Source organism: Cellulomonas persica (genome assembly GCF_007989825.1).
In the GTDB taxonomy this organism is placed as follows: Bacteria; Actinomycetota; Actinomycetes; order Actinomycetales; family Cellulomonadaceae; genus Cellulomonas; species Cellulomonas persica.
Genome location: NZ_BJUA01000012.1, coordinates 1 through 105149, shown reverse-complemented (window position 1 = coordinate 105149; position 105149 = coordinate 1). Strand labels below are relative to the sequence as shown.

Annotated in this window: 91 protein-coding genes, 1 tRNA gene and 2 riboswitches; of the genes, 46 read left to right on the top strand and 46 right to left on the bottom strand. The window is 73.4% G+C overall.

Translation table 11 applies throughout. The features are described 5' to 3' along the window. Together CPE01_RS16490 and CPE01_RS12675 are read left to right on the top strand one after the other, a co-directional pair. On the top strand, positions 1-737 hold a 737-nt coding region (locus tag CPE01_RS16490; RefSeq protein WP_186811529.1), incomplete at its 5' end, for a hypothetical protein. Further along, positions 734-2614 carry a hypothetical protein gene (locus tag CPE01_RS12675; RefSeq protein WP_186811528.1) on the top strand — a complete coding sequence of 627 codons (1881 nt, stop codon included), beginning with the start codon at positions 734-736 and terminating at the stop codon, positions 2612-2614. The genes CPE01_RS16490 and CPE01_RS12675, both read left to right, overlap by 4 nt. A 235-nt stretch (positions 2615-2849) precedes the next feature. Here CPE01_RS12675 and CPE01_RS12670 read toward each other — a convergent pair. Further along, positions 2850-2932: transfer RNA gene (locus CPE01_RS12670), tRNA-Leu, on the bottom strand. A gap of 124 nt (positions 2933-3056) precedes the next feature. Between CPE01_RS12670 and CPE01_RS12665 the strand changes: the two genes are divergently transcribed. Further along, the gene (locus tag CPE01_RS12665) at positions 3057-3833 is read left to right on the top strand and encodes an SDR family oxidoreductase (RefSeq protein ID WP_146807169.1); all 777 of its coding nucleotides are present in this window, start codon (positions 3057-3059) and stop codon (positions 3831-3833) included. Positions 3834-3902: 69 nt separating this feature from the next. Here the strand turns inward: CPE01_RS12665 and CPE01_RS12660 are convergent, their stop codons facing one another. Continuing rightward, on the bottom strand, positions 3903-4430 hold the full coding sequence (locus CPE01_RS12660) for a superinfection immunity protein (protein ID WP_246783925.1): 528 nt from the start codon (positions 4428-4430) through the stop codon (positions 3903-3905). Positions 4431-4444: 14 nt separating this feature from the next. Next, a complete protein-coding gene (gene map, locus CPE01_RS12655; protein WP_146807189.1) occupies positions 4445-5206 on the bottom strand; it encodes a type I methionyl aminopeptidase in 762 nt (253 codons plus the stop codon). Between the two features lie 126 nt (positions 5207-5332). Here map and CPE01_RS12650 point away from each other — a divergent pair, with 126 nt between their 5' ends. Beyond that, positions 5333-5689 carry a YciI family protein gene (locus tag CPE01_RS12650; RefSeq protein WP_146807168.1) on the top strand — a complete coding sequence of 119 codons (357 nt, stop codon included), beginning with the start codon at positions 5333-5335 and terminating at the stop codon, positions 5687-5689. Between the two features lie 287 nt (positions 5690-5976). On the opposite strand, the gene CPE01_RS12645 is transcribed toward CPE01_RS12650, so the two are convergent. Next, positions 5977-7071, bottom strand: coding sequence for a winged helix DNA-binding domain-containing protein (locus tag CPE01_RS12645; RefSeq protein ID WP_146807167.1), 1095 nt, complete (start codon positions 7069-7071; stop codon positions 5977-5979). Positions 7072-7311: 240 nt separating this feature from the next. Between CPE01_RS12645 and CPE01_RS12640 the strand changes: the two genes are divergently transcribed. Next, the gene (locus CPE01_RS12640) at positions 7312-8394 is read left to right on the top strand and encodes a fatty acid desaturase family protein (RefSeq protein WP_246783929.1); all 1083 of its coding nucleotides are present in this window, start codon (positions 7312-7314) and stop codon (positions 8392-8394) included. Positions 8395-8833: 439 nt separating this feature from the next. Here CPE01_RS12640 and CPE01_RS12635 read toward each other — a convergent pair whose 3' ends face one another. Then, positions 8834-9037 carry a cold-shock protein gene (locus CPE01_RS12635; protein ID WP_048343508.1) on the bottom strand — a complete coding sequence of 68 codons (204 nt, stop codon included), beginning with the start codon at positions 9035-9037 and terminating at the stop codon, positions 8834-8836. Between the two features lie 687 nt (positions 9038-9724). On the opposite strand from CPE01_RS12635, the gene CPE01_RS12630 reads away from it, so the two are divergent. Then, a complete protein-coding gene (locus CPE01_RS12630) occupies positions 9725-10708 on the top strand; it encodes a LacI family DNA-binding transcriptional regulator (protein ID WP_246783924.1) in 984 nt (327 codons plus the stop codon). Positions 10709-11051: 343 nt separating this feature from the next. Here the strand turns inward: CPE01_RS12630 and CPE01_RS12625 are convergent, their stop codons facing one another. Continuing rightward, a complete protein-coding gene (locus tag CPE01_RS12625; RefSeq protein ID WP_146807165.1) occupies positions 11052-13961 on the bottom strand; it encodes a glycosyl hydrolase in 2910 nt (969 codons plus the stop codon). Positions 13962-14413: 452 nt separating this feature from the next. Between CPE01_RS12625 and CPE01_RS12620 the strand changes: the two genes are divergently transcribed. The 8 genes from CPE01_RS12620 (at position 14414) to CPE01_RS12585 (ending at position 21532) form a co-directional block, all read left to right on the top strand. Next, positions 14414-14923, top strand: a complete 510-nt coding sequence (locus CPE01_RS12620) for a low molecular weight protein-tyrosine-phosphatase (protein WP_246783923.1) — start codon at positions 14414-14416, stop codon at positions 14921-14923. A 127-nt stretch (positions 14924-15050) separates the two neighbouring features. After that, positions 15051-16217, top strand: a complete 1167-nt coding sequence (locus CPE01_RS12615; RefSeq protein ID WP_146807164.1) for a pyridoxal phosphate-dependent aminotransferase — start codon at positions 15051-15053, stop codon at positions 16215-16217. A gap of 130 nt (positions 16218-16347) precedes the next feature. After that, positions 16348-16782, top strand: a complete 435-nt coding sequence (locus CPE01_RS12610; protein WP_146807163.1) for a TFIIB-type zinc ribbon-containing protein — start codon at positions 16348-16350, stop codon at positions 16780-16782. A 100-nt stretch (positions 16783-16882) separates the two neighbouring features. Further along, complete coding sequence (locus CPE01_RS12605) at positions 16883-18073, top strand: ThiF family adenylyltransferase (RefSeq protein ID WP_146807162.1); 1191 nt, start codon at positions 16883-16885, stop codon at positions 18071-18073. 193 nt (positions 18074-18266) lie between these two features. Continuing rightward, complete coding sequence (locus tag CPE01_RS12600) at positions 18267-19628, top strand: molybdopterin molybdotransferase MoeA (RefSeq protein ID WP_146807161.1); 1362 nt, start codon at positions 18267-18269, stop codon at positions 19626-19628. Next, on the top strand, positions 19625-20098 hold the full coding sequence (gene moaC, locus CPE01_RS12595; protein ID WP_146807160.1) for a cyclic pyranopterin monophosphate synthase MoaC: 474 nt from the start codon (positions 19625-19627) through the stop codon (positions 20096-20098). Before CPE01_RS12600 ends, moaC begins: the two co-directional genes overlap by 4 nt. Position 20099: 1 nt before the next feature. After that, positions 20100-21302, top strand: a complete 1203-nt coding sequence (locus tag CPE01_RS16810; protein WP_246783922.1) for a DUF6457 domain-containing protein — start codon at positions 20100-20102, stop codon at positions 21300-21302. Next, positions 21299-21532: a MoaD/ThiS family protein gene (locus CPE01_RS12585; protein ID WP_146807159.1), complete on the top strand. Its 234-nt coding sequence runs from the start codon at positions 21299-21301 to the stop codon at positions 21530-21532. The genes CPE01_RS16810 and CPE01_RS12585 overlap by 4 nt, the downstream gene beginning before the upstream one ends. 37 nt (positions 21533-21569) lie before the next feature. Here the strand turns inward: CPE01_RS12585 and moaA are convergent, their stop codons facing one another. The 3 genes from moaA to CPE01_RS12570 are packed head-to-tail and all read right to left on the bottom strand — an operon-like array spanning position 21570 to position 23532. After that, positions 21570-22646 carry a GTP 3',8-cyclase MoaA gene (gene moaA / locus CPE01_RS12580; protein ID WP_371862007.1) on the bottom strand — a complete coding sequence of 359 codons (1077 nt, stop codon included), beginning with the start codon at positions 22644-22646 and terminating at the stop codon, positions 21570-21572. Next, positions 22643-23011 carry a molybdenum cofactor biosynthesis protein MoaE gene (locus tag CPE01_RS12575; RefSeq protein WP_371862006.1) on the bottom strand — a complete coding sequence of 123 codons (369 nt, stop codon included), beginning with the start codon at positions 23009-23011 and terminating at the stop codon, positions 22643-22645. Before CPE01_RS12575 ends, moaA begins: the two co-directional genes overlap by 4 nt. Before the next feature lie 41 nt (positions 23012-23052). Further along, positions 23053-23532: a MogA/MoaB family molybdenum cofactor biosynthesis protein gene (locus tag CPE01_RS12570; RefSeq protein ID WP_246783921.1), complete on the bottom strand. Its 480-nt coding sequence runs from the start codon at positions 23530-23532 to the stop codon at positions 23053-23055. A gap of 273 nt (positions 23533-23805) precedes the next feature. Beyond that, positions 23806-23895, top strand: a riboswitch (glycine riboswitch). A 187-nt stretch (positions 23896-24082) separates the two neighbouring features. Between CPE01_RS12570 and gcvP the strand changes: the two genes are divergently transcribed. From gcvP to CPE01_RS12545, 5 genes are all read left to right on the top strand, one after another. Beyond that, positions 24083-27040 carry an aminomethyl-transferring glycine dehydrogenase gene (gene gcvP / locus CPE01_RS12565; RefSeq protein ID WP_146807157.1) on the top strand — a complete coding sequence of 986 codons (2958 nt, stop codon included), beginning with the start codon at positions 24083-24085 and terminating at the stop codon, positions 27038-27040. A gap of 55 nt (positions 27041-27095) precedes the next feature. Beyond that, entirely contained in the window at positions 27096-28256 is a 1161-nt protein-coding gene (gene gcvT / locus CPE01_RS12560) for a glycine cleavage system aminomethyltransferase GcvT (protein ID WP_146807156.1), read from the top strand. Positions 28257-28290: 34 nt separating this feature from the next. Further along, on the top strand, positions 28291-28662 hold the full coding sequence (gene gcvH / locus CPE01_RS12555) for a glycine cleavage system protein GcvH (protein ID WP_146807155.1): 372 nt from the start codon (positions 28291-28293) through the stop codon (positions 28660-28662). Between the two features lie 287 nt (positions 28663-28949). After that, positions 28950-29180 carry a helix-turn-helix domain-containing protein gene (locus CPE01_RS12550; protein WP_146807154.1) on the top strand — a complete coding sequence of 77 codons (231 nt, stop codon included), beginning with the start codon at positions 28950-28952 and terminating at the stop codon, positions 29178-29180. 141 nt (positions 29181-29321) lie between these two features. Then, entirely contained in the window at positions 29322-29729 is a 408-nt protein-coding gene (locus tag CPE01_RS12545) for a (deoxy)nucleoside triphosphate pyrophosphohydrolase (RefSeq protein WP_146807153.1), read from the top strand. Positions 29730-29767: 38 nt separating this feature from the next. Here the strand turns inward: CPE01_RS12545 and CPE01_RS12540 are convergent, their stop codons facing one another. Further along, positions 29768-30901, bottom strand: a complete 1134-nt coding sequence (locus CPE01_RS12540) for a MalY/PatB family protein (protein ID WP_246783920.1) — start codon at positions 30899-30901, stop codon at positions 29768-29770. Between the two features lie 84 nt (positions 30902-30985). Between CPE01_RS12540 and CPE01_RS16930 the strand changes: the two genes are divergently transcribed. Continuing rightward, positions 30986-31120: a hypothetical protein gene (locus tag CPE01_RS16930; RefSeq protein WP_281285121.1), complete on the top strand. Its 135-nt coding sequence runs from the start codon at positions 30986-30988 to the stop codon at positions 31118-31120. 117 nt (positions 31121-31237) lie between these two features. Here the strand turns inward: CPE01_RS16930 and metE are convergent, their stop codons facing one another. From metE to CPE01_RS12515, 5 genes are all read right to left on the bottom strand, one after another. Beyond that, positions 31238-33568: a 5-methyltetrahydropteroyltriglutamate--homocysteine S-methyltransferase gene (gene metE / locus CPE01_RS12535; protein ID WP_146807152.1), complete on the bottom strand. Its 2331-nt coding sequence runs from the start codon at positions 33566-33568 to the stop codon at positions 31238-31240. Between the two features lie 59 nt (positions 33569-33627). After that, on the bottom strand, positions 33628-34671 hold the full coding sequence (locus CPE01_RS12530; RefSeq protein WP_371862005.1) for a methylenetetrahydrofolate reductase: 1044 nt from the start codon (positions 34669-34671) through the stop codon (positions 33628-33630). Between the two features lie 39 nt (positions 34672-34710). Then, a riboswitch (SAM riboswitch) is annotated at positions 34711-34807 on the bottom strand. A gap of 154 nt (positions 34808-34961) precedes the next feature. Then, complete coding sequence (locus CPE01_RS12525; RefSeq protein WP_146807151.1) at positions 34962-35147, bottom strand: hypothetical protein; 186 nt, start codon at positions 35145-35147, stop codon at positions 34962-34964. A 171-nt stretch (positions 35148-35318) separates the two neighbouring features. Beyond that, a complete protein-coding gene (locus CPE01_RS12520; RefSeq protein ID WP_146807150.1) occupies positions 35319-35966 on the bottom strand; it encodes a DNA-3-methyladenine glycosylase I in 648 nt (215 codons plus the stop codon). Positions 35967-36131: 165 nt separating this feature from the next. Next, complete coding sequence (locus CPE01_RS12515) at positions 36132-40751, bottom strand: DUF3418 domain-containing protein (RefSeq protein ID WP_246783919.1); 4620 nt, start codon at positions 40749-40751, stop codon at positions 36132-36134. A gap of 130 nt (positions 40752-40881) precedes the next feature. Between CPE01_RS12515 and CPE01_RS12510 the strand changes: the two genes are divergently transcribed. Then, positions 40882-41367: an aminoacyl-tRNA deacylase gene (locus CPE01_RS12510; RefSeq protein ID WP_146807149.1), complete on the top strand. Its 486-nt coding sequence runs from the start codon at positions 40882-40884 to the stop codon at positions 41365-41367. A gap of 115 nt (positions 41368-41482) precedes the next feature. Here the strand turns inward: CPE01_RS12510 and CPE01_RS12505 are convergent, their stop codons facing one another. After that, a complete protein-coding gene (locus tag CPE01_RS12505; protein ID WP_146807148.1) occupies positions 41483-43303 on the bottom strand; it encodes an alpha/beta hydrolase in 1821 nt (606 codons plus the stop codon). Between the two features lie 210 nt (positions 43304-43513). Between CPE01_RS12505 and CPE01_RS12500 the strand changes: the two genes are divergently transcribed. Beyond that, entirely contained in the window at positions 43514-44683 is a 1170-nt protein-coding gene (locus CPE01_RS12500) for an exonuclease SbcCD subunit D (RefSeq protein ID WP_146807147.1), read from the top strand. Beyond that, positions 44683-47802, top strand: coding sequence for an AAA family ATPase (locus CPE01_RS12495; RefSeq protein ID WP_146807146.1), 3120 nt, complete (start codon positions 44683-44685; stop codon positions 47800-47802). The genes CPE01_RS12500 and CPE01_RS12495 overlap by 1 nt, the downstream gene beginning before the upstream one ends. A gap of 90 nt (positions 47803-47892) precedes the next feature. Here the strand turns inward: CPE01_RS12495 and CPE01_RS12490 are convergent, their stop codons facing one another. Beyond that, positions 47893-48312: a hypothetical protein gene (locus CPE01_RS12490; protein WP_146807145.1), complete on the bottom strand. Its 420-nt coding sequence runs from the start codon at positions 48310-48312 to the stop codon at positions 47893-47895. Positions 48313-48543: 231 nt separating this feature from the next. Here CPE01_RS12490 and CPE01_RS12485 point away from each other — a divergent pair, with 231 nt between their 5' ends. Further along, positions 48544-49257 (top strand): LmeA family phospholipid-binding protein, encoded by a 714-nt coding sequence (locus tag CPE01_RS12485; protein ID WP_246783918.1) that lies wholly within the window; start codon positions 48544-48546, stop codon positions 49255-49257. 14 nt (positions 49258-49271) lie between these two features. Here the strand turns inward: CPE01_RS12485 and CPE01_RS12480 are convergent, their stop codons facing one another. Continuing rightward, the gene (locus CPE01_RS12480) at positions 49272-49931 is read right to left on the bottom strand and encodes an HNH endonuclease family protein (protein WP_246783917.1); all 660 of its coding nucleotides are present in this window, start codon (positions 49929-49931) and stop codon (positions 49272-49274) included. Between the two features lie 337 nt (positions 49932-50268). Between CPE01_RS12480 and CPE01_RS12475 the strand changes: the two genes are divergently transcribed. After that, a complete protein-coding gene (locus CPE01_RS12475; protein WP_146807143.1) occupies positions 50269-51006 on the top strand; it encodes an MIP/aquaporin family protein in 738 nt (245 codons plus the stop codon). Between the two features lie 31 nt (positions 51007-51037). Here the strand turns inward: CPE01_RS12475 and CPE01_RS12470 are convergent, their stop codons facing one another. Continuing rightward, positions 51038-51475: a nitroreductase family deazaflavin-dependent oxidoreductase gene (locus CPE01_RS12470; RefSeq protein ID WP_146807142.1), complete on the bottom strand. Its 438-nt coding sequence runs from the start codon at positions 51473-51475 to the stop codon at positions 51038-51040. 723 nt (positions 51476-52198) lie between these two features. Between CPE01_RS12470 and CPE01_RS12465 the strand changes: the two genes are divergently transcribed. After that, positions 52199-52705 (top strand): FBP domain-containing protein, encoded by a 507-nt coding sequence (locus CPE01_RS12465; RefSeq protein WP_146807141.1) that lies wholly within the window; start codon positions 52199-52201, stop codon positions 52703-52705. Positions 52706-52803: 98 nt separating this feature from the next. Here the strand turns inward: CPE01_RS12465 and CPE01_RS12460 are convergent, their stop codons facing one another. The 3 genes from CPE01_RS12460 to CPE01_RS12450 all read right to left on the bottom strand — a co-directional run bounded on the left by CPE01_RS12460 (position 52804) and on the right by CPE01_RS12450 (position 54755). Next, positions 52804-53292, bottom strand: a complete 489-nt coding sequence (locus CPE01_RS12460) for a glyoxalase (RefSeq protein ID WP_222592921.1) — start codon at positions 53290-53292, stop codon at positions 52804-52806. A 93-nt stretch (positions 53293-53385) separates the two neighbouring features. Further along, entirely contained in the window at positions 53386-54138 is a 753-nt protein-coding gene (locus CPE01_RS12455) for a uracil-DNA glycosylase (RefSeq protein WP_246783916.1), read from the bottom strand. Continuing rightward, positions 54135-54755, bottom strand: a complete 621-nt coding sequence (locus CPE01_RS12450) for an L-threonylcarbamoyladenylate synthase (protein ID WP_146807140.1) — start codon at positions 54753-54755, stop codon at positions 54135-54137. The genes CPE01_RS12455 and CPE01_RS12450 overlap by 4 nt, the downstream gene beginning before the upstream one ends. Before the next feature lie 186 nt (positions 54756-54941). Here CPE01_RS12450 and CPE01_RS12445 point away from each other — a divergent pair, with 186 nt between their 5' ends. Both CPE01_RS12445 and CPE01_RS12440 read left to right on the top strand, forming a co-directional pair. Then, a complete protein-coding gene (locus CPE01_RS12445) occupies positions 54942-55811 on the top strand; it encodes an ABC transporter ATP-binding protein (RefSeq protein ID WP_246783915.1) in 870 nt (289 codons plus the stop codon). Next, a complete protein-coding gene (locus CPE01_RS12440) occupies positions 55811-58381 on the top strand; it encodes an ABC transporter permease (RefSeq protein WP_146807139.1) in 2571 nt (856 codons plus the stop codon). The genes CPE01_RS12445 and CPE01_RS12440 overlap by 1 nt, the downstream gene beginning before the upstream one ends. Before the next feature lie 69 nt (positions 58382-58450). Here the strand turns inward: CPE01_RS12440 and CPE01_RS12435 are convergent, their stop codons facing one another. The 5 genes from CPE01_RS12435 to CPE01_RS12415 all read right to left on the bottom strand — a co-directional run bounded on the left by CPE01_RS12435 (position 58451) and on the right by CPE01_RS12415 (position 63764). Beyond that, positions 58451-60508: an elongation factor G gene (locus CPE01_RS12435; protein WP_146807138.1), complete on the bottom strand. Its 2058-nt coding sequence runs from the start codon at positions 60506-60508 to the stop codon at positions 58451-58453. 158 nt (positions 60509-60666) lie between these two features. Beyond that, positions 60667-61650, bottom strand: a complete 984-nt coding sequence (locus CPE01_RS12430) for an FKBP-type peptidyl-prolyl cis-trans isomerase (RefSeq protein WP_246783914.1) — start codon at positions 61648-61650, stop codon at positions 60667-60669. A 113-nt stretch (positions 61651-61763) separates the two neighbouring features. Further along, on the bottom strand, positions 61764-62393 hold the full coding sequence (locus CPE01_RS12425; protein ID WP_146807137.1) for a Pr6Pr family membrane protein: 630 nt from the start codon (positions 62391-62393) through the stop codon (positions 61764-61766). 88 nt (positions 62394-62481) lie between these two features. Next, on the bottom strand, positions 62482-63126 hold the full coding sequence (locus CPE01_RS12420; protein ID WP_146807136.1) for a hypothetical protein: 645 nt from the start codon (positions 63124-63126) through the stop codon (positions 62482-62484). Continuing rightward, a complete protein-coding gene (locus CPE01_RS12415) occupies positions 63123-63764 on the bottom strand; it encodes a hypothetical protein (RefSeq protein WP_146807135.1) in 642 nt (213 codons plus the stop codon). Before CPE01_RS12415 ends, CPE01_RS12420 begins: the two co-directional genes overlap by 4 nt. Positions 63765-63905: 141 nt before the next feature. Between CPE01_RS12415 and CPE01_RS12410 the strand changes: the two genes are divergently transcribed. Further along, complete coding sequence (locus tag CPE01_RS12410; RefSeq protein WP_146807134.1) at positions 63906-64985, top strand: Gfo/Idh/MocA family protein; 1080 nt, start codon at positions 63906-63908, stop codon at positions 64983-64985. 31 nt (positions 64986-65016) lie between these two features. On the opposite strand, the gene CPE01_RS12405 is transcribed toward CPE01_RS12410, so the two are convergent. Then, positions 65017-65958: a ribose-phosphate diphosphokinase gene (locus CPE01_RS12405; protein WP_146807133.1), complete on the bottom strand. Its 942-nt coding sequence runs from the start codon at positions 65956-65958 to the stop codon at positions 65017-65019. Between the two features lie 119 nt (positions 65959-66077). Here CPE01_RS12405 and CPE01_RS12400 point away from each other — a divergent pair, with 119 nt between their 5' ends. Both CPE01_RS12400 and CPE01_RS12395 read left to right on the top strand, forming a co-directional pair. Beyond that, the gene (locus CPE01_RS12400; protein WP_146807132.1) at positions 66078-67250 is read left to right on the top strand and encodes a VIT1/CCC1 transporter family protein; all 1173 of its coding nucleotides are present in this window, start codon (positions 66078-66080) and stop codon (positions 67248-67250) included. A gap of 82 nt (positions 67251-67332) precedes the next feature. After that, on the top strand, positions 67333-68298 hold the full coding sequence (locus CPE01_RS12395) for a siderophore-interacting protein (RefSeq protein ID WP_371862008.1): 966 nt from the start codon (positions 67333-67335) through the stop codon (positions 68296-68298). A gap of 340 nt (positions 68299-68638) precedes the next feature. Here the strand turns inward: CPE01_RS12395 and CPE01_RS12390 are convergent, their stop codons facing one another. Together CPE01_RS12390 and CPE01_RS12385 are read right to left on the bottom strand one after the other, a co-directional pair. Continuing rightward, positions 68639-69070, bottom strand: coding sequence for a cytotoxic translational repressor of toxin-antitoxin stability system (locus CPE01_RS12390; RefSeq protein WP_222592920.1), 432 nt, complete (start codon positions 69068-69070; stop codon positions 68639-68641). Further along, a complete protein-coding gene (locus CPE01_RS12385) occupies positions 69067-69597 on the bottom strand; it encodes a RelB antitoxin-like protein (protein WP_222592919.1) in 531 nt (176 codons plus the stop codon). Before CPE01_RS12385 ends, CPE01_RS12390 begins: the two co-directional genes overlap by 4 nt. A gap of 317 nt (positions 69598-69914) precedes the next feature. On the opposite strand from CPE01_RS12385, the gene CPE01_RS12380 reads away from it, so the two are divergent. Beyond that, positions 69915-70160, top strand: a complete 246-nt coding sequence (locus CPE01_RS12380) for a DUF6480 family protein (protein WP_146807130.1) — start codon at positions 69915-69917, stop codon at positions 70158-70160. A gap of 24 nt (positions 70161-70184) precedes the next feature. Here the strand turns inward: CPE01_RS12380 and CPE01_RS12375 are convergent, their stop codons facing one another. From CPE01_RS12375 to CPE01_RS12350, 6 genes are all read right to left on the bottom strand, one after another. Next, positions 70185-71105, bottom strand: a complete 921-nt coding sequence (locus CPE01_RS12375; protein ID WP_146807129.1) for a ferredoxin family protein — start codon at positions 71103-71105, stop codon at positions 70185-70187. Continuing rightward, the gene (locus CPE01_RS12370) at positions 71102-72343 is read right to left on the bottom strand and encodes a cupin domain-containing protein (RefSeq protein ID WP_222592918.1); all 1242 of its coding nucleotides are present in this window, start codon (positions 72341-72343) and stop codon (positions 71102-71104) included. The genes CPE01_RS12375 and CPE01_RS12370 overlap by 4 nt, the downstream gene beginning before the upstream one ends. Then, positions 72343-72588, bottom strand: a complete 246-nt coding sequence (locus tag CPE01_RS16925; protein WP_146807128.1) for a BatC protein — start codon at positions 72586-72588, stop codon at positions 72343-72345. The genes CPE01_RS12370 and CPE01_RS16925 overlap by 1 nt, the downstream gene beginning before the upstream one ends. 88 nt (positions 72589-72676) lie before the next feature. Next, positions 72677-72967 carry a DUF4287 domain-containing protein gene (locus CPE01_RS12360; protein WP_146807127.1) on the bottom strand — a complete coding sequence of 97 codons (291 nt, stop codon included), beginning with the start codon at positions 72965-72967 and terminating at the stop codon, positions 72677-72679. Positions 72968-73037: 70 nt separating this feature from the next. Further along, positions 73038-73853 carry an alpha/beta fold hydrolase gene (locus CPE01_RS12355; protein ID WP_246783913.1) on the bottom strand — a complete coding sequence of 272 codons (816 nt, stop codon included), beginning with the start codon at positions 73851-73853 and terminating at the stop codon, positions 73038-73040. 10 nt (positions 73854-73863) lie between these two features. Further along, positions 73864-75075 carry a low temperature requirement protein A gene (locus CPE01_RS12350; protein WP_146807126.1) on the bottom strand — a complete coding sequence of 404 codons (1212 nt, stop codon included), beginning with the start codon at positions 75073-75075 and terminating at the stop codon, positions 73864-73866. A gap of 195 nt (positions 75076-75270) precedes the next feature. Here CPE01_RS12350 and CPE01_RS12345 point away from each other — a divergent pair, with 195 nt between their 5' ends. Continuing rightward, entirely contained in the window at positions 75271-76044 is a 774-nt protein-coding gene (locus tag CPE01_RS12345; RefSeq protein ID WP_146807125.1) for a hypothetical protein, read from the top strand. Positions 76045-76092: 48 nt separating this feature from the next. On the opposite strand, the gene CPE01_RS12340 is transcribed toward CPE01_RS12345, so the two are convergent. The 6 genes from CPE01_RS12340 to CPE01_RS12315 form a co-directional block, all read right to left on the bottom strand. Further along, complete coding sequence (locus CPE01_RS12340) at positions 76093-76572, bottom strand: GtrA family protein (RefSeq protein ID WP_146807124.1); 480 nt, start codon at positions 76570-76572, stop codon at positions 76093-76095. 161 nt (positions 76573-76733) lie between these two features. Beyond that, positions 76734-77987, bottom strand: a complete 1254-nt coding sequence (locus CPE01_RS12335) for a hypothetical protein (protein WP_146807123.1) — start codon at positions 77985-77987, stop codon at positions 76734-76736. Positions 77988-78131: 144 nt separating this feature from the next. Continuing rightward, entirely contained in the window at positions 78132-80411 is a 2280-nt protein-coding gene (locus CPE01_RS12330; protein WP_146807122.1) for an FtsX-like permease family protein, read from the bottom strand. Next, positions 80408-81124 (bottom strand): ABC transporter ATP-binding protein, encoded by a 717-nt coding sequence (locus tag CPE01_RS12325; protein WP_246783912.1) that lies wholly within the window; start codon positions 81122-81124, stop codon positions 80408-80410. The genes CPE01_RS12330 and CPE01_RS12325 overlap by 4 nt, the downstream gene beginning before the upstream one ends. A 76-nt stretch (positions 81125-81200) precedes the next feature. Next, positions 81201-81722 carry a PadR family transcriptional regulator gene (locus CPE01_RS12320; RefSeq protein WP_146807121.1) on the bottom strand — a complete coding sequence of 174 codons (522 nt, stop codon included), beginning with the start codon at positions 81720-81722 and terminating at the stop codon, positions 81201-81203. A gap of 96 nt (positions 81723-81818) precedes the next feature. After that, entirely contained in the window at positions 81819-83000 is a 1182-nt protein-coding gene (locus CPE01_RS12315) for an ROK family transcriptional regulator (protein ID WP_146807120.1), read from the bottom strand. Between the two features lie 258 nt (positions 83001-83258). Here CPE01_RS12315 and CPE01_RS12310 point away from each other — a divergent pair, with 258 nt between their 5' ends. The 5 genes from CPE01_RS12310 to CPE01_RS12290 all read left to right on the top strand — a co-directional run bounded on the left by CPE01_RS12310 (position 83259) and on the right by CPE01_RS12290 (position 89218). Beyond that, entirely contained in the window at positions 83259-84740 is a 1482-nt protein-coding gene (locus CPE01_RS12310; protein ID WP_246783926.1) for a sugar ABC transporter ATP-binding protein, read from the top strand. After that, on the top strand, positions 84737-85810 hold the full coding sequence (locus tag CPE01_RS12305) for an ABC transporter permease (RefSeq protein WP_146807119.1): 1074 nt from the start codon (positions 84737-84739) through the stop codon (positions 85808-85810). Before CPE01_RS12310 ends, CPE01_RS12305 begins: the two co-directional genes overlap by 4 nt. Before the next feature lie 96 nt (positions 85811-85906). Next, positions 85907-86959 (top strand): substrate-binding domain-containing protein, encoded by a 1053-nt coding sequence (locus CPE01_RS12300; protein WP_146807118.1) that lies wholly within the window; start codon positions 85907-85909, stop codon positions 86957-86959. Between the two features lie 100 nt (positions 86960-87059). Next, the gene (locus CPE01_RS12295; RefSeq protein ID WP_146807172.1) at positions 87060-88214 is read left to right on the top strand and encodes a Gfo/Idh/MocA family protein; all 1155 of its coding nucleotides are present in this window, start codon (positions 87060-87062) and stop codon (positions 88212-88214) included. Positions 88215-88216: 2 nt separating this feature from the next. After that, complete coding sequence (locus CPE01_RS12290; protein WP_146807117.1) at positions 88217-89218, top strand: sugar phosphate isomerase/epimerase family protein; 1002 nt, start codon at positions 88217-88219, stop codon at positions 89216-89218. A gap of 166 nt (positions 89219-89384) precedes the next feature. Here CPE01_RS12290 and CPE01_RS12285 read toward each other — a convergent pair whose 3' ends face one another. Next, the gene (locus CPE01_RS12285) at positions 89385-90215 is read right to left on the bottom strand and encodes an SAM-dependent methyltransferase (RefSeq protein WP_246783911.1); all 831 of its coding nucleotides are present in this window, start codon (positions 90213-90215) and stop codon (positions 89385-89387) included. Between the two features lie 405 nt (positions 90216-90620). Between CPE01_RS12285 and CPE01_RS12280 the strand changes: the two genes are divergently transcribed. The 3 genes from CPE01_RS12280 to CPE01_RS12270 all read left to right on the top strand — a co-directional run bounded on the left by CPE01_RS12280 (position 90621) and on the right by CPE01_RS12270 (position 93527). Further along, positions 90621-91109 carry a DUF6318 family protein gene (locus tag CPE01_RS12280; protein ID WP_146807116.1) on the top strand — a complete coding sequence of 163 codons (489 nt, stop codon included), beginning with the start codon at positions 90621-90623 and terminating at the stop codon, positions 91107-91109. Positions 91110-91111: 2 nt separating this feature from the next. Beyond that, positions 91112-91939 carry a hypothetical protein gene (locus CPE01_RS12275; RefSeq protein WP_146807115.1) on the top strand — a complete coding sequence of 276 codons (828 nt, stop codon included), beginning with the start codon at positions 91112-91114 and terminating at the stop codon, positions 91937-91939. A gap of 142 nt (positions 91940-92081) precedes the next feature. Next, positions 92082-93527: a glycoside hydrolase family 43 protein gene (locus CPE01_RS12270; protein ID WP_146807114.1), complete on the top strand. Its 1446-nt coding sequence runs from the start codon at positions 92082-92084 to the stop codon at positions 93525-93527. Positions 93528-93593: 66 nt separating this feature from the next. Here CPE01_RS12270 and CPE01_RS16920 read toward each other — a convergent pair whose 3' ends face one another. Continuing rightward, on the bottom strand, positions 93594-94247 hold the full coding sequence (locus CPE01_RS16920; RefSeq protein ID WP_186811526.1) for a substrate-binding domain-containing protein: 654 nt from the start codon (positions 94245-94247) through the stop codon (positions 93594-93596). Here CPE01_RS16920 and CPE01_RS12260 point away from each other — a divergent pair. Then, positions 94206-94949 (top strand): FadR/GntR family transcriptional regulator, encoded by a 744-nt coding sequence (locus CPE01_RS12260; protein ID WP_146807112.1) that lies wholly within the window; start codon positions 94206-94208, stop codon positions 94947-94949. The two genes, CPE01_RS16920 and CPE01_RS12260, sit on opposite strands and share 42 nt — an antisense overlap. A gap of 263 nt (positions 94950-95212) precedes the next feature. Then, a complete protein-coding gene (locus CPE01_RS12255; protein WP_146807111.1) occupies positions 95213-97663 on the top strand; it encodes an ATP-binding cassette domain-containing protein in 2451 nt (816 codons plus the stop codon). Positions 97664-97679: 16 nt separating this feature from the next. Here CPE01_RS12255 and CPE01_RS12250 read toward each other — a convergent pair whose 3' ends face one another. Then, entirely contained in the window at positions 97680-98339 is a 660-nt protein-coding gene (locus CPE01_RS12250; protein WP_146807110.1) for a DUF2278 family protein, read from the bottom strand. 181 nt (positions 98340-98520) lie between these two features. Between CPE01_RS12250 and CPE01_RS12245 the strand changes: the two genes are divergently transcribed. Then, positions 98521-99402 (top strand): universal stress protein, encoded by an 882-nt coding sequence (locus CPE01_RS12245; RefSeq protein WP_186811525.1) that lies wholly within the window; start codon positions 98521-98523, stop codon positions 99400-99402. Here the strand turns inward: CPE01_RS12245 and CPE01_RS12240 are convergent. Continuing rightward, positions 99399-99692, bottom strand: coding sequence for a YtxH domain-containing protein (locus CPE01_RS12240; RefSeq protein WP_146807108.1), 294 nt, complete (start codon positions 99690-99692; stop codon positions 99399-99401). The two genes, CPE01_RS12245 and CPE01_RS12240, sit on opposite strands and share 4 nt — an antisense overlap. 441 nt (positions 99693-100133) lie before the next feature. Between CPE01_RS12240 and CPE01_RS12235 the strand changes: the two genes are divergently transcribed. Beyond that, positions 100134-104063, top strand: coding sequence for a family 43 glycosylhydrolase (locus CPE01_RS12235; RefSeq protein ID WP_146807107.1), 3930 nt, complete (start codon positions 100134-100136; stop codon positions 104061-104063). A gap of 80 nt (positions 104064-104143) precedes the next feature. Continuing rightward, positions 104144-105149, top strand: a 1006-nt coding sequence (locus CPE01_RS12230) for an MFS transporter (RefSeq protein WP_146807106.1), incomplete at its 3' end; no start/stop codon positions are given.

The following is a 105149-nucleotide window of genomic DNA, read 5'->3' as shown; positions in this document are numbered from 1 at the left end:
AGCGTGGACTCGACTTCGGCAACCTCAGGCAGCTGTGCGTCCCGGATCACGTCGAGCACTTCCTCGCCACCGGCATGAAGCACCTGTCCGGACACTCGAAGGCCTCCTATGGTTCGGCTCTTCATCGCATCGCCAAGCGCACCAACCCCAGAGTCGGATGGGCACCGCCCCCGACGAAGCACGCGCGCAAGGCGCTCTCGGACCCCTACGACGAGCACGAGGTCGAGTGGCTCCACGCCATCGCCTCAACACAGGGCACCGAGGCGCGCCGGCGCGCGGCGCTGACGGTCTGGTGCCTCTCGTACGGAGCCGGACTGCAGGGACCCGAGTTCGGGACGTTGCCCGGAGACGCGGTCCGGGTCGTCGACGGCGTCGCGGTCGTCGACGTCCCCGGTGCGAACGCGCGGACGGTCCCTGTGCTCGGTTGCGCGCGCGACGACCTGCTCGAACTCGCTGCCCGCTACCCGGACCGGCCGATGTTCTCCGACCGGGCACCGTCGCGGAACTGGACCGCCAGCGTGCTCGCCGGCGAGCAGATCCCGCGCGGTGCGCCACGCTTCACTTCGAGGCGGTTGCGCATCTCGTGGATGGTCACGCTCACGGTCGCCGGCGTGCGGATCTCGGAGCTCATGGACCTCGCGGGACGTGAGACCACCAACGGGTTCGAGGACCTCGCGAGGTTCATCCCTCAGCGATCCGCGACCGACCTGCGTCGTCTGATCGGTGGCGTCAAGTGATCTCCAGCGTGATGCTCGCACCCCTGCCCAAGCATGTCGTGAACGCCTGTGACTACGACCTGGGGCAGGCCGTGAAGATCGCCGAGGCCATCATTGACCGCACAGGCCTCGCTGACGCGCTCGAGTGGTCGCTCACGTCCGCCGTCGGGCGCCCGCGCAAGGCGACGTGGCGCATGATCCTCGTCGTCTTCGCGACAGCCGGAATCCTCGGCACGGACATGCTCATCACCAAGGTCGCGCGGGTCGCGACCTCGATGGCAGCGAACGGCCACCTCCCCTCGTCGGTCTCCTACGACCAGCTCACCGACGGACTCGACCGGTTCACCGCTGAGTTGGAGAGCGGCCGGATCGTCACGGCCCACACCCACCCGCTCGTCGTGGACCGCCGCACAGGCGTCGTCCACCCCTGCCCCGAGGGATGCGAGGGCGGTCGACCGATCTCGCGCGAGCGGTTCGCCGCACTGCTGCTGCTCGCGTCGGGATACCCGCCCGGCACGGCACCGAATACGACGGTGTTCGCCATCGACTCCACCGATTTCGAGACCTGGGCAGCACGCAAGTCGTGGCACAGACTTCCGGACATCGACACGTCCGACGGCGCCGAAGAGGCCACGGAGGACAGCGTCGACTCAGCCAATAGCCGCGTCGATCACCAGTGGCCCGTACGAGGCGCTGACGGGCGCGCACGGCACACGTGGGACCCCGACGCTCGCGAGGGCTACCGCTCCGGGAAGAACCTCAACAAGAAGGGCGTGTTCGTCGGTCTTGACGAGCACATCGCGACGGCCGTCGCCGAGCTTGGAGAGGCGTCCGGGCCTCACCTCGCGGTCGGTCTCGCGACGGCTCCGGCCGGCTCAAGCAAGGCCGCCGCGGGCCTTGCCCTGCTCGACTCGCTCGAAGGGCTCGTCGACGTCCGCACGGTTCTCAACGATCGCGGCTACTCCTACCTCAAGCCCGAGTCCTGGGCACTCCAGCTCGCAGCGCGACACATCAACTCGGTCTTCGACCTGCACAAGGCTCAGCGCGGAATGCGACCGGGGCCGATCCCGCACACGATTTGGGTCGATGGCGGCCTGTTCTCAGACGCGCTGCCGACCCACCTCATCGACCTGCCCGGCTTCGACATCGGCATAAGCGTGCAGGACAAGATCGAGCTACGCGAGAAGTACGACCAGCGCGTCCCCTTCGCCTACGGCACTCAGGGCGAAGCAGATCCAGTCACCGGCTCCCAGCGTGTCCGCGGACCTGCCCTGCGCAAGACGGTTCGCTGCGTCAACAACCCGGAGTCGATGTCGCTCCCCTACAACCGTCCGATAACGAACTGCGTCAAGGGCGTCGGCAAGGACGGAAAGCCGTCTTGCGGCTGCTCAGGCACCAAGGTCCTGCCCGTGGACGAGCAGGCCTGGAACCGGCAGCTCAGCCCTCTGTGGGGCACGACCGCGCACGCCGCCTCCTACGCGCGCCGGGTCGCGATCGAGGAGCTGAACTCCGACGCCCGGACCAACCGCGGCATCACACTCGACCGGTTCTTCACACGCGTGCTCGGCGCTCCGAAGAACCACGCTCTCGCGACGTTCGCGCTCCTCGGAATCAACGTCCGCCAGAACCGTGACTGGCACGTCAAGCGGCTGCTCGCCGACCCGTGGCTCACGGCCATCGGCGACACCACCGACCCGAACTGGGCCGAGGTGCACGGACACCGCAAGCGCAAGCCGCGAGTGCTGGCTCTGCACGAGCGGATCGTGCGCGGCGAGATCCCCGGGCAGAAGCCTGACTCGCTCCTGTCGCGGCGTCGAAACGCACGGCGTCGGCGGACCTCCGACGTCGCCGTGACGACGGTGTCCTTCCGTGACGAGGACCTGCCACCGCCGGCCTAGCGATCCGTCGCCGTCCAACCCCATAGCAAGAGGCCACCAGCCCGCCGACCCCAGCGTCGGCGGGCTGGTCGGCGTTCCCGAGCAACGGCGCCAGGGGCGTGCCGGGTGGTGCCTAGCACGCTAGCGTGACAGCAAAGCCGCAGGTCAGGGCCAGAAACGACGAACTCCCGGCCGAGGAGTCCTCGACCGGGAGTTAGCCAATCTCACCTGCCCGGATAACCCGAACAAGCCTGTGTGCGCGAGGGGGGATTTGAACCCCCACGCCCTTTCGGACACTGGCACCTGAAGCCAGCGCGTCTGCCGTTCCGCCACTCGCGCGCGCTGCAGAAGGCTAGCACGATCGACGGGGTGCCTTGTCCACCGCGATCCGTCCCGGGCGGCGCGCGGAGGGCCGCCGGAGGAACCGGTGCGGTGTCCCCCGGGGACCGGGCAGGATGGCCGGATGGCCGACGACGCACCCGTGCTGGTGACCGGTGGGACAGGGACGCTCGGGAGCCGGGTGGTCGCCGAGCTCGTCCGACGAGGGCGCACGGTGCGGATGCTCAGCCGCCGGCCGGGTGCCGGTGCGGCAGGCGTCGAGCACGTCGTCGGGAACCTGGTGACGGGGGAGGGGATCGACGACGCGCTGGCCGGCGTCGCGGTCGTCGTGCACTGTGCGAGCGAACCGCGCAAGCCCGAGCGAGACGTCGAGGCCGCGGCGCGACTGCTGATCTCCGCACGCCGAGCGGGGGTGGAGCACCTCGTCTACATCTCGATCGTCGGGGTCGACGCGATCCCGTACTCGTACTACCGCGCCAAGCGGCAGGTCGAGGAGCTGATCGAGGCCGGCGAGGTGCCGTGGACGATCCTGCGCACCACGCAGTTCCACCCGTTCGTCTCGCTGCTGCTGGACCGCATGACGCTCGGACCGGTCACGTTCCTGCCGAGCGGCACGAGCCTGCAGCCCGTCGACGTGGACGAGGTCGCGGCGAGGCTCGTCGACCTCGTCGAGGCGGGGCCGTCGGGGCGCGTCGAGGACATGGGCGGGCCGCAGGTGCTCACGGCCGACGAGGTGGTCGCGTCGCTCGAGCAGGCGACGGGTCGTCGGCGGCGGACCGTCCACGTGCGGCTGCCGGGCAGGTCGTTCGCCGCGTTCCGCGCGGGGCACCAGCTCACGCCGCAGCACGCGACGGGTCGTCGGACGTTCGCGGAGGCTGTCGCACGCTCGTCTGACGGCTGACGCCCGCGACGCGCGTCGGACGCCCGACGCCCCCGACGCGCGTCGGCCGCCCGACGCCCGAGGCGCCAGTCAGGCCACGTGACCTGTCCAGCGCGTCCCGTCCCAGAACGCGTGACGGCCGTTCGCGAGCGGGTACCAGCCCGGCGGCACCGGCACGGGACCGGCCTGGATCACGCGGTGCGGCAGGCACGACCAGATGAACGCCCAGATCCAGCCGACGACTGTCCAGCCGGTCAGGAAGTTGAGCCAGAAGATGCCCCACCGGTCGGCCTTGCCGCGGGTCATGGCGATCGCCCACGGCAGCATGTAGAGGCTCGAGAAGAACGTGACGATCCACGCGACCGCGATGCCTCCGCCGGACACCTGCACCTGGTTCGTGCGCAGCGTCGCCCACGGCGGGGGTGGGGTCGTCGCCGCCGGCGGGTAGACGGCCATGTCCTGCGGCGGGACCGGGTGGACGGGCACCACGCCGCCGGCGCCGACCGGCGGCGTGCCGTACACGGGCGTCGGAGGACCGACGGCCGGCGTGCCGTACGGGCTGGTCTCCGGCAGGTCGTACGGCCTGGCGCCCGAGTCGTAGCTGTCCGTGCCCCCCACGTCGGTCCCTTCCGTCAGTCCCGCGCCGTCAGGACGACCGTGCCGTCCTTCGTCAGCGCGACGGTGTGCTCGAAGTGCGCGGCGAGCGACCCGTCCGCCGAGCGGATCGTCCAGCCGTCGGGGTCCACGACGTACTCGTCGCCGCCCGCCATGAACCACGGCTCGATCGCGATGACGAGCCCGTCCTGCAGCTTGTGGCCGCTGCGGCGACGGCCGTCGTTCGGGACGTGCGGGTCCTCGTGCATGGTGCGGCCCACGCCGTGCCCGCCGAAGTCGGTGTTGATGCCGTAACCGGCCCGGTGGCCGACCTCTCCGATCGCCGCGGAGATGTCGCCCATGCGCCCACCGACCTTGGCCGCCGCGATCCCGGCGTGCAGCGCGCGCTCGGTCGTGTCGATGAGCCGCTGCGCCTCGAGCGTCGTCGACCCGACCTGGAACGTGATCGCCGAGTCCGCGACCCACCCCTGCACCTGTGCCGCGAAGTCGATGGACAGCACGTCGCCGTCCTGCAGCACGTACGGCGACGGCAGGCCGTGCAGCGCGGCGTCGTTGACCGATGTGCACAGCACGCCCGGGTACGGGATCGCGCCGAACGACGGGTGGTACCCGAGGTACACCGAGTGCGCGCCGGCGTCGTCGATCATGCGGTGCGCGTGGTCGTTGAGCGCCTGCAGCGTCATCCCGACCTTCGCGACGTCCCGCAGCGACGACAGCACGCCCGCGACGAACTTCCCCGCGGGGCGCATCGCCGTCACGTCGGACCGGCTCTTGAGCATCACGTCCCTCACCTTGCCACCTCGGCGCCCCGGGAGCGGTCGGATCGCCCGTACTGTCGAACGCGCAGCGGCAGCCCCGTCACCTCGACGAGAGCGGGACGGGCCCGCACCTTCCGGGAGGACGACATGACGACGGCGACGCACCTGGTGCTGCTGCGCGGCGACGAGCGCGCGTGGGAGGCCCGCACGGACGACGAGCTCGCGGCGAACTCCGCCGCGCACGTCCGGTTCACGGCGCTCGCGGCCGAGCGCGGCCACACGATCGTGCGCGGTGAGGAGCTCGGGCCGACCGCCCTGGGGAAGGTCGTGCGACGACGAGCGGGCACGACGACGAGCGTGTCCGACGGCCCGTTCGGCGAGACCACCGAGATCGTCGGCGGCCTGTACCTGGTCGCCACGACGGACGTCGACGACCTGGCCGCCCTGATCGCCGACACCCTCAACGAGGACGCCGAGATCCGCCCGCTGGTCCTGCACCCGTAATAAAGGTGGGCGCGCGCGGGGGACAGGCGTAGCGTCGAGGACACACGGGAAGGAGGTGGTCCGAGAGATGAAGTACTCCAGGACGCGTGAGGTGGCTGCTCGCTAGTCGCCCGAGCACTTCGGACGGATTGCATGGTCCGCCCGCAGAGCCCAGCCGGATCATCAGGACCCGGCAGGGCGGCGAGCGAATCTCCAGCAGTCACCGCAGCCCGTGGGAGCCGCGAACTCGTCCCTCGCGGCAGGGCCCCGTCAGGGGTACCGGCCCACGGGCTGTCCCATGCCCGCAGTCAGCCGACGGTCACGTGGACCTCCTGGCCCGCGAACTGCGCGTAGTCCTGGAACGCCGCGAGCACGGCGTGGTGCTCGGCGTCGGTGAGCTCGCGCGCCGGGTGCAGGCGCACCTCGATCACGGAGCGCTCGACGCGGCGCTGCCACCACCCCGCGAGCTGCTCGTCGATCAGCAGCACGTGCAGCGACGCGTAGTCCGTCGGCCGCCGCGCGAGCAGGCCCGCCGGGTCGACGAGCGCACGTGTCGCGGTGAACGCGCCGAACGCCTCGTCGTACGCCTGCAGGACGTCGACCCGCGGACCGGCGCCCGACGAGGGTGCGCGTAGGTCCCGCGGGAGCCACCACAGCTCCTGCTCGTCGACCTCGACCCGCTCGACGGCGTCCCCGAGCCCGGCCAGACCTCGTCGGACCTGGGTCAGCGTGAGGCTCGCCCACCACGCGACGTCGCGGACGGCGGCCGGCCCGTGCCCGACGAGGAACCGCCGCACCAGCTCGGTGAGCGCGTCGTCGCCGGACAGCTCCACCTCGCCTGGCGCGCGCTCGTCGGCCGACGCGTAGGTGTGCACCGTGCCGCGCGCCCGGCCGCTCACCAGCACGCCCTCGAGCTCGGCGTGCATCACGACGAACGACACGCGGTCGTTCGTGACCTCGAACCCCTCCGCAGCGAGGGCCGCGGCGAGCTCCGCGCGCGTCGGGTGAGCCGCGGGCGTCAGCCGTTCGACGACGCGCGCGACGAGGGCGTCGGTGCGGGCCAGCGTCTCGTCGTCCAGCCCGAGCTCGCGGTAGCGAGCGGCGCACTGCCGCTGCACGCGCGGGGACGTGAGCGCCAGGACCCAGCGCAGGTCGTCAGGCGTGAGCAGGTGCCACGTGGTGCGCAGCGCATGCGTGCGCAGGAGCGCGCCGTCGTCGAGCGCGCGACGCACCTCGTCGTCCGACGCACCCGCGCACCGCTGCCCGAGCGACCACCGCGCGACCGGAAGCTCCTGCCCCTGCACGGCCAGCAGGTCGGCGACGGCCTGGACCGGACCGGACGCCCGAGGACCCCGCAGGTGCTGGGTCTCGAGCCGGTGGCGGACGACCTCGGCGGCAAGCACGTCCCCACGCTAGGACCGAGGTCCCACACACGACCTCCGCGAGACGCCCCTGCCCCCGACGCGTGCGCGGGGTACGGTGGGGAGGCGATCGGCACCCGCCCTTGGCATCGACGCCCGCCACGCGGGCATCCACGACCCCCTGGCAGGTGCACCATCGCCACACCGACGACGACACCCACGTCCCCCGCGATCTCGTCCCTCGCGAGCTCGAGCACGGGCGCAGCGACCTCCGCGAGTCGGCTGCCCGAGGGCTTCCGCCCCACCGTCGCTCGCTCCACCACCTTCCCCCACCTCACCCACGCGTACACGCAGGTCGCCTCCGTCGTCCGCGAGCGCGGGCTGCTGCGCCGGGCCTACGGGTTCTACGGCGGCGTCGGAGCGGTGCTGCTCGCCGGGTTCGCCGGCGCGCTGGCCGGGTTCGTCCTGCTCGGTCACAGCTGGTTCCAGCTGCTGATCGCCGCGGGCCTCGGCGTGCTCCTGACGCAGACCGCGTTCCTCACGCACGAGGCCGCGCACAAGCAGGTGCTCGCCGGCGGGCGCGCCAACGACCGGCTCGCGCGGATCCTCGCGTGCGGCGTCGTCGGCGTGAGCCTGTCCTGGTGGGAGAACAAGCACAACCGCCACCACGCCAACCCGAACAAGGTCGGCAAGGACCCCGACATCGAGATCGACACGATCTCGTTCGTCGAGGAGGACGCCGCGACCGCGACCGGCCTGCGCCGCCTCATCACGCGCCGCCAGGGCTGGCTGTTCTTCCCGCTGCTCACCCTCGAGGGCCTCAACCTGCACCGCCTCGGCCTGCAGCACCTGCTCGGCCGCGAGAAGGTCGACAAGCGCTGGCAGGAGATCGTGCTCATCGCGGTGCGGTTCGCCGCGTTCTGGATCCCGGTGTTCTGGCTGCTGCCGATCGGGATGGCGTTCGCGTTCGTCGGCGTGCAGCTCGCCGTGTTCGGCGTCTACATGGGTGCGTCGTTCGCCCCGAACCACAAGGGCATGCCCGTCATCGGGCGTGACGCGAAGCTCGACTTCTTCTCCAAGCAGGTGCGCACGTCCCGCAACGTCCGGGGCGGCTGGTGGGCGACGAGCCTCATGGGCGGGCTCAACTACCAGATCGAGCACCACCTGTTCCCGAGCATGCCGCGGCCGCAGCTGGCGAAGGCCCGACAGCTGGTGCGCGAGCAGTGCCGCGAGCTCGACGTCCCGTACGCCGAGACGTCGCTGTTCCGCTCGTACGCGATCGTCGTGCGCTACCTCAACGAGGTCGGCCTCGCGGCCCGCGACACGTTCGAGTGCGGCATGGTCGCGCAGTACCGCCGCGTCTGACCCAACCGCTCCACCAACACCCGCGCCTCGCCCAGCGAGCGCGGGTGTTGTGCTCTCGGCGCGACCTCCGCGCGCCCCGTTCCCCGTCGCGCGCGGGCACGCGAGCGCGGGCGGTGGGGTGCGAGCGCGGTCCGTGTAGGCCCGCGCTCGCGCCGGATCTACCGCGCTCGCGCCTGGTCAACCGCGCTCGCGCGGGGCGACGTCGACGTGCGAGCGGCTTGGCACGATCGCAGGCGTGCGCCCGAGCGATCGCACCGCGGCCGGGCCGGCGCATCGAGCGCGGGTGTTGGGGTGCGAGCGCGGTGCTCGTGGGCCCGCGCTCGCGCCGGATCTACCGCGCTCGGGCTGAGGTGGGGCTGCCTGGGGACGACGAAGGGGCCGTGCGGGTGGCACGGCCCCTTCGGTCCGGGGCCAGGTGACTGGCTCCGGGGGTCTGGCTTCAGAGCGGGCGGATGTTCTCCGCCTGCGGGCCCTTGGGGCCCTGAGCGACGTCGAACTCGACCTGCTGGTTCTCCTCGAGGGAGCGGAACCCGGAGGACTGGATCGCGCTGTAGTGCGCGAACACGTCGGCGGAGCCGTCGGACGGGGCGATGAAGCCGTAGCCCTTCTCAGCGTTGAACCACTTCACAGTGCCGGTGGCCATGATGTCTTCTCTCGTTCGAGGGGCGTGGTCGCGGGCGCGACCTCGCTCGCCGCGCCTCGGGGGGCGCGGACGGGTGATGGCGCGCACTCGACGAGCACGCGGGTGGGGACGGGTCCCGCGGTGGGGGACCAGCAGCGCGTCGGCCGCCGCCCAGGTGGCGACGACGCCGAGCGGCCGCGTGAAGCGGTCGCTGACGCGCAGACCATCGGCAGTCCGCTGGGCCAGGCCCGCGTACTCGTCGGCGATGGTGGCGACCCAAAGGTCCTCGTCGGCCTGGCGCCAGCGTGGTGCTGCGGGCCGGGGACCTGTCTGGGACAGGGGATCAAGACTGGTGAAGATGCTGACTACTCTCGCGCCCCGCGCGTTCGTCGGGGTGGGTGCTTCTCAAAGGTGAATCGGGCTCGCGGTCCTGCTTCGATGCTGAACCGAAGAGCGCAGCGGGAGACCTCCCGCGACATGAACGCTCCGCCAGCGTACACGACGGGGTGCACAGTGCCCAGGTCGCGTCCGCGAACCCCGTCGTGGCCGGGTGCCGCGAGCCCCCCGGACCGGGGTCGGGCGGCGGCGCGGAGACCGGCCGACGAGGCCCCGAGATCACCCTCCCGTGGGGGTGCCCGCACCGGGGTGTCCTGCCTGATCAGGGCTACGATCGTCCGCAGTCCGTGCAGGGTCGCGAGGAGGGGAGCCGTGCGGGTCACCAGTGCTGATGTCGCCCGTGAGAGCGGCGTCTCCCGCACCACCGTGAGCTACGTGCTCAACGAGAAGCCCGGCGTCGTGATCACCGACGCGACGCGCCGTCGTGTGCTCGATGCCGCGAACCGGCTGGGCTACACGCCGTCCGCGGCCGCGCGGGCGCTGCGGTCGGGGCGCAGCGACCTGGTGCTGTGCGTCGTGCCGGACTGGACGATCGGCCCGCTGCTCGACACGCTCATCGACCACGTCACGATGTCGCTCGCGCAGCACGGCCTGTCGGTGCTCGTGCACATCGACCGGGGGTCGCGGCCACTCGCCGAGCTGTGGCGCGCGGTGACGCCGTGCGCCGTGCTCGGGCTGTCGCCGTTCGACGCCGCCGACGCGCGTGCCATGGCCCGGGCGGGGATCGCGGTGATCGGCTCGGCGCTCGACGAGGACCCGCACCCGGAGACGTTCGTCGTGCCGCAGCAGGCCATCGGTCGCCTGCAGGTCGAGCACCTCGTCTCCCGCGGGCACCGCGCCGTGGCGTACGCCGCACCGGCCGACGACCGCCTGGCCGCGTTCGCGGACCGTCGTCTCGCGGGTGTGCGTCACGAGTGCGCGCGTCTCGGCCTGCCCGCGCCCCGGCTGGCGCGCGTGGACCTGACGGTCGAGTCCGCGGTCGCGGCCGTGCGCGCGTGGCGCGAGGCGGGGGAGCCCGTCACCGCGGTCGCGGCCTACAACGACGAGGTCGCGCTCGCGGTCCTCGCCGGCGCGGCCGCCGAGGGTCTGGACGTGCCGGGCGATCTGGCGGTGATCGGCGTCGACGACATCCCCGTCGCGCGCCTGGCCGTGCCCGCGCTCACGACGGTCTGGCAGGCGATCGACGCGCAGGCCGACTACCTCGCGGGGTCCGTGCTCGCCGCGCTCGACCCGTCGCTCGAGCCTCCGGCCCGGCCCGACGACGTCTTCCACGTCCTGGAACGCGCGTCGACCTGACGACGACCCCGCCCGCAGGTGACCGCGGGCTGTGACCACGGGCCGTGACCGCGCGCGGACGACGAGCACGCACCGGACGACCACGCACCGGACGACGACGCGTCGGGCGTGCTTGCGGCGCGGCAGCCAAGCAGCGCCGTGACGACGCCCCGGACGGCGGGTGTGCCGGACGACGCGCGTCGGACCAGGTCACGCGTTGGCGGACGAGGGCAGGGCCTCCGCCGGGTGCGGCCGGCGGAGGCCCTGCAGTCGAGCAGCTTGCGATCGACGAGTGGTTCGTCGTGCGGGCGCGCCGCCCCGGCTCGTGCACCCGGGGTGGCGCGTCGTTCGTCGGACCGTCAGCTCACGAGAACGTGAACCAGTTGACGTTCACGAAGTCCGCCGGCTGGCCGGAGTCGAACGTGAGGTACACGGTGTGGGTGCCCGTGACCGGCGTGATGTTCGCCGGGACGGTGCGCCACGCCTGCCAGCCGCCGGTGTTCGCGATCGCGAAGCTCCCGACCGGTGCCGCGGTCGGGCTGCCGAGCCGCACCTGCACGAGCCCGCTCGCGCCGTTGATCGCACCCGAGGCCACCCGGGCGACGAACTGGCTCTTCGGCGTGCTGCCGAAGTCGACCCGGTCGAAGCGCAGCCAGTCACCGTTGGACAGCCAGCCGACGTTCGACCCGCCGTCGAGGTCCTCCGTCGGCTCGACGGCGACCGCGGTGGCCGCGGTGTACGCCTCGGCCTGGATCCGGGACGTCGCCGGGATGCTCGTGCCGGGCGTCGGCGTCGGGCTCGGCGTCGGCGTCGGCGTGGGGCTCGGCGTGGTGGTCGGGCTCGGCGTCGGCGTGGGGGTCGGCGTGGGCGTCGGCGTGGGAGTCGCAGTGGGCGTCGGGGTCGGGTTCGCGCCGCCCGTCGAGCTCGCGACCGAACGGGCCGGGACGGTCAGCTTCACGCCGTTCGAGAACGTCACCGTGATGGCCGACGAGCCCATGTTCGCGGCCTGGTAGGTCCGCTTCCCGTCCTTGACGAACACCGCGTGCAGCGGGGTGTCCGCGGTCACCGACCGGTCGACGGTCCCGAGGCCGGCGAGGTTCTTGAGCCAGTAGAAGGTGTGGGCCCTCGACTCGCCCTCCTCGATCGCGTACGAGCCCGCCTGCGCACGGAACTGCGCGAGAGCGGTCGGGGCGTCGGCCAGGGCCTGGAACTCCCAGAGGATGTCCTTCCAGACCGTGGCCGGGCCGCCGTTGTTGCGTTCGAGCTCGGCGAGGTTCCGGCTGATGTACGCCGGGTCGTAGCCCAGGTACAGGTGACCAGCCGTCGAAGGCAGCAGGTTGATGCCCTGGATCATCTCCGGCTCGGCGCTGAACCACGTGGCGTAGGCGCCGCCGTCGCCCCAGACCATGCCGACCGTCGAGTGGCCGAACGCGGCGGGGAACGCCTCGTCGTCGGTGTCGAACCAGTAGTTCTCGATGGCCGAGGCCTGCGTCGTGTAGAGGTAGATGCCCAGGTCGCGGACCGTCTTGTTGTTCGTGGCCTGACCCCACTGGATGAGCCCGCTGGCGAAGTTCATACCCTCCGACGACGACTCCTGGTTGTTGCCCGCACCGAACGCGCCGTGCCCGGCGGCCCAGTCGTGGCCGGCGTAGATGTCGAAGTCGCGCAGGAACGGGAAGCGCGTGTCGCTGCGGTCCCAGTTCGCGGCGTCCTTGATGACGGTGTTGACCATGCCGCCGTACGCGGAGGTCGCGGCCCACGACGGGTCGAACTGCGCGACGGTCGCGGCCCCCACCACGTAGTAGCCGTAGTGGAAGTGGTGGTCGTTGAGGTCGGTGTCCGAGCCGTACGAGGCGGGGTAGCCGATGAGCGTGCCCCACTTCTGGTCGTACGCGAACAGCCGCTGCGTCTCGCCCGGCGAGGCGGTCATCCAGTCGGTCAGGCGCGCCTTGACCTTGCTGAGGAGCGCGTCACGCGCGCCGGTGTTGCCCGTCAGGTTCGCGATCTGCGCGACCTGCGTGGCGCGGCCGATCGCCTTGCCCGTCCAGTAGGTGTCCTCGCCGAAGCCCGCGAACGGGTCCTTCGAGGCGACCTCGTCGACGTAGCCGTTGAGCTGGGCGACGTCCGCACCGGACGTGAAGCCGGTGTTCGCGAGCTGCGGGAGCACCCCGTTGAACGGCGTGACGGTCGTGAACTTCGACGCGCCGATCGCGACCCGCATCGGGCCGCGCGGCGAGACGTACGAGTAGCTGGACAGGTTCGTGCCCGCGAGCTGGTCGCGCTGGTGCGGGTACAGCGCGAAGACCGTGCCCGTGCCGTTGCCCTGCTTGGCGGTCGTCGTGAACGTGTACGTCGCGGTGAGCTTGGCGCTGGCCTCGTCGTACGACCACGAGACCTGGGTGCCCGTCACGTGGTTGTGCGCGTACGGCGCGTACGCCGCGAGCGCCGCCGTGCGGCCGGATGCGCTGCCGGTCGAGGGGAGCACCGCCACGGAGAAGAACGAGCCACCGTTGAGCGACGAGCTGATCGTCGTGCCGGACACGGACCACGTGGACCCGGACGGGCCGAACGCCGCGTAGTCGTGGCCGTTCACCGTGAACCCGACCGCGCCGTTCGCGTTGCTCCACACCGTGGGGGTGCCGGTCGTCGTGAGCGTCGCGTTGCCGCCGGTCTTCGTCGCGTACACGAACGGCAGGCCGTGGCCGAACGTGGTGCGCAGGCTGTTGCCGCCGCTGCTCCACAGCTCGCTCACCGTCCAGTCCGAGTAGCCGTCGACCTTCCCGTCGGCGGTGAGGCCCGCGATGCCGATCCGCACGTCCTCCGCGTAGGAGTAGTGGTACTCGGAGACGCCCGTGGCCGTCCCGGAGATGCTCGGGTTCGTCGGGTAGCTCATCCCGAGGCCGTTCGTGAACGCGTGGAACGCCGCCGGGTGCGCCATGAGGTTCTCGGAGATCGACGAGCAGTCGAACTTGCGCCACAGCAGCGACGTCCACCAGTCGTTCGTCGGGATCGCACCGGCGGGGAAGTTGCTCGTCACGTGCGCACGCGGGTTGGTGATCGGCGTGTTGTTGCACTCGGTGGGGACTGCGCCCCCGGCCGGGATCGAGTCGGCGTAGCTGCCGGACCCGACGCTCGCGGCCTGCGCGCGCGGCGACATCGCCACGGCCTGGAGCAGCGAGACGACGAGCGCGGCGGCGGCGACGAGCGCGACGACGACACGGCGGTCGGGTATCCGGGCGGCGCGGGCGCGCGACGGATCGACGTGGGCAGGCATCCGGCAGTCTCCGTTTCTCGGCTGCCGGACGACGTCGTCGGGCAGCACTGGTCACCGACGGCCGTCAGGGGGACGGCGTCGGACAGGATCGGTCCGACTCCGCGCGACGTTGCGGGGCGGCGGACCGAGAGAGCAGCGGTGAGGGTCGGTCACCGGTTCACAACGCCTGCGACGTGCGCCTCCGCATCGAGGCGCCAGGTCTGCCGACCTGCAGCGGGTCATGACTGCAATGTCCGTTGACTCGTGTCACCGGCGCTGTCCCCACAGATTGCTGCCGGTCACAGGGGATGTCAAGCCGAGGTGGAGGCGGGCGTCTCCCGGACGCGCGTCGGCCTCGCCGCGAGCCCCCCGGCGCGCCGGGGCGCGTCGTCTGCCCATGTCGGGTGCGCATGTCCTCAGCGCACGCGCCGGTGGGAACCCGGTCGTGCTGGCCGTGCGCCAGGATGTGCGGCGTGACCTATCGCGTGATGACGGTGTGCACCGGCAACATCTGCCGGTCACCCATGGCAGAGATCGTCCTGAGGCAGCGGCTCGAGGCCGCGGGTCTGGCCGACGAGGTCGTCGTCGACTCCTCCGGCGTGTCCGACGAGGAGCACGGCAACCCGGTCGACCGCCGCGCCCGCTCGGTGCTCGCCGCCCGCGGCTACCCGACCGGTGACGGCCACCGCGCGCACCGCATCACGGCGACCGAGCTGGCCTCGCGCGACCTCGTCCTCGTCGCGACCGCGCAGCACGCCCGCACGCTGCGCCGCATGGCCGAGCCCGCCGCCGCCGACCGCATCGTCCTGCTGCGCCGCTTCGACCCGGCCGCGCCCGTCGTCGGCCCGGGCGAGCCCGAGCACGTGCTCGACCTCGACGACCCCTGGTACGGCGGCATGCAGGACTTCGAGGACTGCCTCACCCAGATCGAGGCCGCCGCCGACGGCGTCCTGACCCACCTGCGCACCACCCTCCACCCCTGACCCACCGCGCCCGCCCTCACCCCGCGTCGACGACCGCGCGGACGGACGCGGGCGCCGCGGCTGCGAGTGGTGCGACGAGTGTGAGCGGGGCGGGCACGGGCAGGGGGTGGGACGGCAGGATGGGGGCGTGAAGGTTGCCTCCCGCGCGCACGTGCCGCCGTTCGCCGTCATGGAGATCATCGCCGCCGCCAACGCCCGGCGAGCCGCCGGCGAGGACGTGCTCAACCTCTGCGCGGGTGAGCCCGCGACGGGCGCGTCGGACGTGGTGCGGCAGCGCGCCGTCGAGCTGCTGACCGGCGGCGACCTCGGCTACACCGAGGCGCTCGGTGCGCCGGGGCTGCGCGCCGCGATCGCCGCGCACTACGGCAGCTGGTACGGCGTCACGCTCGACCCCGCGCGCATCGCGGTGACCACGGGTTCGTCGGGCGGGTTCATGCTGACGTTCCTCGCGGCGTTCGACGTCGGCGACCGCGTCGCGCTCGCCCGGCCCGGGTACCCCGCGTACACGAACATCCTCGCGGCGCTCGGGTGCGAGGTCGTCGAGCTGCCCGCCGGCCCGCAGACCCGGTTCCAGCCGACCGTCGCGATGCTCGAGGCCGCGCACGCCGCGCAGCCGCTCGACGGGCTCGTCGTCGCGTCACCCGCGAACCCGACCGGCACCATGATCGACGCCGACGAGCTCGCGGCCCTCGCCCGTTGGTGCGGCGAGCACGGCGTGCGCCTCGTGAGCGACGAGATCTACCACGGCATCACCTACACCGACGCCGAGGTCGCGACCGCCGCGCGCTACCTCGACGACGGCGCGGTCGTCGTGAACTCGTTCTCCAAGTACTGGGCGATGACGGGCTGGCGGCTCGGCTGGCTCGTCCTGCCCGACGACCTGGTCGCGCCCGTCGACGCCCTCGCGGGCAACGTCGCGCTGTGCCCGCCCGCGCTCGCGCAGCACGCGGGCGTCGCCGCGTTCTCCCCGGAGGGCATGGCCGCCGCGCGTGAGAACGTCGAGCGGTACGCGGGTGCGCGCGAGCTGCTGCTCTCGCGGCTGCCGGAGCTCGGGTGGACGCACGTCGCACCCGCCGACGGCGCGTTCTACCTGTACGGCGACGTGTCCGCGTCGGGGCTCGACTCGATCACCTGGTGCGCCCGCCTGCTCGACGAGGCGGGCGTCGCCCTCACGCCCGGCACCGACTTCGACCCGGTCGACGGGTCGCGGTACGTGCGGCTGTCCTTCGCGTCGTCGGTCGAGGTGGTCCGCGAGGCGGTCGACCGCATCGTCGCCTGGCAGCACACCCTGTAGCCCGTGCGCTGCGCGCGGCGAGCGGACGGCGCACCGCGGACCTCGGAGCCTGGGTCCGACGAAGCGGGCACGCCGCGCGGTGGTCGCTCGTTGGTGTGACGTCAGCTGACCTACCTCTCAGGAGCGCGCCATGAAGTGCCCCGTCGACCAGGCCGAGCTCGTGATGTCCGAACGGCAGGGCGTCGAGATCGACTACTGCCCGAGCTGCCGTGGCGTGTGGCTCGACCGCGGCGAGCTCGACAAGATCCTCGACCGAGCCGCCGCGCAGGCGGCGTCGTCGACCCCCGTCCCCGGGTCCGCCGTCCCGCCCACCGCAGCGCCGCCCGCCCCGGCCTACGGCACGCCGCCCGGCGACACGCGCGCCGCCTACCCCGACCCGCGCTTCGCGGAGCCTCGCCGCGACGAGCGCGGGTACGACGAGCGCGGCTACGGACGCCGGCCCGACGACGCGCGCTACGACGAGCGGACGCGCTACGGGTCGTCGGACCCTCGCTACGACGACCCTCGCTACCGCCGCAAGAAGAAGCGTGAGTCGTGGCTGGGCGACCTGCTCGACTTCGACTGACCCAGCCACGTCACCCGACGCACCGCCGCCGGCGTGTGCTCCAGGAGGGGGCGCGGTGGCCGGAGCGATCGCTGGGGTCGGCGGGACGTAGGTTGGGGGTGTGGGGATTCCAGCGCTCGTCGAGCCGGTGGCGGAGCTGACCGCGGAGCAGATGGCCCGCGGCTCGCGGCACCTGCTGCTGCCGGGGATCGGGCTCGTCGGGCAGCGCCGCCTGCGGTCCGCGCGCGTGTGCGTACTCGGTGCCGGTGGCCTCGGCGCGCCCGTGCTGCAGTACCTCGCCGCGGCGGGCGTGGGGACGCTCGGGATCGTGGACGACGACGTCGTCGACGTGTCGAACCTGCAGCGACAGGTCATCCACGGCTCGTCGGACGTGGGGCGGTCCAAGGTGGACTCGGCCCGCGACGCGGTGCACGACCTGGACCCGAGCATCGTCGTCGTCCCGCACCCCGTGCGCCTGACCAGCGACAACGCGACCGAGATCCTCGGCGGGTACGACCTCGTCGTCGACGGCACCGACAACTTCCCGACGCGCTACCTGGTCAGCGACGCGGCCGCCGAGCTCGGCATCCCCGTGGTGTGGGGCTCGGTGCTGCGGTTCGACGCGCAGGTCTCGGTGTTCTGGTCCGCGGCGCCCGGCGGCGGCGTCACGTTGCGGGACCTGTTCCCGGTCGAGCCGCGGCCCGACGAGGTGCCCTCGTGCGCGGAGGCCGGCGTGCTCGGTGCGCTGTGCGGTCAGGTCGGGTCGCTCATGGCGACGGAGGTGCTCAAGCTCGTGTGCGGGCTGGGCGAGCCATTGATCGGCCGGGTGCTCGTGCTCGACGCGCTGCGCTCGCGGTGGACCGAGGTCCCGCTCGCGCCGTCATCACGCGCGGCCGCCTCGTCGCCTCCGGGAGCACCGAGAGCGCGGGCGGCGCGATGGCCCGAGGCGGTCGCGGTCGCACGTCCCTCGCCGAGCACCGGGTCGGCCGGGGGCGACGACGACGTGCCGCTCGTCGGGGTCGACGAGCTCGCGGCGCGCCTCGCGGACCCGGACGACGAGGTCGTCGTCGTCGACGTGCGCGAGCCGCACGAGATCGCCGCCGCCGCGTTCCCCGGTGCCGTGCCCGTGCCGCTCGCGACGGTGCTCGACGGCTCCGCGCTGCGCGCCTGGTCGCACGGGCCGCGAGTGGTCGTCGTGTGCCACGCGGGGGCGCGCTCGCACGCGGCGGCGCAGGTGCTGCGCGCGGCGGGTGTCGACGCGTCGAGCCTGACCGGCGGCATCGTCGCCTGGCGCTCCCGCACCCCGGCCTGAGCCGTCGCGCACGGCCCTCGCTGCCTCGATGCGATGTGGCGGATCGCGGGCGTGAGAGGCGAGCGTCACGCGGCGAGAGGTGGGGAGCGTCACGCGGCGGGAGGCAGCGGAGCGTCACGCGGTGCGGGGCTGGGTGGCGTGCCGCGTGGGGGTGTGGGCGTGGGACGATCGGGCGACGACGAGAGGGGTACACGTGCGGGGGCTCGACGAGCACCGGGCGGCGACGCTCGCGCTGGCGGCGCCGCTGCCGGCCATCGAGGTCCCGCTGCTGGACGCGCTGGGGCTGGTGCTCGCGGTCGACGTGACCACACCGTCGGCGCTCCCGCGCTGGGACAACTCGGCGATGGACGGCTACGCGGTTCGCGCGGCGGACGTCGCGACGGCGGGCGCGGACGGCCCGGTCGCGCTGCGCGTCGTCGCGGACGTCGCGGCGGGGTCGCCCGACGAGCCCGTGGTCGCCCCCGGGACGGCGGTCCGGATCATGACCGGTGCGCCCGTGCCTCCCGGTGCGGACGCGGTGGTGCCCGTCGAGCAGACGACCGTCCCTGACGACGGGATGCGAGCCGCCACGACGCACGAGCCGGCCGCCCACCGGTGGGCGGGTCCCGGCACGCACGTCGAGGTGCGGGCGGCGGTCACGCCCGGGGCGCACGTCCGACGAGCAGGCGAGGACGCGGTCGCAGGCGACACCGTGCTGCGGGCGGGCGACGTCGTCGGTCCGGCGCACGTGGCCGCGGCGGCCTCGGTGGGCCGCGCGAGCCTCGTCGTGCACCGACGCCCGCGGATCGCCGTCGTCTCGACGGGCGACGAGCTCGTCCCGCCGGGTGCCGAGCTGCGCCGCGGCCAGATCCCCGACTCCAACTCGTGGCTGCTCGCGGCGGCCGTGCGCGACGCGGGCGCGGACGCGCTGCGGCTCGGGCCGGTCCCCGACGACGCCGACGCGCTGCACCGCCTGCTCGTCGCGCTCGACGCGGGCGAGCACGGCACCGTCGACGGGATCGTGACGTCCGGCGGGGTCAGCGTGGGCGCGTTCGACGTGGTCAAGGCCGCGCTCGCCGACGAGCCCGGGGTCGAGTTCGTGCCCGTCGCGGTCCAGCCGGGCAAGCCGCAGGGCCTGGGTCGACTCCCCGGCGGCACCCCGATCTGGACGCTGCCCGGCAACCCTGTGAGCTCGTACGCGTCGTTCGAGGTGTTCGTGCGGCCCGCGATCCGCCGGATGCTGGGCCTGGCCGAGGTGGAACGCCCGCGCACGCTCGCGGTGGCCGACGAGGGCTGGCGCACCCCGCCCGGCCGCGCACAGCTCATGCCGGTCCGCCGCATGCCCACCGCCGGCACGCCCACCGCCGGCACGCCCACCGCCGGCACGCCCACCGACGGTGCGCCCGCCGGCCCGGCCCCCGCCGCCGGCGACCGGCCACGCGTCAGCCGCGCCACCGCGCGCGGGTCGGGCTCCCACCTCGTCGCGCGGCTGGCGCTCGCGCACGGACTGGCGATCGTGCCCGCCCACGTGGACGAGGTCCACGCCGGCGACACCCTGGAGGTCTTCTGGACATGAGCGAGTTCACGCACCTCGACGCGAGCGGCCACGCACGCATGGTCGACGTCACCGAGAAGCAGCCGACGGTCCGGTCCGCGACCGCGTCGGGCCTGGTCGCCTGCGGGCCGGAGGTCGTCGCCGCGCTGCGCGACGGGTCCGTCCCCAAGGGCGACGTGCTCGCGGTCGCGCGGATCGCGGGCATCGCGGCGGCCAAGCGCACGCCCGAGCTGCTGCCGCTCGCGCACGTGATCGGCGTGCACGGAGCGGTCGTGGACCTGTCGATCGACGACGACGGCGTCCGGATCGCCGCGACCGTCCGCACCGCCGATCGCACGGGTGTCGAGATGGAGGCGCTCACCGCCGTGAGCGTCGCCGCGCTCGCGGTCGTCGACATGGTCAAGGGGCTCGACAAGTCCGTGCGCATCGCGGACGTGCGGCTCGAGGCGAAGACGGGCGGCAAGTCGGGCGACTGGCACCGGGAGTCCTGACGTGCCCGACGAGCCCCGTCCCCACGAGCCGCGTCCCGACGAGGGGCGCGGCGCGTGGGACGCGATCGTGCTCGCGGGCGGTGCGGGACGACGGCTCGGGGGTGCCGAGGCGGGGGTGGTGAAGCCCGAGGTCGTCGTCGCGGGGCGCGCGCTCGTCGACCACGTGCTCGCGGCCGTCGCGGGCGCCCGCCGACGCGTGCTCGTCGCGCCCGACGCCCAGGTCCGCCCGGGCGTGCTCATGGCGCTGGAGGACCCGCCTCTCGGCGGCCCGGTCGCGGGCATCGCCGCGGGTGTCGCGGCCCTCGACGCGCATCCCGCGCACACGCCGCCCGCCGGACCGGACGACGGAGCCCTCGGCGAGGACCAGGACCGTCGGCACCACGAGCGAGCCGGTGGACAGGGGAGCGATCCGGGGGGCGTGGACAGGCGCGCCACGACGGCCGCGAGCGACGCCGACGACGTGGTCGTCGTCCTGGCGTGCGACGTGCCGCGCGCGGGTCTGGCGGTGCCGGCGCTCGTCGCGGCCGCTCGGCGGCCTGACGTGGACGGGGCTCGGCTCGTGGACGACGAGGGCCGGCCGCAGCACCTGGTCGCGGCGTACCGGCTCGGTGCGCTCCGCCGCGCGGTCGCTGCCCTGCGTGACGGGCAGGGCGGGGTGCGCGACGCATCGGTCCGCCGCCTCGTCGCGCCCCTGACGTTCGCGGACGTCCCGGACCCGGGCGGTGCCGCGGCCGACGCCGACACGTGGCCCGCGGTGCACCGCCTGGACGCGGAGCTCACGCTCGCGCAACGCCCCGCCTTCACCGAGCGCGCCCCGACGCCCGCGGGCCGGGTCGGCGCCCCTCTGGGTGGGGAAGCGCTCGCTGAGCGAGCGGAAGTCCACCCGGACGATGGCACGATCAGGGGATCAGCCCCGGGAGTGAAGGAGCGCGCTGTGAGTGATCCTCGTCGTGGGCCGGGCGCCGACCTGCCGGAGTGGGTCGAGCACCTGGCGAGCACCCTGACCGTCGACCCGGCACTCGTGGACGTCGACCGCATCCTGGCGCTCGCGGGCGAGGTCGCGCACTCGGTCGCGCGTCCCGCGGTGCCGATCTCGATGTTCGTCGCCGGCCTGGCCGCCGCGGGGCGCACGCCCGACGAGATCGCGGCGCTCCTCGCGCGGGTCGAGACCGCGGCGCAGGCGTGGGGCGAGGAGCGCGCGTGATCACGGTGCGCTACTTCGCCGCCGCCGCGGAGGCCGCGGGCCGCGACGACGAGCAGGTCCCGGCGGGCAGCGGCGACGCCGTCCGCGCCGCGTTGCTGACCCGGCACCCGGCGCTCGAGCCGATCCTGGGCCGCTGCGCGCTGCTGGCGGACGGCCGCCGCGTGGGGGCCTCCGACGACGTGCCCGCGGGCGCGACGCTCGACGTCCTGCCGCCCTTCGCGGGCGGCTGACCGCCGCAGGTACGACGCGTGCGACGCCCGTGTCGCGTCAGCCGCCGATCGCGCTCATGGGGCGGCGGGGCTGCAGGAACGTGGGGTCGTCGATGTCGTGACCGGCCTTCTTGCCGGCCAGGCACTGCCGGTACGCGGCCGCCAGGCCCTCGTCGACCAGGTCCGCGGACGCCTCGGACCGCAGGACCTCGCGCGTGTCCACCTCGGTCTGCGAGAACAGGCACGCGCGCAGCTGCCCGTCGGCGGTGAGCCGCAGCCGGTCGCACGCCCCGCAGAACGGCGCGGACACCGACGCGATGACGCCCACGGTCGCCGGTCCGCCGTCGACGTGCCACAGCTCGGCGGGCGCGGCGCCGCGCCCGGGGACCTCGGTCAGCCGGAACGCCCCGCGCAGCCGCTCGAGGATCTCGGCCTGCGTGACCATCTCGGTGCGGTCCCACGTGTGCCCGCCGTCGAGCGGCATCTGCTCGATGAACCGCATCTGGTACCCGCGCTCGACGGCGAACCGGGTCAGGGCGACCACCTCGTCGTCGTTGACCCCGCGCATCGCGACGGCGTTGATCTTCACGGGGTGCAGTCCGGCGGCGTCGGCGGCGGCGATGCCGGCGAGGGTCTCGACGAGCTTGTCGCGGCGGGTCAGCTCGGTGAAGCGCGCACGGTCGAGCGTGTCGAGGCTGATGTTGACGCGCGTGAGCCCGGCGTCGCGCAGGGGAGCGGCGAGCGCGGGCAGCCGCAGCGCGTTGGTGGTCAGCGACACCTCGACGGGCGCGCCGTCGGGCGTGGTGAGGGCGGTGAGCCGACGCACGACGTCGACGACGTCGACGCGCAGCAGCGGCTCCCCGCCGGTGAGCCGGATCTCGCGGATGCCGAGGTCGACGCCCACGCGGGCGACGTGGACGATCTCGGCGGTGCTGAGCATGGTCGAGCGCGCGAGCCACGGGACGCCCTCGGCCGGCATGCAGTAGGTGCAGCGCAGCGAGCAGCGGTCGGTCAGCGAGATGCGCAGGTCGTGGTGCGCGCGCCCGAACCGGTCGACCAGCGTGCCGCGCGGGATCGCCGGAGCGGCGTCGGCATCGCGCGTGCCGGGGGTACCGCTGGGCAGGTTCGTCGTCACAGTCCCACCCAGTGGTGCGTGCCGTCCGCGAGCAGCTCGCGCTTCCAGACCGGCAGCTCGGCCTTGACCGTCTCGACGAGCCGACGGCACGCGTCGAACGCCTCGGCCCGGTGCGCACCGGACACGGCCGCGACGATCGCGGCCTCGCCCACCCGCACGTGACCGACCCGGTGGCTCACGGCCACGTCGAGCACGTCGTCGTCCGAGGCGACGTCCGCGGCGATCCGCTCGAGCGTCGTCGCGGCGTCCGGGTGGGCGCTGTACTCGAGTCCGACGACCTCGCCGACGACCGACGGGTCGTGGTCGCGGACCAGCCCGACGAACGTCGCGACGGCCCCCGCACGCGAGCTGGACACATGTTCCACGTGAAACAGCAGGTCAAGCGGCTGGTCCGTGACGGTCGCGATCACGCGTGATCACCACCCTGGACCTGGCTCAGCAGGTGGGGCAGCAGCGGCAGCAGGACGACGAGCCCTTCGCGGACGCCGCCGGTGGACCCGGGCAGGTTCACGACGACCACGCCCTCGGCGGTCACGCCCGCGAGCCCGCGGCTCAGGGTCGCGGTCGGGACGTCCGACGAGCGGCGCAGCAGCTCGGGGATCCCGGGCAGCTCCTTGGCGAGCAGGGGCCGCGTGCCCTCGGGCGTCTCGTCGCGCGGGGAGACGCCCGTGCCGCCGGACGTCACGACGACGCGCGCCCCGCCGGCGATCGCGGACGTCACCGCGTCGCGGACCGAGGACGCGCCGTCAGGGACGACGACCGGCGACGGCACGGCGTAACCGGCCGACCGCAGCAGCTCGACCGCCGCAGGCCCCGACCGGTCCTCGCGCGTCCCGGCGGCGCAGCGGTCGGAGACCACCACGACGACCGCACGGGGTTCGCTCACCCGGCCAGGCTAACCACGCGCGCGCACGGGGCGCCCGCCGTCTCGCCGTGGAAACGTCCCGTCGGCCGTGGAAACCCGACGCGCGTCGTGCGGCCCGGGACGGGCCCGGCACCCGAGAGGACCGGCTGCGCCGGCCGCAGCCGGGGCGGGGTAGCGGTGCCGCGCCCGTGACGCATCCGTGGACGGACCGCTGCACGCGACGACGAGCGGGTAGCCTGGCACCAGCGTCGTCGGCCGGTCCCGGTCGTGACGGCGACAACTGAACACGCTGCTCGAACCGAGGCGGGAGAGTCCCGCACAGGCGGGCGCCGAAGGAGCAACCCTCCCCGGGAATCTCTCAGGCCCCTGTACCGCCACGGCGAGGCAACTCTGGAAAGCGGCCGCCCCGCACGGGACGGCCCACCGACGGTGCAAGTCGGCGCGCCCCGGGCTGGACCCCCAGCCATGGCGGACCGGCAAAACTCTCAGGTCGTCGCGCCTAGCGACGGATGACAGAGCGGGGAGCCCACCACCCGTCCCGGCCCCGGCCGGACGACCCCCGGAGCAGCCCGTGTCGATCGCCCCGCCCCCCGTGGGCACCCCCCGGACCCCCACGCACGCGCCCGCCGCGGAGCAGTTCGTCGACCGGCACGTCGGCCCCCGCGGCGACGACGTCGCGCGCATGCTCGCCGCGGTCGGGTACGACGACCTCGACGCGCTGATCGACGCCGCGGTGCCGGAGTCCATCCGCAGCGGCCGCCCGCTGGACCTGCCGGACGCGCGCGACGAGCACGAGGTGCAGGCGGCGCTGCGCGCGATCGCGGACAAGAACCAGGTGCTGCGCCCGATGATCGGCCAGGGCTACGCGGGCACGATCACGCCGCCGGTGATCCGCCGCAACGTGCTGGAGTCGCCCGCCTGGTACACGGCGTACACGCCGTACCAGCCGGAGATCAGCCAGGGCCGGCTCGAGGCGCTGCTCAACTTCCAGACGATGGTCGAGGACCTCACCGGCCTGGCGATCGCGAACGCCAGCCTGCTCGACGAGGCGACCGCGGTGGCCGAGGCGGTCGCGCTGATGTGGCGCGTGCACCGCGGCAAGCCCGGCACGGTCGTGCTCGACGACCAGCTCTTCGACCAGTCGCTCGCGGTGACGGTCGGGCGCGCGCAGGCGATCGGGCTGCCCGTGGTGGTGGCGGACCTGTCCCACGGGCTGCCGGACGTCGAGGGCGACCTGATCGGGCTCGTCGTGCAGCAGGTGGCCGCGTCCGGGCAGGTGCGGGACCTGCGCGACGTGGTCGCGGCGACGAAGGAGCGCGGCGGCCTGGTGACGGTCGCGGCCGACCTGCTGGCGCTCACGCTGCTGACGTCGGCGGGGACGCTCGGCGCGGACGTCGCGGTCGGCTCGGCGCAGCGGTTCGGTGTCCCGCTGTTCGGCGGCGGCCCGCATGCGGCATTCATGGCGGTCCGCACCGGCCTCGAGCGGATGCTGCCCGGCCGGCTGGTCGGGGTGAGCATCGACGCGGACGGCGCGCCCGCGTACCGGCTCGCGCTGCAGACGCGTGAGCAGCACATCCGCCGTGAGAAGGCGACGAGCAACATCTGCACCGCGCAGGCGCTGCTCGCGATCGTCGCGTCGATGTACGCGGTGTACCACGGCCCCGACGGCCTGCGGGCGATCGCGGACCGCGTGCACGCCCGCGCGCACCGCCTCGCGGAGCTGCTCGCCGAGCACGGCGTCGAGGTCGAGCACGACGTCTTCTTCGACACGATCCGCACCCGCGTGCCGGGTCACGCGCGCGAGGTCGTCGCGCACGCCGCGCGCCTGGGCGTCAACCTGTTCGCGCCCGACGACGACCACGTGCAGGTCGCGTGCGACGAGACGACGACGGCGGCGGACTACGCGCCGGTGATCGCGGCGTTCGCGCTCGCGGGCGTCACGACGCTCGAGGTGTCGGAGGACGGCGACGTCGACCTCGGCTTCGTCGCGCAGGACCGCCCCAGCGTTCCGCTGCCGGACTGGGCGACGCGCACCGACGAGTACCTCACGCACCCGGTCTTCCACCTGTACCGCTCCGAGACGGCGATGCTGCGCTACCTGCGCCGCCTGTCCGACCAGGACCTCGCGCTGGACCGCACGATGATCCCGCTGGGCTCGTGCACCATGAAGCTCAACGCGACCGCGGAGATGGAGCCCATCTCCTGGCCGCAGTTCGCCGACGTGCACCCGTACGCGCCCGCGGACCAGACCGCCGGGTACGACGAGCTCGTCACGCAGCTGCAGGACTGGCTCGCGGAGATCACGGGGTACGCGGCCGTGTCGGTGCAGCCCAACGGCGGCTCGCAGGGGGAGTTCGCGGGGCTGCTCGCGATCAAGGCCTACCACCACGCGCGCGGTCAGGCGCAGCGCGACGTGTGCCTCATCCCGGCCTCCGCGCACGGCACCAACGCGGCCAGCGCGGCGCTCGCGGGTCTGCGCGTCGTCGTCGTCGCGACCGCCCCCGACGGCGAGATCGAGCTCGACGACCTGCGCGCGAAGCTGGAGCAGCACGGCCCGCAGGTCGCCGCGATCATGATCACGTACCCCTCGACGCACGGCGTCTACGAGGAGCACGTGCGTGAGGTGTGCGGCCTGGTGCACGACGCGGGCGGCCAGGTCTACATCGACGGCGCGAACCTCAACGCGCTCGTCGGCCTGGCCCGCCCGGGCGAGCTCGGCGGCGACGTGAGCCACCTCAACCTGCACAAGACGTTCTGCATCCCGCACGGCGGCGGCGGTCCGGGCGTGGGTCCCGTCGCGGTGGCCTCCCACCTCGTGCCGTACCTGCCGGGTGACCCGACGACGAGCCCGACGCGCCCGTCCACCGAGGCCGACCCCGCGGTGCACGTGCCGCCCGTGTCCGCCGCGCGGTGGGGCTCGGCGGGCATCCTGCCGATCTCGTGGGCGTACGTCGCGCTCATGGGCCCCGACGGTCTGCGCCGCGCGACCGAGGTCGCGGTGCTCGCCGCGAACTACCTCGCGACCCGTCTGCGCGAGCACTTCCCGGTGCTCTACACGGGCCCGAACGGGCTGGTGGCGCACGAGTGCATCCTCGACCTGCGCGAGCTCACCAAGGCCACGGGCGTCACCGCCGAGGACGTCGCCAAGCGCCTGCAGGACTACGGGTTCCACGCTCCGACGCTCGCGTTCCCCGTGCCCGGCACGCTCATGGTCGAGCCGACCGAGAGCGAGGACCTGGCCGAGCTCGACCGGTTCGTCGACGCGATGATCGCGATCCGCGCGGAGATCGACGAGGTCGCCGCGGGCACGTGGCCGCTCGAGGACTCGCCGCTGCGCAACGCGCCGCACACGGCCGCGTCGGTCACCGCCGACGAGTGGACGCACGCGTACAGCCGCGAGCGCGCCGCGTACCCGGTGGCGAGCCTGCGCCGGGACAAGTACTGGCCGCCGGTGCGCCGGATCGACGGGGCCCGCGGGGACCGCAACCTGGTCTGCTCGTGCCCGCCGGTCGAGTCCTTCGCCGAGTGACCGTCCCGACCGTCCCGACCCCCCCGATCCGTACGACGAGAGCACAGGAGCACGCATGAGCGAGCACGAGGCCACGCGTCGGTCACCCCTGCACGACGAGCACGTCGCGCTGGGCGCCGCCCTCACCGACTTCGCGGGGTGGCAGATGCCCCTGCGGTACGGCTCGGACGTCGCGGAGCACACCGCGGTGCGCACCGCCGCCGGCCTGTTCGACCTGTCGCACATGGGGGAGCTGTGGGTCACGGGGCCGGGCGCGGGTGACGCGCTCGACCGCGCGCTCGTCGGGAACCTCACGGCGCTCGCACCGGGCCGCGCGCGCTACACGATGATCTGCGCCCCCGACGGCGGCGTGCTCGACGACCTGGTCGTGTACCGCCTGGCCGACGACGACGCGGGCGCCCGCTACCTCGTCGTCGCGAACGCCTCCAACGTGGCCGTCGTGCGTGCCGCGCTCGCGGAGCGGTTCGCGGGGCGTGACGACGTGACGCTCGCCGACCGCTCGTTCGAGACCGCCCTGGTCGCGGTGCAGGGTCCGCGGGCGGAGGAGATCGTCGTGGGGCTCGTCGACGACGCGAGCGAGGCCGACGCGGTGCGCGCGCTGAAGTACTACGCCTCGGTGCCCGCGCGCGTCGTCGGGATCGACGCCCTCGTCGCCCGGACGGGGTACACGGGCGAGGACGGGTTCGAGCTGTTCGTGCCCGCCGAGCAGGCCCCCACGCTGTGGCGCGCGATCCTCGCCGCCGGGACGCCTCTCGGTCTCGTGCCCGCGGGCCTGTCCGCGCGTGACTCGCTGCGCCTCGAGGCAGGCATGCCGCTGTACGGCAACGAGCTCGACACCACGACGACGCCGCACGACGCGGGCCTGGGCCGCGTCGTCAAGCTCGACAAGGTCGACGCCGAGGGTGCGCCGCTGCCGTTCGTCGGTCGCGAGCCGCTCGCCGCGCGCGCCGCGTCCGCCCCCGCGCGCACGCTCGTCGGGCTGCAGGGTCTGTCGCGCCGCGCCGCGCGGCACGGCTATCCCGTGGTCACCGGCTCGGGCGCGGTCGTCGGGACCGTGACGTCGGGTGCGCCGTCACCGACGCTCGGCCACCCCGTCGCGATGGCGTACGTGACGCCCGAGGTGAGTGCCGAGGGCACCGACCTGGCCGTCGACGTGCGCGGACGGCACGAGCCCGTCCGTGTCGTCCCACTTCCCTTCTACCGCCGCGAGCGGTAGACCTCCTCCTAGACGACGAGATCGGAGCACCTCCATGACTGACCTCCCCGCCGACCTGAAGTACACGCTCGAGCACGAGTGGCTCACCGACGGCAGCCCGGCGACCGTCGGCATCACGTCGGTGGCAGCCGAGGCCCTCGGCGACATCGTCTACCTCGAGCTCCCCGCGGTCGGCGAGACCGTCGACGCCGGCACGGTGATCGGTGAGATCGAGTCGACCAAGTCCGTCTCCGAGCTGTTCTCGCCCGTCTCCGGCACCGTCGTCGAGGTCAACACGGCCGCCGTGGACGACCCGTCCGTCGTCAACGGCGACCCGTTCGGCGCGGGCTGGCTGCTCAAGGTCGACGTGACCGACGTCGGTCCGCTGCTCACCGCCGAGGAGTACGCCGCCCACGCGGCCGGCTGAGAACCGCCGGGCGGGAGGACCGTCCGGCGCGTCGGGGAGAGGTCGCGTCCGTCAGGACGCCACATGGTCCGATCGGGTGAAGCCCGGGGCCGTTGCGGGGTCGGGTGTATCAGGCAGGCGACCCCGCGTTCATTGTGGGCACAAGCGGGACGAACCGCGGGTGCGATCACGGTGAGAAAGAAGTCGGACGAAACGGCGTCATGAACGCGCCGCCGGCTGCTCTCATCCGACGAATGACCCGCGGATGCTCGGCAAGGCCGAGCCCGTGCAGCCGATCGGAGGACAAGATGAGCATGCTGGAGACCACCGGGACCGTGACGGTCGCGGAGACTCTCACCCGTCGTGAGCGCGTGGTGCTCGCCGAGCTTGCCGAGGACGTCACGCTCGAGGAGATCGCCACCCAGCTCTTCGTCACGCGCAACACCGTGAAGTCGCAGGTGCGCAGCGTCTATCGCAAGATCGGCGTGTCGACCCGCGCCGAGGCCGTCGCATGGGCGGAGGCGCACGGCATCCGCTGACCTCTCCCTCCCCCGGCTGCACGCCGCTCCACCCACGCCGCTCCACGACGAACGGCGGTCTCCGCTCCGGCGGACACACCCGACCGGCCCGCTCCCTCCAGGGCGGGCCGTCGTCGTGCCCGGGCTGGCAGACTTCGCCGCATGGGACCCGTGCTCGTCGTGGCCGCTGCGATCGTCGACGACCTCGACGCCCCGTACGAGATGCTTGCCGCTCGCCGCGCGCGGCCCGCGAGCCTCGCCGGACGGTGGGAGTTCCCCGGCGGCAAGGTCGACGACGGCGAGTCGCCCGTCGAGGCGCTGCACCGGGAGATCCGCGAGGAGCTGGGGGTGCGGATCACGCTGGGCGACGAGGTCGTCGGCCCTGACGACGGTGCCTGGCGCCTGTCGGAGAAGTACGTCATGCGCCTGTGGTGGGCCGAGCTCGCGAGCGGCACGCCCGAGCCGCTGGTCGAGCACGACGAGCTGCGGTGGCTGCCCAAGGCGCACTGGATGGACGTGCCGTGGCTCGACGCGGACGTCCGCATCGTCGAGGCCCTGCACGGGACCTGACCGCGCCCGCCCCTCAGCCGGCCCGCGAGGGGCGACCCTCAGGCCAGCACCGAGGCGATGCGGCCGATCGCCTCGGTGAGGATCGCGGGGGACGTCGCGAAGTTGAGCCGCACGTGACCGGTGCCCGGTGAGCCGAACGTCGGTCCCGGGTTGAGCGCCACGCGCGCCTCCTTCAGCAGGCGGCGGCCCGGGTCGGGGTCGTCCGGCACCTGGGTGCGCAGGTCGAGCCACGCGAAGTAGGTGGCGGCACCGGGGACCCAGCCGACGAGCGGCAGGTGCTGGTCCAGCAGCCCGCGCAGGTGGGCGCGGTTCTCGCGCAACGAGCCGCGCAGCGCGTCCAGCCAGGTGTCGCCCTCGGTGAGCGCGGCCGCGTGCACGAGCACCGGCACGTGCCCGACGCCCATGAAGACCAGGTCGGAGAGCCGCGCGAGGTCGGCCAGTGCCTCGGGGCCGGGCACCGCGAGGGCCGCCTTGAGCCCCGCCAGGTGGAACGCCTTCGACGCCGAGTGCAGCGCGATCGCGTCGGGGATCACGGTCGTCGCGGACACGAACGTGCCGTCGAGCGTGAGCGGCGCATGGATCTCGTCGGACACCACGCGCACGCCGTGCCGTGCCGCGAGCTCGCCCACCGCGCGCAGCTCGTCGCGGGTGTGCACCACGCCCGTCGGGTTGTGCGGGTGGCACAGCAGGTACCCGGCACGACGCCCGTCGGCGCGCGCCCGCGTGAACGCGGCGTCGAGCGTCGCGAGGTCGAGCCGGCTGTCCTCGCCGAGGTCGGCGGTGAGCACGCGCCGCCCCGAGCGCTCGACGAAGTCGCGGAACGGCGGGTACACGGGCGGGTTGATGACGACCGCGTCCCCGGGGTCGGTGAGCAACGACAGCACCTCGACCGCACCCTGCATGACGTCGGGCACGAGCGCGATCGTCGTCGGGTCCACGGTCCAGCCCCAGCGTCGCTCGGCGAACCCCGCGAACGCCTCCTGGTACGGCCGGTCCGCGGGGTAGCCCGTGTCGCCGCGGCGCACGACGTCGGCGAGCGCGCGCTGGACCGGCTCGCACAGGCGCACGTCCATCTCGGCGACGAACAGCGGCAGCACGTCCGCGGGGTAGCGCCGCCACTTCTGGCTCGTGCGGCTGCGCAGCTCGTCGAGGGGCACGTCGAACAGACTCACCCCCGCGACGTTACCCAACCGGCGATCCCGCCCTGTCCCCAGGCAGCGCCCCAGGCGTCCGGTTCACCGCTGCGGTCGTCTCCCATGGACGCGAGCACGCTGCCGCCCGAGCTCGGGACGCCCGAGTGGTGGTCGGTGTTCCTCACGTCGTCGGCGCTCGCGCGCGTCGCCGCGGCCCGCGACGTGGAGATCATGCGTCTGATCCTCAAGGGCGCCTGAGCGCCGGGGATCCCGCGCATCGTCCGACCTCTGACCTGGCCGTCGTGTCGGCGTGCGCCCGGGACGACGAACGGGCCGGCCCACCCGTGAGGGGGACCGACCCGTTCGCGACGTGCGTCAGAGCGTGGCGCGGACCGTGCGGGTCGCGGCCAGGATGCGCTCGAGCGAGGGCGTGACCTCCTCGTAGCGACGCGTCTTGAGGCCGCAGTCCGGGTTGACCCAGAGCTGGTCGACCGCGATCGCCTTGACCGCGTCGGTCAGCAGCTCGGTGACCTCCTCCTCGGAGGGGACGCGCGGCGAGTGGATGTCGTAGACGCCCGGGCCGACCGCGCGCGGGTAGCCCGCCGCCGCGATGTCGCCGAGGATCTCCATCTTCGAGCGCGCGGCCTCGATGGACGTGACGTCGGCGTCGAGGCCGTCGATCGCGCCCATGATCTGGCCGAACTCCGAGTAGCACAGGTGCGTGTGGATCTGCGTGTCAGAGCGCACGCCCGAGGTCGCGAGCCGGAACGAGCGCACCGACCAGTCGAGGTAGTCGGCGTGGTCCGCCTCGCGCAGCGGGAGCAGCTCACGCAGCGCCGGCTCGTCGACCTGGATCACCGCGATGCCCGCGGCCTCGAGGTCCGCGATCTCGTCGCGCAGCGCCAGGCCCACCTGGTTGGCGGTCTCGCGCAGCGGCTGGTCGTCGCGCACGAAGCTCCACGCGAGGATCGTCACCGGGCCCGTGAGCATGCCCTTGACCGGCTTGTCGGTGAGCGACTGCGTGTACGTCGTCCAGTCGACGGTGATCGGCTTCGGGCGCGACACGTCGCCCCACAGGATCGACGGACGCGTGCAGCGCGAGCCGTACGACTGCACCCAGCCGTTGCGCGTGACGGCGAAGCCGTCGAGGTTCTCCGCGAAGTACTGGACCATGTCGTTGCGCTCGGGCTCGCCGTGCACCAGCACGTCCAGGCCGATCCGCTCCTGCAGCTCGACGACGCGGCGGATCTCCGCCTTCATCTCCTCGACGTACTGCTCGTCGGTCAGCTCGCCCTTGCCGTGCGCCGCGCGAGCCTTGCGGATCTCGGGCGTCTGCGGGAACGAGCCGATCGTCGTCGTCGGCAGCGGCGGCAGGTCGAGACGCGCCGCCTGGGCGATCTTGCGCTCGTCGAAGTCGCCGCGCTGGAACGCGTCGTCGGTGAGCGCCGCCGTGCGCTCGCGCACCTCGGGCCGCACGACGCCCGGCGCGCCACGGCGCGACGTGACGGCGTCGGTCGCGGCGAGCAGCTGCTCGTGGATCGCCTCGCGGCCCTCGGACAGGCCCTCGGCGAGCGTGACGACCTCGACGACCTTCTGGTCGGCGAACGCGAGCCAGCTCTTCAGCGCGGGGTCGAGGCCCGGCTCGTCGGCCGTGTCGTGCGGCACGTGGAACAGCGACGTCGAGGTGCCGACCGTGACGGCACCAGCGCCCAGCACCTCGAGCTGCTCGAGGACCTGCAGCTTGGCGTCGAGGTCCGCACGCCAGATGTTGTGGCCGTCGATCACGCCGGCGACGAGCGTCTTGTTCTCCAGACCGGGGACGGCCTCGGTCGGGACCGAGCCCTTGACGAGGTCCAGGCCGATCGCCTCGACGTCGGTCGCGGCGAGCACCGGCAGCGCCGCGCCCAGGTCGCCGTACGGTGCGGCGACGAAGATCGCGGGACGCTGCGGGCGGGCCAGCTCGGTGGCGAGCGCGCGGTACGCCTCGACGGTCGCGGCGAGCAGGCGCTCGACCGGCACCTCGATGCTCTCCGAGACGAGCGCCGGCTCCTCGAGCTGCACCCACGTGGCACCCGCGGCCGCGAGGTCCTGCAGCAGGTCCGCGTACACCGGGAGCAGGTCGGGCAGGCGGTCGATCGGCGCGAAGTCCTTCGGCGCGCCCTCGGTCGCCTTCGCGAGCGCCAGGTAGGTCACCGGGCCGACGATCACCGGACGCGTGAGCACGCCGTCGGCGAGCGCCTCGACGAACTCGGCGACGGGGCGCGTGCCGACGTAGCGGAACTCGGTCTCGGGGCCGATCTCCGGCACGAGGTAGTGGTAGTTCGTGTCGAACCACTTGGTCATCTCGAGCGGCAGGTCGTCGCCGCGGCCGCGCGCGACCGTCGAGTAGCCCGCGAGGTCGAGCGAGCCGTCCTCGCCGACGAGGTCCGCGAAGCGCGCGGGGATCGCGCCGACGACCGCACTCGCGTCGAGCACGTGGTCGTAGAACGAGAACGCGCTCGGGATCGCGGGCGCATCCTTCGGCAGACCCAGCTCGACGAGGCGGTCGCGCGTGCGGCGACGCAGCTGCGCGGCGGTCGCCTCGACCTCGTCGGCCGTCGACCGGCCGGCCCAGAACGCCTCGATGGCCTTCTTGAGCTCGCGGCGCGGCCCGATGCGCGGGTAGCCGAGCACGGAGCCGGTCGGGAACTGCGGGGTCTCGCTCATCAGGGTCCAGCCTTCGTGTCGTGGTGGTGCGGGGTTTCGGGGGACGTGGACGGGCCGCGTCAGCGGGCCTTGCCGTCCAGCTGCGCGCCCTCGAGCAGGTCGAGCGCGGCCTCGTGCTTGTTGTACGTGTAGACGTGCACGCCGGGTGCGCCGCCGTCGAGGATGCCCTTGACGAGGTCGACGCCCGCGCGTGTGCCGATGCGGTGCTGCGTCAGCGGGTCGTCCGCCGCGCCCAGCGCGTCCAGCAGGTCCCGCGGCACCGGGACGCCCGTGAGCTCCTGCGTGCGCAGCAGCCGGGCGGGGTCGGTGAGCGGGATGATGCCCGGGATGATCGGGATGACGACGCCCGCGTCGCGCGCCTCGGCCACCAGGCCCAGGTACGCCTCGGCGTCGTAGAACACCTGCGTGATCGCGAAGTCCGCGCCGGCCTCCTGCTTGGCCAGCAGGGACGCGACGTCCTGCGCGCGCGTGCCGCCCGTCGCTGCGTTGCCGCGCGGGAAGGCGGCGACCGCGACGGACAGCGGACGGACCCGGGCGCGCACGGCCTGCGCCGGGCTCGCGCCGCAGCGGCGGGACTCGATGTCCCGCAGGAGCCCGACGAGCTCGCTCGCCGTCTCCAGGCCCTCGGGGTGCGCCTGCCAGTCGGTCTGGCCCGCGGGCGGGTCGCCGCGCAGCGCGAGGAACGAGCGCACGCCCTCGTCGAGGAACTCCTCGACGATCGTCGTGATCTCGTCCCGGCTCGTCCCCACGCACGTGAGGTGCGCGATGGGGGACAACGACGTCTCGCGCAGCAGGCGCGAGACGAACGCGCGCGAGGTCTCCCGCGTCTTGCCCGACGCCCCGTACGTCACCGAGACGAAGTCCGGGTGGAGCGACTCGAGCTGGCGCACGGTCTCCCACAGACGCGGTGCGGCCTGCGGGTTGCGGGGCGGGAAGAACTCGAACGAGAGCGTCGGGCGGTCGAGCGTGCCCAGGGGGCGCGGCTCGGGCGCCACGTGGGTGCCGGACGAGGCGCTCGTGCGCGGCTCGCCGCTCGCGCCGTCGGCGGGCGCTCCAGCGGGCCGCGGCTGCGCCACGGGCGGGTGCACGGTCGCGGCGCTCACGCCAGCGGTCCGATCAGACACAGGGTCTGCGACATCTCGACTCCATCGGTCCTGGCGGAAGCACCCACACCCTCGTCGCGGAGGGGGGTTGCTGCGGCGTCGACGAGCCAGGTCTCTCGGCCGCTCTGGATGGTTGACGGGATCGTAGGCCGGGAGCCCACATGCTGACCACGATTTCTCACGTGGCGAGACGGCAGGGTCGCGGAGCGGACACCGGGCGGGGCCGCCGCGTGCCGCCGGGTAGCCGGCCTGGAGGACGGCAGGAGCGGTCGCGCCGCCGGAGCCGAAGGTCAGGCGAGCGGGCGCGGCCGCTGGTGGGGGATCTCGCCCCAGGTCAGAGCGCCGGCGCCGAAGGAGAGCAGGCCGGCCTCGACGGCTTCGAGGACGTTGGCGTCCGGCGCCTGGACCTCACCGAGGGCCTCCCGAGCGCCGAGCACGGCGTCGAGCCGGGCGTCGGGTTCGGGCATGTCGGTCATGCGCGGAACTGTAGCCGCGCGCCTCGACGAGGCGAAGTCCCGGCGCGCCGTTCACCCGCGCGGAGCACCCGGGCGCTCGACCTCCGTTCGGACGGTGCACCGGAGCCTGTCTCCCAGGGCAACTACTTCTCACCGTCGGCCGGCCACGGTGCCCTGCAGCGACGGTGCTGCTCAGGCGGTCGACGCCGCCGAGGGGCAGGACGCCAGGTGGTCGTCGACCAGCCCGCACGCCTGCATCGCCGCGTACGCGGTGGTCGGGCCGACGAACCGGAACCCGAGCGACTTGAGCTCGCGTGCGAGCGCCCGCGACTCGGCGGTCGCGGCCGGCACGTCTGCCCACGTCGTCGGCCGGACGCGCTGCGTGCGGTCGGGTGCGAACGACCAGAACAACGTGTCCAGCGTCCGGCCGGACTCGTGCAGCGCGAGCAGGGCCCGCGCGTTGGCGATCGTCGCCTCGATCTTCTGCCGGTTGCGCACGATGCCTGCGTCGCCCAGCAGGCGCTCGACGTCGTGCTCGTCGTACCCGGCGACCACGGTCGGGTCGAAGCCCGCGAACGCCGCACGGAACGACTCACGCTTGCGCAGCACGGTGATCCACGACAGACCGGACTGGAACCCCTCGAGCGCGATGCGCTCGAACAGCGCCTCCTCGCCGTGCACCGGGACGCCCCACTCCTCGTCGTGATACCGCTCGTACAGCGGGTCCCCGTCGCCGAAGCACCGCCCGACCACGACGGGCCGGTCCGTCGGCACGGCACCTGTCGGCTCGGCGAGGGCTGGTGGGGCGGGCGGGGTGCCGACCGTCGCAGTGTCGTCCATGCGGGGGAGTCTGCCGTGCCACGCCCACACGCGGGAGCCCTGCGCCGTGACCTGTGGACGACGACGGGTCAGCCGGCCGACCGCGCGCGCTCGATCGCAGCGCTGGGGGTGTCGCGCCCCACTGGTGATCCGGGCCTGGCGTGCGGCGGCCGGAGCGCGCCTGGGTCAGGTGAGGGTGGCGAGCTGTTTGCGGATGCGCTGGGGCGAGATGGGCGTGGGCGTGCCGAGCTGCTGCGCGAACAGGCTGACGCGCAGCTCCTCGAGCTGCCACCGCACCGCCGCGACCTGCGCCGGGTCGGCCCCCGCCGCGGCCGCGAGCGCGTTCTCCAGGTCGTGGACCTGCCACGCGAGGTCCGCGTCGCGCGCGGGGTTCTCGGCGGCCTTCGCCAACCGGTAGCGCGCCGCCCGCAGGTAGCGCGGCAGGTGCACCAGGCGCTGCGTCCCGGTCTCGACGACGAAGCCCGCGTGCACCAGCCCCGCGGCCTGGGCCCGGACGTCCGACGCGGTGGCCAGCAGCGCGAGGCTGGTCGTGCCCTTGAGCTCGACCTCGAGCTCGCGCCACGCGGTGAGCACGTCCACGAGCGTCCCGACGAGCGCGTGCACGCGGTCCTCGAGCAGGTCGCGCAGGTAGGTGCGCAGCGCGGCGTAGTCGGCGGGCGTGCGGATGTGCTGGGGCGAGCGGCCGTCGTCCGCCGGGCGCGTGCGCAGGTGCTCGTCGACGAGCGCGTCGATCGCGGCGAGCTGCACGTCCTCGACGAGCGCCTCGCGGCTCGGGTACGGGTTCGCGGCGAGCGCGAGCGCCTGCGCACCCGTCCACCGGGACGTCACACGGCCTGCCGGGAGCCCGACGTCGAGCAGGAGCAGGCGGCGCAGCCCGGCGCGCGCGGTGGCGGGCCGCGCGGACTCGTCGGCCAGGGTCCGGACGGACACCGAGGACGCCCCGCCGGCGCGCTCCTCGACGAGCGACGGGTACGCGCGCACGATCGTCGCTCCCGACCGGACCTCGACCACCTCGGGGAGCGTCAGCTCGTCGGGCCAGGTCGTCAGGCCCGTCCGCGTCACGCTCTCGGCGAGCGTCGCCACGTCCGACGAGCCCGTTCCCGACGAGCCCGTTCCCGACGAGCCCGTTCCCGACGAGCCCGTTCCCGACGAGGTGCGGCCCGCGTCCGCGCCCGACGCACCCGGGGCCGCACCCTCGACGGAGTCGCGGCCGCGACCCCGCGGCGTGGGACGCGCGGGCTCGGTCGTCAGCCCCGCCTCGCGCATGGCCTGCCGGAGCGCGGCCTTGACGGCGGTGTCGACGGCGTCCTGCGCGCGGTCGGCGAGCCGGTGCTGCAGCGCGGCGAGGTCCTTGCCCTCGTCGACCACTCCACCACGGTCGCCGACGACCCGGAACGTCATCCGCAGGTGCGCGGGCAGGCGCTCGTCGTCGAACGCGTCCGCGGGCACGTCGACGTCCCGCACGGCCCGGACGGCGGAGCGGAACGCGTCGTGGAACGAGGGCGCGGCATCGCCCGCGCGCACCGTGTCGGACCAGGACGCGGTGTGCGCGCGCAGCCACTGCGCGACAGCGCTGCCCACGTCGGGTGCGGGGACGAGCTGCACGCGCACGGGCTTGGGCAGGGCGCGGATCGTCGCGACGACGAGCTCGTCGAGCAGACCCGGGACCATCCAGCCGAACCCGTCGGGGGTCAGCCGGGGGAGCTGCGCGAGCGGGATGTGCACGGTGACGCCGTCGGCCTCGGTGCCCGGCTCGAACTGGTAGGTCAGCGGGAGCGACAGGTCCCCCTGCGGCCAGCGCGACGGGAACGACGACTCGTCGATCGCGCCGGCGTCGGACGAGACGAGCAGCTCGCGCGAGAAGGTGAGCAGGTCCGGGTCGCGGCGGCGCGCGGTCTTCCACCACTGGTCGAAGTGCCGTGCGGAGACGACGTCGTCCGGGACCCGCTCGTCGTAGAAGTCGAACAGCTCGTCCTCGTCCGCCAGGAGGTCCGCGCGGCGCGCGCGGGCGGCGAGCTCGCCCGCCTCGGCGAGCAGACGCCGGTTCTCGTGGAAGAACTGGTGGTGCGTGGTCCACTCGCCCTGCACGAGCGCGTGCCGGATGAACAGCTCGCGCGCGGCCTCCGGGTCGACCTTCGCGTACAGCACGCGACGCCCCGCGACGACCGGCAGCCCGTACAGCAGCACACGCTCGGTGCACGTCGCGGCGCCCTGCTTGGTGGACCAGGCCGGGTCGGAGTACGTGCGCTTGACCAGGTGCGCGCCGAGCTCCTCGGCCCACGCGGGGTCGATCCGCGCGACGTCGCGCGCCCACAGGCGGGACGTCTCGACGAGCTCGGCGGCCATGACCCACGCGGGCGGCTTCTTGGCCAGGCCCGAGCCGGGGAAGATCGCGAACCGCGCGCCGCGCGCGCCCAGGAACTCGTTGCGGCCGCGGCGGTCGGGCTTGCCCTGGGGGCGCTTGTCGCCACGACGAGCAGGCGCGGCGACCTCGGTGGCCTCCTGCATGCCGACGTGCGAGAGCAGCCCGGACAGCACCGAGCGGTGGATCGCGTCGGCGTCCCACTCCTGGCGCAGCTCGCCGCGCCGCGGCCCGCCGCCCGCCTGCTCGTCGGCCTGGCCCGAGGTCCCGCCGGGAGCGGCGCCGGCGGGTGCGCCCCCGGCGAGCTCGGCAGTCTCGCGCGAGCTCGGCAGTCCGGACTGCCGAGCCGGCTCCGCCGTGCCGAGCTCGCCGCGGCCCCGTGAACGGTCCGCCCCCGGCAGCTGCTTGGCCAGGTCCTTGAGCTGCGTCACCACGTCCTGCCACTCACGCACGCGCAGGTAGTTGAGGTGCTCGCTGCGGCACAGCCGGCGGAACGCGTTGCCGGACAGCTCGCGCTGCTGCTCGCGCAGGTAGGTCCACAGGTTGAGGTAGGACAGCAGGTCGGACGTCGGGTCGGCGAACCGCGCGTGCAGCGCGTCGGCCTTCTCGCGCTCGTCGGCCGGCCGTTCGCGCGGGTCCTGGATGGACAGGGCGGCCGCGACGACGACGACCTCGCGCAGCACCCTGTGCCGCGCGGCCTCCACGACCATGCGCGCGAGCCGCGGGTCGACCGGCAGCAGCGCGAGCGCGCGGCCCGTCTCGGTGAGCCGCGTCCCGTCGGGGCCCGTCTCGATCGCGCCGAGCTCGGTCAGGAGCTGCACGCCGTCGCGCACCGCCCGCACGTCGGGCGGGTCGACGAACGGGAAGTCGACGACGTCCTCGGGGGTCGCCGCGACGCCCACCGCGATCATCTGCAGGATCACGGACGCGAGCGACGTGCGCAGGATCTCCGGCTCGGTGAACCGGTCGCGACGCTCGAAGTCCTCCTGCGAGTACAGCCGGATCGCGATGCCGTCGGCCACACGGCCGCACCGCCCCGAGCGCTGGTTCGCCGACGCCTGGCTGATCGGCTCGATCGGCAGCCGCTGCACCTTCGTCGCCTTCGACCAGCGACTGATGCGCGCGGTACCCGGGTCCACCACGTACCGGATGCCCGGGACGGTCAGCGACGTCTCCGCGACGTTCGTCGAGAGCACCACGCGGCGGCCCGGGTGCGACGCGAACACGCGGTGCTGCTCGGCCGCGGACAGCCGCGAGTACAGGGGCAGCAGCTCGACGGCCTGCGGGTGGCGTGGGTCGGTGACGCGCGTGCCGAGCGAGGCGCGCAGCGCGTCGGCCGCGTCACGGATCTCCCGCTCGCCGGACAGGAACACCAGGATGTCGCCCGGCCCCTGCGCGCACAGCTCGTCGACCGCCTCGGTGATGCCCGTCATGAGGTCGCGCTCGCGGACGGGCTGACGCGCAGGTCCACGGGACGACGAGGCCGCGGCCGACGCGCGTGCACCGCGTCCCCGCGCGTCGCCCCGGGGCGACGACGGGGCGCGGCGACCGGTGCGCTCGTCCGGCTCGTCGAGGTCGTCCTCGTCGCCGACGCCCAGCGCGTCCGGCGACAGCGGGCGGTACCGCACCTCGACCGGGTACGTGCGGCCCGTGACCTCGACGACCGGCGCCGGCACACCCTCGGGGTGCTCGGGCGTCGGGGCGCTCGCGAAGTGCCGTGCGAAGCGCGCCGAGTCGATCGTCGCCGAGGTGATGATCACCTTGAGGTCCGGGCGGTGCGGCAGCAGACGCGTGAGGTACCCGAGCAGGAAGTCGATGTTGAGGGACCGCTCGTGCGCCTCGTCGATGATCAGCGTGTCGTACGCGAGCAGCAGCGGGTCGCGCTGGATCGCCGCGAGCAGGATGCCGTCGGTCATCACCTTGACGAGCGTGTGCTCGCTCGAGGTGTCCGTGAACCGCACCTGGTACCCGACGAGCTCGCCGAGCGGCGTGCCGACCTCCTGCGCGATGCGCTCGGCGACGCTGCGCGCCGCGATGCGCCGCGGCTGGGTGTGGCCGATCTGCCCCGCGCGTCCGCGGCCGAGCTCGAGCGCGATCTTCGGCAGCTGCGTCGTCTTGCCCGAGCCGGTCTCACCCGCGACGACGACGACCTGGTGGTCGCGGATCGCGGCGGCGATGTCCTCGCGGCGCGCACTGACCGGCAGCTCGGCGGGGTAGGTGATCGGGGGGAGGACGGCGGCCGCACGGGCCTGGGCCGCGCGTGCTCGTCGTGCCGCGCCCGTGCCCTGCTGCTCCGTGCCCCCGTCCGCCCGGCGGGCCGCACCACGCCGTGGGCGGCGCTGCGCCGACGGTTCGCCCGGGCGACCGGGCGCGCGGCGGGGACTGTCCGCGCGGTCCGGGTGCTGGGGCTGGTCGGTGGTCACGACGTCCCATCCTCCCAGGTCTGTCGCCACGAGCGCCCGCGCATTCTCGTCGGCCCGGCTCGACGGGCCCGTGGCGGGCCGCTGCTCGCCGGCCGTCGCGTGGGCCCGGACCGTGTGGTGAGGTGGGGTCATGGGTGGGCTGGACGGAGAGCGCCGGGCGCTCGAGGCGCTCGAGGCGTCGGGGATCGAGTTCGAGATCACGAAGCACGGGCCGGTGCGCTCGCTCGAGGAGGCCGCGCAGGTGCGCGGGGTCACGCCGGGGGACATCGTGAAGTCCCTCGTCGTGCGGCGCGGCGACGACGACTACCTGTTCGTGCTGGTCACCGGCGACCGCGCGATCTCGTGGCCCAAGCTGCGCGCGCTGCTGGGCGTGTCCCGGCTGTCGCTGCCGGACGCGGCGACCGCGCTCGACGTCACCGGGTACGAGCGCGGGACGATCACGCCGTTCGGCTCGATCACGGCGTGGCCCGTGCTGGCCGACGAGCGCGTGCGGGGTCGGCGGGTCTCGATCGGTGCGGGTGCGCACGGGGTGGCCGCGACCGTGGACGGCGACGAGCTGGCGCGCGCCCTGGGGGCGACCGTCGCCGACGTCACGCAGGACGCCGCGACGGACTGAACCACGACGCGCGTCGTGCCCGTCCCGGACGCAGACGCACGACGGGGGCCGCGACGCGGACGTCGCGACCCCCGTCGGGATCCGTCAGGCCCTCATGAGGCCCTGATCAGGTGCCTCACAGGTGCGGGAGGCTGCCCGGGACCGGCGGCGTGATCGGCGCGCGGCCCTTGACGTGACCGAGCCTCACCGACTCCGACTCACCCGAGTCGATCTTCCAGGCGAACGGCTGCGCACCCTTGCAGGTCTTCGTCGTGAACGAGGCCTTGCCGCTGATGATGTAGTTCGTCACGGCGGTGTCGACGCAGGTCGAGGAGCCGTACGCGGTGTGGCCCCAGCTGTCGCTCGAGATGAACGCCGAGTTCTTCAGGAGCTTGGCGGCCTTGTACGCGCCGCGGTAGTTGGTCGCCGGGTCCCACTTGTTGCCGATGACCAGGACCGGGGCGGACGTGGCGGCCGAGAAGCCGCCGCGGTAGGAGTCCTCGTCCTTGGCGGTCCACGTCTTCGACGCGCACGGCGACGAGGCCCACGTCCACAGCTGGCCGAAGCCGCCACCGGTCGTCTCCGCGTTCCGGCCCGCCTGGACCCAGGCGGACGCGTCGGCGGGGTTCAGGCCGTCGGTGCACAGGACCGACTGGAACGCCTCGGGGCTGTTGTCGTACGGGTAGGAGAACCCGGGCGCCTTCGCGAGCTGGGCGAGCTTGCGCTCGTCGGCCGACTTCAGGTCCTCGAAGTCCTTGAAGCGCTTCGTGAGGTGCTTCTTCGCGGCGTTCCACGCCTTGCGCTCGGCGCTCGTCACCGGGTTCCTCTGCAGCTCGATCAGGGCGTCGATGTCCATGTCGACCCAGACCCACGCGTCGCTGCTGTAGAGGTCGCTGAGCAGCAGCGACATCACCGTCGGGTAGTCGAGCACCCAGCCGTCGCCCAGGTCGATGGGCGTGGCCTTGAGCTTCTTGGAGAACCTGTCGAACAGCGCCTTCGGGTCGGAGCTGCGCTGTGCGAGGTGGCAGTACTTCGGGCCCTTCTTCCCGCAGCGCGTGAGGATCTCACGCAGGGCCTTCCAGGCGCCGTCACCCGAGGCGATGCGCTGCGTCTGCGGGATGTTCGCGGTCGCGGAGCGGCCCTGCCAGCCGGCCGGGTCCACCACGCCGTCGATCACGATCGCGCGCACGCGGTCCGGGTAGAGGTTCGCGTACACGTTGCCGAGGTACGTGCCGTAGGAGAAGCCCAGGTAGGTGAGCTTCGAGTCGCCGAGCGTGCGGCGCACGACGTCCATGTCACGCGCGACGTTCGCGGTGGACATGGAGGCCGACAGCGGCTGGCCCGTGGTCGAGCAGGCCTGGCCGAACGCCTTCGAGGCGTTGATGAAGTCGGTGCGCTCGGCGACGGACACCGGGTAGGCGTGCTCGTTGAGCGGCAGCAGGGCGTTCGTCTGTTCGCCGAGGTTGCGCCAGCAGGCGACGTTGTCGCTGAAGTTCGTGCCGCGCGGGTCGATGCCGACCACGTCGAAGCGCTTGATGATGTCCGGCGGCAGGAAGTACTCGGCGCTCGCGGCCATCGAGACCGCCGAGCCGCCCGGGCCACCGGGGTTCACGAACAGCGTGCCGAGCTTCTTGGTGGGCTGCGTCGCGCGCGAGCGTAGCAGCGCGACGGACGTCGTCGGGCCCGTCGGGTCGTCGTAGTCCAGCGGCAGGTCGACGGTCCCGCAGTCCACGCCGGGTCCGACGACGTTGGTGCAGTCGAACCAGTCGATGTCGGCCGTGACGGAGTCGACGCGAGCAGCCTCCTTGGCGCTCGTCTTGTCGGCCTTCACGGCCGTGGGTGCGGCCGCGGGCGCGGAGCCCGGTCCGGCCGCGTTGGCGGCGGTCATCGTGGAGCCCGTCAGGGCCACCGCGACGACGAGCGCCGCGAAGGCGGACGTGCGCGTTCGAGTGCTCATGGAGAGATACCCCCCTGTCATCAGGTGCGACGCCCCGCCGGGTCGGCCGGGTCTCCCGTCGCACTGGGAGCAACCCTGGCGTCTGCGCAGGTCGCGTGGGGTCCCCCTGGGGGATGAGAAATCGTGAAGACTTGGTGCAGGCGCACGGGCGTCCCGCCCGCCGCCTGTCGGTTCCCGGTCGTGTCGGACGCGGCGGATACCGTCCACCGCATGCGGATGCTGCACACCTCCGACTGGCACCTGGGCCGGACGCTGCACGGGGTCGACCTGCTCGACCACCAGGCGGCGTACCTGGACCACCTGGTCGACGTGGTGCGCTCCGAGCAGGTCGACGCGGTCGTCGTCGCGGGGGACGTGTACGACCGCGCGATCCCACCCGTCGAGGCGGTCACGCTCCTGTCCGACACGCTCGCGCGGCTCGCGGAGCTCACGACGGTCGTGCTCACGTCCGGCAACCACGACTCCGCGACGCGGCTCGGGTTCGGCGCGGCGCTCATGCGCGAGCGGGTGGCGCTGCGGACACGCGTCGCGGGGCTCGACCGGCCGGTCGAGGTCACGGACGCCGAGGGCCGCGAGCTTCTCGTGTACGGCCTGCCGTACCTCGACCCGGACACGGTCCGCACGCAGCTCGTCGAGCCGGGCGCGCCCGCGCTCGCCCGCTCGCACGAGGCCGTGACCGCCGCGGCGATGGCCCGGGTGCGCGCCGACCTCACCGAGCGCTCGAGCGCCCGGCGGGTGCGGTCGGTGGTCGCGGCGCACGCGTTCGTGATCGGGGGAGTGGCGAGCGAGTCCGAGCGGGACATCCGGGTCGGCGGGGTCGACCACGTGCCGTCGGACGTGCTGGGCGGTGTGGACTACGTCGCGCTCGGCCACCTGCACGGTCCGCAGGTCGTCACCGGCCCGGCCGGCACGACGATGCGGTACAGCGGCTCGCCCCTGGCGTACTCGTTCTCCGAGCAGCGGCACGCGAAGTCGTCGGTGCTCGTCGACCTGTCGGGCGACGACGTGCGGACCGAGCTCGTGCCCGCGCCCGTGCCGCGACGGCTCGCGGACGTCACCGGCACGCTCGAGGAGGTCCTCGGCGCGGCAGGTGAGGCGCACGTCGACGACTGGGTGCGGGTCGTCGTGACCGACGAGCGTCGGCCGCAGGACCTGTACGCGCGCGTGCGCGCCCGGCTGCCGCACGCGCTCGTCGTGCAGCACCGCCCGCCCGAGACGGCGACCGGGCCGACGCTGCGCGCCGTCACGTCCGCTGCCGACCCCGTCGAGGTCGCGTGCGACTTCGTGGCGCACGTCGCGGGATCGCCCCCGGACGACGACGAGCTCGCGGTGCTGCGCGCCGCGTACGAGCACGCCGCGGCAGCGGAGCGGAGCGCCTGATGCAGCTCGTCTCCCTCACGCTCCAGGCGATCGGCCCGTTCGCGGGCCGTCACACGATCGACTTCGCCGAGCTCGGCGCGTCCGGGCTGTTCCTGCTGGAGGGCCCCACGGGCGCGGGCAAGTCGACCGTGATCGACGCCGTGGTGTTCGCGCTGTACGGCAAGGTCGCCTCGGCCGAGTCCAGCGGCGACCGGGTGCGCTCGGCGTACGCCGACGACGAGACGGAGTCGTTCGTCGACCTGACGTTCGAGGTCGGGGCCGGGCGGTTCCGCGTGCGCCGCACGCCCGCGTTCGACCGCGCCAAGAAGCGCGGCACGGGCACGGTCCGGCAGCAGGCGTCCGTGCGGCTGTGGCGGCTGGCCGCCGACGGTGGCGTGGGGCCCGACGACGAGCCGGCGGGCGAGATGATCTCTCCGCGTCTCGACGAGGCAGGTGCGGAGATCCAGCGCATCGTGGGCCTGGACCGTGAGCAGTTCGTCCAGACCATCGTGCTGCCGCAGGGCGAGTTCGCGCGCTTCCTGCGTGCGGACCCCGAGAAGGAGCGGCCCGCACTGCTCCAGAAGATCTTCGGCACGGAGGTCTACCAGCGCATGCAGGCGCGGCTCGTCGAGATGCGCCGCGAGGCGGACCGCGCGACCGAGGCGACGCGGCGGACCGTCGAGGAGCGCGTGGCGCACCTGGCGGGCGCCGCCGGGCTCGACGAGACCGCGCTCGCACCCGTGCACGAGGCCGTCGGCGCGGCGCTCGTCGGGCGCGGTGCCGCCCCCGACGTCGAGGCCGCGCTCGCCGGACCGCTCGGTGCGCTCGCCGAGGACGCGCGGCTGGCGCGCGCTCACGCCGATGCGGCCGCCGCCACGCACGCCGCAGCGAGCTCGGCCGCCGAGGTCGCGCAGCGCACGGCGCGCCTGCTCGCGACGCGCGACCGGCTGCGCGGCGAGCTCACCACGCTCGAGGACGCGGCGCAGGCGCACGCGGACCGGCAGGTCCGGCTGCTGCGTGCGCGCGCCGCTCGTGCCGTGCGCCCGCAGCTGCGCGCGGTCGAGGACGCCACGGTCGCGCTGGACGCGGCGGCCAAGGGGCTCGCAGCCGCGCGGGACGTCGCCCCTACGGATCTCGCGGAGCTGGTCGCGCTGCCGGACCCCGCCGACGGGCCCGACGCGTGGGTCGGGCTCGGCGAGGCGGCACGTGCCGAGCTCGTCGGCGCGCACGACGACGCCCTGCGTGCCGCCGCGGCCCTCGAGCACGCGGTGCGGGTCGAGGCGTCGCTGCAGAGCTTGCGACTCGAGCTGACCCGGGCGCGCGGTGCGGTCGAGAACCACGAGACCGAGCTCGCCGCGCACGACGCGTGGCTCGACTCGCGACCCGGCGAGGCCGCGGCGCTCACGTCGGCGCTCGAGGCCGCGCGTGCCGTGGCCGCGGACGAGGCCGAGCTCGCGGTCGCGCTGCGCGCCGCGAAGCAGTGCGTCGAGGCCCATGTGCAGCTCGGGGCGCTGCTGGAGCGGCGGGACCACGCCGCGGCGGACGTCGAGCAGGCGGCGCAGGTTGCCCTCCTCGCGGTCGAGCGTGAGGCGGCGGCGCGCGCCGCGCGGATCGCCGGGCTCGCCGGAGAGCTCGCGGCCGGACTGGTTCCCGGCGAGGGCTGTCCCGTGTGCGGGAGCGTCGAGCACCCGGCACCGGCCGCGCTCGACGCCGACCACGTCACGGCGGACGAGGTCGCGCTCGCCGAGCAGACACGGCAGCGTGCCGAGGCGGCGCTGACCCGGGCGCGTGAGGTGCTCGCGGGCCTGGAGTCCGAGGTCGGGGTCGCGCGCGACGCGACCGGCGGGGTCACGGCAGCCGACGCGGGGCACGAGCTCGTCGAGGCGGAGCGTCGGCTCACGGCGGCGCGCGCGGCGGGTGCCGACGTGACGCGGCTGCGCGCGCAGATCGACGCGCACGCGGCCGCGACCGAGCAGCGCCGTCGGGAGCGCGCGGTCGCGCACACCGCGCGTGAGAAGGCCGCGATGCTGGTCGACGCGCGGGCAGACGCGCTCAACGAGGCGGAGGCCGAGGTCGCGCGCGCCTGCGGCGACCACCCGACCGTCGCCGCCCGGCACGCCGAGCTCGTCGAGCGGGCCACCGTCGCCGCGGACCTGCGCAGCGCCGTCGACGACGCGGTCGCCGCGGGGCTGGACCTGCAGCGACGCGCGTCGGAGCTCGACGAGGCCCTCACCGAGCACGGTTTCCTCGACGCGGCGGCCGCACGCGTGGCGGACCTGCCCGACGCCGACGCGCTCGCGCTCGAGCGCGCGGCACGCGAGCACGACACCGCACTCGACCGGACGCGTACCGGGCTGCGCGAGCTCGACGGCGAGCCGCTGCTGGCGACGCTCGAGGTCGTCGACGGCGAGGCGGTCGCCCCGGACGTGGCCGCCGCCGTCGCGGCCGAGCGCGACGCCGCCGACCAGTCGCGCACCGCGGCGGGCCGCGCGGGCGTGGCCGTCTCGCGCGCCGGGGCTGCGCAGGAGGCGGCCCGGTCGGTGGTCGAGTCGGTCGAGGAGCACGCGCGTCGGCTCGGCGACGCCGCCCCGGTGCTGCGGATCGCCGGGCTCGCGAGCGGGACGGGGACCGACAACGGCCACGGGCTCTCGCTGTCGACGTACGTGCTGGTCCGCCGCTTCGAGGACGTCGTCGCCGCGGCCAACGCGCGGCTCGTCGGGATGTCCGACGGTCGCTACGAGCTCACGCGCAGCGACCGCAAGGAGGACGTCAGCTCGCGGCGCACCGGCCTGGCCATGCGCGTGCTCGACCACCACACCGAGCAGGCGCGCGACCCGCGCACGCTGTCGGGCGGCGAGACGTTCTACGTGTCGCTGTGCCTCGCGCTCGGGCTCGCGGACGTCGTGACGGCCGAGGCCGGCGGCATCGACCTGGGCACGCTGTTCGTCGACGAGGGGTTCGGCACGCTCGACGCGCACACGCTGGACCAGGTGCTCGGCGAGCTCGACCGCCTGCGTGCCGGCGGCCGTGTCGTCGGGGTCGTCTCGCACGTCGACGCGCTCAAGCAGACCATCGCCGACCGCATCGAGGTCCGTCGGACGCCCGCCGGTCCGAGCACGCTGACCGTGCGCGCGGGCTGAGGCTCACGCGGCCCGCGCGCGACGGCCACGCGGTGCCGGTGCGGTGTACCACCGTCGCGCGGCTCGGTCTAGCCGGTCACGTGGTGGTCGTCACCAGGACCAGCCGCGCTCGGCGAGCTCGACCTCCTCGCGGAACCGCTCCGCGGGGTCGCCCAGCGGGCTCGGCACCACCTGGACGCCCGCGAGGTTGCACGCCTTGGCGAGCAGCTGGTCGTAGGCGAGCTGCGAGGCGATGATCCGCTCGGCGCGGGCGTAGCCGCGGGTGTCGCCCTCCAGCCGACGCACGTGGTCGGCGACCTTGGTCAGCCGGTCCTGCACCCAGAGGGCGTCGAACGGGTCGGTCGTCACGGGCGGTTCACGCCGCACCGCCTGCGCCCAGCGTTCGAGACGCCGTGCGAGCGCAGCGCGCCATCGCGGCGTCTCCTCCTCACCGGGGAAGAGCGCGAGCACCATCCCGAAGAGAAGCGCCGGCAGCACGGCGCTGACCACCAGCATCAGAACCCACGTCATCGGGCGTCCCTCGTCCAGAACTCACCACCAGGCTAGGCGCGGGACGTGACGCTCGCCACACATTTCGGTCACGGTGCAGTCACGCCTGAGTGGTCGGCGATGCGTGCCGTGGCGAGCGGCGTGACCTGGGCGAACACGGCCGCCGCCGTCCGTTGCGCGGTGCGGCGCCGGGCTGGGCTCGGACCGGCCTGCGCGGGCGCGCATGCGGCGCCTCACCTAGCGTGTCTGCGCATGGCGACGCATCGACGACGGACCGGCCTGGTGGTCGGCTTCACCCTGCTGGTCGTCGTGCTGATCGGGCTGGTCGTCGCAGACGTGGTCGCGGCCGAGCGGACGCGGCAGACGGTGTCCGACGCGATCGTCGAGAACGTCGACGACGTCGTCGGCACCCCCGTGGTGGACGTCGGGGGGTTCCCGTTCCTCCCGCAGCTCGCGACCGGTGAGCTCGACCGGCTCGACGCGACCGTCGACGGCGCGACGCTCGGCGGGATCGCGATGACCGACCTGGCGATCACCGCGCGCGGGATCTCGACGAGCACGCCGTACCGGGCCGACGAGGTCGTGGTGCACGCGACGATCCCGACGGCATCGCTGCAGGAGGCCGTCGTCGAGCGCTCCTCGCTCGAGCTCGCGGTCGAGGTCGCCGACGACGCGCTGCGGCTGAGCGGGCAGGTGCTCGGGCTCGACCTCGCCGGTGAGCTCACGCCGCGCGTCGAGGAGGGACACCTGTTCGTCGACGTGCAGAGCGTGAGCGTCGGGGGCGTCCGGGTCGACGTGGACGCGCTGCCGGGCGACGCCGCGTCGCGCCTGCAGGACCTCGAGGTGCCGATCGAGGACCTGCCCGAGGGTCTGGTGCTCACCGACGCGGTCGTGCAGAGCGACGGCGTGCGCGTCACGGCCTCGGGCACCGACGTCCCGGTCCCGGCGGCGACCGCGACCCCCTGAGCGCACCGGGACGCTCAGGTCGTGGCGCACGTGCCGAGCGCCGAGTCGAGGGCCGCGCGCTCGTCGGCCGTGACCGTGAGCGCGTAGGCGGCCTTCACGCGGACCTGTCGCAAGGCGTACACGCACGCGAAGCCCGGGTCGGGCGGGAGCCAGTCGGAGGCGGCCGACGCGCCCTTGTCCTGGTTGGCCTGCCCGTCGACCGCGAGCAGGTTCGCAGGGTCGTTCGCGAACTGCTCGCGCTCACGCAGGTCCCAGCCCGCGGCGCCGCGGGCCCACGCGTCGGCGAGGGCCACCACGTGATCGATCTGCACGAGCGCCGAGTCCTCGCCACGGGCGAACGCGATGCGCTCGCCCGTGTACGGGTCGGCGAGCACGCCGGTGAGCACCGTGCAGCCGTCGACGTCGAGCGTCGCCGGGGCCAGGTCGCGGCGCAGCACGTCGTTGCGCGTGTCGCACCCGTTGCGGTCGACATCCGCCCACGCCGCCCCGAACTGCTCGCGCTCGTACGTCGCCGACGCGCTCGGTTCGACGACGACGAGCGCAGCGAGCGCCGCCCGGCCCGCCGCCAGGTCTCCCGCGGTGACCGGGTATCGCGCGCTCGCCCGCTCACGCAGCAGCACCGGACCGCCCAGCCCCGCGACGAGCCCGACGACGAGCACCACCGCCCACGCCACCCACCAGGCCCACCCCTCACGCCCCCGCCGCCGCACCCCGACCTCTCGCCCCCGACCTCTCGCCCCGCCCCCTCACACGCTCCGGCCCACGTCCGCTCCGCTTCTGCCCGTCCCTTTCCGTCCCGGACCGCGACCCGGACCGCGACCCGGACCGCGACCCAGCGTCGTCGTCGGGGGACGGTCGGGGGTGGTCCGCCGACCACGCTGGGGAAGGCGCCGGGGAGGGCGGGGCTGGGGTCGGGTCGCGGCTCGGCGGCCGACGCGCGTCGGGACGTGAGCCTGCCCATGGGCGTGGCGTGCACGGGTCGGGCGAGCGGTGGCTGCCACAGTGGGCGGCATGGACCCGTCCTTCGACCTCCCGACGCGGCTGGCCTGCGAGTTCATCGGCACCGCGATCCTGATCATCCTCGGCAACGGCACCGTCGCGAACGTCCACCTCAAGGGGTCGAAGGGATACCGCGGCGGGTGGTCCCTCATCGCCATGGGGTACGGGTTCGGTGTGATGATCCCCGCGCTCATGTTCGGCGGGATCAGTGGGAACCACATCAACCCCGCGTTCACGATCGGGCTCGCGACGTGGGGTCTGTTCCCGTGGTCGCAGGTCGCGCCGTACGTCGTCGCCCAGCTGCTCGGCGCGATGGCCGGCCAGGTCGCGATCGTCGCGACCCACAAGCCGTACTACGACCTCACCGAGGACCCCGACGACATCCTGGCGACCTTCTCGACAGTGAACGCGGCACGGTCGCGACTCAACGGGTTCTCGAACGAGCTGCTCGGCTCGGTCGTGCTGTTCTCGTGCGCGCTGGCGATCACGCACTCACCGCTCACGACGAACGAGCCCGGCCTCGCGCACCTCGCGCTCGGGTTCCTGGTCTGGGGCCTGGTCGCGGGCCTGGGCGGCCCGACGGGCCCGGCCCTCAACCCCGCTCGTGACCTCGGACCGCGCATCGTCCACGCGCTGCTCCCGCTCAAGCACAAGGGCAGCTCGGACTGGCACTACGGCTGGGTCCCCGTCGCCGCGCCGATCCTGGCCGGCGTCATCGGCGTCGGCGGCTGGCACCTCCTCCTGGGCTGACAGCGGCCGGCACCTGGGGCGTCCGGTGGGGTCAGTCGGTGGGGGTGAGGACGAAGAGCGGGATCTGGCGCGTGGTGCGCTTCGTGTACTCGTCGTAGTCCGGCCAGGTCTCGACCGCGCGGGCCCACCACTCGTCTCGCTCGGCGCCGGTCGCCTCGTGGGCCACGTAGCTGCGCTTCGTCGCACCGTCCTGCAGGTCGACGAGCGGGTGCGCGACGACGTTGTGGTACCAGGACGGGTGCTGCGGTGCGCCGCCCAGCGACGCGACGATCGCGTACTCGCCCTCGTGCTCGACGCGCATCAGCGCGGCCTTGCGCAGCTTGCCCGACGACGCACCCACGGTCGTCAGGATCACGACGGGGCGGCCGCGCATCGTCGTGCCCTTCGTGCCCCCGCTGGACTCGTAGAGCTCGACCTGGTCGCGGGTCTGGGCCGAGGTGCTGGGGACGTACTCGCCAGTCAACGTCATGCCAGGCCCAACGGGACGACCGCCGACACGATTCCCGCGACCGCCCCACGTGCTCGCTCCGTGCTGACGCCCGCCCCCTCCGCACCGACCCTGACGATCGAGTCGCGCTGCTCCTGGCCGGCCGGCCGGATAAGAGGGTGCGCGGGTGGGGCAGAATGGACGCTGGCTGCTCAGGGCAGCCGGGCGCCCGAGGGGCGTCGGTCGGGCACGGGGTGTGGTCGGCTGCGGACCGACGAGGAGAGCGCGGATGCACGGCGTCGCAGGTTGTGGGGTGGCCGCTGCGGCCTGCTCAGGCCTCGCGTCTCCCCGCGTCTGACCTCCACCGAGCCTCATCTCACCGAGCCCGTCTCACCCGAGTCGAGGGCGACCGCCCCTGATCTCCACGGGGTCTCATCGCCCGCCCGACCGGGCTGGTCTGGGTGGGTCTGATCTCTCGTCCGAGCGTGGTCTCGAGCGAGAGCCTTCGCGGTACCGGTCCTCGTCGGCGTCGCGCCACAGGCGCGGCTCAGCCGAGCACGGGATCGACGAGGCACAGGCGTCCTGTGTGACGGCCGCTCGCGGTCGACGACGGACGCACGCTCAGTGGTCCGACGACGCAGGTCCAGCACTCGACCCGACCACCGCAGCCCGACCCGGCGGCCGACGCCGCCGACGCGTCGTGCGCAGGCACGACCGAGATCGGCGTGCGGTGGCACCTCGAACACACCCCGGAGACCCTGACCCATGGAACCCCTGACCGAGAAGCAGATCCGCAGCTCGTTCGTGAACGCCAGCCGCCGCGAGGCCACGCAGGCCGTGCTCCCCGCGCTCGACACCCTCGACTGGGACCGCCTCGACTACCTCGGCTGGCGCGACCGCAAGGCGCCGCTCGTGGCGTACGCGGTCGTCCCCGTCGACGGCACGCCCACGGGCGTGCTGCTGCGCTCGACCGACGCCAAGGAGCGCATCCGCCGCAATGCGGTGTGCGCGTGGTGCGAGGACGTCGTCGTGACGGACGACGTGAGCCTGTACGTGGCACGACGAGCAGGCGCGTCCGGCCGTCGCGGCAACACCGTCGGCACGCTGATCTGCACGCACTTCCTGTGCTCGCGCAACGTGCGGCGTCCGCTGACGCGCACGGAGGCGGGCGACGACGCCGAGGGGCGTCGCGAGCAGATCCTCGCCGCACGCGTCGCGGGGCTGCGCGAGCGGTCCGCGCGGTTCGTCGCGGAGGTCCTGCGCGACGCGTGAGCGTGCCTGCCGGGCACCGCTCCTGTCGGGCACCGCTCCTGCCGGGCCGAGAGCGGTGCCCGGCCGGTGGCTGTGCCGGCCTGGTCGGGCGGTCGTCGTCAGCTGGTCTGGCCGGGGGAGAGGGCGGCCTCGGCGGAGTCGTCGCCGGTCTCGTCGTCTGCGTCGTCGGCGGAAGCCTTGTGCATCCAGGGCGTGTGCGAGATCCCGACGAGCAGGCCCTCCGGGCTCTGCAGCCGCGCGGTGGTCTGCCCCCACGGCTCGAGGTGCGCCTCGCGGAGCAGCTCGTGACCCAGCCCGACGAGCTCGGCCGCGGCCTCGGCGACCGCCTCGTGCGACGCGACGTCGAACTCGACCCACGCCTGCGGCACGGGGCGGGAGTCGGGCCACTGCGACGTGCCGAAGGTCGACTCGGCGGCCTGGTCGAGCGGCCACAGCGCGAAGGCCTTGACGCCGTCGAGCGAGTCGTTGGTGAGGTACCCGGGTGCGGGTTCGTCGAGGGGGATGCCCAGCCCGCCCGCCGACCAGAAGGCGCGCGCGCCGGCGTCACGCGTGATGGGGCCGAAGCCTGCGACGAACGAGATCTCCATGGCGCCCAGCGTGCACCGCAGCACCGACACGCGCACCACCGACGCCCACCACCGGCGCCGCACCACGCAGCCCGCGGGACGAGTGCGGTGGGCTCAAGAGCGCGCGAGGACCTGGGCGCGGCGCAGCACGTCGTCGAGCATCTGGGGGGTCAGGCGTCCGGTGAAGGTGTTCTGCTGGCTGACGTGGAAGCACCCGAGCAGGGTCAGGGTGCGTCCGCCGCGGTGCACGACGGTCTCGGCACCGTGCCCGAACCGCGGCGCGGGCCGCGGGACGTCCCACCCCAGGTCGCGCAGGGTGTCGAGCAGCGCGGCCCAGCCGAAGGCACCGAGCACCACCGCGACGCGCGGGTCGACGATCTCGATCTCGCGTGCGAGGAACGGGGCGCACGCGCGGCGCTCGTCGGGCGTGGGCTTGTTGGCGGGCGGGGCGCAGCGCACCGGGGCGGTCGCGCGGATGCCGGTGAGGCGCAGCCCGTCGTCGGCGTGGGTGGACGTCGGCTGGTTCGCGAGGCCCACGCGGTGCATCGCGGCGAACAGGAAGTCGCCCGAGCGGTCGCCGGTGAACATGCGCCCGGTGCGGTTGGCGCCGTGCGCGGCGGGGGCGAGGCCGACGACGAGGATGCGCGCCTCGGCGTCGCCGAAGCCGGGGACGGGCCGCGCCCAGTACGTCTCGTCGCGGAACGCGGCGCGGCGCTCGCGGCCCACCTGCTCGCGCCAGGCGACGAGCCGCGGGCAGCGCCGGCAGACGACGACGTCCGCGTCGAGCGAGGCGAGCGCGGGGGAGCGCGCGGCGTCCGGGTCGCCGGGCGGGATCGTCGTCCCGGGCAGGGGCGGGGGCGCGCTCACCGGAACCTGTCGGGGTCTCCCGCACCCTCACGGACGACCTCGGGTGCGCCGGACGTCCAGTCGACGACGGTCGTCGGGGTGGTGCCGCAGTCGCCCGCGTCGACGACCGCGTCGAGCTCGTGGTCGAGCTCCTCACGGATCTGCCAGCCCTCGGTCATGGGCCAGTCGTGACCGGGCATGAGCAGCGACGACGACAGGATCGGCTCGCCGAGCTCCCGCACGATCGCGGCGGTGACGGGGTGGTCCGGGATGCGCACGCCGACGGAGCGCTTCTTGGCGTGCGCGAGCCGCCGCGGCACCTCGGGCGTCGCCTGCAGGATGAACGTGTACGGGCCGGGGGTCGCGGCCTTGATCGCGCGGAACGCGGCGTTGTCGAGGTGCACGAGCTGGCCGAGCTGCGCGAAGTCCGCGCACACGAGCGTGAAGTGGTGCTTGTCGTCGAGGTGCCGCAGGTGGCGGATGCGGTCGGCGCCGTCGTGCGAGCCCATCGTCGTGCCCAAGGCGTAGCAGGAGTCCGTGGGGTAGGCGATGACGCCGCCCTCACGCAGCACCGCCACGGCCTGCGCGACGAGCCGCGGCTGCGGGTCGTGCGGATGCACCTCGAGGTACCGGGCCATGCCGCCACCGTAGTGCGGCCCGCCCACCCCTGCCGGGGTCGGCCCGGGTCAGATCATTGTTTCGCCCCCTGACCAGGACGTTCGTCCACCAGGGGGCACCCTGAGGAGAACCCCACCATCTTCAGGGTCAGATCCGGGGGGAAACCCGATCGCGCTGCGGGGGTCCCGAGGGCAAAGATCAAGGACGTGAACACGCCGACCTCTACCCCGGACCCTGCCGCCGTCATCGCCTCGGCGCGCGGCCTCGTCAAGACCTACGGCCGCGGCGACACCGCGGTGCACGCGCTCGCGGGCATCGACGTCGACTTCGAGCGCGGCCAGCTGACCGCGACCATGGGCCCGTCGGGCTCGGGCAAGTCGACCCTCATGCACTGCATGGCCGGCCTCGACCGCCCGACCGCCGGGACCGTCATGGTCGACGGCGAGACCGTCTCCTCGATGTCCGAGCGCGCCCTGACGAAGCTGCGTCGCGACCGCCTCGGCTTCGTCTTCCAGGCCTTCAACCTCGTCCCGACGCTCACCGCGCTCGAGAACATCCTGCTGCCGCTCGACATCGCGCGGCGCTCGGTCGACAAGGACCACCTCGACGCGGTGGTGCGTGCGGTCGGTCTGCAGGACCGCCTGTCGCACAAGCCCGCCGAGCTCTCCGGCGGCCAGCAGCAGCGTGTGGCGTGCGCCCGCGCGCTCGTGACCCGTCCCGCGGTGGTCTTCGCCGACGAGCCGACGGGTAACCTGGACTCCACGTCCGCGCGTGACGTGCTGGGCTTCCTGCGCCGCAGCGTCGACGAGCTCGGCCAGTCGGTCGTCATGGTCACGCACGACCCGACCGCGGCCTCGTACGCGGACCGTGTGCTGTTCCTCGCCGACGGCCGGATCGTCGACGAGCTGCGCGCACCCACGCCCGAGACGGTGCTGGAGCGCCTCGGCGCCCTGACGCGTCGGGTCGAGGCCGACGCCGACGAGACCCGCGCTGACGAGACCCGTGCTGACGAGACCCGCGCTGACGAGACCGGCGCCGACGTGGCCGGTGCCGCCGCCTCTGTGCAGGTGCGGTGATGCTGCGCGTCACGCTCCGCGGGGTCCGCGCGCACGCCGTGCGCTTCCTGCTCTCGATCCTCGCGGTGGCCCTCGGGGTCGCGTTCGTCGCGGGCACGTTCAGCCTGCGCACCATGATGTCGAGCACCTTCAACGGGATCGTCGAGGCGTCGGCACCGGCTGACGCGTACGTGCGCGGCGCGACCGAGGTCGCCGGTGGTGACGGCGGCTTCGGCGTCGGCGAGGCCCGCAACCCCGTGCCGGTCGAGCTGGCCGACGAGGTCGCCGGCGTGGACGGCGTGAGCCTCGCACTGCCGGACGTGTCCGGCACGGTCGTCCTGGTCGGTGCCGACGGCACCGCCGTGCAGTCCACGCAGGCGCCGTCGTTCGGTCTCGCGTTCTACGAGGACGACCCGAGCCTCTCGCTCGTGTCGGGTGAGATGCCGTCGGGTCCCGACGAGGTCGCGCTCGAGACGGCGACGCTCGAGTCCTCCGGTCTCGCGCTGGGCGACGCGACGAACCTGGTGATCGGCGGCGAGGTCCGCCAGGTCACGGTCGTCGGCTCGGTCGACGCGGGCGGCCCGATGGCCGGCGCGACGATCGTCATGCTCGACCCGGCCGTCGCGCAGGCGGCGTTCGCGCCCCAGGGCACGGTCTCGACGATCTCCGTCTACGCCGACCAGGGCGTGTCCGAGCAGGCGCTCGTCGATGCGATCACCGCGGCGCTGCCGCAGCTCGACAACGGCGCGGAGGCGTCGGCCGTCTCGGGCACCGACCTGCGTGAGGCGGTGCAGTCCGACATCGCCGAGATGCTCGGGTTCATCACGACGTTCCTGCTGATCTTCGCGGTGATCGCGCTGTTCGTCGGCGCGTTCATCATCGCCAACACGTTCGCGATGTCGGTGCGGCAGCGCGTGCGGGAGTTCGCGCTGTTGCGCGCCGTGGGCGCCTCGCCCGCGCAGGTCTTCACGGTGGTCGTCGGGCAGGCGGCCCTCGTCGGGCTCGTCGGCTCGGGCCTGGGCGTGCTCGGCGGGCTCGGCCTCGTGGAGCTGCTGCGGGTCGTGCTCTCGGGCATGGGCATGGACCTCGCCTCGGACATCCCGCTCAGCACGACGACGGTCGTCGGCTGCCTCGTGCTCGGGACCATCGTCTCGGCGGTGGCGGCGGCGTTCCCGGCGCGCACGGCTGCGCTGGTCGCGCCCGTCGAGGCGATGCGCGGCGACATCACCGTGCACGAGCGTTCGCTGCGGATGCGCGGCGTGCTCGGCACCGCGGTGCTCGTCGCGGGTGCCGCGAGCGTCGTGGCCGCCGCGCTCAAGCACGAGTCGGCTACGGCCGACGCGCTGCTCGGGGTGGGTGCCACGCTCGTGCTCGTCGGGGTGCTCGTCGCCTCGCCGACGCTCGCCCGGACCGCGATGCGCTTCCTGGCCGCGCCGTTCGTCGCGCTGCTCAAGCCCATCGGCCGGCTCGCGCGCGGCAACGTGATCCGCAACCCGCGCCGCACCGCGAACACCGCGGGTGCGCTGACGATCGGCATGGCGCTCGTCGGTGCCGTGTCCGTGATCGCGGCGTCCGCGTCGGCGTCGGTCGCGAGCGTCGTGGAGAGCTCGACGAACGCGGACCTGATCCTGCGCTCGGCGACGTTCGTCATCCCGAAGGGCGCCGTCGAGGACGTGCGCGAGCTGCCCGAGGTGGGCAAGGTCGTCGAGATCGCGTTCACGTCCGCGGGCGTCTCGCCCTCGTCGGGCGTCGCGCCGACCCCGCAGGACGCGGGGGGCGTCATCTCTCTTGAGCAGGGCGTGCTGGGCTCGACGCTGCTCGTCGACGTGAGTGCGGGCTCGACCGACGACCTCGCCGACGACACCGCGCTGCTCAACACCGACTTCGCCGGTGAGGACTGGGCGGTGGGCGACACGATGATCGTCACGACGGCCGTCGGGACGCGCGAGCTGCGTGTCGCGGGGTTGTTCGAGAGCCAGGTGCTCGGGTCCGCCGTGGTCGTGACGCCGTCGGTGCTCGACGCGCTCGCCCCCGGCGAGGCGCAGATGATCGACACGGTCGCGCTCGACGCCGCCCCCGGCGTCTCGCAGACGGACCTGCGTGCCGCGGTCACCGCGGCGGTCGCGCCCTACGTGGTCGTGTCCGTGCAGGACCGTGACGAGTTCGTCGACCAGATGGCCGACCAGGTGGACCAGCTCCTGGTGATCCTGTACGCGCTGCTCGGGCTGTCGCTGATCATCGCGGTGCTGGGCATCGTCAACACGCTCGCGCTGTCGGTGATCGAGCGGACCCGGGAGATCGGGCTGCTGCGGGCCGTCGGCCTCGGTCGGATGCAGCTCGCCGGGACGGTGACCGTCGAGTCGGTGCTGACGGCGCTGTTCGGGACGGTGGTGGGGCTCGTCGTCGGCGTGGGGCTCGCCTCCGTGCTGCCGACCGTGTACTCCGACGAGGGTCTCGACCAGCTCGTCGTGCCGTGGGGCGGGCTCGGGACGATGGTCGTGCTGGCCGTCGTCGTGGGGATCGTCGCGGCGCTGTGGCCCGCGATCAGGGCGGCGCGGATGCGCGCGCTCGACGCGATCGCGAGCGAGTGAGACGTCGGGCCGGGCGTGCTGGTCGGAGGGGACCGCACGCCCGGCCCGCGGGTCGTGGGGCGGGTCCCGTCAGCTCGGGACCAGGTGGTCGGGGCAGATCTCGTACGTGCCCGGGGACACCTCGAGCTCGGCCCGGCCGCCGGTGAGCGAGCGCAGGTCCAGCACGTAGCGCGTGAGCTCGGACTGCGGGACGTCCGCCTCGATCACCACGGTCCCGTCGTCGAGAGACGTGGTCGCCGTGATGCGGCCGCGCCGGCCGGACAGGTCACCCATGACGTCGCCCTGCGCGGAGGCGGGCACGGTCACGCGCACGTGGTCGATCGGTTCGAGCACGACCGTGCCGGCGGCCGCCAGCGCCTCGCGCACCCCGTTGGCCGCGGCGGTGCGGAACGCCATGTCGGAGGAGTCCACCGAGTGCGCCTTGCCGTCGTACACCTCGACGCGCAGGTCGACCACGGGGTGCCCGTGCGGCCCGCCGTGCGCCATCGCCTCGACGACGCCCTTCTCGACCGCGGACAGGTAGTTGCGCGGGATCGCGCCACCGACCACCGAGTCCACGAACTCGAGCCCTGCGCCGTGCGGTGCGGGCCCGACCCGCAGCTGCGCGACCGCGAACTGCCCGTGCCCGCCGGACTGCTTCTTGATCTTGCCCTCGGCCTCGACCTTGCGCCGGATGGTCTCCCGGTACGCCACGGGCACGGGCGAGGTGCTGACGTTGACGCCGAACACGCGTGACAGCCGTTCGAGCGCCACAGCCAGGTGCGTGTCACCCAGGCCGCGCAGCACGGTCCGGTCCGACGAACGGTCGACGACGAGCGTCGGGTCCTCGGCGACCAGGCGCGTGAGCGCCGCGGACAGCCGGTCGTCGTCGGACTGCGTCACGGGCGACAGGACGAGCCCGTACACGGGCGGCCGCGGACGCAGCGCGGGCGCCGACATCGCGGCGCCCGGTCCGGACCTCTCCGCCAGCAGCGAGCCGCTGGGCGTGGCCGTCAGCTTCGCGACGGCCACCACCTGGCCCGCGGGCGCCGCGTCGAGCGGCAGGTGCTCCTTGCCGCGCAGGCGGAACAGACCGGGGATGCGCTCCTCGGTGCGGGTCGTCGTGTTGAGCAGGCGGTCGCCGGGGCGCAGCGTCCCGGACAGCACGCGCAGGAGCGTGACCTGCCCGACGAACGGGTCGGCGACGGTCCGGAACGCGTGCACGAGCGTCGGGCCGGCGGGGTCGACGGACACCTCGACCGACGTCTCACCGGCGCGCACGCGCGCGGGCCGGTCGGACGGGTCGGGACCGAGCTCGCAGATGAGGTCGGCCAGGCGGTCGACGCCGACGCCCGTGGCACCGGACGCGACCAGCACGGGGAACGCCTCGAGGTCGCGCACCTCGTGCGCGAGCGACCGCTCGAGCTCGGCCGCGCTGGGCTCGTCGCCGCCCAGGTACCGCTCGAGCGCGTCGTCGTCGTGCGACACGATCTCCTCGGTGACCTCGTCGTGCAGCCGGTGCTCCTCGTCGGCCACGTCGTCGGGCAGCGCGGTGGTGTGGTGCTTGCCGTCGGGTTCGTACTCGAGCCCCTCCTGCGACAGCAGGTCCGCGACCCCGTGGAACGCGTGCTCCTCGCCGAGCGGCAGCTCGAGCGGCACGAACCCGTCCCCGAGCTGCGCGCGCAGGTCCTCGAGCACGTGGTGGAAGTCCGCGCGCGCCTTGTCCTCCTTGGTCACGACGACGAGCCGCGGCACCCCGGCCTCGGCCGCGAGCCGCCACGCGACGTGCGTGCCGGCCTGCACGCCGTCGACCGCGCTGACCACGACGACCGCGAGGTCCGCGACGGCCAGCGCCGCGTCCACGGCGCCCGCGAAGTCCGCGGACCCGGGGGTGTCGAGCACGGTGACGTCGTAGGCCAGCCCGTCCGGGGCCTTCCACGAGAACGGTGCCGACGAAAGTGTCAGCGAGATCCCGCGCGCGATCTCCTCGGGTTCGTGGTCGCTCACGGTGGAGCCGTCCTCGACCTTGCCCGGCCGGGCGATCACGCCGGCGCGGTGCAGGAGGGCTTCGGTGAGCGTCGTCTTGCCCGCACCGGCTGCGCCCACCAGGGCCACGGTGCGGATCCTGGGCGTCGTTGCCTGGTCCATGCTCGTCTCCCCGGCCGCCGGGCGGGTGCGAGGGTGGTTCCCACGATGATCGTCGGCGACCTGCGGCCCACCCTAACGACGCACCCCCGGTCCCGTCAGGACGAGAGTCCTGGGGACCGAGGGTGCGGTCGGGTGGAGCGTGGGCCGTGCGTCTGGGGTCAGGAGGCCCAGAGGATGTCGACGACGAACACCAGCGTCGAGTTGGCGGGGATGGAGCCGCTCTCCTGGTCGCCGTAGCCCTTGTCCGGCGGGACGACGAGCAGCACCTGGCTGCCGACCTTCTGGCCGACGAGGCCCTCGTTCCAGCCGTCGATGACCTGCGCCTGACCGATCGAGCTGACCGTGAACGGCTCGCTGCGCTCCCAGCTCGAGTCGAACGGGGTGCCGTCCCACAGGACGCCCGAGTACTGCACGAGGACGTTGTCGCCGGCCTCGACGGTCTTGCCGGTGCCCTCGATGAGCGGCTGCACGGTCAGCTCCGTCGGGGCGTCGCCCGTGGCGGCGGTGACCGTCGGGGTGCCGTCGTCCGCGAGCGTGACGGTGGGCAGGCCCTCCACGGGAGCGACCGCGGTGCCCGCGGCACGCGTGTCGATCTTCCCGATGGGCTCGAGGACGTAGACCTGCGTGACGTCGTCGGACGTCAGGGCGAACACGACCTGCGCGCCGAGGTGGGAGGTGAGCAGCACGTCGTCGAGCGCGGGGATGCCGCTGCCGTCGTCCTTGATCGTCCACGTGCCGGTCGCCTCGTCGGCGTAGGTGCTGCCGAGCGCCTTGCCGTCCTCGCCGTTCACGGCGGTCAGCTGGATCTCGACGATGTCGCCCGCGGCGAGCGCGTCGCCGTCGCCGTCGGTCGCGACGCGCGCGACGGCCGCCGAGACCGAGAACGGCGTGCTCGGCAGCGTGATCGTCGGCTCGGTGCCCGGCTCGCCCTCGACCTTGACCTTCTCGAGAGCGGCGACGTCCTCGGCGCTCGCCGTGGCCGCCGCGGTCGGGTCGGCCTCAGCGGTCGAGGTGGCGGTCGCGGTGGGGCTCGCGCCGCCGTCCGAGTCGTCGCCGCACGCGGTGAGCGTGAGGGCGAGCGACGCCGCGAGGGCGATGGCGGCGAGGCGGCGGGTGGTCGTGCGGCGCACGATCGACTGCACGGTGGACTCCGGGGGTCGGGGAGAGAGCCGCAGAGGCGGCGCCCCCGGCACGGTACGCGACGAACCTGGGAGCCGCCTGGGCATCTCGCGCCCTGACCCGGCGCCGAAGCGGTTCAGGACGACCCGGCGACCGGCGTGCCGAACCGGGCGCGCTTCGGCATCCGCTTGTCGATGAGGACGATCAGCAGGCCCAGCAGGTAGAAGCCGGTGCCGTAGATGACGACGTTGAGCAGCAGCCCGCCCCAGCCGTGGGCGTCGAGGTCGATGAACCCGTACGGGTAGTCGAGGTCCCAGACCGTGCCGCGGATCGTCGTGAACGTGACGTACGCGAGCAGGTACGTCAGCCACCACCACGCGTACCGCCAGCGCGTGCGACGGTGCGGGTCGAGCAGCAGGAAGTCGAGGAACGCGAGCACCGGGTTGAGCTGGTGCTCGATCTGCCCGGACGTGAGCCCGATCGTCAGGTCGGGCGTGCCCGCCGCCTCGGGGTCGAGGACGAAGTACGCGACGAGCCCGGTGATCGCGAGGAACAGCGTCACGCCGCCCTTGAACCACGCGGGCGGCTGCGTCCTGCGCAGCAGCGACGCGATGCCCGCCCACGCCATCACGACCGCGAGCAGGATCCCCGACTGGTTGGTGAAGTAGAGCAGGTCCTCGACCTGTCCGTCCCGCCAGATCTCCCGCGTGCCCATGAGCGCCAGGTAGACCACGAAGAACCGGAACAGCGCGACGACGACGTTCACCAGGACCTCCTCGTCGGGTGACCGGACCGACCCGAGCACGCTGCCACGCCGCACTCCGAGGCGCCAGGATGCGCGCGGTGAGTCCTGATCAGGAGCCGTCGCACTCGGCGGACGGGTGATGCGACTTCTCGGTCATGATGGCGACCGAGGTGCCACCCGGGACGTCGACCGTGCGGGTGAGGCCGAGCGTGGTCACGTCGAGGCGCAACGAGTCGATCCCCGTGCCGCTGCCTCCCGCGAACTCGGCGCACCCGAACCCGAGCGCGAACTGCACGCCGAACGACTCGCCGGGACCGACCGTCAGGACGTCGGCCGCGCGGGCGATGACCTCGTCGGTCACGCTGCCGTCGTCTGGCAGGCTGAACAGGTGCGCGCGCCACTCGTACGTGCTCGGCTCGAAGGTAGCGAGCCGCACGTCGACCGGCACGCGTCCGTCGTTGCGGAAGCTCCACATGCCGTCATAGGTGCCGTCGGGCGGGTCGACGACCGTCGACTCGTCGGGGCCGAACAGAGCGAACCCGAAGGGCTCCTCGAGCGCGTCGGGATCTGCGGCCCCGGTGTAGCTCGACGACAGCGACGGGTTCAGCCCGACGACGAGCCAGGCGCCGACGACGAGCGCGACGACACCACCGGCGGTCCACCACGGCCACCGCCGCCCCGGGGTGCGCGGCTCCTGACCTGTCGCTGGCTCGTCCTGCGGCGCGAGGGAGCCGGTCACGCTCGGCGTGGTCATGGCGTCCCCCTGCAGTCCGGCCCGGCGACGTACCCGTCCTCGGTCATCGCGAGGACCTTGAAGTCGCCGCCGGCCTCGACGGTGCGCGTCAGGCCCCACGTGGTGACGTCGAGCGCGATCCGATCGAGGCCGAGGGCGGCGTCCGAGTAGTCGGCGCAGCCCATCCCGAACCGGATGCTCACGCCGAACGCGCGACCGGGTTCCACGGTCAGCGAGTCGACGGTCTCCCAGTGCGGCGGGTCGCCGACGCCGGGCGGCGGGAGCGGCACGAGGGCGTAGTCGTGGATCACGGGGCTGGGACCCGACGGATGGACCCGGACGGTGATGGGCACCGGACCCTCGTTGGAGAACGACCAGAGCCCGTCCCAGGTGCCGTCGCTCGGGTCGACGACGTACGACGTCTGGAGCAGGCCCATCGGGTCGATGTCCTCGAGCGCCTCGCGGTCGACGTCCGACGTCGGTCCGGTCGACAGGTGCGGCCGCAAGCCGATGGAGAGCCAGGCGGTCAGGGCGCCGAGCGCGAGGACGACCACGGCCATGACGGCGAGCGCCCGCCCACGTCGGCCCCCGAGCCGGGACGCCTGCGGCGATGCGTCCGCTCTCGTGCCCTCGACGACGATCGTCATGCGTTCGTGCACCCCCTGCACCCCGGACCTGCGACGTGCCCGTCACTGGCGTTCGGGCTCCCCCCGGAACGTAGCGCCTGGGGAGGGGGCCAGGGGGCCGGTCTGTGGACGAAGTGGGGACGCGGTTAGGGTCGGGGCGACGAGGAGGTCGCGATGGCGCAGCTGAGGTTCGGGATCGTCGGGAGCGGGTGGCGGGCGCAGTTCTTCGCGAGGGCGGCGCGGATGCTGCCGGAGCGGTTCGCGTGCACCGGGGTGGTGACGCGGTCGGCGGACCGTGGCGCGCACGTCGAGGCCGAGTGGGGTGTGCCCACGGTCCGCACGATCGCCGAGCTCGTCGCAGGCCCGGACCGGCCCGACCTCGTCGTGGTGTCCGTGCCCTGGCCGGTGACGCCGGAGGCGACGCGCGAGCTCGTCGCCGCGGGCGTACCGGTGCTCGCGGAGACGCCGCCGGCCCCGGACGTCGACGGGCTCGAGAGGCTGTGGGCGGACGTGGGCGCGTCGGGGCTCGTGCAGGTGGCCGAGCACAGCCCGTTCATGCCCGCGCACCAGGCCCGACGAGCGGTGGTCGACGCCGGTCTCCTCGGCGAGGCGACCTCTGTACAGATCTCGTCGACGCATCTGTACCACGCAGTCGGTCTCATCCGGCACCTGCTCTCCGTGGGCCGGGACGAGGTCGTCGTCCGCGCCCAGCGCTTCACGGCGCCTCTGCTCGACCCTCTCCAGCGCGACGGCTGGGACGACGAGGCGCAGCCCCGCGCGGCGAGCACGCTGCTCGCGACGCTCGACCTGGGCGACGGCCGGTCCGCGGTGTACGACTTCACCGACAACCAGTGGCACAACCCGCTGCGCACCAACCGCATCGTCGTGCGCGGGTCGCACGGCGAGATCGTCGGCGACGAGGTCACGTGGTGGGGCGGTGAGCGCACCGTCCTGACGAGCCGCATCGAGCGACGCATCAGCGGGCTCGAGCAGAACCTCGACGGGTTCGACCTCGAGCACCTGAGCCTGGGCGAGCGCGTGCTGTACCGGAACCCGTTCGTCGGGTCGCGGTTCGCCGACGACGAGCTCGCGGTCGCGCACCTGCTCGCGGCGTGCTCGTCGTGGCTGCACGACGGCGGCCCGCAGCCCTACCCGCTCGCGGAGGGCTGCCACGACCACCGCCTCGGCCTGGCGATGGAGGAGGCCGCCGCGACCGACGCCCCCGTGCGGGTTCCCGCACCGCCCTGGCGCTGACGCCGGCGACGACGTCCGGGCGACCGCGCGGTCAGTGGCCGAACAACGCGCTCACGGACTCGCCCGAGTGGATGCGCCGCACGGCCTCCGCGAACGCGGGCGCGACACCCAGGACGGTCACGCGGTCGTCGTCGGCGAGGTCGTCGTGCGGGACGGTGTCCGTGCAGACCACACCGTCGACGCGGCCCGACGCGGTGATCCGGTCCAGCGCGCCGTGGGAGAACAGGCCGTGCGTGCACGCGACCTGGATGCGCCGCGCCCCGGCCTGGTCGAGCAGGCGGACGATCGCCTGGATCGTGCTGCCGTTCGCGATCTCGTCGTCGAGGACGATCACGTCGCGCCCGGCGACGTCGCCGATGATCGTCGAGATCGTCACGGCGTCACCGTCGAGCCGCTCCTTGGAGCCGGCGGCGACGGGCGTGCCGAGCATCTTCGCGAACGTCGTCGCGGTCTTGGCGTTGCCGAGGTCGGGGGAGACGACCGTGGTGCGGGACAGGTCCTGCAGCGAGAAGTGCGTCGCGAGCTCGTGCAGCGCGTGCAGCTGGTCGGTGGGGACGCGGAAGAACGCGTGCACCTGCGGCGCGTGCAGCGACATCGTCAGCACGCGGTCGACGCCCGCGGTGGCCAGCAGGTCCGCGACGAGCCGACCGCCGATCGAGATGCGCGGCGCATCCTTCTTGTCGGAGCGCGCGTACGCGAAGTGCGGCATCACCGCGGTGATCCGCCGCGCCGAGGCGCCACGCGCCGCGTCGACCATGAGCAGGAGCTCCATCAGGTTCTCCTGCACGGGCGCGACGATCGGCTGCACCAGGAAGACGTCGCGCTCGCGGCAGTTGGCGAGGAGCTGGACCTGCAGGCAGTCGTTGGCGAACCGCTGCAGGCGCGACGGGCTGAGAGGTACCTGAAGGTGCTCGCACATCCCCGCTGCGAAGCTCCGACCCGCCTGCCCTGCGAATACCCGGATCTTCCTCACACCCGGATGCTAGTGGCGGCCGGGGTGCGGCGCGCGAGGGTCGCCGCATCGCTCGATTCGGGTCGGCGAACTCGCCCCGATGCCCGGATCGTCCGGATCGCGGCTGACACCATGGCCCGGTGACGACCGAGAACGCACCCACGAGCGCCCAGGTGCGCAAGTGGCGCCAGTACCTGGCCGACGAGCGCGCGGAAGCCGCTGTGTACCGCGACCTGGCGTCGCGGCGGGCCGGTGAGGAGCGCGAGATCCTGCTCGCCCTGGCGGAGGCCGAGCGCCGGCACGAGCAGCACTGGCTCGACCTGCTGGGCGACGACGTCGGCAAGCCCCTGCGGGGCGACTTCCGCACGCGCGTGCTCGGCTGGCTCGCGCGGCGGTTCGGGTCGGTGTTCGTCCTCGCGCTCGCGCAGCGGGCGGAGGCACGTTCGTCGTACGACGACGACGCGGACGCGACCGCGCAGATGGCGGCCGACGAACGCATCCACGAGGAGGTCGTGCGCAGCCTGGCGACGCGCGGCCGCAACCGGATGTCGGGCACGTTCCGTGCCGCGGTGTTCGGCGCGAACGACGGCCTGGTCTCGAACCTGGCGCTCGTGCTGGGCATCGGCGCATCGGGCGTCTCGTCGGGGACCGTGCTGCTCACCGGCGTGGCGGGGCTGCTCGCCGGCGCGCTGTCCATGGGTGCGGGGGAGTACGTCTCGGTCCGGTCGCAGCGCGAGCTGCTCGAGGCGTCGCGGCCCGGCCCGCACGCCCGCGCGGCGCTGCCGCACCTCGACATCGACGCCAACGAGCTCGCGCTGGTCTACCGGGCGCGCGGGATGGCGGCCGACGAGGCCGCGGCCCACGCCCGCACGGTCCTGACGTCGCTCGAGCAGTACGCGGGCGCCGCCCTGGCCGTCCCGGACGACGAGGCCGAGGTCGGCTCCTCGTCGGACGCGACCGCCTCGTCGGCGACCTCCACGTCGTCGCCGGCCGCGCCCTCGTCGGCGCAGGGCGAGGCCGACGAGCACGAGACGATCGGCACCGCGGTGGGTGCGTCGGTGGCGAGCTTCTGCTTCTTCGCGTCCGGCGCCGCGGTGCCCGTGCTGCCGTACCTGCTCGGCGCGACGGGGTGGACGGCGGTCGCGTGGTCGACGGGCCTCGTCGGTGCCGCGCTGCTCGTGACGGGCGCGGTCGTCGGCCTGCTGTCCGGCACGTCGCCCGCCAAGCGAGCGCTGCGCCAGCTCGCGATCGGCTGGGGCGCCGCCGCCGCGACGTACCTGCTCGGCCTGACGTTCGGGACCACGGTCGCCTGACCGGTCGCCTGATCGGGATGTGACGTGAGTCATGCGGGCTTGATGAGGTAAGGCTTGCCTGCCTACAGTGCTCGACGTGACCGTGACCCAGAACGCCACCGCGGCGCCCGTCGAGGCGCCCGCCGCGAACCCGTTCCGCACGTTCGCGGTCACCGTCCGCGAGGTCCAGCGCCTGTGCCCGAGCCTGCTGCGCGTCACCTTCACCGGCGACGACCTGCACAAGTTCGCCGACAACGGCTTCGACCAGCGCATCAAGTTCTTCCTGCCGCTCGACTGCGGCTACGCCGAGCTCCTCGACCTCACGGCGAGCGGCGACTGGTACGGCCGCTGGCGCGAGCTACCCGACGACCAGCGCCACCCCATGCGCACGTACACCGCCCGCCAGGTGCGCCCGCACGTGCGTGAGCTCGACGTCGACATCGTCCTGCACGGCGACCACGGCCCCGCGTCGCGGTGGGCGATGAACGCGACGGTCGGCGACGAGCTCGTCGTCCTCGGCCCCAACGCGGACGCCACCGGTCCGCACGGCGGCGTCGACTTCATCCCGCCGCTGAGCACCGAGCAGTTCCTCATCGCCGGCGACGAGACCGCGCTGCCCGCGATCGCGAACATCCTCGAGCGCCTGCCCGCCGACGCGCGCGGCGAGGCCCTCATCGAGATGCCGTTCTCCGACGACCGCCTGGACCTGGTCGCCCCCGCGGGCGTGACCGTCCACTGGCTCGGACGCGACGGCGCCCCGCACGGCTCGCTCCTCGACCCCGCCGTCCGCGCGGCCGCCGCCCGCGTGCTGCCCGCGCGCACGGCCGCCGCCGAGCTCGTCGACGTCCCGTGGTCCTACAACCCCACCGACGACGACGTGTGGGAGGTTCCGGTCGACCACACGACCGGCACCCCGCTGCGCGAGACCGCGCCCCTGTACGCGTGGCTCGCCGGTGAGTCCGCCGTCATCCGCGGCCTGCGCCGCCACCTCGTCACCGAGCGCGGCATCGACCGCAAGGCCGTCGCGTTCATGGGCTACTGGCGCCACGGCAAGTCCGAGTCCAACTGACGCGCCGCGCCGACATCCGTGTCCTTCTGGAACGTGAGTGGGTTCGCTGGAACGGGACGGTGGCGGACGCTGGTTCTCTGGGACTGTGGGTGTCTCAGGTTCTGCTGACTCCTTGTGCGGATGCTCCAGATCGCACGTTCTGACGACGCGCGACGAAGTGAGCGCCCCACTCTCGGCGGTTGATAGGCGGATCGGCTGAGGGTGTCGGGGAGGACGAGGTAGTCCACGGTGACGTCGAAGGTCTCGGCGATGCGCACGACGGTGTCCAGGCCGGGGGCCACCGCTTCGAGGCGGGCCCTGAGCGCCCCTGTCGACCGATGCAACCGGGGAGAACGGCTGGCTAGCCCTTCGCCCAGTGCTCGTTCAGGCGGGCAACGGCGTCGTCCTTCGTGATGGTCTTGAGCTCGTCGTCACTCAACCCGAGCTCCCGCTTGAGGGCGAGGACCAGGCCGAGGGGCAAGGCGTTCTCGGGTTCAACCAGTGCGGGCGAACGCTCAGGTCGACGTCCGTCCTTCGCGCACGACCAGAACTCGTCCTCGGTGACGTCCAGCTGGTCTCGCAGGATATGGTCCCAGAGGCTCACCCCGTAGACGGTGGCGTCGACGGGCCGTGAGATCCGCGTGCGCAGGATTCGGCCGTCCGGCAGGGCGAGCTCGTAGGTGGCGTGGTGACCGGTGAGCTTTCCGCGTGCGCTGCGCACCTGGTCCCAGCCCTCGACCTCGCAGAACCTCTCGTGGTCGTCCCTGGTGCCGATCCTCCTGCCGGCGCTCACCGGCTCGAGGGTTCGAGCTGGCGCGCCGCGTCCCCCACGAGCCACTCGCGGAGGTCGTCGTCGTCGGACAGTGCGACCAGCTGGACGAACTGCCAGTTCGCCGCATGGTTGGGTGCGCCCGAGAGCCGATCGTTGAAGTCGTCGGCGTACTCGCGCACCGCGACGAGAAGGTCCTCGATCGCCTCTTCCACCGTGCTCCCGGATGCGGAGATCGGACGGCCCACGAGGAACGCGGACCAACCACCGGCCTCCGCTACGAGCCGCGCGTCGGCCTCGACGAGGTGGGCGAGGGCAGACCGGAGGCGCTCGCCGTCCACGACCGCGAAATGGGTGCGGTCGCGGACGATCGAGGTCGCACGCCCGCGCTCGGCGGCGTCCAGGACGTCCTTGAACCGTGTGCGCGCTTCGGTCGCGGACAGTTCGAGCACAGACACAGCAGCTCCCAGCAGATCGCGATCATGACGACGAGGGGCCATGTACGCCCCGTATACCCTGTACAACGTTCCAAGAACGTACGCGCGTTCCATCCCGAGCGCCACCCTTTCACGGGGTCAGTTTGACGACGCGGACCGCGGGGGATGGGCGTCACAGAGGCCCCGGCGTCCGCTGCGGCCAGCTCACCACGGTTCGCGGACACCCAGCGTCGACCCGGTGATCTCGGGGACCGCCAAGGTTGGGGTGTCTCTGACGGCCAGGCCGGGCACCTGGACGGCAGGCACGACCGACCCGGCGCCGGCCGGGGGCGGGGGCGGGGCGGGCGCTGAGGCGGTCGGCGGGATCGCGTGCCGCCGGTTGCCGGTCCGCCGGTCGGCCCTCACGCTGGAGGGACGACGAGAGGGGACGCATGAGCACCGGCGACATGCACCGCAATCCCGATCCGGACCCGGACCAGACGCCGGGCCTCGAACCCGGTGGCGGTGTCGCGCCCGGTGACACGCCGCCGGCGGAGTCGTCGATGTCCGGTGCGTCGGACCGACAGCCGGGCACGGGTTCGACGCGCTCCAACTGGGCCGCGTACGCGGTGATCGGTGCGTTCGTCGTCGTGCTCCTGCTGTTCTTCGTCGGCTACGTGATCGGCCTGTTCGACTGATACGGCGGCAGCGCCCGGTCGCGGTCACGCGAGGCCGTCCGCCCCCACACCAGGACCTCGCGCGGTGGGTCGAGGCTCGATCGCGTCGAGGATCCACCGGCGGACCGGGAGGGGGCGGGTTGCTGCGCAGGTGGAGAGCAGGGGTTCAGACTGCGTCTCGACGAGGCGGACCGTGATCGGTCCGTCGGGGGTGCTCAGCTGCACCGACCAGCCGTCGCCGGTGCGCTCCTCGTGGAGCGGGGCGTAGGCGTCGAGGGTGTCGTCGCCGCGCTCGGCGCGGGCGAAGTGCTGGGCCGCCTGCACCGGGTGGGAGTAGGCGCTGCGGCCGCGCAGGAAGCGCGGGTCGACGCGCCCGGCCAGGTAGGCGTCGACGATCGCGGCCGCATCTGCGTCGTCGGCCCAGCCGTAGTACAGGCCGTGGGGGAGCAGCACCATCGTCCCGGCGAACCGGTCCCCGCCCAGGTGCGAGCACTCCCAGGTCTCCTCGGGGTAGGCCGCGGCGAGGCGCGCCGCGACGACGCGCCCGCGCACGGCGCAGCACCGGTCGTGGCGGCCGTGCGCGCAGACGGCGAGCACCGGGCGGTCCGACGGGGTGCCGGCGGGGCCGTCGAGCGGGACGTCCAGAAGGTCGCGGACGTCGGCGACCTGTCCCCACCGCACCGACTCCTGGCCGGGGCGCGAGTCGACCAGGGCCCAGCGCGTGCCCGTCTGCGTCACTCGTCGTCCGGGGCGCCGGATGGCGAGCGGTCGGATGCCCGCGCCCTCGATCCGGTGCACGAGCGCGCGCCCGAGCGCCGGGTCGAACGGTGGGTCCAGGAGCGCGTGCCGACCCCACCCGGCCTGGTTCTCGACGAGGAACCACCGGTCGCCGTGCGAGCCGGTGGCGACGAGCGAGTCCTGGCGTGCGCGGGCGCCGTCGCTGCACGGCACCCACGCGTGGTTCACGGCGACGTCACCGCCACACCCTCGCGCAGCAGGCGCCGCACGACGACGACCGCGCTCGCCAGGTCCAGCCCGGGCAGCGACCCGACGGCGACCGGGTCGCCGGTGAGCAGCACCTGCAGCGCGGGCGACGCCTCGGCAGGCAGCGACAGCACGACGCGTCCGGCGGTCAGCCGCACCGTATCGCCGTCGGTCTCGAGGCGACCGCCGAGGCCGTCGCGCCAGCGGACGCGCGTGTGCTCGGACAGCGAGCCGATCGCGGCGAGCGTGGCGAGCGGGGCGACCGGCTCGGGGCGGGTGTCGCGCTCGAAGCGCGCGCCGAGCCGGCGGGCGACCAGACCGCCGGGGTCCGCGGCCGACGTCAGAGCCGTGACCAGCGCGTCCACGGTCTCTTGCACGATCGGCCGGAGCTGGTCGGCGTCGGACACGTCGACACCCAGCGGCAGGGAGGCGCGCAGCGCGCGCGTGTCGCCGACGACGCTCAGCAGCGTGTCGACGACGTCGGCGCGCGTGTAGGCGGCCATGCCGACGGTCAGGTGGATCGACGTGTCGCCCAGCGCCGTCGCCGAGTGGATCCACCCGCGCGGCAGGTAGAGGGCGTCGCCGGGACGCAGCACCCGGTCGATGACGGGCTCGCCCGCGGCCGCCGCGGCGACCTGCTCGCGGTGGTCCGTCCACACCTGGCCCTTGAGCGGGTCGGGGTGCACGGGTGCGTGGATCACCCAGTGCTTCTCGCCGGACACCTGCAGGACGAACACGTCGTGCGTGTCGTAGTGCGGCGAGAACCCCTGCGACGACGGCGGCGTCACGTACGCGTTGACCTGCGCGGGGTGGCCGAGCTCGCCGACGAGCGCGCGCGTGAAGTCCACGAGCGGGGGCCACATCCGGTGCAGGCCTTGCAGGACGATCGTCGCCCCGGCCGCGAACTCCGCGAGCACCTTGTCGCTCGACACCTGGTCCGCCACCTCGGCGCCGAACCCGCCCGACGCGGTGAACCGCTCCGGCGCCAGCACGCTCCCCTCGTGCGCGAGCCGGATGAACGGCGTGCGCAACGCTCGTCGTCCCACCAGCTCGTCGACGGCCGCGGGGGAGAAGAGGTCGGAGAAGTCGTCGTTCGCCGGGGACAGGAGGGCCGCCCGGCCCCAGTGCTCACGCGCGAACTGCTCGACCGGCAGGTGGATGCAGCGCGAGAGCGCGGACCGGGTGACCGGTCCGCGCTCCGTCAGGGCGTCCTGCGCCACTACGCCGAGCCGTCCGCCCCGCCGTCGTGCCCGCCGGGGTTCGCGCCGCCGTCGGCCGGGCCTTCGCCCGCGGAGCCGTCCGCGCCGCCGTCGTGCCCGCCGGGATTGGCGCCGCCGTCCGCGGGGCCTTCGCCCGCGGAGCCGTCCGCGCCGCCGTCGTGCCCGCCGGGGTTGGCGCCGCCGTCGGCCACGCCCTCCCCTGCGGAGGCCGGCTCGCTCGTGATGTCGTCGTCCTTGATGCCCATGGACTCTCCCCTCGCCTGCAGCAGCCGTGCAGCGGCGTCGCCGCCTCGGCGAGCGTATCCACGCCACGCCGGACCCGCTGGGTGAGCGTCAGCGGGGCTTGGTCGCCTTGCCGTCGAGCCAGAGGGTGTCGCTCTCGTCGCGGTGCGAGCCCTGCGTCCCGACGTGCTTCGTGCCGATCTGCGGGCCCTTGGTGATCACGTGCCAGAGCGCCATCGCGTGCCCGCGGCCGACGCCGTAGTCCTCCTGCAGCCACGCCACCACGCCGGCGGCCTTGGCGCCCGGGGCGTCGAGCCCCTTCTCGTGAGCGATCTCGACGAGCTGTCGCGGGGTGAGACCGGTCTTGTCCTCGATGGTGTCCAGATAGGCCTGGAACGACATGGGCGTTCTCCTCTCGACAGCGCGAACCTAGCGGAACGCGGAGCAACGGGACGGCTCCGGGTGACGCGGGTCAGGCCGGTGCGTCTGGGAGGTCGAGGAAGTGCCGCAGCACGGAGACGAAGGCCTCGGGCTGCTCGGAGTGCACCCAGTGGCCGGCGCCCTTGATGGTGACGAGCGTCGTCCGCGGGAACAGGCCGCGCATGACGGGGCCGTGCTCGTCGGGACGGATGTAGTCCGACCGGTCCCCGGCGACCCACAGCACGGGCCCGTCGAACGTCGCTCCGTCGATGTCGGGGAACCCGCCGATGACGGGCAACGACCGGCGCAGCAGGTCCAGGTTCGCCTGCCAGTGGAAGGTGTCGCCGTGTGCGCGCAGGTTCTGCAGCAGGAACCCGCGCACCCGCGGGTCGTCGACCCGCTCGGCGAGCTGCTCGTCGGCGTCGCTGCGCCGCTTGATCGTCGTCAGGTCCAGCGCGGCCAGGCTGTCGAGCAGGTGCGCGAACTCGCCGAGCGACCCACCGGACGCGGGCGCGATGTCCGCGACCACCAGCCGGTCGACGAGCTCCGGGTGGCGCAGCGCGAGCAGCATCGCGACCTTGCCGCCCATCGAGTGTCCGACGACGTGCACGGCGCCGTCGGCGGCGAACCCGGCCCGCAGCTCGTCGGCGACGAGGTCGGCGACCTCCGTGTAGTCGAACCGCTCCGTCCACGCGGACCGGCCGTGGTTCGGCAGGTCGACCAGGAGCGACTGCGCCGCCGGCTCGAGCGCCTTGGCGATCTGCGTGAAGTTGCGGCCCTGCCCGAACAGCCCGTGCAGGAACACGACCCGCGCGCCGCTGTCGCCGACGGTCGTGGTGTGCAGGCGGCGGGCGTCGGTGGCGGTCACGCGACCGAGCCTAGGCGGCCCGGTCCGGGCGCGCGGCGACCGGCCCCCTCCGGCGGGGTCGACCGTCCGCGGGCGGCTCCAGCACCAGCCAGCCGACGACCGCGACGAGCAGCCACACGAGCGCGCCGACGGACACGTCCGGCCAGACGAGCAGCAGGACGACCGGGGCGACCACGCTGGGCACGCCTCGCACCAGGACCCAGCCGCGTCCCTTCTTGACGAGCAGCGCGGTCACCACGCCCAGCGCGCAGTAGGCCGCGACCGCGCCGCACAGCAGGGCGCGGTACTCGAACGAGAGGTGCTCGTGGGCGTGCTCGACGGCGACGCCGAGCCCCGCGGCGAGCGCGGCGAGCGCACCCGTGAGCAGCGCGTGCAGGAGCATGACGATCCGAGGCTCGACGCGGTGCGGCCGCAGCTGCGGGATGCCTGCGGTGCCGTGCAGCAGGCCCGCGGTCCACACCGCGGCGAGCAGGGCGAACGCGCCGAGCGCGACGACGGCGGTCCCGAGGTTCCAGCGGGTGTCGTCGGAGGCGGCGTCGATGATCAGGATCAGACCCTCGCCGAGCACGATGATGACGAACAGGCCGAGCCGCTCCGCGAGGTGCTCCTCGTCGGCGCGCGTACCCTGCAGGACGAACGTGCGCCCGCCCCGGGACGGACCCCGCGACCGGCCACGCCGCTCGAGGCGCTCCTCCGCGTTCTGCATGGTCCGCGCCGGGGTGGCGAGCAGCAGGACGACGAGGTCGATGACGATCCCGACGCCCCACAGCCAGTACCGCACCGGCGGGTCGACCCAGAGGGAGACCAGCCACGGCACGGCCCCGAGCCCGTACTGCGCGAGCGGCCAGTCGAGCAGCACCCTCCCGCGCTGGAACACAGCGCCCGCGAACCAGCGCAGCGCCACGTACGCGACGACGAACGCCACGGCCCGCGACTCGTGGACCCCGGCGGCCGAGGCGGCCATCACCGACAGCCCGAGCATCGCCGTGATCAGGACGCCGGTGCGGGCGTCGTCGCCCGCGATGTTGCCGTAGACCGCGAAGCTCGCCCAGGAGATCCAGAACGCGAGGTACAGGACCGCGTACACCCCGAGCGTCGTCGGCTCGGTGTCCTCGTGCAGCAGGTGGGCGAGCTGACCGATGCCGGCGACCACCACCAGGTCGAAGAACAGCTCCTTCCAGCTGGCGTGGCGCTCGACGGGTGCGACCGGGTCGGAAGCCATGCGGTCAGTAGACCGCCTGCTCACGGGCCCCGTACAGCCGTCGCCATCGGTCCAGGGGAAGTCGCCCGGCGCAACCGTCTGGGCGGACGGGTGGGCGGGGATCGCCTGATCGGGCGAGGTGCAGTGCCGAGAGCCCCGAGGCTCGTCGCCGCGCCCCTAGCGTGCGGACCACCGACCCGCCGTGGAGGACCTCCGATGACCCTCGTCTCTCGCACTGTTGTCTCGATGCTCGCCGCCGTGGCGCTCACGTTCGGCGCCGCGGTGGGCGCCAGCGCGGCTCCCGCCGAGCCTGCAGCGACGAAGCCGAGCGTCTCGTTCACGCTCGTGAGCAGCAAGCGCCAGGCCGGGCAGTCGTTCAAGGTCCGGTACTCGACCAAGAACGTCCGCTCCGGGTACAAGGTCGAGCTGCAGCGGACGTTCGGCACCTCGGGGACGTTCAAGAAGATCGCGTCGCTCAAGGCGAACACGTCGACGACGGCCACGAGCACGACGCCGGGCATGGGCAAGTACCGGGTGCGTGTCGTCGTGAAGAGCAAGTCGGGGACCGTCGTGGCGAAGACGGCCTCGAAGACGCTGTACTCGTTCGAGTGGGTGTCGCTCGCCGAGCTGACGAACCGGAAGACCTCGACCGTCGACATCAACGGCTCGCTGTTCCGGTACGCGTTCCACACGTACTACACGGACTACACGCGCGTCGTCGCGCTCGACCGCTCCACGTGCCGGCGCGTCAGCCTGCAGGCCGTCAACACGGACCACGAGGGCGTCACCGGCGCGCTGCAGGTGGTCCAGGAGCGCCGCGACCCGGTGACGGTGGCCCTGCCGCAGAACGTGATCCAGTCGACGGCGACCTCGCTCAACCTGGGTGCGGCCGTGCAGATCAACGTCAAGACCGGGGACCCGATCGGCTCCTACGCGGACGCCTACGTGAACGGGAAGCTCGAGTGCTGGAGCGCCGACGGCGAGCGTTGACCGCGGACGGTTACCCGGCGCCCGCCGACAGGGGGCGCCGGCCGTCGATCACCTCATGTGCAGGGACGTCGCCAGACGTGCCGGGCCGCGGGCTGCGGAGCCCGTGAACGTGCGGCGCAGGACGACGAAGTTCACGACGCCCATGAGCGCGTTGACGGCGTAGACCAGGAGGACGCCGCTCATCCGGTCCGCGTGGGGTGCGAGGTGGCGCCAGACGTCGAGGCTGAGGGTGCTCATCGCGAGGCCGACGAGCGCGGTGGTGAAGCCGATCGCCTGACCCTGCTGCCACGACGTCGTCCGCGCGGCGCGGAACGTGAACCGCCGGTGCAGCGAGCTGGCCAGGACGGTGGAGGCGACGGTCGCGGTGAGGTGGGCGGCCTGCGCGGGCCAGCGGTAGGCCGTCCCGAGCGCGAGGGCGACGACCCCGTACAGCAGTGCGGCGGACGCACCGGTCGCGCCGAACCGCACCACGGCGCCGACGCGACCTGACCGGCGCGCGGCGGCGGCGGCCGGGGCGGCCGTGGGCATGCGATCTCCTCCGTCGGCGATGCGACGTCGCCCATTCACTCATGCGTGTGCGCGCCGCGGGGAGGGCCGATGGTCCCGCGCGGCCTGCGGCGCGGATGCGTGGCGCGCACGACGACCGACGACCGTGACGGTCTCGCCGAAGGACGCCCCGCCCGAGGTCGTCACTGACGGTCGAGGCGGAAGGGCTGGGTGACGTAGAGCCCGACGTCGGACGCGGAACCGAACGCGGGCGCGGGCGTGGACTCGTTGCCCCGTGACTCGTCGTACTTGCCGCCGGAGACCTCCGAGCCGTAGTTCTTCTCGATGCGCGGCAGCGACGTCGCCCGCTTGAAGCGGGGCTTGGTGTTCTGGCCCAGGTGGCGGCCGCCGGTGCTGTCCGCTGCCGTGAGGTAGGCCTGCGAGTGCCGCTGGACGTACGCCTGCTCCTTCTCGGGAAGCGTCACGAACAGGCCTTCGACGCGCGCCTTGGCGTCGTTGCGTCGCGCCTCCCACGTGTCGATCGCGTCCTGACCGGCCTTCAGCGTGCTCGTCGTGACGAGCCGCGCGACCTTGCCGGGCGCGATCGACCCGACGACGTAGGCCCCGAGCGCCACGGTGATCGCCTGCTGCGAGACCGTGGTGCTCTCGGGGTCCTCGAGGATCCTGGTGCACGCCTCACGCAGGAGGTCGTGCGCGGCGCTCTGGCCCGACTGCGCGATGCCCGAGCCTGAGTGGCCGGCCGGTTCGCCGTCCGGTGCGGACAGGATGGTGACGGCGGTGTCGGTGCGGAAGCCGTCGGCGGCCTGCAGCAGGAAGTCGAGGACGGACTTGTCGACGACGGCGTCGGCGATCGCCTTGAGCGGACCGGTGTTCGCGCTGGACGGCAGCTGTGCGGTGCCGTCGCCCTGGTCGTCGGCGCCGCGGAAGAAGGTGAAGTTGTCCGTGGTGACCGCGGCCTCGTGGTAGCCCGAGCTGATGCCGAGCGTCGTCGGGTTGGACCGGAACCGGAAGTCCTCGCCCGTCTCGTGCGCTTCGGGCTTGAAGCCGCCGGACTCCTGCTGGCTCGCGGTGAGCGTCTGGTCGGTCGACGCGAACCGCTTCTTGCTGGTCATGCTGAAGATCTCGGCCTTGGTGCGGTGCCGCCGCTTCGTGATCCCCTTGCTGGGCTGCTTCTTGGCGCGCCCCTTGACGCGTGCGCGGCGGATGACGGGCGACGATGCGCTCGCGGTCGCCGGTGCGCTGCGGTCGGTGTAGCGGCGCAGGACGCCGAGGCCGCCGGGTGGCGCCGGTTCAGGGGCGGTCGCCTCGCTCGTCGGCGGCGTCATCGGCAGCGGGGCGGGCAGGAGCGGTGTCGTCGGACGGGACGACGAGGTGGGCGCGACGACCTGCGGCGACGCGACGGCGCGCGCGCTCGCCCTGACGTGCTGGGGGTCCACTGCCTGGCCTCCGTCCGAGCTGCCCACTCGCAGGATCGGTCCAGCCTGACGTGCGCAGGCCCGTGGCGGCATCCGTAGCCGGTACGGAAGTCAGCCGGACACCGCTGCCCGTGGACGCCCCCAGCACGCCCACGGGCAGGGGCGTCACTCGCCCTGCAGGCCCGCGGGTCGCGTGACCCGGCCGAGCATCGGCAGCAGCGCCGCCGTCGCGAGGAGGATCACGGCGGCGGCCCCGCCCGCGGTGACACCGATCCCCGCCAGGTCCAGGCTCACCGGCATGTCGGCACCGGCCTGCAGGATCACGGCCAGGCCGCTGCCGACGACGACCGCGAGCGCGAGCCCGACGACCACCGGCACCGCGACCTGGAACAGGACCGAGAGCCCGAGCACGCGGCGGCGCACACCGAACGCGGCGAGGACCGCGAGCGGACGTCGACGTTCGCGCAGCTGCTCGGCCGTGGTGACCAGCAGGTTCGCGCCGACGACCGCGAGCAGCGCGACCGTGCCCAGCATGAGCCCCTGGCGGATGCCCGTGACCATCGAGCTGGTCGCCTCGGGGTCGTTGATGACGACCATCGCGGTGGGGTCGATCTGCGCGATCGCGGTCTGCAGGCGCGCGGTCACGTCGGGTGCCGCGCGGTCGAGCGCGATCGTCACGATGGCGTTGTCGTAGTCGTCACCGGAGGGCACGACGACGGCGTCGCCGAGCGCCTGCGGCGTGACGAACAGCCAGGGTGCGCTGTCCGGGTACGCGGGTTCGACGGTGGCCACGTCCGGCGGCAGAGACCAGGTCGAGGCGCCCGAGCCGGGCTCGCCCAGCACGTACGTGGTGCCCGGTGCGGGCACCTCGGCGTGGGAGGGTGCGACGAGCATGACGTCGCCGTCCGTGCAGGCGGTCGAACTGGTCGTGTCCGCCAGAGCGGCGCAGCTGCCGACGACCAACGCGATCGGCTCGCCGCCGCCGACGGGCTCGGCCGACGTCATGACGCGCGTGTCGACGCTCTGCACACCGTCGATCCCGGCGAGTGCGGACGCCCAGTGGGACCCGTCCGAGCCGGGCAGGTCGTCGTACACGACCGCCTCGAACTTCCCGTCCTGCGCGCCCGGGGTCCCGGTCTCGCTGCCGAGCAGCCCGTGCACGGCGACGAGCGACGCGACCGAGACCACGACCGCGGACACCGCCCGCACGGCCGTGCCGCTCTCGTGCTGCAGGCGACGCAGCGCGAGGTCCCAGGACAGCGCGCCGGGACCGAGCCGGCGCACGGTGACGTCGAGCAGCCAGGGCAGCAGCAGTGCGACGCCGACGAGGAGCAGCACCATCCCGAGCAGCACGAGGCCCTCCGCGTCCGCGAAGGAACCGGCGCCGCCGCTGAGCAGCGGTGTCAGCATGAGCGCGAGCCCGACGAACGGGACCGCGATCCGCCACCACAGTCGCCGGTGGACGACCGTGCCGCGCCGGACGACGCCGAGCGGCTCGACGATGACGTGCTTGAGCGCGGAGCGCGTGACCAGCACGGCGGCGACCGGGACGAGCACGACGACGAGCGCGGCGAGCGCCGGCGCGGGCCGCAGGTCGGCGCCGTGGAACGTCAGCGACGGCGGCACGAGGGGCGGGACCACCGCGCGCAGCACGGCGAACAGCCCGGCGCCGACGAGCAGGCCGCCCACCGCACCGACGAGCGTCTCGCCCGCGGCGATGCGCCCCGTGGTCGCCGCGTCGGCGCCCGCGAGGCGGACCGCGGCGAGGCGACGGTCGCGGGCCTCGCCGCCGAACCGCACGGCGGTCGCGATGAACCCGGCGACGGGGACGAGCAGGCCGGTCAGCCCGACGAGTGCCATGAGCATCGTCGTCGCGTCCGTGCCGCCGTCCCGCACGTCGCGTCCGAAGGCGCTGATGCGCTGCGCGTTCGCGCCGGTGAGCTGGTCGGTGCCCACGTAGACGCGCAGCTCCTGGGGACCGACGAGGCCGTCGGGGGCGATCGTGCCCACGACCCGGTCGCCCCAGCGTCCCTCGAGGAGGTCGCCCTGCGGCGACTCGAGGACACGCTGCAGCGCGGGTGACACCAGCGCCTCGCCGGGCGCGAGGGTGCGGTCCACGCCGGGCGGCAGTGGCGCGTCCGCACCCTCCGGCTGCAGCAGGTACCCGACGACGAGGTCCTGGGCGGTGTCCGAGGAGATGCGCTTGACCAGCAGCGTGTCGTCGCCCGCCTCGACGGCCTCCGTGCCGGGGTACCGGGCGGCGTCGCGCTCGGCGCGCATGTCCAGGACCGTCGGCAACGACGCGACGAGCAGGAGCATCGCCACCCCGATCCCGAGGCCGGTCGCGATGAGCCCGAGCCTGGCCCAGCCGGAACGACCACCGCTCACGCTCATCCGGACGCCGAGCGCGAGATCGGTCAGGGCGCTGCTGCGGCCGGGCGTCATGCGGGCACCTGCTCACGCACGAGGCCGTCGCGCACGACGGCCTCGCGGTCGGAGTACGCGGCGACGCGCGCCTCGTGCGTGACGAGCACGACGGCCGCACCGGTGTCCTTGGCCGCGGCGACGAAGAGCTGCATGACGCGCTCGCCGTTGAGGGAGTCGAGCGCACCCGTGGGCTCGTCGGCGAACACGACGCGCGGCCGGGTGATGAGCGCGCGGGCGACCGCGGCGCGCTGCCCCTGACCGCCCGAGACCTGCCCGGGCCGCTTGTCGGCGATGTCGGGCACCTCGAGCCGGTCGAGCCACTCGCGCGCCGTGCGGTGTGCGTCGCGGCGCGTCACGCCGGCCAGGCGCAGCGGCAGCGCGACGTTCTCCGCACACGTCAGCTCGGGCACGAGCTGGCCGAACTGGAACACGAACCCGAACTCGGAGCGGCGCAGCGCGCTGCGCTCGGCGTCGGACATCGCGGTGACGTCCCGGCCGTCGAACGTGACGGTGCCCGAGTCGGGCCGCAGGATGCCCGCGAGGCAGTGCAGCAGCGTCGACTTCCCCGAGCCCGACGGGCCCATGAGCGCGAGCACCTCGCCCCCGTGGACCTCCAGGGAGGCGCTCGCGAGCGCGGTGGTCGGGCCGAACGCGACGTGCAGGTCGCGGGCGACGAGCAGCGGTCCGGACGGCTGCAGGAGCGGCCCGGTGGCGGTGGGTGCAGTGGTCACGAGATCCCCCTGGGGTGGGTGCGGGTCGGCAGGGCGCGGGCGGCCGGGTGGGTCACGCGGGTCATGCGCAGACGCGTCATGCGTGCACCGATGCCGCGAGCTGGTCGAGGCGCGCGGCGGTGAGCTCGAGCCAGCGCAGGTCCGCCTCGAGGTGGAACAGGGCGTGGTCGCACACGAGCTGGTCGGCGAGGTCGCCCTCGGTCTTGCGGCGCGTGAGCTCGCGCATGAGGCGCAGGTGCTCGGCGCGCTGCGTGTCGAGCACGTCGGCCGGGTCGTGCCCGGTGAGCAGCGCGAGCACGACCTTCGTGTAGAGCGTGCTCTGCAGGTACGGCTCGGGCTTCTCCGCGCGGGACAGCCACTGCTCGACGTCGCTGACGCCCGCGTCGGTGATCGCGTAGCGCTTGCGGTCGGGGCCGTCGCCGGGCTCCATCTCGACCTCGACGAGCCCGTTCTTCAGCAGGCGCGCCATGGTCGCGTAGACCTGGCCGTAGGCGAGCGGACGGTCATGACCGAAGCGCTCGTCGTACGCGCGCTTGAGGTCGTAGCCGTGCCGGGGTCCGGTCTGCAGGAGCCCGAGGAGGGCGGGTGCGATGCTCACGGGCTTGACTATACACAGCACGTATACACACGGTGTATATGACGACGAGGCGGCGTCGGACGTCCCTCGGGAACGGTCGTCGGGACCCGACGACGGTCAGGCGATGAGGGCGTCGATCGCGGCGGCCGAGAGCACGTGCTCGGCCGCCATCGCGGACGCTCCGAGCACGCCCGCCTCCGCGCCGGTACGGGTCGCGACGATGCGCAGGTGCTGCGTCGCGAGCGGCAGCGACCGGCGGTAGACGACCTCGCGGATGCCCGCGATCAGGTGCTCGCCGGCCTCGGCCACCTGACCGCCGACGACGATGACCGACGGGTTGAGCAGGCTCACGCACGCGGCCAGCACGCCCCCGATGCTGCGTCCGGCCTCGCGCACCGCGTGGCTCGCGGTCAGGTCCCCGGCGCGCACGAGCGTGACCACGTCGGCGCTCGTCGTCGCCGCCAGGCCGCGCGCGGTGAGGTCGGACGCGATCGCCGGTCCGCTCGCGACCGCCTCGAGGCAGCCGGTGTTGCCGCAGCGGCACGGGCGCTCCTGGCCGCCGGGCACGGCGACGTGCCCGAGGTCGCCCGCGGCGCCCTGGGCCCCGCGTCGCAGCGCGCCGTCGGAGATGATCCCGGCGCCGATCCCGGTCGCGACCTTGACGTAGAGCAGGTGGTCCACGCCGCGCCATTGCGACGTGTGCTCGCCGAGCGCCATGAGGTTGACGTCGTTGTCGACCAGCACCGGCACGTGCAGGCGGGACGTGAGGATCCCGGGCACGTCGGCGTCGTCCCAGCCGGGCATGATCGGCGGGTTCGTGGGGCGGCCCGTGGCGTGGTCGACGGGTCCGGGCAGGCCGACCCCGACGCTGACGAGGTCGCTCGTCGGCCGCCCGGCCGTCGCGAGCAGACCGCGCCCGATCTCGACGACCCGGTCGAGGACCACGCGCGGCCCGTGGCCGATCGCGATCTGCTCGCCGTGCTCGGCCAGGACCCTGCCGGCCAGGTCGGTCACGGCAAGCCGCGCGTGCGTCGCGCCCAGGTCGACCGCGAGGACGACGCGTGCGGCGGGGTTGAACGCGAACGTCGCGGGCGGTCGGCCGCCGGTCGACGACGCCTCGCCCGCGGGGCTGACCAGGCCCGAGGCGAGCAGCAGGTCGACGCGCGTCGCGATGGTCGAGCGGGACTGGCCCGTCGCTGTCGCGAGGTCGGAGCGGGTCCGGGGGCGGCCGTCGCGTAGGAGCTGGAACAGCTCGCCGGTCCCGCTCGGACGCGGCGCGACGCGCGTCAGCTCCTCCATGCGCACAGTGAACCACTCCGTTTCGGCAGGTCGGCGGCACGTTCGTCCCCGGTCCGAGGGTCAAGCCCGCCGCTTTCGCGCGTCGCGATCGTGTAACGGTGCGCTCTAGTAGACAACTTTTGCTTGACCCGCGACAGAAGTATCCCTAACTTCGTCCGCATGGTCGACGCAGACCGCCGCACGGCGGGCACATCGGACGCAGCGCCGCGACCCGAGCCGCGCGGGCCCGAGCCACGCAGTGACACCCCGCTGCTCGTCATGCGCGGCATCGTCAAGCAGTTCCCGGGCGCCCGCGCTCTGGACGGCGTGGACCTCGAGGTGCGCGCGGGGGAGGTGCACTGCCTGCTCGGCCAGAACGGCGCGGGCAAGTCCACGCTCATCAAGGTGCTCGCTGGCGCGCACCAGCCGGACGCGGGCGAGATCGTCGTCGACGGCGAACCCGTCACCATCGCCGACCCGGTCGCCGGGCTGCGCCTGGGGATCGCGACGATGTACCAGGAGCTCGACGTGGTCGACGGGCTGTCGGTCGCCGAGAACATCTACCTGGGCCACGAGCTGTCCAGCGGCGGGTTCACGCGCCGCCGCGCGGTCGCCCAGCACACACGCGAGCTCATGGCACGCCTCGGCCACGCGTCGATCCCGGCGCACCGCGAGGTCGGCCGCCTGTCGGCGGCGGGCAAGCAGATCGTCAGCATGGCGCGGGCCCTGTCGCACGACGCGCGCGTCATCGTGATGGACGAGCCCTCGGCGGTCCTCGACTCCGAGGAGGTCGCGAACCTGTTCCGGGTCGTGCGCGACCTGACCGCCCAGGGCGTCTCGGTCGTCTACATCTCCCACCGGCTCGAGGAGATCCGCCAGATCGGGGACCGCATCACGGTCCTCAAGGACGGCCGGACCGTCGCCACCGGCCTGCCCGCGACCACCCCGACGCCCGACCTCATCCGGCTCATGACCGGTCGCACGGTCGAGTACGCGATCCCGCGCCGCACGCCCGTCGCCCCCGACGCGCCCGTGGTGCTCGACGTCGCGGACCTCGCGCTGCGCGGTGAGTTCGAGGGCGTCTCGTTCCAGGTGCGCGCGGGCGAGGTCGTCGGCCTCGCGGGGCTCGTCGGGTCCGGGCGCTCGGAGATCCTCGAGACGGTCTTCGGCGCCCGTCGCGCGACGAGCGGCACCGTGCGGGTCGCAGAGCGCCGCGTCCGGCCCGGCTCGGTCGCCGACGCGGTCGCCGCAGGGATCGGGCTGTGCCCCGAGGAGCGCAAGAGCCAGGGGCTGCTGCTCGACGAGCCGGTCTACCGCAACGTCACCCTCTCGACGTTCGCGCGCACCGCGCGCGGCGGGATGCTCGACGAGAACGCGGAGCGCGAGCAGGCGCGCGCCCAGGTCGCGGCCCTCGAGGTGCGTCCTGCCGACGTGACGCGGACCGCGCGCACGCTCTCGGGCGGCAACCAGCAGAAGATCGTCCTCGCACGCTGGCTCGTGCACGGCTGCCGCGTGCTCCTGCTCGACGAGCCCACGCGCGGCGTCGACGTCGGCGCCCGCGCGGAGATCTACGCGCTCGTCGCCGAGCTCACCGCTGCGGGTGCCGCGGTGGTCGTCGTCTCGAGCGAGATCGACGAGGTGCTCGGCCTCGCCGACCGCGTGCTCGTCGTCTCCGAAGGGCGCGTGGTCCACACGGGACCCGCCGCCGACATCGACGAGCACCGGGTGCTCGACCTCGTCATGGAAGGAAGTGCCGCATGAGCGAGCACGTCGCGAGCGACGCGCCGGCCCCGGGCAGCTCCGCACCGGGCAGCCCGGCCGAGGGTGGTGTCGTGGCGCCGCCGGCGGCGCAGCCGCGTCGCCGACGCGGGCTGCTGCACGGCCCGGCGGGCCGCAACCTCGGGCTCGTCATCGCGCTCGTCGCGATCTGCCTCGTCGGGATCATCACCGCGGGCGACCGGTTCGCCACGGTCGACAACCTCCTGACGATCCTGCGGCTCGCCTCGGTGCTCGGCGTGCTGTCGATCGGCATGACGTTCGTCATCACGGGCGGCGGGATCGACCTGTCGGTCGGCTCGGTGCTCGGCCTGGCCTCCGTGTGGGCCTCGACCCTCGCGACGCAGACGATGGCCCAGGACTCGCACTGGATCGTCATGGCGCTGGTCGCGCTCGGCGTCGGCGTGGGAGCGGGCCTGATCAACGGGATCCTCGTCGCCTACGGCAAGGTCGTCTCGTTCATCGCGACGCTCGCCATGATGGTCGCCGCGCGCGGCCTGGCCGAGGTCATCGCGAACCGCCAGACGCAGGTGGTCCGCGTGCGAGACTTCCTCGACTTCTTCCGGGCCGACCCGCTGGGCGTGCCGATGCTCGTCTGGATCTTCGCCGTGGTGTCCGTCGCCGGGTGGGTCCTGCTCAACCGCACGACGTTCGGGCGTCGCACGGTCGCCGTCGGCGGCAACGCCGAGGCCGCACGCCTCGCGGGCATCAAGGTGCAGCGCCACACCATGTACCTGTTCGCGCTGTCGGGCCTGGCCGCGGGCATCGCGGGCGTCATGATGCTCGGCCGCACCACGGCGGGCAGCTCGACCAACGGCATGCTCTACGAGCTCGACGCGATCGCGGCCGTCGTCGTCGGCGGCACCCTGCTGGCAGGCGGGCGCGGCAGCATCGTCGGCACCGTCCTGGGCGTCCTGATCTTCACCACGCTGACCAACGTGTTCACGCAGAACAACCTGTCGATCTCCGCCCAGTCCGTGTTCAAGGGCGCGATCATCGTCGGCGCCGTGCTGCTGCAGCAGCGGCTCGCGGACCGCTCCCGCGCGGGCACCTAGCCCCGCCACACACCCGCCGCCCCGCGGCGTCCCCGTCTCCCGCGCCGGCTCCCGCCCGACGCACCCCTCGTGCACCACCGATCAAGGAGGATCGCCATGTCCGCACGCCCGAGCCGTCGCTGGCTCGCCGCCGCCGGGGCGCTGGCCGCCGCGTCGCTGCTGGTGGCCGGCTGTACGTCCAACGAGCCGCAGGAGTCCGACGACGAGGCCACGCAGGCCGCCCAGGTGCCGGGCGGCGAGAACGACGAGCCGGGTGACACCGTCACCATCGGGTTCTCCGCCCCGGCCGCCGACCACGGCTGGATGGGCTCGATCACCAAGTCCGCCAAGGACCTGGCCGCGCAGTACGACGACATCGACCTCAAGGTCGCCGACGGCACGAACGACGTGAACCTGCAGATCAGCCAGATCGAGCAGTTCATCAACGACAAGGTCGACGCGATCGTCCTGCTGCCGTTCGACGGCGCCGCGCTGACCGAGGTGGCGATCAAGGCCATGAAGGCCGGCATCGTCGTCGTGAACGTGGACCGCGAGTTCGACGACCCGACGGCCGCCCGCACGACGGTGCTCGGCGACAACTACGGCATGGGGATCAGCGCCGGCCGGTTCATCTGCGACGAGCTCGGCGGCAAGGCCGACGCGAAGGTCGCCGAGATCGCCGGCATCGACTCGCTGCCGCTCACGCAGGACCGCAGCCGCGGGTTCGCCGACGCGCTCGGCGAGTGCGGGCTGAGCGTCTCGAACCGCGTCGCGGCGGACTTCACCGTCCAGGGCGGCGAGGCCGCGGCGGCGAACCTGCTGCAGGCCGCACCTCAGCTCGACGCGATCTGGAACCACGACGACGACCAGGGCGTGGGCGTCATGGCGGCGATCGAGGCCGCGAACCGTGACGAGTTCTTCATGGTCGGCGGCGCCGGGTCGAAGAACGTCATGGAGGCCATCAAGGCCGACGACAGCGTCCTGAAGGCCACGGTCATCTACCCGTCCACGCAGGCGGCCGACGGCATCAAGCTCGCGCGGCTGCTCGTGCAGGGCAAGTCGATGAGCGACCTGGTGGAGGTCGAGGTGCCCCGCACGATCCAGCTGTACGCGCCGGTCGTGACCAAGGAGAACGTCGACCAGTACCTGCCGACGGCCTTCCAGTCCTGACGCTCCCGGTGGGGCGGTCGCGACCCGGCCGCCCCACCCCGGCTCCCGAGGAGATCCCGTGACCGCACCCAGCACCGACCGACCCCGCCTGCGCGTCGGGATGGTCGGCTACGCCTTCATGGGCGTCGCCCACTCGCACGCGTGGCGCACCGCGCCCCGGTTCTTCGACCTGCCGCTCGAGGTCGACATGGCGGTCGTCGCCGGGCGCCACGAGGCCCCGCTGCGCGCCGCCGCCGCGCGCCTCGGCTGGCGCGAGACCACGACCGACTGGCGCACGCTCGTCGCGCGCGACGACGTGGACCTCGTCGACATCTGCACCCCGGGCGACACGCACGAGGAGATCGCGCTCGCGGCGCTCGCGGCCGGCAAGCACGTGCTGTGCGAGAAGCCGCTCGCCAACTCCGTTGCGCAGGCCGAGGCGATGGCCGCGGCCGCCGCCGCGGCGCCCGGCCAGGTCGCGATGGTCGGCTTCACCTACCGCCGCGTCCCGGCGATCCAGCTCGCGCGCACGCTGGTGGCCGAGGGCCGGATCGGGCAGGTGCGGCACGTGCGCGCGCAGTACCTGCAGGACTGGATCGCGGACCCGTCGGTGCCGCTGTCGTGGCGGCTCGACAAGCAGAAGGCCGGTTCGGGCTCGCTCGGGGACATCGGCGCGCACGTCGTCGACCTCGCGCAGTTCATCACGGGCGAGCAGGTCACGGGCGTCAGCGCGATCCTCGAGACGTTCGTCCACGAGCGTCCGGTGGCTGACGAGTTCACCGGGCTGTCGGGCTCGTCGTCGTCCTCCGGCGCGACCGGACCCGTGACCGTCGACGACGCCGCGATCTTCCTGGCCCGCATGTCCGGCGGGGGGCTGGCGACGTTCGAGGCGACGCGCTTCGCGTACGGCCGCAAGAACGCGATCCGGCTCGAGATCAACGGGTCGGCGGGTTCGCTCGCGTTCGACTTCGAGGACATGAACGTCCTGCACTACTTCGACGCGTCCGACCCCGCGGCGACCGCCGGGTTCCGCCGGATCGTCGTGACCGAGCCCGAGCACGCCTACGTGGCGGCGTGGTGGCCCGCGGGCCACGGGCTCGGGTACGAGCACGCGTTCACGCACCAGGCCGTCGACCTGGTCCGGGGGATCGCCGCGGGCGAGCACCCCGCCCCGACCTTCGCCGACGGGCTGCAGGTGCAGCGCGTCCTGGACGCCGTCGAACGCTCGGCGGCAGCCGACAGCACGTGGACCCCGATCGCGACGCAGGAGGCCTGACGATGACCCGTCCCATCACCCTGTTCACCGGCCAGTGGGCCGACCTGCCGTTCGAGGAGGTGGCGCGTCTCGCGTCCGGCTGGGGCTACGACGGCCTCGAGATCGCCTGCTGGGGCGACCACCTGGACCCGTGGCGCTGGGACGACGACGCGTACGTCGCCGACCGCCTGGCGATCCTCGAGCGCCACGGCCTCCAGGTGTGGGCGATCTCCAACCACCTCAAGGGCCAGGCCGTGTGCGACGACCCGATCGACGCCCGGCACCGCGACATCCTGTCCGACCAGGTGTGGGGCGACGGCGACCCCGAGGGCGTCCGGCAGCGCGCCGCGGAGGAGATGCAGCACACCGCGCGCCTCGCGGCGAAGCTGGGCGTGAAGACCGTCGTCGGCTTCACGGGCTCGTCGATCTGGAAGTACGTCGCGATGTTCCCGCCCGCGTCGGCCGCGATGGTCGACGCCGGCTACCAGGACTTCGCCGACCGCTGGAACCCGATCCTCGACGTGTACGACGAGGTCGGGGTGCGGTTCGCGCACGAGGTGCACCCGTCGGAGATCGCGTACGACTACTGGACGACGCAGCGCACGCTCGAGGCGATCGGCCACCGGGAGGCGTTCGGTCTGAACTGGGACCCGAGCCACTTCATGTGGCAGGACCTCGACCCGGTCGACTTCATCCTCGAGCACCGTGACCGGATCTACCACGTGGACTGCAAGGACGTGAAGCTCCGGCTCGGCAACGGTCGCAACGGCCGGCTCGGCTCGCACCTGCCGTGGGCGGACCTGCGCCGGGGTTGGGACTTCGTCTCGACCGGGCGCGGCGACGTGCCGTGGGAGGCGGCGTTCCGCGCACTGAACTCCATCGGCTACGACGGCCCGATCTCGGTGGAGTGGGAGGACGCGGGCATGGACCGCCTGCTCGGCGCCCCCGAGGCCCTGGACTTCGTCCGCCGCAACGCCTTCGACCCGCCCGCCGCCGCCTTCGACGCCGCCTTCACCTCCCGCTGACGCCGCGCCCGGGACGGTCAGGCGCCGCCGTCGCCGGTCTCTCGCCGGTCCCTCGCCCGGCCGAGGGGGTTTGGGTGGAGAAACGCTCGCTGAGGGAGCGTTTCTCCACCCACCGCGCGGCGGTCGGCGTGCGAGGACGGATGCGCTCGGCGCGCGTCGTGTCATGTCAGTGGCGCCGCGTCACGACCGCGAACACGGGCGACGCGGGGTCGAACGGCGCTCCCGTGACGTCGCCGTAGACCTGCGGCACGACGAAACCGGCGGCGACCAGCTCGTCGGTCACCTCCGCGACCGTCAGGCAGTGCAACCAGTTCCAGAACTGCCGCGTGCGGCCGTCCTTCGTGATCGTGTAGCGGTCGAGGACGAGCCGCAGCTCGGGGTACGTCCACGTCTCGTGCGACCCGTCGTAGGGCGGCTCCGCCCAGAAGCCGCCGTCGAGGTCGCGCTCGTGCCGCTCGCCCGGGCGTTCGAGCGCGAACCTCGGCGCCGCGGTGACGTCCATGACGAACGCGCCGCCCGGGCGCAGCGCGTCGTGCGTCCGACGCAGCAGCCCGCCACGCTGCGCGGGGCTCATGGCGCAGAAGTCCTCGTAGACAAAGATCGCCGCGTCGTGATCGCGGCCGAGGTCGTCGACGAGGTAGTTCGCGACGCCGAACTCGGCGGGCAGCCCGTCGGCGACCGCGACGGCGCGTGCATGCTCGATGGACCGTCGTGAAGCATCGAGGCCGAGGACGTGCACCCCGCGCCGAGCGAGCCGGTGCGCGTACACGCCGGGCCCGCACCCGAGGTCGAGCACCCGGTCGCCCGGCCGCAGCCCGAGCTCGTCGACGAGCCATGCCACCGACCGGTCGACGAACGCGTGCGGCCGGGACGCGGCCTCCGCGTCGGGGTCGAGGTGCAGCGCGAGCATCTGCGCCGAGATGTGCGGGTCGTCCCAGAACTCGGGCGTCGTGTACGCGCTGAACGGCGCAGGACGGGACGACGACGGCTCACGCACAGGCTGCGGCTCTCTCAGGCGGACTCCGGGAAACGCCAGGAATGCTGGCACGCGACGACCCGGCTGTCGCCGACAAATCCCACGCGTCACACGCACGCCGCACGCGGACCGACGGCCGCTGGATGAACGCCGTCGATGCGCGGAGGGGTGCTCCAGGTCGGACGCTCGTCCACAGCCCGGCGATATCGACCCCGTGCGCATGTCCGATTTGGGTACCTTGCCGCCATGTCTTCGGCCCACGCCACTCGCACGCCCGGCGCCCTAGGTCCTGCACGACGGGTAGCACTCGCGCTCACGTTCGCCGCCGCACTTGCCGGATGCGTGGGTGAAGGGGGAGGGGCGCAGACGACGACGCCGGCGCAGGACGGTACAGCGACAGCCTCGCCGCCTCCGACCTCCTCCCCGTTGCCGACGCCCGCCCCCTCGGCGACGGCGACCGGGCTCCCCGACTTCAGTGCGATCGATCTCACGGTCGCGCCCGAGCCGCCTGCCGCGCTCAGCCAGGCGCCGGACGAGAAGGCGGCGGCCGAGATCGCCGAGTACTTCGTGCGGCTCTACCCCTACACGGTCGTGACCAGGAACCTCACGCCGTTTCGCGACATCTCGTACAACGACTGCGGGTTCTGCAACCGCACGATCGAACGACTGCAGGGATATGACGCGAAGGGTGTCCGGTCGGAGGGCGGCGCGATCGTCGTGCACGAGGCCGTCGCCGAAGAGCTCAGCAACGACTACTACATCGTCAGGACCACCATCTCTGAGGACGCGTCGCGTGACGTCGGCGCCGACGGCACGGTCCTGCGCGAGGACCCGGGCTCGACCGACGTCACGTATGTGGTGGACGTGAAGTGGCACGACGGCGAGTGGTTCGTGATGACTCTGACGAACGGCTGACCGTGAGGAGCAACCGGGCCGCGTTCGCGGTCGTCCTCGCCTGGCTCCTCGTCGCCCTCGTGCCCAGCCCTGTCACCGCGAGCATCGGCGGTGAGATCGACGAGAGCGACATCCGGCTCCGAGCGGTAGACGCCACCGACGGCCTGGCGCGGTATCGAAGCAATCCAGACGCAGGCGAGTACGAGTGGAAGCGAGACCTGCCGTGCTGGAGCCGATTCCCTGAGATCGACAGAACATCGAACGAGGTCTGCTGGGGCGGGTCTGCCATCCAGCACGACCCCCCGGTGTGCGAGGACGGCGCGGCGCTGCAGCCCATCTGGCGGCGTCTTCGTTCCGACGTCACCTGGTGGAAGCAGGTTGGCTGGCACTGCCCCGAGCACCTGCTGCCGGAGATGACAGAGGAGGACTTCCGGCTTCTGTCGATCGCGCCTGCGCCCGCGCACATGCAGCCGACGGGGGGTGAAGTGCTGGTCAACAAGCCGACGATCGTGTTCACGGAGGGCGGCGTGCAGACGTTCCGCACGGACCTGCTCGGTTACGGGATCGATGTCGAGGCCACGCCACTGACGTTCACCTGGGACTTCGGCGACGGCGCACGGCCGCTCGTCACGGCGGAGCTCGGGCGCCCGTACCCGGACTTCGACCTCGCGCGCACGTACACGACCCCGACCCGCACCCACATCACGTTGACCGCGACGTGGACCGGCCGCTACCGCGTGGACATCGATCCGCTGCACAAGTGGCGGGACATCGACGGCACCGCGTTCACCACGGCCAGCACCCCGGACTTCGAGGTCGTCGAGCTACGGAGCCGTCTGGTCACCCCCTGACCCGCCCGGTGCGCTCGCCCGACGGTGCAGCGGCCCAGGCCCGCGCCTCTCGTCGTGTGCGGGGCGTCGTCGGTGGAGTGAGGCGCGGGATTCGTGCGTTTCTCTCCCCAGCCGGAAGCGTGGGAGGCTCGGCGTCGTGCCGATGCCGACGCGACCTGTGATCTCGGGGTTCCACCCCGACCCGTCGATCTGCCGCGTGGGGGAGACGTACTACCTCGCGTGCTCGAGCTTCGAGTACGCGCCAGGGGTGCCGATCTTCCGGTCGCAGGACCTGGTGACGTGGACGCTCGTCGGGCACGCGCTGTCGCGGCCGTCGCAGCTGCGCGTCGCGGACGCGGCGCCGTCGGGCGGCATCTACGCGCCCACGCTGCGGCACCACGACGGCCGGTTCTGGATGATCACGACGAACGTGTCCGACGGCCCGGGCCACCTGCTGGTCACCGCGGACGACCCGGCGGGGCCGTGGTCCGAGCCCGTGCGGATCGAGGGTGCGGGCGGCATCGACCCGGACATCGCGTGGGACGACGAGGGTCGGTGCCTCATCACGTGGTGCGACGCCGGTCTGCGTCAGGCGGAGCTCGACCCGACGACGGGCGCGCTGCTCACCGAGCCGCGGCTCGTGTGGGAGGGCACCGGGGGCGCGCACGTCGAGGGGCCGCACCTGTACCGGGTCGGGGACCTCTGGTACCTGCTCGCCGCCGAGGGGGGCACGGCCGCCGGCCACATGGAGACGATCGCGCGCGGTCCGTCGCCGTCCGGGCCGTGGGAGCCGTGCCCGACCAACCCCGTCCTGTCGGCGCGGAGCACCCCGGCGCCCGTGCAGAGCACCGGGCACGCCGACCTCGTGGAACGTCCCGACGGCTCGTGGGCGATGGTCTTCCTGGCCGTGCGGCCGCGTGGCTACTTCCCGTCGTGGCACGTGCTGGGCCGCGAGACGTACGCCGTCGAGATCGAGTGGCGTGACGGGTGGCCCGTCCCGACGACACCGATCGAGCCCGACGAGATCGCCCCGGCGCGTGAGCACCTGGGCGACGAGCTCGGCGGCGAGTGGGTGGGCGCGCACGTCTTCCCCGACGAGGTCCTGCGCCCCGCCGGCGACGGCACGTGGCTGCTGACCGCGGCGGCCGGCGGGCGCTCGTTCGTCGGACGCCGCCAGGAGCACACGCGCATGGTCGCGCACGCGCGGCTCGACGCGAACGGCGGCACCGGCGGGCTCGAGCTGCGGCTCGACCCGACGCACGCGGTGACGCTCGAGGTCAGCGGCTCGACGGTCCGCGCGATCGCACGGGTCGGCTCGCTCACGTCGGTGCTGGGTGAGGCGCCGCTGGACGAGGACGCGCTGCTCGAGATCGAGGTCCGCAGGTCGCCGTTCGGGGTGTTCAGCTACCAGCGGGGTCCCGACGAGGTCGTCGCGCGCGTCGAGAGCGCGGCGGGGCGGCGTGAGCTCGGGCGGCTCGACGGCCGCTACCTGTCGACCGAGGTCGCGGCGGGGTTCACCGGGCGGATGGTCGGCCTGGTGGCGGAGAGCGGCGAGGTGGTCGTGCGCTCGTTCGAGTACCGCGGGCACGACGACCCGGACGACCTCTAGCCGCAGCGCGTTCCCGTGGGTCGGACGGACCCCTCGGACGGCGAGCGGATCAGGTCGACGAGCGCGTCAGGTCGACGAGCGGGCCACCACCCACGCGCCGTCGTCGCGCAGCAGCAGGCCCTGCCACGGCTCGCCGTCGATGGTTTGGACCGTGCGTCGTGCGAGGTCACGGGCCTGCGTGTCGAGGTCGAGGCGCACGGACGACAGCGACGGGAACGCGAACGGCGCAGCAGACGAGTCGTCGACGCCGACGACCCCGACGCGGCCCGGCACGTCGACGTCCGCGCGGTGCAGAGCGGCGAGCACCTCGAGCGCGGTCCGGTCGTCGAACGCGCACACCCCGGTGCGGCCGGGCCCGGCGGCCCAGTCGCGCACGAGCGGGTCGAGCGTGTCGTCGTCCGTGATGCGCACCCTGGGCAGGGGTGAGCCGACGACCTCGCTCGCGCCCGCGTGGCGGCCGTCGACGCGCGCCACGAACCCCACCTCGGCTGGCTCGGCGTAGACGAGGCGGTCGTAGCCGCGTTCGAGCAGGTGGCGCGCCTGGGTGGAAACCCCGGCCCCGCGCGCGTGCGGGACGCGAGACGATGACGACCACGGTCGGTTGATCAGACGCGTGACGTCTGATGTCTGACGTAGTACGCTGCACTCGAGGTTTCCGGCGACACAGGGGTCAAGCAGATGGTGGACACCACGGCAGCAGCCGCGACGGGCCGCGCGCACGCACGCGTCGCGCCCTCGCGCTCCTCGGCGACGGCCGCCCAGATCAAGGAGCTCATCCTCACCAGGAACCTGCACCCGGGGGACCCGCTCCCCACCGAGAACGAGCTGTGCGACCTGCTCGGTGTCTCGCGGTCCAGCGTCCGCGAGGCCGTGCGGACCCTCACGACGCTCGGGATCGCCGAGGTGCGGCACGGCCACGGCACGTTCGTCGGGCAGATGTCGCTCGACGCGCTGGTCGAGACCCTCGTCTTCCGCGGCGCGCTGCTGCCCGGCGACGACCTCAAGGCCCTGCGCGAGATCATCGAGATCCGCGAGGCCCTCGACCTCGCGATGGCCGAGCGGCTCGCCGACGCCGTGCGCGGCACGTCGAACCCTGAGCTGTGGCGCCTCGTCGAGTCCATGGAGGCCTCGAGCGACCGCGGCGAGACGTTCGCGGAGGCCGACCGGCAGTTCCACACCGCGCTGCTCGCGACGATGGGCAACTCGATCGTCGGGCCGCTCGTCGGTGCGTTCTGGGACGTCCACACGGCCGTCATGCCGCGCCTCGGCGTGGGCCTGCCCGACGACCTCGCGCAGACCGCCCACGCGCACCGCGAGATGCTCGAGGCGGCCGAGGCGGGCGACGTCGCCGCCTACCAGGCCGCCGTCCACCGGCACTACGCGCCGCTCGCCCGTGCGCTCGGCACGTCGGCGGGCGCGTGACCGCGGGCTGACCGACCCCGCGGGACGCGTCGCGGTCGCGCGCGCGGCGCTCGCGCAGCTCGCCCCCTGACGGCAGCGCGACTCCCGAGCAGCAGCCCCGCGGGCTGCTCGCGTCCGTCGGCACGGGTCGCCCTGCCCGGACGAGGGGGGTCGCGACAGGTGTCGGACGCGACCGCTAGCGTGGCCGGACGAGCACGCCCCACGTGCGCGCGACGGGCCGGTCCTCCGTCGCGTGCCGTGCGCACCGAGGGAGAACGCGAGCGATGACGACGCGAGCCACGACGACGGACGCGATGACGCGCGGTGGCGCTGACGGGCGGCACCCCGCCGACAGCCACGACCTGATCCGGGTGCGCGGCGCGCGCGAGAACAACCTGCAGGACGTCAGCATCGACCTGCCCAAGCGGCGTCTGACGGTGTTCACCGGGGTCTCCGGCTCGGGCAAGAGCTCGCTGGTGTTCTCGACGATCGCGGCCGAGTCCCAGCGCATGATCAACGAGACGTACAGCGCGTTCGTGCAGGGGTTCATGCCCAGCCTGCCGCGCCCGGACGTCGACCTGCTCGACGGCCTGACCACCGCGATCATCGTCGACCAGGAGCGCATGGGGGCGAACTCGCGCTCGACGGTCGGCACCGCCACCGACGTCAACGCCAAGCTGCGCATCCTGTTCAGCCGGCTCGGGCAGCCGCACATCGGCTCGTCGCAGGCGTACGCGTTCAACATCCCGTCGGTGAGCGGTGCGGGCGCGATCACCATCGAGGGACCCACGGGCGCGCGCAAGGAGCGGCGCGAGTTCAGCCAGATCGGCGGCATGTGCCCGCGGTGCGAGGGCATGGGCAGCGTGACGGACTTCGACCTGACGGCGCTGTTCGACGCGAGCAAGTCGCTCAACGAGGGCGCGCTGACCATCCCGGGCTACACGATGGACGGCTGGTACGGGCGCATCTTCCGGGAGTGCGGGTTCTTCGACCCCGACAAGCCCATCGGGACGTTCACCAAGCGCGAGCTCGACGCCCTGCTGCACAAGGAGCCGACGCGCATCAAGGTCGAGGGCATCAACGTCACGTACGAGGGCCTGATCCCGCGCATCCAGAAGTCGTTCCTGTCCAAGGACCGCGAGGCGATGCAGCCGCACATCCGGGCGTTCGTCGACCGCGCGATCACGTTCACGACCTGCCCGGAGTGCGACGGCACGCGCCTGAACGAGGCGGCGCGCTCGTCGAAGGTCGCCGGCATCTCGATCGCGGACGCGTGCGCGATGCAGATCAGCGACCTCGCGGAGTGGGTGCGCGGGCTCGACAAGCCTGGGGGCACCTCCCACGGGAAGGATGGCTCCGCCACCCCGTGGGGGACAGTCGCGCCGCTGCTCACGTCGTTGGCCGAGACGCTCGACTCGTTCGTCGACATCGGGCTCGGCTACCTCAGCCTCGACCGGCCTGCCGGCACGCTGTCGGGCGGCGAGGCGCAGCGCACCAAGATGGTCCGGCACCTGGGGTCGTCGCTCACGGACGTGACGTACGTGTTCGACGAGCCGACGATCGGCCTGCACCCGCACGACGTGCAGCGCATGAACGAGCTGCTCCTGCAGCTGCGGGACAAGGGCAACACGGTGCTCGTCGTCGAGCACAAGCCCGAGGCGATCGTCATCGCCGACCACGTGGTCGACCTCGGACCCCGGGCAGGCACGGCCGGTGGTCAGGTGTGCTTCGAGGGCACGGTCGACGAGCTGCGGGCCAGCGGCACGCTCACGGGCCGGCACCTCGACGACCGCGCCCGGCTCAAGGACACGGTGCGCACCCCGAACGGCGCGATCGAGATCCGCGGCGCGAGCACCCACAACCTGCGGGGTGTCGACGTCGACGTGCCGCTCGGCGTGCTCGTCGTCGTCACGGGTGTCGCCGGCTCGGGCAAGAGCTCGCTCATCCACGGCTCGCTCGCGCGACGGGAGGACGTGGTCGAGATCGACCAGACCGCGATCCGCGGCTCACGCCGCAGCAACCCCGCGACGTACACGGGACTGCTCGAGCCCATCCGCAAGGCGTTCGCGAAGGCGAACGGCGTCAAGCCCGCGCTGTTCAGCGCGAACTCCGAGGGCGCGTGCCCCGCGTGCAACGGCGCGGGCGTCATCTACACGGACCTCGCGATGATGACGGGCGTCACGACGACGTGCGAGGTGTGCGAGGGGCGGCGGTTCCAGGCCGCGGTGCTCGAGTACACGCTCGGCGGCCAGAACATCGCGGACGTGCTGGCGATGTCCGTCGCGCAGGCCGAGGAGTTCTTCGGCGCGGGCGACGCGCGCACGCCGGCCGCGCACGCGATCCTCGACCGGCTCGCCGACGTCGGTCTCGGCTACCTCTCGCTCGGCCAGCCGCTCACGACCCTGTCCGGCGGCGAGCGCCAGCGCCTCAAGCTCGCGACGCACATGGGGGACAAGGGCGGCGTGTACGTGCTCGACGAGCCGACCTCGGGCCTGCACCTCGCGGACGTCGAGCAGCTCCTCGCGCTGCTCGACCGGCTCGTCGACTCGGGCAAGTCCGTGATCGTCATCGAGCACCACCAGGCGGTCATGGCGCACGCCGACTGGATCATCGACCTGGGGCCGGGCGCGGGTCACGACGGCGGTCGGCTCGTGTTCGAGGGCACGCCCGCGGCGCTCGTCGCGGACCGCTCGACGCTCACGGGCCAGCACCTGGCGACCTACGTCGGCGCGTGAGCCGGGTCCGCGTGCGTCACAGGGGGTGGCCGTCGTCGTCGGTCGTCGACGCCTGGGACGTGAACTTCGAGACGAACACCGCGTAGCCGCCGTCGGGGCGCAGGACGAGCGTCGCGCCGTCCTGCCAGGTCCCGTTCTCGTCCCACCACTGCGACCCGGCGGGGTCGCCCTGGTTCTGGTGGATGTTGTGCACGCCGAGCCCGCTCGTGAACGGCTCGCCGAAGACGAGCGTGCGCGACCCGACCTGGAGCACCGACTCGAGCGCGGTGGCCGCGGCGACGTTGTCCCCGGCTGTCCACGCGTTGCTCATGAGCCACTGGTTGAGCGCCCGCAGCCACGCGGGTGGCGCGGTCACGAACAGGCAGCCGCCGCGGGGCCGGAACGCGGGGTGCCGGATGAGGTCGACCGCGCCGCTCGTCGGCGTGCTCGCCAGGACGTGGAAGCCGGGCGTCAACGTGGCCACGGGCCCGAGGTCACGCGCCGTGACGCCGAACGTGCGCCATTGCACCCCGACCGCCGAGCTCGCGGAGTCCACGTCGACCGCGCACCGGTAGGTGCCCGCGGCGGTCTGCACCCGCAGGTTGACGTGGAACCACCGGCCCTGGTTGTCGGGGGTGTCGCGCTCGTGCGACAGGAGCGTGCCGACCAGGACGCCGTAGCCGTGATCGAGGGGCATGGCCCCAGCGTCCTCCCGACGACGAGAGCGCACCACGCGAGGCTTCACGACGGGCCGAAAGGCCCATATCCGGCGGCGCATCGCGGAGGTACAACCGAAGGGAGAGCAAGTCCCGCGCGGCGGCCCCGAGCCGTCGACCGGACGACTGCCGCGGCGCGGCTCCCGTGGAGGAGTGGCGGCCATGAGCACCCCGACGACGACGCCCAGGACAGACGAGGCGACGACGCGCACCCCGCGCGGCGCCCGGCCGTGGATGGTGGTCGGTGACGACCGCACGGAGTCGGCCGCGGGCGTGTGGGGGTGGGTCGCGGCGCAGCCGTGGCCGGGCTGGCGGGTCACCGCGGTGACCGCGCGCCCGACCGAGGACGGTGCGCCCGGTGACCGCGCGGCACCGCACGCGTGGCAGCCGGTGCCCCTGCGCGAGCTGGCCGGCACGGACGTCGAGCACGTCCTGGCGGAAGCCGACCCGCGCACGGTGCTCGACGGGTACCGGGACGCCGACCTGCTCGTGATCGGCCCGCGCGGTCCCGGGCTGCTCAAGCGGCTGCACCTGGGCAGCACCGCCGAGTGGCTCGTCTCCGGGCACCGGCCGCTGGCCCCGGTGGTGATCGCCCGCTCGACCGAGCCCGTGCGGTCGGTGCTGGTGTGCGCCGACGGCTCACCGGATGCCCTCGACGCGGTGCGCACGTTCGCGGGGCTGCCGCTCGCACGCGAGGCAGAGGTGACCGTGCTCGGCGTCGACGCCCCGGAGGGCGGGACGCGTGCCGCGGTGGTCGAGGCCGCGCACGAGCTGCGGGCCGCGGGCGTGGGCCAGGTGCGCACGCTGCTCGTCGGCGCGGTGCCGATGACCGTGACGTTCGACGTGCGGCCGACGATCCTCGGCATGATCGAGAAGGCCGAGCCGGACCTCGTCGTCGTGGGGACCCGGGGGCTGAGCGGTCTGCGCCGTGCGGTGATGGGCTCGACGGCGTCGGCGGTCGTGCACCACGCACGGTGCTCGGTCCTCGTCGGGCGCGCGGGTGACCGCGGCCGGTCGGCCGATCCCGTCAGCGAGGTGCGCTAGATGTCGTAGCGGGTCTCGGGCTCCACGACGACGGTCGGCTCGGCGTCGTCCGACTTGCCGGTGGCGGACCGCACGGCGTCGACCGCCTTGTCCTTGAGCGCACCACCCTGGGTCTTGGCGAACTCCTTGGCCTGCTCCTCGACGTCCTGCACGTACTCCTGCACGCGGGGGTGGCGCCAGGCCTCGCCGGCCTTCTCGCCCGCCTTGCCCAGGATCTCGCGCCCGCGGCGCGTGGCCAGCAGGTAGCCGACGCCGACTCCGACCACGAACGTCCCGACTCTCGTACCCACGCCTGACACCTCCTGAAGACGATCCCTACGAATCCCCCGACCCTAGTTGTCGTCCGCGCATCGCGCGCGCCCGCAGCCGGGGGTCACCCGACCGCGGCAATGTTGCGCGCAGGGGCTTCCCCCGGTGACGTGTGAGCGCTAACATCGCGACCACCGGACGGCGTCGAGCCGGCCGGGCACAGCCGCCGACGACGTCGCACCCCCGTGCAAGGGAGCACGGGACCCCCAAGGACCAGCACGACCACACCCCGAGCGCCACGCACGCGATCCCGCCGATTCGCGTCCGGCACGACGGCGCTCACGGGCGGGTTCCCCACCCGCCAGGCCGCCCCGGAGGGCCGCACACCTCCGGGGCGGCCCACCTCTGGGGCTGCGTGTGAGCGCCCGGAGGTCCGCGCGGTGGTGACGTCACCACCGCGCAGCCACGACGAGAGGAAGACGATGCGTCCGACAGCCACCCGCACGACGAGCGCGGTCGCGCTCGCGGGCCTCGTGCTCGCTGGGCTCGCGACGCCCGCCGTGCCCGCGACCGCAGCCGATCCGGCCGCGCCCCCGACCGACGCCCTCGCGGCCCACTACGACTTCGCCGACCTCAGCTCGTCGACGGTGCAGGACGTCAGCGGGAACGACCGGGACGCGACGGTCGTCGGGGCCGTCGTCCCGGGTCAGCGCGGTCTGCGGCTCAGCTCGAGCGCGTACGTGAACCTGCCGCCGCTGCTGGCCGGCGCGACGAGCGCGAGCGTCGCGGTCGAGGTGAAGGCGGACGCGGCGGCGTTCCTCGCCAACAACTTCGTCTGGACGTTCGGCGGGGTGGGCGTGAGCCCGTCCGGCGGCGGCACCGGCTACTGGTTCGGCGCGGTGCACACCACCCGCGCACGCACCAAGATCACGCCTACCAACTGGCAGAACGAGAAGGACGCGCACAGCAGCACGACGCTCGCGGCGGACACCTGGTACAGCATGACCAGCGTCCTCGACGCCGACGCGCAGACCCTGACGCTCTACGTCGACGGCGTCCAGGCGGCGCAGGCCACGGGCGTCACCGTCACGCCGTCCCAGTTCGGCAGCCACGCGGTCAACTACCTCGGGCGCTCGGCGTACAGCGACGACGTGAACTTCACCGGCGAGGTCGCCGACCTGCGCGTCTACACCGACGCGCTGACGCCCGCCGAGGTCGACGCGATCGCCGACGAGCAGGCCGTCGAGGCGCTCGCCGCGCAGCGCGCGCAGGTCGAGGCCGCGCTCGGCGTCGAGGGCGCGACGGGCCGCGCGACGCGCAGCGTGGCGCTGCCGCCGGGGGTCACGTTCACCTCGTCGGACACGTCCGTGATCAGCAACACCGGGGTCGTCGTGCGACCGGCCGCGGGCGAGCCCGACGCGCACGTGACGCTGCAGGTGGGCTACGCGACGCGCGGTCTGACCGAGTCCGCGACGTACGAGCTCACCGTGCCCGCGCAGCGCGAGGACCGTCTCGTGGCGCACTACGCGCTCGACGAGACGAGCGGGTTCGTCGCGGCCGACGCGTCGGGCAACGGCGCGGACGCGACCGTCGTCGGCGACGCGACCTGGCTCGGCGGGTACGGCCTGCGCCTGAACGGCACCGGCTACGTGTCGCTGCCGAGCAACCTGCTCGTGGGTGCGCGCAGCGCGACGGTCTCGATCGAGACGAGCGCCGACCCGGTCTCGCTGGGTCGCAACAACTTCCTGTGGAACATCGGTGGGTCCGGCACGCAGGGGTACTGGTTCGCGACCACCGGCAACGGGCACGCGCGCACCAAGATCACGGCGACCACGTACACGGCCGAGCAGAGCGCCGAGGACCCGGCCGCGTTCCCCGCGCGCACGTGGACGAACATCACCGCGACGATCGACGGCTCGGTCTCGCCGGCGACGATCACGCTGTACGTGGACGGCGAGCAGGTCGCGACGACGACGAACGACCTCGTCGTGACGCCCGCGCAGCTCGCGACGCAGACGCTCAACTCGATCGGCCGCTCGGCCTACGGCGCGGACTCGATGTACGTCGGCGCGGTCTCGCAGGCGCGCATCTACGCCAAGGCGCTCACCCCGGAGCAGGTCGCGGACCTGTACCTCGAGAACGCCCCGACCGTCGCGGGCGCGTTCGCGGTGGACGTCGCGGCTGTCGCCGGCACGCAGGTCACCACGGCGCTCCCGGGTGCTCCGGGTGTCACGTGGACGGCGGACGTCGAGGGCGTCGTCGCCCCGGACGGCACGATCACGCGGCCTCAGTCCGAGCAGGACCAGCTCGTCGACGTCACGGCGACGGCGACGTACGTCGATCGCACGGGCGCCGGCACCACGCTTCCCGCGGTGTCGTTCCAGGTCCCGACGCGTCTGCCGAACGACGGCCCCGCGCTCGTCGACGCGGACGGCGGGCACTTCTACGCCGACCCGAACGTCGCGGTCTTCGGCGACACGTACTACATCTACGCGACGAGCGACGGGAAGCCCGGCTGGGGCGGCAACACGTTCTACTCGTGGAGCTCGAAGGACCTCGTCACGTGGACCCGCGCGGCCGAGCCGTTCCTGACGCTCGACGGCAACAACGGCAACGTGCCGTGGGCGACCGGCAATGCGTGGGCGCCGACGATCATCGAGCGTGACGGGAAGTACTACTTCTACTTCTCGGGCCACCACCCGGGTGACAACGCCAAGAACATCGGTGTCGCCGTGGCCGACAGCCCCGAGGGCCCGTTCACCGCGATGAGCGACTCGATGCTCAAGGGGAGCACCGGCAACGGGCAGGAGATCGACCCGGCGGCGTTCCGGGACCCGAGGACCGGCAAGTACTACCTGTTCTGGGGCAACGGCACGCCGTACTACGCCGAGCTCAACGACTCGATGACCTCGCTCAAGACGTCCCCGATGTCCATCGGCGGGCTGACGAACTTCCGCGAGGGCCTGTTCATGAACTACCGCGAGGGCACGTACCACCTGACGTACTCGATCGACGACACCGGCAGCGAGAACTACCGCGTCGGCTACGCGACCGCGACGTCGATCACCGGCCCGTACATCTACCGCGGCGAGATCCTCGTCAAGGACCCGGCGCTCGACGTCTACGCGACGGGCCACTCGTCGATCCTCAACGTCCCCGGCACCGACGACTGGTACATCGTCTACCACCGGTTCGCGCAGAGCGTCCCGGCCGGTCAGCGCACCGGGTACTACCGCGAGACGAAGATCGACAAGATCACCATCGGCGCGAACGGGCTGTTCCAGCGCATCCAGCCGACGCTCAAGCACGTCACGCCGCAGACGGTCATGACGCCGACGCTCACCGGCACCGCGCGCGTCGGCTCGACGCTCACGGCCGCGCCGACAGGCCCGGAGTGGACCGCGACCGGGTTCCGCTGGTTCGTCGACGGTGAGCTCGTCGCGGGCCAGACCGGCTCGACGTACGTCGTCCGCGCCGCCGACGCCGGGCGCACCGTGACCGCGGAGATCACCGCGACCGACGCCTACGGGCACGTCTCGGTGCGCACCACGTCCGGGGTCGCCGTGGCGCTGCGCAGCGACGCGACGCTCGCGTCGATCACGGTCGACGGGACGCCGCTGCCCGGGTTCACGCCCGGCGTGCGGCAGTACGCCGTGCAGACCGCGACCGGCACGGCGGTCGTCGCAGCCGTCGCGAGCGACCCGGCGGCAACCGTCGTCGTCGCGCCACGGGCGTCGGACGGCAGCTACGTCATCACGGTGACGGCGCAGGACGGCACGACGACCGCGACGTACCGGGTCGTCGTGACGAAGAAGGTCGTCCTGGCGACGTCGTCGACGTCCGTGACGGTCTCGTCGTCCGTGCAGTACGGCGCGGCGCACACGGTGAAGGTCAAGGTCAGCGCCGGGACGACGAAGGTCACGGGCACCGCGACCGTCACGCTCCGCACGGGCACCAAGGTGGTCCGCACCCTGAAGGCGACGCTCTCGAGCGGCGCCGCCACCGTGACCCTGCCGCGCCTGTCCGTGGGCACCTACAGCGTGACCGCCGCGTACTCGGGCAGCTCGACCGTCAAGTCGTCGTCGACGACGAGGACCACCAAGGTCACCAAGGTGCGCTCGAGCATCACGACGACCCTCGGCAAGTCGAGCATCAAGGCGAAGACCGGCTCGACGCTCCTCAAGGTCAAGGTGCGCACGACGACGGGCGTCGTCCCGACCGGGAAGGCGAAGATCCAGCTCGTCCAGGGCGGCAAGGTGCGCCGCACCATCTACGCGCCGCTGTCCGGCGGGGCCGCGTCCGTCACCGTGAAGTCCCTCGGCATCAAGGGCACCTACACGGTGAAGGTCACCTACGCGGGCACGACGAACATCGGCTCGAGCTCGGCGGCCCGCACCCTGCGGGTCGTCTGACCGGCGCCGTCGCGGCGTCCGCCACCGGCTGAGGCGGACGCCGCGACGGTCCCCAACTGTCTGCCGCCTACAGTGAGGCGGTGAGGTCCCTCGTCGTCGACACGACGCCCCTGCGGATCAGTCCCGCGTTCCGCAGGCTGTGGTGGGGGCTGTCCGTCTCGAACCTCGGCACGCAGCTGACGGTCGTCGCGGTCGGGCTGCAGGTCTACGACATCACCGGCTCGACCCTGTCCGTCGGGGTGCTCGGGATGTTCGCGTTCGTCCCGCTCGTGATCTTCGGGCTGTACGGCGGCGCGATCGTGGACCACTACGACCGCCGGCAGGTCGCACTCGTCGCGAGCCTCGTGTCCTGGGCCGCGATCATGGTGCTCGCGGTGCAGGGCTGGTTCGGCAACGAGCACGTCGGGCTGCTGTACGCCCTGACGGCCGTGCAGTCCGCGGCCAACGCCGTGAACTCCCCGGCGAGGTCCGCGATCATCCCGCGCCTGCTCGAGCCGCGGCTCATGCCCGCCGCCAACGCGCTGCAGGCCATCGGGTTCCAGACCGCGCTGACGGTGGGGCCGCTCGCCGGCGCCGCGCTCGCGTCCATCGACTTCGGGCTCGCCTACACGGTCGACGCGGTGCTGTTCACCGCCGCGCTCGTCGCCGTGTTCAGGTTGCCTCCCGTCCCGCCCGAGCCCTCGGACACCCGCCGCGCACGCGTCGGCCTCGGCTCGGTCGTCGACGGCCTGCGCTACCTCGGCACCCAGCCGAACGTGCGCATGACGTTCCTCGTCGACCTGTGCGCGATGGTCCTGGCCATGCCGCGCGTCGTGTTCCCCGCCGTCGGCATCTGGTACCTCGGTGGCGGCGCGACGACGACCGGCATCCTCACCGCCGCGCTCGCGGTCGGCGCCGTCACCTCGGGCCTGCTGTCCGGCGGGCTCGCGCGCGTCGTGTGGCAGGGGCGCGTCATCACGTGGGCCATCACGGGGTGGGCCGCATCGGTGGCGGCGTTCGGGCTCGTGCTGGTCGTCGTCGGGCGGGATCGTCCGGAGAACGTCCTGTGGGGCGCGCTCGCGATCGCGTGCCTCACGCTCGTCGCCG

Bases quoted from the DNA above. Each gene is read 5' to 3' on its own strand.
- CPE01_RS12485 (WP_246783918.1), top strand. From the start codon at position 48,544: ATGGCGACGCATCGACGACGGACCGGCCTGGTGGTCGGCTTCACCCTG.
- CPE01_RS12475 (WP_146807143.1), top strand. From the start codon at position 50,269: ATGGACCCGTCCTTCGACCTCCCGACGCGGCTGGCCTGCGAGTTCATC.
- CPE01_RS12490 (WP_146807145.1), bottom strand. From the start codon at position 48,312: ATGACGTGGGTTCTGATGCTGGTGGTCAGCGCCGTGCTGCCGGCGCTT.
- CPE01_RS12235 (WP_146807107.1), top strand. From the start codon at position 100,134: ATGCGTCCGACAGCCACCCGCACGACGAGCGCGGTCGCGCTCGCGGGC.
- metE (WP_146807152.1), bottom strand. From the start codon at position 33,568: ATGAGCGAGACCCCGCAGTTCCCGACCGGCTCCGTGCTCGGCTACCCG.
- CPE01_RS12310 (WP_246783926.1), top strand. From the start codon at position 83,259: ATGCGCGGCATCGTCAAGCAGTTCCCGGGCGCCCGCGCTCTGGACGGC.
- CPE01_RS12420 (WP_146807136.1), bottom strand. From the start codon at position 63,126: ATGACCACGCCGAGCGTGACCGGCTCCCTCGCGCCGCAGGACGAGCCA.
- CPE01_RS12385 (WP_222592919.1), bottom strand. From the start codon at position 69,597: ATGGAACGCGCGTACGTTCTTGGAACGTTGTACAGGGTATACGGGGCG.
- CPE01_RS12340 (WP_146807124.1), bottom strand. From the start codon at position 76,572: ATGCCCACGGCCGCCCCGGCCGCCGCCGCCGCGCGCCGGTCAGGTCGC.
- CPE01_RS12350 (WP_146807126.1), bottom strand. From the start codon at position 75,075: ATGGCTTCCGACCCGGTCGCACCCGTCGAGCGCCACGCCAGCTGGAAG.
- CPE01_RS12610 (WP_146807163.1), top strand. From the start codon at position 16,348: ATGAAGTGCCCCGTCGACCAGGCCGAGCTCGTGATGTCCGAACGGCAG.
- CPE01_RS12435 (WP_146807138.1), bottom strand. From the start codon at position 60,508: ATGGACCAGGCAACGACGCCCAGGATCCGCACCGTGGCCCTGGTGGGC.
- CPE01_RS12305 (WP_146807119.1), top strand. From the start codon at position 84,737: ATGAGCGAGCACGTCGCGAGCGACGCGCCGGCCCCGGGCAGCTCCGCA.
- CPE01_RS12510 (WP_146807149.1), top strand. From the start codon at position 40,882: ATGGGTGGGCTGGACGGAGAGCGCCGGGCGCTCGAGGCGCTCGAGGCG.
- CPE01_RS12260 (WP_146807112.1), top strand. From the start codon at position 94,206: ATGGTGGACACCACGGCAGCAGCCGCGACGGGCCGCGCGCACGCACGC.
- CPE01_RS12500 (WP_146807147.1), top strand. From the start codon at position 43,514: ATGCGGATGCTGCACACCTCCGACTGGCACCTGGGCCGGACGCTGCAC.
- CPE01_RS16925 (WP_146807128.1), bottom strand. From the start codon at position 72,588: ATGGGCATCAAGGACGACGACATCACGAGCGAGCCGGCCTCCGCAGGG.
- CPE01_RS12270 (WP_146807114.1), top strand. From the start codon at position 92,082: ATGCCGACGCGACCTGTGATCTCGGGGTTCCACCCCGACCCGTCGATC.
- CPE01_RS12625 (WP_146807165.1), bottom strand. From the start codon at position 13,961: ATGCCTGCCCACGTCGATCCGTCGCGCGCCCGCGCCGCCCGGATACCC.
- CPE01_RS12295 (WP_146807172.1), top strand. From the start codon at position 87,060: ATGGTCGGCTACGCCTTCATGGGCGTCGCCCACTCGCACGCGTGGCGC.
- CPE01_RS12330 (WP_146807122.1), bottom strand. From the start codon at position 80,411: ATGACGCCCGGCCGCAGCAGCGCCCTGACCGATCTCGCGCTCGGCGTC.
- map (WP_146807189.1), bottom strand. From the start codon at position 5,206: ATGCTCAAGAGCCGGTCCGACGTGACGGCGATGCGCCCCGCGGGGAAG.
- moaC (WP_146807160.1), top strand. From the start codon at position 19,625: ATGAGCGAGTTCACGCACCTCGACGCGAGCGGCCACGCACGCATGGTC.
- CPE01_RS12520 (WP_146807150.1), bottom strand. From the start codon at position 35,966: ATGGACGACACTGCGACGGTCGGCACCCCGCCCGCCCCACCAGCCCTC.
- CPE01_RS16930 (WP_281285121.1), top strand. From the start codon at position 30,986: ATGGACGCGAGCACGCTGCCGCCCGAGCTCGGGACGCCCGAGTGGTGG.
- CPE01_RS12470 (WP_146807142.1), bottom strand. From the start codon at position 51,475: ATGACGTTGACTGGCGAGTACGTCCCCAGCACCTCGGCCCAGACCCGC.
- CPE01_RS12360 (WP_146807127.1), bottom strand. From the start codon at position 72,967: ATGTCGTTCCAGGCCTATCTGGACACCATCGAGGACAAGACCGGTCTC.
- CPE01_RS12450 (WP_146807140.1), bottom strand. From the start codon at position 54,755: ATGGCCCGGTACCTCGAGGTGCATCCGCACGACCCGCAGCCGCGGCTC.
- CPE01_RS12635 (WP_048343508.1), bottom strand. From the start codon at position 9,037: ATGGCCACCGGCACTGTGAAGTGGTTCAACGCTGAGAAGGGCTACGGC.
- CPE01_RS12290 (WP_146807117.1), top strand. From the start codon at position 88,217: ATGACCCGTCCCATCACCCTGTTCACCGGCCAGTGGGCCGACCTGCCG.
- CPE01_RS12495 (WP_146807146.1), top strand. From the start codon at position 44,683: ATGCAGCTCGTCTCCCTCACGCTCCAGGCGATCGGCCCGTTCGCGGGC.
- CPE01_RS12550 (WP_146807154.1), top strand. From the start codon at position 28,950: ATGAGCATGCTGGAGACCACCGGGACCGTGACGGTCGCGGAGACTCTC.
- CPE01_RS12410 (WP_146807134.1), top strand. From the start codon at position 63,906: ATGGCGCAGCTGAGGTTCGGGATCGTCGGGAGCGGGTGGCGGGCGCAG.
- CPE01_RS12545 (WP_146807153.1), top strand. From the start codon at position 29,322: ATGGGACCCGTGCTCGTCGTGGCCGCTGCGATCGTCGACGACCTCGAC.
- CPE01_RS12250 (WP_146807110.1), bottom strand. From the start codon at position 98,339: ATGCCCCTCGATCACGGCTACGGCGTCCTGGTCGGCACGCTCCTGTCG.
- CPE01_RS12255 (WP_146807111.1), top strand. From the start codon at position 95,213: ATGACGACGCGAGCCACGACGACGGACGCGATGACGCGCGGTGGCGCT.
- gcvH (WP_146807155.1), top strand. From the start codon at position 28,291: ATGACTGACCTCCCCGCCGACCTGAAGTACACGCTCGAGCACGAGTGG.
- CPE01_RS12245 (WP_186811525.1), top strand. From the start codon at position 98,521: ATGAGCACCCCGACGACGACGCCCAGGACAGACGAGGCGACGACGCGC.
- CPE01_RS12525 (WP_146807151.1), bottom strand. From the start codon at position 35,147: ATGACCGACATGCCCGAACCCGACGCCCGGCTCGACGCCGTGCTCGGC.
- CPE01_RS12460 (WP_222592921.1), bottom strand. From the start codon at position 53,292: ATGGAGATCTCGTTCGTCGCAGGCTTCGGCCCCATCACGCGTGACGCC.
- CPE01_RS12345 (WP_146807125.1), top strand. From the start codon at position 75,271: ATGACCCTCGTCTCTCGCACTGTTGTCTCGATGCTCGCCGCCGTGGCG.
- CPE01_RS12440 (WP_146807139.1), top strand. From the start codon at position 55,811: ATGCTGCGCGTCACGCTCCGCGGGGTCCGCGCGCACGCCGTGCGCTTC.
- CPE01_RS12505 (WP_146807148.1), bottom strand. From the start codon at position 43,303: ATGAGCACTCGAACGCGCACGTCCGCCTTCGCGGCGCTCGTCGTCGCG.
- CPE01_RS12380 (WP_146807130.1), top strand. From the start codon at position 69,915: ATGAGCACCGGCGACATGCACCGCAATCCCGATCCGGACCCGGACCAG.
- CPE01_RS12665 (WP_146807169.1), top strand. From the start codon at position 3,057: ATGGCCGACGACGCACCCGTGCTGGTGACCGGTGGGACAGGGACGCTC.
- CPE01_RS12315 (WP_146807120.1), bottom strand. From the start codon at position 83,000: ATGGAGGAGCTGACGCGCGTCGCGCCGCGTCCGAGCGGGACCGGCGAG.
- CPE01_RS12650 (WP_146807168.1), top strand. From the start codon at position 5,333: ATGACGACGGCGACGCACCTGGTGCTGCTGCGCGGCGACGAGCGCGCG.
- gcvT (WP_146807156.1), top strand. From the start codon at position 27,096: ATGAGCGAGCACGAGGCCACGCGTCGGTCACCCCTGCACGACGAGCAC.
- CPE01_RS12300 (WP_146807118.1), top strand. From the start codon at position 85,907: ATGTCCGCACGCCCGAGCCGTCGCTGGCTCGCCGCCGCCGGGGCGCTG.
- CPE01_RS12465 (WP_146807141.1), top strand. From the start codon at position 52,199: ATGGAACCCCTGACCGAGAAGCAGATCCGCAGCTCGTTCGTGAACGCC.